Source organism: Pseudomonas sp. IAC-BECa141 (assembly GCF_020544405.1).
GTDB lineage: Bacteria > Pseudomonadota > Gammaproteobacteria > Pseudomonadales > Pseudomonadaceae > Aquipseudomonas.
On sequence record NZ_CP065410.1, the window covers coordinates 1,148,712 to 1,263,636 of the forward strand.

98 protein-coding genes and 5 pseudogenes (2 of these 103 only partly in view) are annotated in these 114,925 nt (G+C 61.0%); 57 read left to right on the forward strand and 46 right to left on the reverse strand.

The genetic code is table 11. From position 1 onward, the window contains the following. Positions 1 to 579, reverse strand: partial view of a membrane-bound lytic murein transglycosylase MltF gene (gene mltF, locus I5961_RS05080; protein WP_227234540.1) — the 5' end (the start) only. The gene continues 882 nt to the left of window position 1, outside the view; only the first 579 of its 1,461 coding nucleotides appear in the window; the start codon lies at positions 577 to 579; the stop codon falls past the left edge of the window. 285 nt (positions 580 to 864) lie between these two features. On the opposite strand from mltF, the gene purL reads away from it, so the two are divergent. Together purL and I5961_RS05090 are read left to right on the forward strand one after the other, a co-directional pair. Beyond that, positions 865 to 4,761, forward strand: a complete 3,897-nt coding sequence (gene purL / locus I5961_RS05085) for a phosphoribosylformylglycinamidine synthase (protein ID WP_227234542.1) — start codon at positions 865 to 867, stop codon at positions 4,759 to 4,761. A 5-nt stretch (positions 4,762 to 4,766) separates the two neighbouring features. Beyond that, on the forward strand, positions 4,767 to 5,078 hold the full coding sequence (locus I5961_RS05090; RefSeq protein ID WP_085697250.1) for a YqfO family protein: 312 nt from the start codon (positions 4,767 to 4,769) through the stop codon (positions 5,076 to 5,078). Between the two features lie 398 nt (positions 5,079 to 5,476). Here the strand turns inward: I5961_RS05090 and nagE are convergent, their stop codons facing one another. The 7 genes and pseudogenes from nagE to I5961_RS05125 form a co-directional block, all read right to left on the reverse strand. Then, positions 5,477 to 7,192, reverse strand: coding sequence for an N-acetylglucosamine-specific PTS transporter subunit IIBC (gene nagE / locus I5961_RS05095; protein WP_227234543.1), 1,716 nt, complete (start codon positions 7,190 to 7,192; stop codon positions 5,477 to 5,479). Positions 7,193 to 7,215: 23 nt separating this feature from the next. Beyond that, the gene (gene ptsP / locus I5961_RS05100) at positions 7,216 to 9,729 is read right to left on the reverse strand and encodes a phosphoenolpyruvate--protein phosphotransferase (RefSeq protein ID WP_227234545.1); all 2,514 of its coding nucleotides are present in this window, start codon (positions 9,727 to 9,729) and stop codon (positions 7,216 to 7,218) included. Between the two features lie 35 nt (positions 9,730 to 9,764). Then, positions 9,765 to 10,774, reverse strand: a pseudogene (locus tag I5961_RS05105) (SIS domain-containing protein). Continuing rightward, positions 10,767 to 11,873, reverse strand: coding sequence for an N-acetylglucosamine-6-phosphate deacetylase (gene nagA, locus I5961_RS05110; protein ID WP_227234546.1), 1,107 nt, complete (start codon positions 11,871 to 11,873; stop codon positions 10,767 to 10,769). Before nagA ends, I5961_RS05105 begins: the two are co-directional and overlap by 8 nt. Positions 11,874 to 11,903: 30 nt before the next feature. Next, entirely contained in the window at positions 11,904 to 12,635 is a 732-nt protein-coding gene (locus I5961_RS05115; RefSeq protein WP_007954613.1) for a GntR family transcriptional regulator, read from the reverse strand. Between the two features lie 330 nt (positions 12,636 to 12,965). After that, on the reverse strand, positions 12,966 to 13,481 hold the full coding sequence (locus I5961_RS05120; protein WP_007954614.1) for a L,D-transpeptidase family protein: 516 nt from the start codon (positions 13,479 to 13,481) through the stop codon (positions 12,966 to 12,968). A gap of 102 nt (positions 13,482 to 13,583) precedes the next feature. After that, positions 13,584 to 14,135 carry an NUDIX hydrolase gene (locus I5961_RS05125; RefSeq protein WP_085702542.1) on the reverse strand — a complete coding sequence of 184 codons (552 nt, stop codon included), beginning with the start codon at positions 14,133 to 14,135 and terminating at the stop codon, positions 13,584 to 13,586. Between the two features lie 147 nt (positions 14,136 to 14,282). On the opposite strand from I5961_RS05125, the gene I5961_RS05130 reads away from it, so the two are divergent. From I5961_RS05130 to purT, 5 genes are all read left to right on the forward strand, one after another. Further along, positions 14,283 to 14,882 carry a CoA pyrophosphatase gene (locus I5961_RS05130; RefSeq protein WP_085697257.1) on the forward strand — a complete coding sequence of 200 codons (600 nt, stop codon included), beginning with the start codon at positions 14,283 to 14,285 and terminating at the stop codon, positions 14,880 to 14,882. 47 nt (positions 14,883 to 14,929) lie between these two features. Beyond that, entirely contained in the window at positions 14,930 to 15,454 is a 525-nt protein-coding gene (locus I5961_RS05135) for a gamma carbonic anhydrase family protein (RefSeq protein WP_085702543.1), read from the forward strand. Continuing rightward, positions 15,451 to 15,666: a DUF1289 domain-containing protein gene (locus tag I5961_RS05140; RefSeq protein ID WP_085697259.1), complete on the forward strand. Its 216-nt coding sequence runs from the start codon at positions 15,451 to 15,453 to the stop codon at positions 15,664 to 15,666. The genes I5961_RS05135 and I5961_RS05140 overlap by 4 nt, the downstream gene beginning before the upstream one ends. A 64-nt stretch (positions 15,667 to 15,730) precedes the next feature. After that, positions 15,731 to 16,198, forward strand: a complete 468-nt coding sequence (locus tag I5961_RS05145; RefSeq protein ID WP_085697260.1) for a preQ0 transporter — start codon at positions 15,731 to 15,733, stop codon at positions 16,196 to 16,198. 100 nt (positions 16,199 to 16,298) lie between these two features. Beyond that, positions 16,299 to 17,480 carry a formate-dependent phosphoribosylglycinamide formyltransferase gene (gene purT, locus I5961_RS05150; protein WP_085697261.1) on the forward strand — a complete coding sequence of 394 codons (1,182 nt, stop codon included), beginning with the start codon at positions 16,299 to 16,301 and terminating at the stop codon, positions 17,478 to 17,480. Positions 17,481 to 17,598: 118 nt separating this feature from the next. Here the strand turns inward: purT and I5961_RS05155 are convergent, their stop codons facing one another. From I5961_RS05155 to I5961_RS05165, 3 genes are all read right to left on the reverse strand, one after another. Then, positions 17,599 to 18,915 (reverse strand): MFS transporter, encoded by a 1,317-nt coding sequence (locus I5961_RS05155; protein WP_085702544.1) that lies wholly within the window; start codon positions 18,913 to 18,915, stop codon positions 17,599 to 17,601. 235 nt (positions 18,916 to 19,150) lie between these two features. Then, positions 19,151 to 20,392, reverse strand: coding sequence for a transporter associated domain-containing protein (locus I5961_RS05160; protein ID WP_085702545.1), 1,242 nt, complete (start codon positions 20,390 to 20,392; stop codon positions 19,151 to 19,153). Positions 20,393 to 20,404: 12 nt separating this feature from the next. Continuing rightward, positions 20,405 to 21,217, reverse strand: a complete 813-nt coding sequence (locus tag I5961_RS05165) for an inner membrane protein YpjD (protein ID WP_085697265.1) — start codon at positions 21,215 to 21,217, stop codon at positions 20,405 to 20,407. 209 nt (positions 21,218 to 21,426) lie between these two features. Here I5961_RS05165 and ffh point away from each other — a divergent pair, with 209 nt between their 5' ends. The 6 genes and pseudogenes from ffh to I5961_RS05195 all read left to right on the forward strand — a co-directional run bounded on the left by ffh (position 21,427) and on the right by I5961_RS05195 (position 25,586). Beyond that, entirely contained in the window at positions 21,427 to 22,803 is a 1,377-nt protein-coding gene (gene ffh / locus I5961_RS05170; protein WP_085697266.1) for a signal recognition particle protein, read from the forward strand. Positions 22,804 to 23,137: 334 nt separating this feature from the next. Further along, on the forward strand, positions 23,138 to 23,389 hold the full coding sequence (gene rpsP, locus I5961_RS05175; RefSeq protein ID WP_003198088.1) for a 30S ribosomal protein S16: 252 nt from the start codon (positions 23,138 to 23,140) through the stop codon (positions 23,387 to 23,389). A gap of 5 nt (positions 23,390 to 23,394) precedes the next feature. After that, on the forward strand, positions 23,395 to 23,931 hold the full coding sequence (rimM, locus tag I5961_RS05180) for a ribosome maturation factor RimM (RefSeq protein WP_085697267.1): 537 nt from the start codon (positions 23,395 to 23,397) through the stop codon (positions 23,929 to 23,931). Positions 23,932 to 23,934: 3 nt separating this feature from the next. After that, positions 23,935 to 24,686, forward strand: a pseudogene (gene trmD / locus I5961_RS05185) (tRNA (guanosine(37)-N1)-methyltransferase TrmD). Between the two features lie 45 nt (positions 24,687 to 24,731). Then, complete coding sequence (rplS, locus tag I5961_RS05190; protein ID WP_085697268.1) at positions 24,732 to 25,082, forward strand: 50S ribosomal protein L19; 351 nt, start codon at positions 24,732 to 24,734, stop codon at positions 25,080 to 25,082. Positions 25,083 to 25,172: 90 nt separating this feature from the next. Next, the gene (locus I5961_RS05195) at positions 25,173 to 25,586 is read left to right on the forward strand and encodes an acyl-CoA thioesterase (RefSeq protein ID WP_011332614.1); all 414 of its coding nucleotides are present in this window, start codon (positions 25,173 to 25,175) and stop codon (positions 25,584 to 25,586) included. Between the two features lie 117 nt (positions 25,587 to 25,703). On the opposite strand, the gene I5961_RS05200 is transcribed toward I5961_RS05195, so the two are convergent. Continuing rightward, the gene (locus I5961_RS05200) at positions 25,704 to 27,512 is read right to left on the reverse strand and encodes a cation:proton antiporter (RefSeq protein WP_227234548.1); all 1,809 of its coding nucleotides are present in this window, start codon (positions 27,510 to 27,512) and stop codon (positions 25,704 to 25,706) included. A gap of 107 nt (positions 27,513 to 27,619) precedes the next feature. Between I5961_RS05200 and xerD the strand changes: the two genes are divergently transcribed. The 7 genes and pseudogenes from xerD to I5961_RS05235 all read left to right on the forward strand — a co-directional run bounded on the left by xerD (position 27,620) and on the right by I5961_RS05235 (position 34,760). Continuing rightward, a complete protein-coding gene (gene xerD / locus I5961_RS05205) occupies positions 27,620 to 28,516 on the forward strand; it encodes a site-specific tyrosine recombinase XerD (protein WP_085697270.1) in 897 nt (298 codons plus the stop codon). 142 nt (positions 28,517 to 28,658) lie between these two features. Further along, entirely contained in the window at positions 28,659 to 29,390 is a 732-nt protein-coding gene (gene dsbC / locus I5961_RS05210; RefSeq protein WP_227234550.1) for a bifunctional protein-disulfide isomerase/oxidoreductase DsbC, read from the forward strand. A gap of 132 nt (positions 29,391 to 29,522) precedes the next feature. Further along, positions 29,523 to 30,827 (forward strand): homoserine dehydrogenase, encoded by a 1,305-nt coding sequence (locus I5961_RS05215; RefSeq protein WP_018926703.1) that lies wholly within the window; start codon positions 29,523 to 29,525, stop codon positions 30,825 to 30,827. 66 nt (positions 30,828 to 30,893) lie between these two features. Beyond that, entirely contained in the window at positions 30,894 to 32,303 is a 1,410-nt protein-coding gene (gene thrC / locus I5961_RS05220; RefSeq protein WP_085697272.1) for a threonine synthase, read from the forward strand. A 135-nt stretch (positions 32,304 to 32,438) separates the two neighbouring features. Next, positions 32,439 to 33,789: pseudogene (locus I5961_RS05225) on the forward strand (transporter substrate-binding domain-containing protein). A gap of 118 nt (positions 33,790 to 33,907) precedes the next feature. Continuing rightward, positions 33,908 to 34,369, forward strand: coding sequence for a DNA-binding protein (locus I5961_RS05230; RefSeq protein ID WP_227234551.1), 462 nt, complete (start codon positions 33,908 to 33,910; stop codon positions 34,367 to 34,369). 109 nt (positions 34,370 to 34,478) lie between these two features. Then, entirely contained in the window at positions 34,479 to 34,760 is a 282-nt protein-coding gene (locus tag I5961_RS05235) for a DUF3509 domain-containing protein (RefSeq protein ID WP_085697275.1), read from the forward strand. 173 nt (positions 34,761 to 34,933) lie between these two features. Here the strand turns inward: I5961_RS05235 and I5961_RS05240 are convergent, their stop codons facing one another. Next, on the reverse strand, positions 34,934 to 35,827 hold the full coding sequence (locus tag I5961_RS05240) for a TIGR02285 family protein (RefSeq protein ID WP_227234553.1): 894 nt from the start codon (positions 35,825 to 35,827) through the stop codon (positions 34,934 to 34,936). 13 nt (positions 35,828 to 35,840) lie between these two features. Next, complete coding sequence (locus tag I5961_RS05245) at positions 35,841 to 37,040, reverse strand: CaiB/BaiF CoA transferase family protein (protein ID WP_227234555.1); 1,200 nt, start codon at positions 37,038 to 37,040, stop codon at positions 35,841 to 35,843. Between the two features lie 146 nt (positions 37,041 to 37,186). Between I5961_RS05245 and I5961_RS05250 the strand changes: the two genes are divergently transcribed. From I5961_RS05250 to I5961_RS05265, 4 genes are all read left to right on the forward strand, one after another. After that, positions 37,187 to 37,729 (forward strand): YaeQ family protein, encoded by a 543-nt coding sequence (locus I5961_RS05250; RefSeq protein ID WP_007954646.1) that lies wholly within the window; start codon positions 37,187 to 37,189, stop codon positions 37,727 to 37,729. 54 nt (positions 37,730 to 37,783) lie between these two features. Then, the gene (gene recJ / locus I5961_RS05255; RefSeq protein ID WP_085697277.1) at positions 37,784 to 39,493 is read left to right on the forward strand and encodes a single-stranded-DNA-specific exonuclease RecJ; all 1,710 of its coding nucleotides are present in this window, start codon (positions 37,784 to 37,786) and stop codon (positions 39,491 to 39,493) included. Positions 39,494 to 39,726: 233 nt separating this feature from the next. Then, positions 39,727 to 40,833 carry an NADH:flavin oxidoreductase/NADH oxidase gene (locus tag I5961_RS05260; RefSeq protein ID WP_227234556.1) on the forward strand — a complete coding sequence of 369 codons (1,107 nt, stop codon included), beginning with the start codon at positions 39,727 to 39,729 and terminating at the stop codon, positions 40,831 to 40,833. 91 nt (positions 40,834 to 40,924) lie between these two features. Then, complete coding sequence (locus tag I5961_RS05265) at positions 40,925 to 41,458, forward strand: GNAT family N-acetyltransferase (protein ID WP_227234558.1); 534 nt, start codon at positions 40,925 to 40,927, stop codon at positions 41,456 to 41,458. 117 nt (positions 41,459 to 41,575) lie between these two features. Here I5961_RS05265 and I5961_RS05270 read toward each other — a convergent pair whose 3' ends face one another. Further along, complete coding sequence (locus I5961_RS05270; RefSeq protein ID WP_227234560.1) at positions 41,576 to 43,204, reverse strand: glucan biosynthesis protein D; 1,629 nt, start codon at positions 43,202 to 43,204, stop codon at positions 41,576 to 41,578. A gap of 402 nt (positions 43,205 to 43,606) precedes the next feature. On the opposite strand from I5961_RS05270, the gene I5961_RS05275 reads away from it, so the two are divergent. Further along, positions 43,607 to 43,792, forward strand: a complete 186-nt coding sequence (locus tag I5961_RS05275) for a hypothetical protein (RefSeq protein ID WP_007954656.1) — start codon at positions 43,607 to 43,609, stop codon at positions 43,790 to 43,792. Between the two features lie 55 nt (positions 43,793 to 43,847). On the opposite strand, the gene I5961_RS05280 is transcribed toward I5961_RS05275, so the two are convergent. Then, entirely contained in the window at positions 43,848 to 44,333 is a 486-nt protein-coding gene (locus I5961_RS05280; protein WP_227234561.1) for a Bro-N domain-containing protein, read from the reverse strand. 486 nt (positions 44,334 to 44,819) lie between these two features. Between I5961_RS05280 and I5961_RS05285 the strand changes: the two genes are divergently transcribed. Together I5961_RS05285 and I5961_RS05290 are read left to right on the forward strand one after the other, a co-directional pair. Continuing rightward, a complete protein-coding gene (locus I5961_RS05285; protein ID WP_085697282.1) occupies positions 44,820 to 45,401 on the forward strand; it encodes a ComF family protein in 582 nt (193 codons plus the stop codon). A 5-nt stretch (positions 45,402 to 45,406) separates the two neighbouring features. Then, positions 45,407 to 45,964 (forward strand): hypothetical protein, encoded by a 558-nt coding sequence (locus I5961_RS05290; protein ID WP_085697283.1) that lies wholly within the window; start codon positions 45,407 to 45,409, stop codon positions 45,962 to 45,964. A gap of 58 nt (positions 45,965 to 46,022) precedes the next feature. Here I5961_RS05290 and I5961_RS05295 read toward each other — a convergent pair whose 3' ends face one another. From I5961_RS05295 to I5961_RS05330, 8 genes are all read right to left on the reverse strand, one after another. Further along, complete coding sequence (locus I5961_RS05295; RefSeq protein ID WP_227234563.1) at positions 46,023 to 47,507, reverse strand: APC family permease; 1,485 nt, start codon at positions 47,505 to 47,507, stop codon at positions 46,023 to 46,025. 145 nt (positions 47,508 to 47,652) lie between these two features. Continuing rightward, a complete protein-coding gene (locus I5961_RS05300) occupies positions 47,653 to 49,077 on the reverse strand; it encodes a gamma-aminobutyraldehyde dehydrogenase (RefSeq protein WP_085697285.1) in 1,425 nt (474 codons plus the stop codon). 167 nt (positions 49,078 to 49,244) lie between these two features. Further along, positions 49,245 to 50,054, reverse strand: a complete 810-nt coding sequence (locus tag I5961_RS05305) for an ABC transporter permease (RefSeq protein ID WP_085697286.1) — start codon at positions 50,052 to 50,054, stop codon at positions 49,245 to 49,247. After that, complete coding sequence (locus tag I5961_RS05310) at positions 50,044 to 50,979, reverse strand: ABC transporter permease (protein ID WP_227234564.1); 936 nt, start codon at positions 50,977 to 50,979, stop codon at positions 50,044 to 50,046. Before I5961_RS05310 ends, I5961_RS05305 begins: the two co-directional genes overlap by 11 nt. Position 50,980: 1 nt before the next feature. Beyond that, a complete protein-coding gene (locus tag I5961_RS05315; protein WP_085702556.1) occupies positions 50,981 to 52,018 on the reverse strand; it encodes an ABC transporter ATP-binding protein in 1,038 nt (345 codons plus the stop codon). Positions 52,019 to 52,232: 214 nt separating this feature from the next. Then, on the reverse strand, positions 52,233 to 53,384 hold the full coding sequence (gene ydcS, locus I5961_RS05320) for a putative ABC transporter substrate-binding protein YdcS (RefSeq protein WP_227234566.1): 1,152 nt from the start codon (positions 53,382 to 53,384) through the stop codon (positions 52,233 to 52,235). 82 nt (positions 53,385 to 53,466) lie between these two features. Continuing rightward, the gene (locus tag I5961_RS05325) at positions 53,467 to 54,954 is read right to left on the reverse strand and encodes a gamma-aminobutyraldehyde dehydrogenase (RefSeq protein ID WP_227234567.1); all 1,488 of its coding nucleotides are present in this window, start codon (positions 54,952 to 54,954) and stop codon (positions 53,467 to 53,469) included. Positions 54,955 to 55,053: 99 nt separating this feature from the next. Next, the gene (locus I5961_RS05330) at positions 55,054 to 55,968 is read right to left on the reverse strand and encodes a LysR family transcriptional regulator (RefSeq protein WP_085697290.1); all 915 of its coding nucleotides are present in this window, start codon (positions 55,966 to 55,968) and stop codon (positions 55,054 to 55,056) included. A 176-nt stretch (positions 55,969 to 56,144) separates the two neighbouring features. On the opposite strand from I5961_RS05330, the gene I5961_RS05335 reads away from it, so the two are divergent. The 15 genes and pseudogenes from I5961_RS05335 to I5961_RS05405 all read left to right on the forward strand — a co-directional run bounded on the left by I5961_RS05335 (position 56,145) and on the right by I5961_RS05405 (position 72,509). After that, positions 56,145 to 56,867 carry a tellurite resistance TerB family protein gene (locus tag I5961_RS05335; RefSeq protein ID WP_227234569.1) on the forward strand — a complete coding sequence of 241 codons (723 nt, stop codon included), beginning with the start codon at positions 56,145 to 56,147 and terminating at the stop codon, positions 56,865 to 56,867. Between the two features lie 260 nt (positions 56,868 to 57,127). Next, complete coding sequence (locus I5961_RS05340; RefSeq protein ID WP_085697292.1) at positions 57,128 to 58,750, forward strand: methyl-accepting chemotaxis protein; 1,623 nt, start codon at positions 57,128 to 57,130, stop codon at positions 58,748 to 58,750. Beyond that, positions 58,750 to 59,286 (forward strand): chemotaxis protein CheW, encoded by a 537-nt coding sequence (locus tag I5961_RS05345; protein ID WP_085697293.1) that lies wholly within the window; start codon positions 58,750 to 58,752, stop codon positions 59,284 to 59,286. Before I5961_RS05340 ends, I5961_RS05345 begins: the two co-directional genes overlap by 1 nt. Next, positions 59,283 to 60,559: pseudogene (locus tag I5961_RS05350) on the forward strand (CheR family methyltransferase). Before I5961_RS05345 ends, I5961_RS05350 begins: the two are co-directional and overlap by 4 nt. Next, on the forward strand, positions 60,556 to 61,239 hold the full coding sequence (locus I5961_RS05355; protein WP_085697295.1) for a chemotaxis protein CheW: 684 nt from the start codon (positions 60,556 to 60,558) through the stop codon (positions 61,237 to 61,239). Before I5961_RS05350 ends, I5961_RS05355 begins: the two are co-directional and overlap by 4 nt. Further along, positions 61,196 to 63,535 (forward strand): hybrid sensor histidine kinase/response regulator, encoded by a 2,340-nt coding sequence (locus tag I5961_RS05360; protein ID WP_227234570.1) that lies wholly within the window; start codon positions 61,196 to 61,198, stop codon positions 63,533 to 63,535. The genes I5961_RS05355 and I5961_RS05360 overlap by 44 nt, the downstream gene beginning before the upstream one ends. Continuing rightward, positions 63,532 to 64,542, forward strand: a complete 1,011-nt coding sequence (locus I5961_RS05365; protein WP_085697297.1) for a chemotaxis response regulator protein-glutamate methylesterase — start codon at positions 63,532 to 63,534, stop codon at positions 64,540 to 64,542. Before I5961_RS05360 ends, I5961_RS05365 begins: the two co-directional genes overlap by 4 nt. 48 nt (positions 64,543 to 64,590) lie before the next feature. Continuing rightward, positions 64,591 to 65,592, forward strand: coding sequence for a response regulator (locus I5961_RS05370; protein ID WP_011332645.1), 1,002 nt, complete (start codon positions 64,591 to 64,593; stop codon positions 65,590 to 65,592). 106 nt (positions 65,593 to 65,698) lie between these two features. After that, positions 65,699 to 66,794 (forward strand): peptide chain release factor 2 gene (prfB, locus tag I5961_RS05375; RefSeq protein ID WP_139832565.1). Its coding sequence is split into 2 segments (ribosomal slippage): positions 65,699 to 65,770 and positions 65,772 to 66,794, totalling 1,095 coding nucleotides; the frame shifts between segments, so codons are not numbered across the junction. 69 nt (positions 66,795 to 66,863) lie between these two features. Beyond that, complete coding sequence (gene lysS / locus I5961_RS05380; RefSeq protein ID WP_227234572.1) at positions 66,864 to 68,363, forward strand: lysine--tRNA ligase; 1,500 nt, start codon at positions 66,864 to 66,866, stop codon at positions 68,361 to 68,363. A gap of 118 nt (positions 68,364 to 68,481) precedes the next feature. Continuing rightward, positions 68,482 to 69,186 (forward strand): TetR/AcrR family transcriptional regulator, encoded by a 705-nt coding sequence (locus tag I5961_RS05385; RefSeq protein WP_011332647.1) that lies wholly within the window; start codon positions 68,482 to 68,484, stop codon positions 69,184 to 69,186. Between the two features lie 69 nt (positions 69,187 to 69,255). Then, positions 69,256 to 69,810: a hypothetical protein gene (locus I5961_RS05390; RefSeq protein ID WP_085702560.1), complete on the forward strand. Its 555-nt coding sequence runs from the start codon at positions 69,256 to 69,258 to the stop codon at positions 69,808 to 69,810. A gap of 33 nt (positions 69,811 to 69,843) precedes the next feature. Then, positions 69,844 to 71,121, forward strand: coding sequence for a flavohemoglobin expression-modulating QEGLA motif protein (locus I5961_RS05395; protein WP_085688808.1), 1,278 nt, complete (start codon positions 69,844 to 69,846; stop codon positions 71,119 to 71,121). A 147-nt stretch (positions 71,122 to 71,268) separates the two neighbouring features. After that, a complete protein-coding gene (locus I5961_RS05400) occupies positions 71,269 to 72,183 on the forward strand; it encodes an alpha/beta hydrolase (protein WP_085702561.1) in 915 nt (304 codons plus the stop codon). Further along, entirely contained in the window at positions 72,180 to 72,509 is a 330-nt protein-coding gene (locus I5961_RS05405; RefSeq protein ID WP_085697300.1) for a hypothetical protein, read from the forward strand. The genes I5961_RS05400 and I5961_RS05405 overlap by 4 nt, the downstream gene beginning before the upstream one ends. Before the next feature lie 102 nt (positions 72,510 to 72,611). On the opposite strand, the gene I5961_RS05410 is transcribed toward I5961_RS05405, so the two are convergent. The 4 genes from I5961_RS05410 to I5961_RS05425 all read right to left on the reverse strand — a co-directional run bounded on the left by I5961_RS05410 (position 72,612) and on the right by I5961_RS05425 (position 76,195). Next, a complete protein-coding gene (locus I5961_RS05410) occupies positions 72,612 to 74,063 on the reverse strand; it encodes a transposase (protein ID WP_227234574.1) in 1,452 nt (483 codons plus the stop codon). Between the two features lie 171 nt (positions 74,064 to 74,234). Next, positions 74,235 to 75,023, reverse strand: coding sequence for an OmpA family protein (locus I5961_RS05415; RefSeq protein WP_085702562.1), 789 nt, complete (start codon positions 75,021 to 75,023; stop codon positions 74,235 to 74,237). 55 nt (positions 75,024 to 75,078) lie between these two features. After that, complete coding sequence (locus I5961_RS05420; protein WP_064378962.1) at positions 75,079 to 75,483, reverse strand: DUF4398 domain-containing protein; 405 nt, start codon at positions 75,481 to 75,483, stop codon at positions 75,079 to 75,081. Between the two features lie 367 nt (positions 75,484 to 75,850). Then, the gene (locus I5961_RS05425) at positions 75,851 to 76,195 is read right to left on the reverse strand and encodes a pilin assembly protein (protein ID WP_085688799.1); all 345 of its coding nucleotides are present in this window, start codon (positions 76,193 to 76,195) and stop codon (positions 75,851 to 75,853) included. Between the two features lie 214 nt (positions 76,196 to 76,409). On the opposite strand from I5961_RS05425, the gene ppc reads away from it, so the two are divergent. The 7 genes from ppc (at position 76,410) to I5961_RS05460 (ending at position 83,737) form a co-directional block, all read left to right on the forward strand. After that, positions 76,410 to 79,040: a phosphoenolpyruvate carboxylase gene (gene ppc / locus I5961_RS05430; protein WP_085702672.1), complete on the forward strand. Its 2,631-nt coding sequence runs from the start codon at positions 76,410 to 76,412 to the stop codon at positions 79,038 to 79,040. Between the two features lie 289 nt (positions 79,041 to 79,329). Further along, on the forward strand, positions 79,330 to 79,980 hold the full coding sequence (adk, locus tag I5961_RS05435) for an adenylate kinase (protein WP_085697304.1): 651 nt from the start codon (positions 79,330 to 79,332) through the stop codon (positions 79,978 to 79,980). Positions 79,981 to 80,074: 94 nt separating this feature from the next. Next, a complete protein-coding gene (tsaB, locus tag I5961_RS05440; RefSeq protein ID WP_085702563.1) occupies positions 80,075 to 80,749 on the forward strand; it encodes a tRNA (adenosine(37)-N6)-threonylcarbamoyltransferase complex dimerization subunit type 1 TsaB in 675 nt (224 codons plus the stop codon). A 255-nt stretch (positions 80,750 to 81,004) separates the two neighbouring features. Then, a complete protein-coding gene (locus I5961_RS05445; RefSeq protein WP_007954720.1) occupies positions 81,005 to 81,313 on the forward strand; it encodes a hypothetical protein in 309 nt (102 codons plus the stop codon). Beyond that, complete coding sequence (locus I5961_RS05450) at positions 81,313 to 82,173, forward strand: DUF72 domain-containing protein (RefSeq protein ID WP_085702564.1); 861 nt, start codon at positions 81,313 to 81,315, stop codon at positions 82,171 to 82,173. Before I5961_RS05445 ends, I5961_RS05450 begins: the two co-directional genes overlap by 1 nt. A gap of 32 nt (positions 82,174 to 82,205) precedes the next feature. After that, on the forward strand, positions 82,206 to 83,042 hold the full coding sequence (locus I5961_RS05455; RefSeq protein ID WP_085702565.1) for an isocitrate lyase/PEP mutase family protein: 837 nt from the start codon (positions 82,206 to 82,208) through the stop codon (positions 83,040 to 83,042). Between the two features lie 2 nt (positions 83,043 to 83,044). Further along, the gene (locus tag I5961_RS05460) at positions 83,045 to 83,737 is read left to right on the forward strand and encodes an extensin family protein (protein ID WP_085702566.1); all 693 of its coding nucleotides are present in this window, start codon (positions 83,045 to 83,047) and stop codon (positions 83,735 to 83,737) included. 4 nt (positions 83,738 to 83,741) lie between these two features. Here I5961_RS05460 and I5961_RS05465 read toward each other — a convergent pair whose 3' ends face one another. Beyond that, positions 83,742 to 84,356, reverse strand: coding sequence for an energy transducer TonB (locus I5961_RS05465; protein WP_085697309.1), 615 nt, complete (start codon positions 84,354 to 84,356; stop codon positions 83,742 to 83,744). Between the two features lie 93 nt (positions 84,357 to 84,449). Here I5961_RS05465 and I5961_RS05470 point away from each other — a divergent pair, with 93 nt between their 5' ends. Continuing rightward, positions 84,450 to 85,232, forward strand: coding sequence for a class I SAM-dependent methyltransferase (locus tag I5961_RS05470; RefSeq protein WP_413541588.1), 783 nt, complete (start codon positions 84,450 to 84,452; stop codon positions 85,230 to 85,232). 61 nt (positions 85,233 to 85,293) lie between these two features. On the opposite strand, the gene I5961_RS05475 is transcribed toward I5961_RS05470, so the two are convergent. Further along, positions 85,294 to 85,929 (reverse strand): TetR/AcrR family transcriptional regulator, encoded by a 636-nt coding sequence (locus I5961_RS05475; protein ID WP_085697311.1) that lies wholly within the window; start codon positions 85,927 to 85,929, stop codon positions 85,294 to 85,296. Between the two features lie 94 nt (positions 85,930 to 86,023). On the opposite strand from I5961_RS05475, the gene I5961_RS05480 reads away from it, so the two are divergent. The 3 genes and pseudogenes from I5961_RS05480 (at position 86,024) to I5961_RS05490 (ending at position 91,816) form a co-directional block, all read left to right on the forward strand. Beyond that, a complete protein-coding gene (locus I5961_RS05480; RefSeq protein ID WP_227234576.1) occupies positions 86,024 to 87,124 on the forward strand; it encodes an efflux RND transporter periplasmic adaptor subunit in 1,101 nt (366 codons plus the stop codon). A gap of 6 nt (positions 87,125 to 87,130) precedes the next feature. After that, the gene (locus tag I5961_RS05485; RefSeq protein WP_227234577.1) at positions 87,131 to 90,199 is read left to right on the forward strand and encodes an efflux RND transporter permease subunit; all 3,069 of its coding nucleotides are present in this window, start codon (positions 87,131 to 87,133) and stop codon (positions 90,197 to 90,199) included. Positions 90,200 to 90,422: 223 nt separating this feature from the next. After that, a pseudogene (locus I5961_RS05490) lies at positions 90,423 to 91,816 on the forward strand (Fic family protein). Here the strand turns inward: I5961_RS05490 and I5961_RS05495 are convergent. The 4 genes from I5961_RS05495 to plsB form a co-directional block, all read right to left on the reverse strand. Then, positions 91,813 to 92,502, reverse strand: a complete 690-nt coding sequence (locus I5961_RS05495) for a DUF4197 domain-containing protein (protein WP_085697315.1) — start codon at positions 92,500 to 92,502, stop codon at positions 91,813 to 91,815. The pseudogene I5961_RS05490 and the gene I5961_RS05495 overlap by 4 nt on opposite strands. A 25-nt stretch (positions 92,503 to 92,527) precedes the next feature. Further along, a complete protein-coding gene (locus I5961_RS05500; RefSeq protein WP_085697316.1) occupies positions 92,528 to 92,926 on the reverse strand; it encodes a YbaY family lipoprotein in 399 nt (132 codons plus the stop codon). A gap of 45 nt (positions 92,927 to 92,971) precedes the next feature. Continuing rightward, on the reverse strand, positions 92,972 to 93,658 hold the full coding sequence (locus I5961_RS05505) for a hypothetical protein (protein WP_085702573.1): 687 nt from the start codon (positions 93,656 to 93,658) through the stop codon (positions 92,972 to 92,974). 92 nt (positions 93,659 to 93,750) lie between these two features. Then, positions 93,751 to 96,249: a glycerol-3-phosphate 1-O-acyltransferase PlsB gene (gene plsB, locus I5961_RS05510; protein WP_085697318.1), complete on the reverse strand. Its 2,499-nt coding sequence runs from the start codon at positions 96,247 to 96,249 to the stop codon at positions 93,751 to 93,753. A 237-nt stretch (positions 96,250 to 96,486) separates the two neighbouring features. Here plsB and I5961_RS05515 point away from each other — a divergent pair, with 237 nt between their 5' ends. Then, the gene (locus I5961_RS05515; protein WP_007954750.1) at positions 96,487 to 96,696 is read left to right on the forward strand and encodes a cold shock domain-containing protein; all 210 of its coding nucleotides are present in this window, start codon (positions 96,487 to 96,489) and stop codon (positions 96,694 to 96,696) included. Between the two features lie 135 nt (positions 96,697 to 96,831). Here the strand turns inward: I5961_RS05515 and I5961_RS05520 are convergent, their stop codons facing one another. From I5961_RS05520 to I5961_RS05535, 4 genes are all read right to left on the reverse strand, one after another. Continuing rightward, complete coding sequence (locus I5961_RS05520) at positions 96,832 to 97,209, reverse strand: hypothetical protein (protein WP_085697319.1); 378 nt, start codon at positions 97,207 to 97,209, stop codon at positions 96,832 to 96,834. Between the two features lie 76 nt (positions 97,210 to 97,285). Beyond that, positions 97,286 to 98,095: a putative RNA methyltransferase gene (locus I5961_RS05525; RefSeq protein WP_227234578.1), complete on the reverse strand. Its 810-nt coding sequence runs from the start codon at positions 98,093 to 98,095 to the stop codon at positions 97,286 to 97,288. Beyond that, positions 98,095 to 99,246, reverse strand: coding sequence for a succinyl-diaminopimelate desuccinylase (dapE, locus tag I5961_RS05530; protein ID WP_085697321.1), 1,152 nt, complete (start codon positions 99,244 to 99,246; stop codon positions 98,095 to 98,097). Before dapE ends, I5961_RS05525 begins: the two co-directional genes overlap by 1 nt. 212 nt (positions 99,247 to 99,458) lie before the next feature. Then, complete coding sequence (locus I5961_RS05535; RefSeq protein WP_085697322.1) at positions 99,459 to 102,050, reverse strand: glycosyltransferase; 2,592 nt, start codon at positions 102,048 to 102,050, stop codon at positions 99,459 to 99,461. 274 nt (positions 102,051 to 102,324) lie between these two features. On the opposite strand from I5961_RS05535, the gene tcdA reads away from it, so the two are divergent. Next, on the forward strand, positions 102,325 to 103,143 hold the full coding sequence (gene tcdA / locus I5961_RS05540; RefSeq protein WP_039769652.1) for a tRNA cyclic N6-threonylcarbamoyladenosine(37) synthase TcdA: 819 nt from the start codon (positions 102,325 to 102,327) through the stop codon (positions 103,141 to 103,143). A gap of 135 nt (positions 103,144 to 103,278) precedes the next feature. Here the strand turns inward: tcdA and I5961_RS05545 are convergent, their stop codons facing one another. From I5961_RS05545 to I5961_RS05560, 4 genes are all read right to left on the reverse strand, one after another. Then, complete coding sequence (locus I5961_RS05545) at positions 103,279 to 103,686, reverse strand: SufE family protein (protein ID WP_227234579.1); 408 nt, start codon at positions 103,684 to 103,686, stop codon at positions 103,279 to 103,281. Beyond that, on the reverse strand, positions 103,683 to 104,888 hold the full coding sequence (locus tag I5961_RS05550; protein ID WP_085697475.1) for an aminotransferase class V-fold PLP-dependent enzyme: 1,206 nt from the start codon (positions 104,886 to 104,888) through the stop codon (positions 103,683 to 103,685). Before I5961_RS05550 ends, I5961_RS05545 begins: the two co-directional genes overlap by 4 nt. A 108-nt stretch (positions 104,889 to 104,996) precedes the next feature. Then, positions 104,997 to 106,031: a 2,3,4,5-tetrahydropyridine-2,6-dicarboxylate N-succinyltransferase gene (gene dapD / locus I5961_RS05555; RefSeq protein ID WP_227234581.1), complete on the reverse strand. Its 1,035-nt coding sequence runs from the start codon at positions 106,029 to 106,031 to the stop codon at positions 104,997 to 104,999. Between the two features lie 31 nt (positions 106,032 to 106,062). Continuing rightward, the gene (locus tag I5961_RS05560) at positions 106,063 to 106,425 is read right to left on the reverse strand and encodes an ArsC family reductase (protein ID WP_227234583.1); all 363 of its coding nucleotides are present in this window, start codon (positions 106,423 to 106,425) and stop codon (positions 106,063 to 106,065) included. 182 nt (positions 106,426 to 106,607) lie between these two features. On the opposite strand from I5961_RS05560, the gene I5961_RS05565 reads away from it, so the two are divergent. Beyond that, positions 106,608 to 108,239, forward strand: a complete 1,632-nt coding sequence (locus tag I5961_RS05565) for a Na+/H+ antiporter (RefSeq protein ID WP_085697325.1) — start codon at positions 106,608 to 106,610, stop codon at positions 108,237 to 108,239. 115 nt (positions 108,240 to 108,354) lie between these two features. Here the strand turns inward: I5961_RS05565 and I5961_RS05570 are convergent, their stop codons facing one another. The 4 genes from I5961_RS05570 to map form a co-directional block, all read right to left on the reverse strand. Beyond that, complete coding sequence (locus I5961_RS05570; RefSeq protein WP_227234585.1) at positions 108,355 to 109,089, reverse strand: peptidase M12; 735 nt, start codon at positions 109,087 to 109,089, stop codon at positions 108,355 to 108,357. A 163-nt stretch (positions 109,090 to 109,252) separates the two neighbouring features. After that, positions 109,253 to 110,452, reverse strand: coding sequence for a succinyldiaminopimelate transaminase (dapC, locus tag I5961_RS05575; RefSeq protein WP_085688736.1), 1,200 nt, complete (start codon positions 110,450 to 110,452; stop codon positions 109,253 to 109,255). 43 nt (positions 110,453 to 110,495) lie between these two features. After that, positions 110,496 to 113,198 (reverse strand): [protein-PII] uridylyltransferase, encoded by a 2,703-nt coding sequence (locus tag I5961_RS05580; protein ID WP_085697327.1) that lies wholly within the window; start codon positions 113,196 to 113,198, stop codon positions 110,496 to 110,498. Between the two features lie 40 nt (positions 113,199 to 113,238). Then, positions 113,239 to 114,021, reverse strand: a complete 783-nt coding sequence (map, locus tag I5961_RS05585) for a type I methionyl aminopeptidase (protein WP_039769663.1) — start codon at positions 114,019 to 114,021, stop codon at positions 113,239 to 113,241. Positions 114,022 to 114,395: 374 nt separating this feature from the next. On the opposite strand from map, the gene rpsB reads away from it, so the two are divergent. Beyond that, positions 114,396 to 114,925: the 5' portion of a 30S ribosomal protein S2 gene (rpsB, locus tag I5961_RS05590; protein ID WP_008052780.1), read on the forward strand. Its footprint extends 208 nt past the window's final position; the window shows 530 of its 738 coding nt (coding positions 1-530); it begins with the start codon at positions 114,396 to 114,398; its stop codon lies off the right edge, out of view.

Below are 114,925 nucleotides of genomic sequence, written 5' to 3' on the forward strand. Positions count from 1 at the left end.
ACCTTCATCGACCATGCGCAGCAGGTCGACCACTTCAACGGCGTCGGATTCTTCGTATTGAATGGCAGGATATTTCTGTTTCAGCTCCGCCAGTTGTTCGGCGTGGGTGCTGCCCTTGAGCACCATGATCTTCTTGCCTACCAGATCGCTGGCGTCGGTGGGGCGCGACTGGCCGTTGCGGTAGATGATCTGCGGAGTGACTTCGAGGTAGGAGCGGGAGAAACGCACCTGTTTCTTGCGCTGTTCGCTGCTGACCAGACCGGCGGCCGCCAGCACCGGGCCGTTCGGCTTGCCGATCTGGTTGAACAGGTCGTCGAGGTTGTCGGCGGTTTCGATTTTAAGCTCTACCCCCAAATCGTCGGCGAAGCGCTTCACCAGCTCGTATTCGAAGCCGGTTTCACCGCTGCGATCCTGAAAGTAGGTGGCGGGGCTGTTTCGGGTGACCACCCGCAGCACGCCATCCTCCTTTACGCGCTCGAGTGTGTTGGGTTTATCAACACAGCCACTGAGCATCAGGAAGAGTCCGGTAGCGATCAGCCATCTGGCGTACCGCGGACGCAAAGCCGTTGGGGAAAACATGTGCGCAGTATACGCAAAGGACAACGGGCGCCATATCTCGACAGTTGCGGGGTTGTCTGCTAGGGATCACAAAACCGCTCGAAACCCCGCAGGAACGGGCCCGAAAGGCATTTTGTGACAGAAAAAATAACCGGCGTTCCTGCAGCCGTTAAATTTGACCCTCAAGGCAGGAACACCACTCGACATCCGGGTGCAACCGTGCGTAGCGTTTCGGGTGATGTTGAGGGCGGTTTAGGCTAGAATGCACGGCCTCAAAGCACACCCCTTCCCGAGGCTGTCCCGAAGATGTTGATCCTGCGCGGCGCTCCTGCCCTTTCTGCCTTTCGCCACAGCAAACTCCTTGAGCAACTGAGCCAGAAGGTTCCGGCTGTCAGTGGCTTGTATGCTGAATTCGCTCACTTCGCCGAAGTCACCGGCGTCCTGACCGGCGACGAACAGCAGGTGCTTGCGCGCCTTCTGAAGTACGGTCCAAGCGTTCCGGTTCAAGAGCCGACCGGTCGTCTGTTCCTGGTGTTGCCGCGTTTCGGCACCATCTCGCCATGGTCGAGCAAGGCCAGCGACATCGCCCGCAACTGCGGCCTGAACAAGATCCAGCGCCTGGAGCGCGGCATTGCGTTCTACGTGGCCGGTCAGTTCAGCGAAACCGACGCGCAGCAGATCGCCGACGTACTGCATGACCGCATGACCCAGATCGTTCTGGGCAACCTCGAACAGGCTGCCGGTCTGTTCAGCCACGCCGAACCGAAGCCGCTGACCGCCATCGATATCCTCGGCGGTGGTCGCGCCGCGCTGGAAAAAGCCAACGTCGAACTGGGTCTGGCCCTGGCCGAAGACGAGATCGACTACCTGGTCAACGCCTTCAACGGTCTCAAGCGCAACCCCCACGACATCGAACTGATGATGTTCGCCCAGGCCAACTCCGAGCACTGCCGCCACAAGATCTTCAACGCCAGTTGGGATATTGACGGCGAGAGCCAGGAAAAAAGCCTGTTCGGCATGATCAAGAACACCTATCAGATGCACAGCGAAGGCGTGCTGTCCGCTTACAAGGACAACGCTTCGGTGATCGTCGGCAACGTCGCCGGCCGCTTCTTCCCGGATCCGGAAACCCGCCAGTACGGCGCGGTGCAGGAGCCGGTGCACATCCTGATGAAGGTCGAAACCCACAACCACCCGACCGCTATCGCTCCGTTCCCGGGCGCGTCCACCGGTTCCGGCGGCGAGATCCGCGACGAAGGTGCAACCGGTCGTGGCGCCAAGCCGAAGGCCGGCCTGACCGGCTTCACCGTGTCGAACCTGCAGATCCCGGGCTTCGAACAGCCGTGGGAAGTGCCGTACGGCAAGCCTGAGCGCATCGTCAACGCGCTGGACATCATGATCGAAGGCCCGCTGGGCGGTGCTGCGTTCAACAACGAATTCGGTCGTCCGGCCCTGACCGGCTACTTCCGTACCTTCGAACAATCGATCACTACCCCGCACGGTGACGAAGTGCGCGGTTACCACAAGCCGATCATGCTCGCTGGCGGCATGGGCAACATCCGTGAAGAGCACGTCAAGAAAGGCGAGATCGTCGTCGGATCCAAGCTGATCGTGCTCGGCGGCCCGGCGATGCTGATCGGTCTGGGCGGCGGCGCTGCCTCCTCCATGGCCACCGGCACCAGCTCGGCGGATCTGGATTTCGCTTCGGTTCAGCGTGAAAACCCTGAAATGGAACGTCGCTGCCAGGAAGTCATCGACCGTTGCTGGCAGCTGGGCGACAAGAACCCGATCAGCTTCATCCACGACGTGGGTGCGGGCGGACTGTCCAACGCCTTCCCGGAGCTGGTCAACGACGGCGACCGCGGTGGCCGTTTCGAACTGCGCAACATTCCAAACGACGAGCCGGGCATGGCCCCGCACGAAATCTGGTCCAACGAATCCCAGGAACGTTACGTTCTGGCAGTCGGCCCGGCCGACTTCGAGCGCTTCAAGGCGATCTGCGAACGCGAGCGTTGCCCGTTTGCCGTCGTCGGTGAAGCCACCGCCGAGCCGCAACTGACCGTGACCGACAGCCACTTCGGCAACAACCCGGTGGACATGCCACTGGAAGTGTTGCTGGGCAAGGCGCCGCGCATGCACCGTTCGGTGGTTCGCGAAGCCGAGCTGGGCGATGACTTCGATCCGTCGAACCTCGACATCGCCGATTCCATCGAGCGCGTCCTGCATCACCCGGCCGTGGCGAGCAAAAGCTTCCTGATCACCATCGGCGACCGCACCATCACCGGCCTCGTGGCCCGTGACCAGATGGTCGGCCCATGGCAGGTTCCGGTGGCTGACGTTGCCGTTACCGCCACCAGTTTCGACTTCTACACCGGTGAAGCGATGGCGATGGGCGAGCGCACTCCGCTGGCGCTGCTGGACGCTCCGGCGTCGGGTCGCATGGCCATCGGCGAAACCCTGACCAACATTGCCGCCTCGCGCATCAACAAGCTCTCCGACATCAAACTGTCGGCGAACTGGATGTCCGCTGCCGGCCACCCGGGTGAAGACGCGCGTCTGTATGACACCGTGAAAGCGGTCGGCATGGAGCTGTGCCCTGAGCTGGGGCTGACCATTCCGGTGGGCAAGGACTCGATGTCCATGGCCACCCGCTGGAACGACAACGGCGAAGACAAGACCGTCACCTCGCCGATGTCCCTGATCGTGACCGGTTTTGCGCCAGTGGCTGACATCCGTCAGACCCTGACTCCGGAACTGCGCATGGACAAGGGCACCACCGACCTGATCCTGATCGACCTCGGTCGCGGCCAGAACCGCATGGGCGCCTCGATCCTCGCTCAGGTTCACGGCAAGCTCGGCAAGCAGGCCCCGGACGTCGACGACGCCGAAGACCTGAAAGCCTTCTTCGCGGTGATCCAGGGCCTCAATGCCGACGGTCACCTGCTGGCATACCACGACCGTTCCGACGGTGGTCTGCTGACCTCCGTGGTGGAAATGGCCTTCGCCGGCCACTGCGGTCTGAGCCTGAACCTCGACAGCGTTGCTGAATCCTCGGCAGAAATCGCCGCCATCCTGTTCAACGAAGAACTGGGTGCCGTGATCCAGGTTCGCCAGGACGCCACTCCGGGCATCCTTGCGCAATTCAGCGCTGCCGGTCTGGGCGAATGCGTTTCCGTGATCGGTCAACCGATCAACAACGGCCAGATCAACATCACCTTCAACGGTGACACCGTGTTCGAAGGCCAGCGTCGTCTGCTGCAACGTCAGTGGGCCGAGACCAGCTACCAGATCCAGCGTCTGCGCGACAACGCCGACTGCGCCGAGCAAGAGTTCGATGCGTTGCTGGAAGAAGACAACCCGGGCCTGAGCGTCAAGCTGAGCTACGACGTCAACCAAGACATCGCCGCGCCTTACATCAAGAAAGGCATCCGCCCACAGGTCGCCGTACTGCGTGAGCAGGGCGTCAACGGTCAGGTGGAAATGGCAGCCGCGTTCGACCGCGCCGGTTTCAACGCGATCGACGTGCACATGAGCGACATTCTGGCCGGCCGCGTCGACCTGAACGAGTTCAAAGGTCTGGTGGCCTGCGGTGGCTTCTCCTACGGCGATGTTCTCGGCGCCGGTGAAGGCTGGGCCAAATCCGCGCTGTTCAACAGCCGTGCCCGCGATGCGTTCCAGGGCTTCTTCGAACGTAACGACAGCTTCACCCTCGGCGTGTGCAACGGTTGCCAGATGATGTCCAACCTGCACGAGCTGATTCCGGGCAGCGAGTTCTGGCCGCACTTCGTGCGCAACCGCTCCGAGCAGTTCGAAGCGCGCGTGGCGATGGTTCAGGTTCAGGAATCGAACTCGATCTTCCTGCAGGGCATGGCCGGTTCGCGCATGCCGATCGCTATCGCTCACGGTGAAGGCCATGCCGAATTCGAAAGCGAAGAGGCACTGCTTGAAGCCGATCTGTCCGGTTGCGTGGCGATGCGTTTCGTCGACAACCACGGCAAGGTCACCGAAGCCTACCCGGCCAACCCGAACGGTTCGCCGCGCGGGATCACCGGCCTCACCAGCCGCGACGGTCGCGTGACGATCATGATGCCGCACCCGGAGCGTGTGTTCCGCGCCGTGCAGAACTCGTGGCGTTCGGAAGACTGGAACGAAGACGCTCCTTGGATGCGCATGTTCCGTAACGCTCGTGTGTGGGTGAACTAAGCGCTGTGTACAAGCTTGCGTTTTTTGTTCCCGACAGCCATGTCGAGGTGGTCAAGGACGCCGTATTCGCGGCCGGTGGCGGGCGGATCGGTGACTATGACCACTGTGCCTGGCAGGTGCTTGGATCTGGTCAGTTTCGGCCTCTGGACGGCAGTCAGCCGTTCATTGGCGAGGCGGGGCAGGTTGAGCGGGTCGAGGAGTGGAAGGTTGAGCTTGTTGTTGGCGATGAGTTGATTCACTCGGTAGTGGCGGCTCTTAAGTTGAGCCATCCCTACGAGACGCCGGCTTATGAAGTGTGGCGACTGGAGGATTTTTGATCCTCCTTGGCTGCTGAAACGGGAAACCCGCTGAGAGTGATTTCAGCGGGTTTTTTGGTTTTTTTGGGGGGATTGAGTGAATATCCGTTTCTTCGGGTGTTGCTGCTGGCGGTTTCGCCCTTACGGCGAGTCACTTTTTTCAAACGCCAAAAAAGTAACCAAAAACGCTGGGCCCCTGCGTTCGGCGCCTCGCTGTGGCTCGGCGTTCCTTCGTTCCGGGATTCATCCGGGGGCATCGCCTACGGTTTGCTTCGCTGCACCTCCTCTCGATGCATGCGGCTGCGCCGCACGGTCGCTGCGCTCCCACCCCCGGATAAATCCCTCCACTCAGCCTGCCGATGGGGCCAAAAGATCAAGAGCCTTACTCGAGCTAACGCTCATCGTGTTGAGTGGTGGACCTAAACCTTCGCACTCACCTCACTCCGATTAACCAACCCCTCCAGCGCCGCACTCAAACTCTGCGCCCGCTCGCCCACCAGCAAGTGCCATACGCCATCTTCCAGTGCGCTCACACCCAGACATCCAAGCTCTTTCAATCGGCTTTCCGACAGCGCCTTGCCATCGGCCAGTTGCAGGCGAATCCGGCTCATGGCGATGCAGTCCAGTTGCAGCACGTTGTCGCTGCCGCCCAGAGCAGTCAGCCATTGCTGGGCCTGGGGTGTGGAGACTGTGACGGGCTCGCTGGTTTCAACGACGTCGACAGGGGCAGCCATTACGGTTCGGCCCAATGCGGGCATTGCCAGGCGGATTTCGTCGGCAATGCTGTCGGCCATCGGCCCGACAACCACCTGCAAGCTCCCGCCCTTGCCCGGACGCACAACGGCCATCGCGCCCAGCGCTTTCAGATCGGCGTCCGAGGCTTTGTTGCGATCCACCATTTCCAGGCGCAGCCGCGTGGTGCATGCGCCGACAGTCACCAGATTCTCCGCGCCACCGAGTGCCTTGATGTAAGCGCCGGCGCGTTCGTTTTCGGTCAGGACCGCTTTGTCTGCGGTGGCGACGTCTTCGCGTCCCGGGGTTTTCAGGTTGAAGCGGCGAATGCAGACGTCGAACACCGCGTAGTACATGACCGCATAAACCAGGCCCACCGGCACCACCAGCCAGCCGTTGGTCGAGCGTCCCCAGCCCAGCACCATGTCGATGAAACCGCCGGAGAAGGTGAAGCCCAAGTGGATGTTCAGCGCATTGGTGATTGCCATCGACAGGCCGGTCAGCAGCGCATGCAGCAGAAACAGCAGTGGTGCGAGGAACATGAAGGCGAATTCGATGGGTTCGGTGACGCCGGTGAGGAACGCGGTCAGGGCCATCGACAGGAAGATCCCGCCCATGACTTTGCGCCGCTCCGGCAGGGCGTTGCGGTACATCGCCAGGCAGGCGGCGGGGAGGCCGAAGATCATGACCGGGAACATGCCGGTCATGAACTGGCCGCCTTTCGGGTCGCCGGCGAAATAGCGGGACAAGTCACCGGTGACCAGTGCGCCGGTGGTCGGGTCGGTAAAGTTGCCGAACACGAACCACGCCATGTTGTTGAGGATATGGTGCAGGCCGGTGACGATCAGCAGGCGGTTGAACACGCCAAAGACGAAGGCGCCGAAGCTGCCGCTTTCCATCAGCAGGGTGCCGAAGCTGTTGATGCCGTGCTGGATCGGCGGCCAGATGTAGCCGAACAGCACGCCCAGGCCGACCGCGCTGAAACCGGTGACGATGGGGACGAAGCGCCGGCCGCCGAAGAACGCCAGGTACTCCGGCAGCTTGATGTCCTTGAAACGGTTGTACAGCGCGCCGGCCATCAGGCCGCTGACGATCCCGGCGAGCATGCCCATGTTGATGCTCGCGTCGAGCACCTTGAGGGTGGAGATCATCACCAAGTAACCGATCACCCCGGCGAGGCCGGCGGTGCCGTTGTTGTCCTTGGCAAACCCGACCGCGATGCCGATGGCGAAGATCATCGCCAGGTTGGCGAAGATCACCTGACCGGCGTCGTGGATGATCGCGATGTTCAGGAGGTCGGTGTCGCCCAGGCGCAGCAGCAGGCCGGCAATCGGCAGGATCGCGATCGGCAGCATCAGCGCTCGGCCGAGGCGTTGCAGGCCTTCGATGAAGAGTTGGTACATGGCGTTTGTCCTTGTTGTTTTTGTTAGCGCAGAGGCCAGTGTTGATGACAGGCATGCCGCACCGCGGCGGCGCTGCTCAGCTTGAGCAAGTCCCGGGCGAGGCGTTGGCATTCGGCTTCGTGCAGCTGGCGCACGCGGTCCTTGATTTCGCCGATCTGGACCGGGCTCACCGACAGTTCGGTCACGCCCAGGCCGATCAACACCGGCGTCGCCAGCGGATCCGAGGCGAGGGCGCCGCACACGCCGACCCAGCGTTTATGCAGCGCCGCGCCGTCGCAGGTCATGGCGATCAGGCGCAGCAGCGCCGGGTGCAAGGCATCGACCCGTGCGGCGAGGCCGGCGTGGTCGCGGTCCATGGCCAGGGTGTATTGCGACAGGTCGTTGGTGCCGATGGACAGGAAGTCCGCGTGCTCGGCCAGTTGTTCAGCCTGCAGCGCAGCGGCCGGAACTTCGATCATCACGCCGATTTCCGGACGTTGATTGATGCCCAGCTCCAGACACAGCGCATCGACCCGCTGGCGGATGTGCAGCAGTTCGTCGACTTCGGTCACCATCGGCAACAGGATCCGGCAGCGCTGCAACGGGCTGACTTGCAGCAGGGCGCGCAGTTGCTGATCGAGGATTTCCGGGCGGGCCTGGGCCAGACGAATACCGCGCAGACCGAGCACCGGGTTGGCTTCGACCGGCAGTGGCAGGTAGTCGAGTTGTTTGTCGCCGCCGACGTCGATGGTGCGGATGATTACCGACTTGTCGCCCATGGCATCGATCACGGCTTGATAGGCGGCGCGTTGCTCTTCTACATCCGGTGCGGTGTGGCGGTCGACGAACAGGAACTCGGTACGCAGCAGGCCGACGCCATCGGCGCCGTTGGCAAATGCATCCGCCGCTTCATGGCTGGAGGCGACGTTGGCGACCACTTCGATAGCGACGCCGTTGCGGGTTTCGGCGGGCAGATGGGCTTTGGCTTGCTGGGCATTGCGCCGTTGCTGTCGGTCGATTTGCGCTTGTTGGACCTCGGCCAGACGCTCGGCATTCGGCGTCAGTTCGAGGCGACCGCCGTCGGCGTCGAGGACCACCGATTGGCCTTGTGCTTGGTCGAGCAGCGCCGAGCCCAGTGCAACCATGCACGGCAGGCCTTTGCCTCGGGCCAGAATCGCCACGTGGGAAGTCGCACCACCTTCAGCCATGCACAAGCCCGCTACACCTTGCGCGCTCAGTTGCAGCAAGTCCGACGGCGTCAGTTCGTGGGCGGCGACAATGGCGCCGGCCGGCACGTCGTAGTGCCAGGCTTCGCCAAGCAGCGCGCGCAGCACCCGTTGCCTGAGGTCGCGCAGATCGTTGGCGCGCTCGGCCAGCAGCGGGCTGCCGGTGTTTTGCAGTACCTCGCATTGCGCATCGATGGATTGGCTCCAGGCGTGGGTCGCCGCCGTGCCGGTTTCAATTGATTGCTGGGCAGCGTCGAGCAGGGCCGGGTCTTCCAGCAAGGCCAGGTGCGCGGCGAAAATCGCTTCTTCGTCGGCATTACGCTGTTTTTTCGCCTGGGCGAGGGTGCTGTTGATTTCGCTGCGAACCTGATTCAGCGCGGTGTCGAGAATCTGCAACTGTTGCTCGGGCTGATGATTGCCACTGTCGGCTGGCAGGCTGATTGCGTTCAAGCGAAACAGCGACCCGCCGACCAGGCCCGGTGCGGCGCAAACACCGTGCAACACGCCAGCCTCGGCCGGACGATTACGTGGGGCGGAGGCAACCGGCGCGGCGGCATGATGATCTTCGGGCAGGGCGGTGGCCAATGCGGTAAGCAAGGCTTGCAACGCCGCCTGTGCGTCGGGGCCCTGGCAACTGACCTGCACTTCGTCCTGCTCGCCAATCGCCAGGCCCATCAAACCGATGAGGCTGTTGCACGGCGCCGATTTGCCGGCGAAATGCAGCTGCGACTGGCTCTTGAAACCTTGCGCTGTCTGGCGGATCAACGCCGCCGGGCGTGCATGCAGACCACCGCGATGGGCGATCCGCACGTGACCGTGAACTACCGGACCGCCAGGTTCTTCGATGTTCGCCGCAACGCTGCGACGAGCGACGATGTGCAGCAGAGGTTCACCGACCTTCACCGTTTTCAGCGTAATGGGGCGCGCCTGGAAATCCTGGCTGTTGGTCAGGATCAACAGGCTGACCAGGCTTTTGCACTGGCGGCCGACCTTGTCCAGGTCATAGCGCAACAACGGCTGGCCACTGCTGACCCGCGCGCCTTCCTTGACCAGCATCGAGAACCCTTCGCCCTGCAACTCCACCGTGTCCAGGCCGAGGTGCAACAACAGCTCGGCGCCGTTGTCAGCGCGCACGGTCAGTGCGTGGCCGGTGCGGGCGACGTGGATCACCACGCCGGCGCAGGGCGAATACAAGGTATCGTTCAGCGGATCGATGGCAATGCCGTCGCCCATCGCGCCGCTGGCGAACACCGCGTCCGGGACTTTGGCGAGCGTGAGCACCGGGCCGCTGAGCGGGGCGCTTAAAGTCAGCTCTTTATTGTTGTTGTGCATGGCTCGGTCTCATCAGGAAAACGTTCGGTTCGGACTCAGTGCGTGCGGGTGACTTTGCTCAGGTGTCGCGGCTGATCCGGGTCCATGCCACGGGCCACGGCCAGACCGGCCGCCATCACGTAGAAACTCTGGATCGCCAGGATCGGATCGAGCGCCGGGTGCTCGGCACGGCTCAAGGTCAGGTCGCGTTCGCTGACATCATCCGGCGCGGCCAGCAGCACGCGGGCACCGCGCTGGCGCATTTCGGCCGCCAGGCTCAGCAGGCCGGCCTGTTCGGCACCGCGGGGGCGAACACCAGCAGCGGGTAATGTTCGTCGATCAGGGCCATCGGGCCGTGACGGACTTCGGCGCTGCTGAAGGCTTCGGCCTGGATCGCCGAGGTTTCCTTGAATTTCAGTGCGGCTTCCTGAGCGATGGCGAAACCGGCGCCACGGCCGATCACCATCAACCGCTCGCAATCGCGCAGGGCGTCGATGGCCAGGCTCCAGTCCTGTTGCGCGGCTTCGCGCAGGCCTTCGGGCAGGGCGTTGTGTGCTTCCAGCAATTCGCTGTCTTCTTTCCAGTGCGCGATCAGACGGGCGCTGGCGCTGAGGGTAGCGATGAAGCTCTTGGTCGCGGCGACGCTGCTTTCGGTGCCGGCCAGTAACGGCAGGCTGAATTCACAGGCAGCTTCCAGCGGCGAATCGGCGGCGTTGACCATCGACACGCTCAGGGCACCGCGCTTGCGCAGCAGGCGCAGGCTGTTGACCAGGTCCGGGCTCTGGCCCGACTGGGAAAACGCGAACGCGACCTGACCGCTGACCTTCAGCGGCGCCTGCTGCATGGTCACCACCGACATCGGCAGCGACGCCACCGGAATCCCCAGTTGCTGCATGGTCAGGTAGGCGAAGTAGCTCGCTGCATGGTCGGAGCTGCCACGGGCAACGGTCATCGCCACTTGCGGCGGCTGACGACGCAGGCGCCCGGCGATCTCGATCATGTGCGGATCGAGTTGTTGCAGTTGGGCTTGCACGGCCTCGAACGAGGACAGCGCCTCCTCAAGCATTTTTGAAGTCAATGTCTTCTCCTTCGACCATGACGGCGGTCAGTGTGAGTGAGCGATCCAGCCGCACGCAGTCGGCCCAGGCGCCGGGTTGCAGGCGTCCGCGTTCGGTAATGCCGAGGTAGTCGGCGGGGAATTGCGAAAGACGTTGCGAGGCCTCGGCGATCGGCAGACCGATCTTCACCAGATTGCGCAGGGCCTGATCCATGGTCAGGGTGCTGCCGGCCAAGGTGCCGTCGGGCAGGCGCACGCCGCCCAGGCATTTGGTGACGGTGTGGCTGCCGAGCTTGTACTCGCCGTCGGGCATGCCGGCGGCGGCGGTCGAATCGGTCACGCAGTACAGGCACGGAATCGAGCGCAGGGCGACGCGGATCGCGCCGGGGTGTACGTGCAGCAAGTCCGGAATCAGTTCGGCGAATTTGGCGTGGGCCAGTGCCGCGCCGACGATGCCCGGCTCGCGGTGGTGCAGCGGGCTCATGGCGTTGTACAAATGCGTGAAGCTGGTGGCGCCGGCTTCGAGCGCGGCGACGCCTTCCTCGTAACTGCCGAGGGTGTGGCCGATCTGCATGCGGATGCCACGGCTGCTCAACTCACGAATCAAACCGTCATGGCCGGCGATTTCCGGGGCGATAGTGATCACCCGAATCGGCGCGAGTGCCAGATACTCTTCAACTTCGGCCATCAACGCGGTGTGGGCGAAGTTCGGTTGGGCGCCGAGTTTGCCGGGATTGATGTACGGCCCTTCGAGGTGAACGCCGAGCACCCGTGCGGCACCTGTCGGACGCTGCTCGCAGAATTCGCCGACTTCCTTGAGCACGCTGGCAATCTCGACACTCGGCGCGGTCATGGTAGTGGCCAACAGCGAGGTGGTACCGAAGCGCACGTGGGTCCTGGTGATGGTTTCGAACGCGCCGGCACCTTCCATGATGTCCTTGCCGCCACCGCCGTGGACGTGCAGATCGATGAAACCCGGCAGCAGATACGGCAAGTCATTGGTCGCCGGATCGCAAGGTTCGCCTTCGATCGACACGACTCTGCCGTGTTCGTGGATCAGCCGGCCGCGAACCCAGCCGTCAGCGGTGAGGATGTTGTCTTCAGACATTTCGCTTCTCTCGTTTGGCTTGCCTGCTGATCAGCGGCGAAGCTCTGCAACAAAGTCGTAGTAGTCGTTGCGGCAATAGGTGTCGGTGACTTCGATCGGCGTGTTGTCTTCCAGGTAGCCGACCCGGGTCATCAGCAGCATCGCGGTGCCGGGGGCGATGCCGACGAGTGCGGCGAACTCGTCCGAGGCGTTGATCGCCTGGATGTGCTGCAACGCGCGCACGATCGGTTTGCCGATGCTGTCGAGGTGTTCGTAGAGGGAATCGCCCACCACCTGTGGCTTGGGCATGATCGAGGCGGGCAGGGTGCTCATCTCGATGGCCATCACCGTGTCGTCGGCTTTGCGCAGGCGTTTCATGCGCGCGACCTTGTCGTTCGGCGACAGACCGAGGCGGATCAGTTCTTCGTGGGTGGGCAGGGTGATTTCCCGCTCGAGCCATTGCGAGCTGGGTACGAAGCCCTTGAGACGCAGCATCTCGCTGAAGCCCGACAGGCGCGACAGCGGTTGTTCAAGGCGCGGGGTGATGAAGGTGCCGGAGCCTTGCAGGCGTCGGATCAAACCCTGATCGAGCAGGACTTCCAGCGCCTTGCGGGCGGTGACCCGGGAAATCCCCAGCATCTCGCTCAGATTGCGCTCCGAGGGCATTGCCTGTTCGGCTTTCCACTGGCCTGCATGGATCGCCGCTTCCAGGTTGCGCGCCAGTTGCAGGTACAGCGGCGTCGGCTGGGAGTCGTCTGGGCGTAGGGCGTGGAGGTCGTTCATGTAAGGCATTTCCGGCGCTGATATAGGATTGTTGTCGCTCGGTAGTGCGGCGAAAACTAATACCACTTGCATACCATGTCAACGCGTCGGAAACGCCTGTAGTCCCTTGGGTTCGGGTGTTTGAGAAAGGGTGGTTTCAAGTGGTATTAGAGGTGCCGGCGGAAAAGCAAAAGATCGCAGTCTGCGGCAGTTCTGGCGGGTGAAAGTGGTATCACCGTCCAGACGTTGCCGCAGGCTGCGATCTTTTTGATTTATTTTTTGCGAGCGACCAATGGTCGGGAGAAAGGGCCGCTTTGCGGCCCTGAGAGCGCAAGCGCTCCGGTCACAGACTCAAGGGCGGATTTCGATCATCGTGCCGTCCGGCACCAGGTTCCAGACTTCGCGCATGTCGACGTTGCGCATGGCGATGCAGCCGTCGGTCCAGTCCAGGGTGTGGAACAGTTGCTCGGGGTTGTCCTCGGAGTCCGGCGTACCGTGGATCATGATCATCCCGCCAGGCTCGACGCCTTCGCGGCGGGCGCGGGCGGAGTCGCTGATGTTCGGGTAGGAGATGTGCATCGACAGGTTGAATTTGTCGCTGGTCTTGCGCCAGTCGATCCAATAGAAACCTTCCGGCGTGCGTTTGTCGCCCTCAATCAGCTTCGGACCCTTTTTCGCGCCTTTGCCCAGGGAAATGCGATAGCTCTTGAGTGGCTTGCCGTCGGCGATCAACTGCAGTTGATGGGCCGATTTGAGCACCAGTACTTTTTCGATGAGCGGGGTGTTTGAAGGCGTCACGGTGGTCACGAATGACGCTTGAGAGACGGTGACGAACGACAGGCAGAACAGGGCAAGCAACCAGCGCATTGAAACGATTCCCCAGATATGAAGCAGATACTTTATTTATAGAGAGTGTGCAGTCGCTGTCGCGGGCTGCGTTAGCCGGTTATCGGCCGGCCGCCGTCGAAATCAAGTGGTGGCCGGTTGCGCGAGCGGCGGGATCGATTCGGAACGAACCGGATAGACCTCGACGCGCCGGTCGGCGAAGAAGCATTCCAGGGTACGGCCCACCGTGCGAAAAGCCAGCTCGTCCCAGGGAATGTCTTCCTCGTCGAACAGTTGCACTTCCAGGCTTTCAGGGCCGGCGGCGAAGTCCAGATCCGCCAGCTCGGCGCGGAAAAACACATGCACCTGACTGATGTGCGGCACGTCGATCAGGGTATAGATGCTCAGGTTGCGTACCCGGGCGCAGGCTTCCTCGGCGGTTTCGCGGATGGCGGCCTGCTCGATGGTTTCGCCGTTCTCCATGAACCCGGCGGGCAGCGTCCAGTAACCGAGGCGTGGCTCGATGGCGCGGCGACACAGCAGGACTTTGCTGCCCCAGGTCGGCACGCAACCGGCCACGATATTGGGGTTCTGGTAGTGAATCGTCTGACAGCTGCCGCAGACAAATCGCAGCCGCGAGTCGCCTTCGGGAATGCGCTGGGTCACCGGGTTGCCGCACTGGCTGCAAAATTTCATGCTGGGGTTCCTGAATGCTGCGCCTATCTTGGCGTGCAGCGGTGTCAGTCGGCAAGTTGTCGTTTCGCGACATGACGCCCGTCCGGGGCTTGGGCGGTCGCAATGATTGGTGCATGATGCAGGGCAAGGCACCGATCGAGAACACTTATGCTGGACGAGCTACTGCACCGGGTAAGCAATCACACGCCGCGCACGCTGGAGACCGACACGCGTTTCCCCGAGGCCGCTGTCCTGGTGCCGATTACTCGCAGTGACGAACCCGAACTTGTCCTCACCCTGCGCGCCAGCGGGCTCTCGACCCACGGCGGCGAAGTCGCCTTCCCCGGTGGGCGACGGGATCCGGAAGACCCGGACCTGACGTTCACCGCCCTGCGCGAAGCCGAAGAAGAAATCGGCCTGCCACCGGGGCTGGTCGAAGTGATCGGTCCGCTCAGCCCGCTGATTTCCCTGCATGGCATCAAGGTCACGCCGTATGTCGGGGTGATTCCCGACTTTGTCGAATACCAGGCCAATGATGCCGAGATCGCTGCGGTGTTCAGTGTGCCGCTGGAGTTCTTCCGCAAGGATCCGCGCGAACATACCCACCGCATCGACTATCAGGGTCGCAGTTGGTACGTGCCGAGCTATCGTTTCGGCGAATACAAGATCTGGGGGCTGACGGCGATCATGATCGTCGAGTTGATCAACCTGCTCTATGACGCCAGAATCAGCCTGCATGAGCCGCCAAAAAGCTTTATCAATACCTGAAGCCATCGTTCGAATGGCCAGCCATCGTGAGCCCTGAGGAAAACAAGATGAAATACCGCCTGGGCGACGCCCGTGTCGAAACCCATCCGCAGAGCTGGGTCGCCCCCAATGCCGTGCTGGTGGGCAAGGTCAGACTGGAAGAAGGCGCCAACGTCTGGTTCAACGCCGTGTTGCGCGGCGACAACGAACTGATCCTGATCGGCAAGAACAGCAACGTGCAGGACGGCACGGTGATGCACACCGACATGGGCTATCCGCTGACCATCGGCACCGGCGTGACCATCGGCCACAATGCCATGCTTCACGGTTGCACGGTCGGCGACTACAGCCTGATCGGCATCAACGCGGTCATCCTCAACGGCGCGAAAATCGGCAAGAACTGCATCATCGGCGCCAACGCGCTGATCGGCGAAGGCAAGGAAATCCCTGACGGTTCACTGGTGATGGGCTCGCCAGGCAAAGTGGTGCGCGAACTCACCGAGCCGCAGAAGAAGATGCTCGAGGCCAGCGCCGCGCACTATGTGCATAACTCACAGCGCTATGCGCGCGATCTGGTCGAGCAGGAAGAATGACAACTCCGGAAAGACCCGTCGCCTCGCCGTGCGTGAGCATTTGCGCGCTGGACGAAGACGACATTTGCACCGGTTGCCAGCGCACGGTCGAGGAGATCACCCGCTGGAGCCGGATGACCAACGACGAGCGGCGGGCGGTGCTGGGGTTGTGTCATGAGCGGGCGAAGGCGAGCGGGCTGGTCTGGATGATCGGCAAAACGCCAGGGCAATAATCGATTTGATTGGCGTCATCGAAGGGCTGAAGTAACCTGTGCGCCAATTTGACAGGTCACGCCCATGATTTTCCTCATCGCCTACATCAGCAGCGTCGTGCTGATCAACTTTGCCTTCTCCACCGCACCGCACCTGGACATCATCTGGTCGGCCTGGGGCGGGCTGGTTTTCGTCTTGCGCGACATGGTGCAGATCCGTTTTGGCCACGGTGCGATCCTGGCGATGCTGGCGGCGCTGGTGCTGTCCTATGTCACGTCCGATCCGTCGATCGCGTTGGCCAGTGCCACGGCATTCGCGGTCTCGGAGTGCATCGACTGGCTGGTATTCACCGTCACCAGGCGCCCGCTGCGTGACCGGTTGTGGATCAGCTCGGCGCTGAGCATTCCCCTCGACACCTTCATCTTCTTCGGCATGATCGACCTGCTGACACCGCCAGTGCTCATCACTGCATTGGCCTCGAAGTTCGCCGGTGTCACCGCCGTCTGGCTGATCATGGCCTGGCGTGAACGCAAACAGGCTGTCGCCGGCTGAAGCCAAACCCTCAGGTTCATGTAAAATGCCGCGCTTTCTCCCCATGGAAAGCGCGTCTGGCGTTGCTTTCCTCGATGATCCGCTTCTTTGAGGACCTGAGATGACCCGTATCGGAACTCCATTGTCGCCGACCGCGACCCGCGTATTGCTGTGTGGCTGTGGTGAGTTGGGCAAGGAAGTGGTGATCGAGCTGCAACGCCTGGGCGTTGAAGTGATTGCCGTCGACCGCTACGCCAATGCGCCGGCCATGCAGGTTGCCCATCGCAGCCACGTGATCAACATGCTCGACGGTGCCGCCCTGCGTGCAGTGATCGAAGCCGAGAAGCCGCACTTCATCGTGCCGGAAATCGAAGCCATCGCCACCGCTACCCTGGTCGAACTGGAAGCCGAAGGCTTCACCGTGATCCCGACCGCTCGCGCCGCGCAACTGACCATGAACCGCGAAGGCATTCGTCGCTTGGCCGCCGAAGAGCTGGACCTGCCGACTTCGCCATACCACTTCGCCGACACCTTCGAGGACTACAGCAAAGCCGTTCAGGACCTGGGTTTCCCGTGCGTCGTCAAACCGGTGATGAGTTCGTCGGGCAAGGGCCAGAGCCTGCTGCGCAGCGCCGATGACGTGCAGAAGGCCTGGGATTACGCACAAGAGGGCGGTCGCGCCGGTAAAGGTCGCGTGATCATCGAAGGCTTCATCGATTTCGACTACGAAATCACTCTGCTGACCGTGCGTCATGTCGGTGGCACTACGTTCTGTGCGCCGGTCGGCCACCGTCAGGAGAAGGGCGACTATCAGGAATCCTGGCAGCCACAGGCCATGAGCCCAATCGCACTGGCTGAATCCGAGCGCGTTGCCAAAGCCGTGACCGAAGCGTTGGGCGGTCGTGGCCTGTTCGGCGTCGAATTGTTCATCAAGGGCGATCAAGTGTGGTTCAGCGAAGTGTCGCCGCGTCCACACGACACCGGTCTGGTGACCCTGATTTCCCAGGACCTGTCGCAGTTCGCCCTGCACGCCCGGGCGATCCTCGGTCTGCCGGTACCGCTGATCCGTCAGTTCGGCCCATCGGCTTCGGCAGTGATTCTGGTGGAAGGTCAGTCGACCCAGACCGCATTCGCCAACCTCGGCGCGGCACTGAGTGAACCGGATACCGCGCTGCGTCTGTTCGGCAAGCCTGAAGTCAACGGCCAGCGCCGCATGGGTGTTGCACTGGCCCGTGACGAGTCGATTGAAGCCGCTCGTGCCAAGGCGACCCGTGCTTCCCAGGCTGTTGTTGTAGAGCTGTAAACCGAGTCACATCCATCGCGAGCAAGCTCGCTCCCACAAGTTCGGCGGTACTCACAAATTATGTGTATGGCACGGACAATGTGGGAGCGAGCTTGCTCGCGAAGCTTTTGATCTAAGATCAGGCAACCTGATTCAAATCGTTATTGCGCGTTTCCTTCAGGCACAGCACAGCGATCAGGCTGAGCACCGCCGCCCCCGATACATACCCGCCGACGTAACTCAAACCACCCATCGCCACCAGTTTCTGCGCGAAGAACGGCGCCGCCGAGGCTCCGACGATACCGCCGAGGTTGTAGGCCGCCGATGCGCCGGTATACCGCACGTGCGTCGGAAACAGCTCCGGCAGCAGCGCGCCCATCGGGGCGAATGTCACGCCCATCAGGAACAGCTCGATGCACAGGAACAGCGCCACGCCCCAGGTCGAGCCCTGAGTCAGCAACGGCTCCATCAGAAAACCGGAAAGAATCGCCAGCACACCACCGATGATCAGCACCGGCTTGCGCCCGTAGCGGTCACTGGCCCACGCCGACAACGGCGTCGCGGCCGCCATGAACAGCACCGCGAAGCACAGCAGTCCGAGGAAGGTCTCGCGGCTGTAACCCAAGGTGGAGACGCCGTAACTCAGGGAAAACACCGTCGAGATGTAGAACAGTGCGTAACACACCACCATGGCGGCGGCGCCCAGCAGGGTGGGTGCCCAGTACTGGCTGAACAGCTCGACCAGCGGCACTTTCACTCGCTCCTGACGGGCGATGGCGTTGGCGAACACCGGGGTTTCGTGGAGTTTGAGGCGCACGTACAGCCCGACCATTACCAGCACGGCGCTCAGCAGAAACGGAATCCGCCAGCCCCAGCTGCGAAACTGTTCGTCATTGAGCGTCATGGCCAGCGTCAGGAACAGGCCGTTGGCGGCCAGAAAGCCAATCGAAGGCCCGAGTTGCGGGAACATGCCGAACCACGCCCGCTTGCCTTTCGGGGCATTCTCGGTCGCCAGCAGCGCCGCGCCGCCCCATTCACCACCCAATCCCAGGCCTTGGCCGAAGCGCAGCACACAAAGCAGGATCGGCGCCCAGGCCCCGATGCTCTCGTAGCCCGGCAGAACGCCGATCAGCGTGGTGCAGACGCCCATCAGCAGCAGCGAAGCGACCAAGGTCGATTTGCGCCCGATCCGGTCACCGAAATGGCCGAACAGCGCCGAGCCCAAAGGTCGCGCGAGGAAGGCGATGCCGAAGGTCAGGAATGCCGAGAGCATCTGCGCCGTGCCGGAAGTCTGAGGGAAAAATACCGGCCCGATCACCAGCGCAGCGGCGGTGGCGTAGACGTAGAAATCGTAGAACTCGATGGCCGTGCCGATGAAGCTCGCGGTGGCCACGCGGGTGGCGGAGTTGGCCGGTTGGGTCGGCGCGGTGTCGCTGTAAGCAGTACTGGTCGTCATGCGGTGATCCCTGACAGTCATGAGCTCCGTTGGAGCGAATTATTATGGTCGAGCACCCAGGGATGTGGGATGAGGCGCGATCGCTGCTTCAGGTAGGAGCAGTCGTCGGTGTGATGCGGATATTGTCGGTGAACCGGCCGGAACGGGTCGGGTGCGGGGTAAGCACGCGGTTCGGCGGGGCTTGGGTAAGCCTCGCGATTATAGGAAGGTGGCTAACGATTGAACAAGGGGCTGGCTAGCGGGCCGTGGCCAGCGCCGGTGCCGAAGTGGTGTGCCAGATCAGGACCTTGCTCACCCGGTTCTCTTCGGTTTCGAGAATCTCCAGGCGATAGCGGCCGATCTTCAGGCAGACCGCGCTTTCCGGGATGGTTTCCAGCGCCTCGGTCACCAGACCGTTGAGGGTCCGGGGGCCGTCGCTGGGCAGGTGCCAGCCCAGGCATTTGTTCAGTTCGCGGATCGACGCCGCCCCATCGATCACCATGCGGCCATCGGCTTGCGGGTGGATGTGCGGGTTGTCGAGGCTGTGCTCGCTTTCAAATTCGCCGACGATCTCTTCGAGAATGTCTTCCAGGGTGACAATCCCCAGCACTTCGCCGTACTCGTCCACCACCATGCCCAGGCGCCGCTGCTGCTTGTGGAAGTTCAGCAGTTGCAGTTGCAGCGGGGTGCTTTCGGGAACGAAGTACGGCTCGTAACTGGCCGCCAGCAACGCTTCGCGGGTCAGGCTGCCGTTGTCGAGCAGGTGACGGATCTGCCGGGTATTGAGTACGGCTTCGACCTGATTGATATCGCTGTGAAACACCGGCAGGCGAGTGCGCCGGTTCTTGCGCAATTGCTCGATGATTTCTTCGAGCGGATCGTCGAGGTTGATGCCGTCGACATCGCTGCGCGGCACCAGAATGTCGTTGACCGTGATGTTGTCCAGCGCATGGATGCCTGAAATCGGATGCGGGCGTACCGGATGATCCGGATCGTCATGATGCTCGGTCGGCACATCGTCTTCGCTCTGTTGCACCATCTGGGCCTTGCGGATGAACGGGCGCATCAGCAAGCCACTGATGCGGCCGAGCAGCCAAGCAAGCGGGTAAACCCCCTTCAGCGGTACTGCCAGCAGCGTATTGCCAAACGACAACACCGCGTCGGGGTATCGTTGGGCGAGCGCGCGGGGGAAATAATCGGCAAAGACCAACAGCAGGGCGCCGGCGCCAAGGCAAGCCGCCCAGGGGCCGTTTTCTTCACAGAGAAAGATTGCCAGCAGTGTGGCAAGAATGACGGCGAGGGCGCGGCACAGGGTATTGCAGAGGATCAGGCTGTCGAGCGGGAAGTTGAGCTTCGCCAGCGGCTTGTCGCTGGCGCGGGATGCGATGCGTTGCGCAAGCAGGTGCTGCTGCGCCGCTTCGACGGCGGTAAACAGCCCCGACCAGAGAATCAGCAGGACAAATACCGCGAGCATCGGCCCTATGGGCAAACCGTCCATTTATACCGCCCGTCAGATGTGCAGGATGTATTCACGAACCAGTTTGCTGCCGAAATACGCGAGCATCAGCAGGCAGAAACCGGCGAGGGTCCAGCGGATTGCCTTGTGGCCGCGCCAGCCGAGGCGGTTACGGCCCCAGAGCAGGACGCTGAACACGATCCAGGCCAGGCAGGCCAGCAGGGTTTTATGCACCAGGTGTTGCGCAAACAGATTCTCGACGAACAGCCAGCCGGAGATCAGCGACAGCGACAGCAATGTCCAGCCTGCCCAGAGGAAGCCGAACAGCAGGCTTTCCATGGTTTGCAGTGGCGGGAAGTTCTTGATCAGCCCGGACGGATGTTTGTGCTTGAGCTGATGATCCTGCACCAGCAGCAACAAGGCTTGAAAAACCGCGATGGTGAACATGCCGTAGGCGAGGATCGACAACAGAATGTGCGCGAGGATGCCTGGCTCTTCATCAATGATCTGTACCGTGCCAGTCGGCGCGAACTGCGCCAGCAGCACCGTGATCGCACCCAGCGGGAACAGCAGCACCAGCAGGTTTTCCACTGGAATCCGCGAGCAGGCCAGCAGGGTCAGGGCGATGACAGCGGCGGCGATCAGGCTTGAGGCACTGAAGAAATCCAGGCCCAGACCGATCGGCGTCAATAAATGCGTGAGCAGGCTTGCGCTGTGGGCCAGCACGGCGAGGACGCCGAGCGAGACCAGCAGGCGCTTGTTGGCCTTGGCGCCAGTGGCCAGGCGGGTGCCCTGGTAGAGGGTCGCAGCGGCGTAGAGAAGTGCGGCGGCGAGGGTGGTCAGCAAACTCGGTGACAAGGGGAGCATAAATCCTGTTAGGCAAGCCCGAAAGGCGCTGAGTTTGGCATAGAACCGCCGTCGCACGAAAGACCGGCAAGCTGACAGCGAGGTGTCCGCCAGACGCAGTCTTCGCTATAATCCGCGACCTGCCCACGCCGCAGGCTCGCCGAGCACATGTTGATTCCGGTCTGGGCCGCCATTATCCCGGTCTACACAGGGCCTGAAAGGATCGCGCAATGTTTGAAAACTTAACCGACCGTCTCTCGCAGACGCTGCGCCATGTCACCGGCAAGGCGAAACTGACCGAGGACAACATCAAAGACACCCTGCGCGAAGTGCGCATGGCGTTGCTCGAGGCTGACGTCGCCCTGCCGGTGGTCAAGGACTTCGTCAATTCGGTCAAGGAACGCGCTGTCGGCACCGAGGTGTCGCGCAGCCTGACGCCGGGCCAGGCGTTCGTGAAGATCGTCCAGGCCGAGCTCGAAACCCTGATGGGTGCGGCCAACGAAGACTTGAACCTGAGCGCCGTGCCGCCTGCCGTCATTCTGATGGCCGGTCTGCAGGGCGCGGGTAAAACCACCACCGCCGGCAAACTGGCGCGCTTCCTTAAAGAGCGCAAGAAGAAGTCGGTCATGGTCGTGTCGGCGGACATCTACCGTCCTGCTGCTATTAAACAGCTGGAAACCCTGGCCAACGACATCGGCGTGACGTTCTTCCCGTCCGACCTGAGCCAGAAGCCGGTCGACATCGCCAACGCGGCTATTAAAGAAGCAAAGCTGAAATTCATCGACGTGGTCATCGTCGACACCGCCGGTCGTCTGCACATCGATGAAGAGATGATGGGCGAGATCAAGGCGCTGCATGCCGCGATCAATCCGGTTGAAACCCTGTTCGTGGTCGACGCCATGACCGGTCAGGACGCGGCCAACACGGCCAAGGCCTTCGGTGATGCGCTGCCGCTGACCGGCGTGATCCTGACCAAGGTCGACGGTGATGCCCGTGGCGGTGCCGCGCTGTCCGTTCGCGCGATCACCGGCAAGCCGATCAAGTTCATCGGTATGGGCGAGAAGAGCGAAGCGCTCGATCCGTTCCACCCTGAGCGTATTGCTTCGCGGATCCTCGGCATGGGCGACGTGCTCAGCCTGATCGAACAGGCCGAAGCGACCCTCGACAAGGACAAGGCCGACAAGCTTGCTAAAAAGCTGAAGAAGGGCAAGGGCTTCGATCTCGAAGACTTCCGCGATCAGTTGCAACAGATGAAGAACATGGGCGGCCTCGGCGGGCTCATGGACAAACTGCCGAGCATCGGCGGCGTCAATCTCTCGCAAATGGGCAACGCCCAGAGCGCCGCAGAGAAGCAGTTCAAACAGATGGAAGCCATCATCAACTCCATGACCCCGGCCGAGCGCCGCGACCCTGAGCTGATCAGCGGTTCGCGCAAGCGTCGGATCGCCATGGGTTCCGGCACCCAGGTGCAGGACATCGGTCGCTTGATCAAGCAGCACAAGCAGATGCAGAAGATGATGAAGAAATTCTCCGCCAAGGGCGGAATGGCGAAAATGATGCGCGGCATGGGCGGTATGTTGCCCGGCGGCGGCATGCCGAAAATGTAAGGTGTCCCGCCTCACCCATTCTGCTCACTTGTGGCGGCAACCGTCACTCGCCAAAAGTGAGCGAAATGGCTGAGACGGGACACTGGATTCTCGCCGGTCGTCGCGCCGGCGCAGACCCTGCAAGGACGCAGGATCAACAGCAAACCCGCACTCGGCGGGAGCTGACCGGCCGTTTTGAATGACGGCCCCATATGCAAATCTGCACGGCATGCCACAGGCGCCGGAAAAAGTCATTTGCAAAAGTCCGGATATTCCTTAGAATATGCGGCCTTTCGGGCACCCATGCCCGCTGTGCATTTAGATTTGCAGCACCGACTACAGGAACGATGTTCACATGCTAACAATCCGTCTTGCCCTTGGCGGCTCCAAAAAGCGCCCGTTTTACCACCTGACCGTAACCGACTCCCGCAACCCGCGTGACGGTTCCCACAAAGAACAGGTTGGTTTCTTCAACCCTGTTGCCCGTGGTCAGGAAGTTCGTCTGTCCGTGAACCAAGAGCGCGTTGCCTACTGGCTGAGCGTTGGTGCACAGCCTTCTGAGCGTGTTGCTCAGTTGCTGAAGGAATCTGCCAAGGCTGCAGCCTGAGCAGTATGAGCGCGACGCCAGAAAAAGCTGATGACCTGATCGTTGTCGGCAAGATTTTTTCGGTTCACGGCGTTCGCGGCGAGGTGAAGGTCTTTTCCTTTACCGATCCGATTGAAAACCTGTTGAACTACCGCAACTGGACGCTTCGGCGCGAAGGCGTGGTAAAGCAGGTCGAGCTGGTCAGCGGTCGATCCACTCAAAAGGATCTGGTTGCCAAGCTCAAAGGCCTCGACGATCGTGATGAAGCCCGTCTTCTGAGCGGTTACGAGATTTGCATCTCACGAAGCCTTTTGCCCGACCTGACTGGCGACGAGTACTACTGGTACCAGTTGCAGGGTCTGAGTGTCATCAACCAGGACGAACAACTGTTCGGCAAGGTTGATCACCTGTTGGAGACCGGCGCGAACGATGTATTGGTGGTCAAGCCCTGCGTCGGCAGCCTGGATGATCGCGAGCGGTTGTTGCCCTATACGGAGCAATGCGTGCTGGCAATCGACCTGGAAGCAGGCGTGATGAGGGTGGAATGGGACGCGGACTTCTAAGCAATGGCCAGCCTGCGCGTAGACGTCATTACGCTGTTCCCCGAGATGTTCTCGGCCATCAGTGAGTACGGCATTACCAGTCGTGCGGTCAAACAGGGGCTGTTGCAGCTGACCTGTTGGAATCCGCGGGATTACACGACGGATCGGCATCACACTGTGGACGATCGCCCGTTTGGCGGTGGTCCGGGCATGGTGATGAAGATCAAGCCCCTGGAAGATGCTCTGGTTCAGGCCAAGGCAGCAGCCGGGGAGGCGGCGAAGGTGATTTACCTGTCCCCCAAGGCCGTCAACTGACTCAGTCGGCGGTACGCGAACTGGCGAAATCGGATGCATTGATCCTGATTGCCGGTCGCTATGAAGGCATTGACGAGCGTTTTATTGATGCTCATGTCGATGAAGAGTGGTCGATTGGTGACTATGTGTTGTCTGGCGGCGAGCTGCCGGCCATGGTCATGATCGATGCGGTTACACGACTGCTGCCCGGAGCTTTAGGGCATGCGGATTCCGCTGAGGAAGATTCCTTTACGGATGGTCTGCTGGATTGCCCGCACTACACCCGACCTGAGGTGTATGCGGATCAGCGTGTTCCCGACGTGTTGCTGAGTGGCAATCACGCGCATATCCGGCGTTGGCGTTTACAGCAGTCCCTCGGCAGGACCTATGAACGACGCGCCGATCTTCTGGAAAGCCGCTCGCTTTCTGGAGAAGAGAAGAAGCTGCTCGAGGAATACATCCGCGAGCGGGACGATAGTTAACAACGTATCGATGGTAGATCAGACGATTTACCTTAGGAGCACAGCATGACCAACAAAATCATCCTTGCACTCGAAGCAGAGCAGATGACCAAAGAAGTCCCTACCTTTGCCCCAGGCGACACCATCGTCGTTCAGGTGAAAGTGAAGGAAGGCGATCGTTCCCGTCTGCAAGCGTTCGAAGGCGTTGTAATCGCCAAGCGTAACCGCGGCGTGAACAGTGCGTTCACCGTTCGTAAAATCTCCAACGGTGTTGGCGTAGAACGTACTTTCCAGACCTACTCCCCGCAGATCGACAGCATGGCTGTCAAGCGTCGCGGTGACGTACGTAAAGCCAAGCTGTACTACCTGCGCGACCTGTCGGGTAAAGCAGCTCGCATCAAGGAAAAACTGGCTTAAGTCCAGCTTCCGATGCAGAAGAAAGCAGCCTACGGGCTGCTTTTTTGTTGCCCGCAATTTATCCACAGCATTCCGTTTCAGGCCTGACCCATGACCCCTCGCGAGCAAGAAATCGAACGCCGCACCGAACTCTCGGTGACCCGCGTGACCAAGGCGGTTTTCCCGCCGACCACCAATCACCACAACACCCTGTTCGGTGGCACCGCGCTGGCCTGGATGGACGAAGTGTCGTTCATCACTGCCACGCGCTTCTGCCGTTTGCCGCTGGTGACCGTGTCGACCGATCGCATCGACTTCAATCACGCGATTCCGGCGGGTTCCATCGTCGAACTGGTTGGACGGGTGATCAAGGTCGGCAACACCAGTCTCAAGGTCGAGGTGGAAGTGTTCGTGGAAAGCATGAGCTGCGACGGGCGTGAGAAAGCGATTCACGGGCAGTTCAGCTTTGTCGCCATCGATGATGACAAGCGTCCGGTGCCCGTGCTGCCAGGTTTCGCGGCCTGATCCTGCACCGAGCCGAAGCATTCGCGGGCAAGCCCGCTCCTACAGTGTCGGTGCCGAGCACAACCTCAGCGGACCAAACAAAACCTGTGGGAACGGGCTTGCCCGCGATCCGGTCTGTCAGGCGCTGACACTCTCCGGCTGAATCAGCGCCAGCAACGTCCACCCTGGCCCCGGCTTCAGCACGGTTTCCGGCGACACGACATGCACCCAGCCACTGTCATCGCGCATGAACAGCACCGTCGCACGATTGCCATGCAACGCCTGGTAATCCTCCCAGCCAAACCCATCCGTCAACGTTGTGCTGTACAACTCGGCCCCTTGGCCCATCTGGCTGGCCAACTTCGCGTAGGTGAACGCCTCGCTACCCAGTTGATTGCCGCGATGCTCAAGACTTGCGCGATGTTTGTCGCTGCGCCGGCTCTCCTGCCCGCTGGCGAGTCCGAACAGACGTTGATGGCCGAAGTCATGGCGAAAGCGCATGGCCGCCAGCGTATTGAGTTCGCCCGACGGTGACAGCGCCAGCAAATGCCCCAGTCCGACCAGGTCCAGATGCGCATCGGCATGCTGCGAGGCCGGATTGCCGAAGTAGGTCGGCAAGCCATCCATGCGCGCCGCCCGGATGTTTTCCCAGCTCGAATCCGTCAGCAGCACCCGGCTGCCCAACTGCTGTAGCGATTTGCCAAGCAGGCGCGCAGGGCCGTTCGCCCCGACGATAAGAAAGCCGCTCGGCGCAGGCTCCGCAACCTTTAACAGGCGCGCCAAGGGTCGGGCAGTCGCACTTTGCAGCACAACGGTGCCGATAATCACGGCGAAGGTCAGCGGCACCAGCAACAGCGCGCCTTCATGGCCCGCTTCATCCAGGCGAATCGCAAAGATCGCCGAGACCGCCGCGGCGACGATACCGCGCGGGGCAATCCAGCACAGCAATGCACGTTCACGCCAGCTCAAGCTGGAGCCGGCGGTACTCAGCATTACATTCAAAGGCCGGGCGATCAGCTGGATGACCAGCAGCAGAATCAATACCAGCGGCCCGAGGCCGATCAGCGCATTCAGATCCAGGCGTGCCGCCAGCAGAATGAACAGCCCGGAAATCAGCAGCACGCTGAGATTTTCCTTGAAGTGCAGAATATGCCGCACATCCACACCCTTCATATTGGCCAGCCACATGCCCATCAGCGTTACCGCCAGCAGTCCCGATTCGTGCATCACCTCGTTGGCTGCAATGAAGATCCCCAGCACCGCCGCCAACGACGCGAGGTTGTGCAGGTATTCCGGTAGCCACTGACGACGGATGATGGTGCCCAGCAGCCAGCCGCCGGCCACACCGAACAGACTTCCGCACAGAATCACTCCGCCGAAGGTCAACAGGCTCTGCTTGAGACCTTGGCCCTCGGCACTGGCGATGATGAAGCTGTAGACCACCACCGCGAGCAGCGCCCCGATCGGGTCGATCACAATCCCTTCCCAGCGCAGGATGTTGGCGATCGATGCCTTGGGACGTACCACGCGCAGCATGGGCACGATCACGGTCGGGCCGGTGACCAGGGTCAGGCTGCCGAACAGGATGGCGAGCAGCCAGTCGAAGCCCAGCAGCCAGTGAGTCGCGACCGCAATCACTGTCCAGGTCGAGAGCGCTCCGATTGTGACCAGGCGATGCACGACGCTGCCGATCTCGCGCCACTCCGACAGGTGCAGGGTCAGGCTGCCTTCAAACAGAATCAGCGCCACCGCCAGCGACACCAGAGGCATCAGCAACGGACCGAACATTTCCTGCGGGTCGAGCCAGCCCAGCACGGGGCCTGCCAGGATGCCGGTCAGCAGCAGAAACAGAATCGCCGGCAGCTTCAGGCGCCAGGCGAGCCATTGACAGCCCAGCGCGGCGGCACCGATACCGCCGAAAGCCAACAGAATTTGCTGCTCGTTCATTGAAGCTCCCTGTTCCTTGAAATAGCGGGCTATGAAAGACTAGCGGCCATTTCAACCGTTCACTCTTTATTTGCGCGCAGTGCCAAGCCTGCGTGACTTGAGCGCCCATGCCTGCCATCGACCACCCACTGATCGACCAGTTTCTCGACGCCCTCTGGCTGGAAAAAGGTCTCTCCGACAACACTCGCAACGCCTATCGCAGTGATCTCGCGCTGTTCAACGGCTGGTTGCAGGACAAAGGTCTCGAGCTGATCAATGCCGGTCGCGAGCTGATCCTCGATCACCTGGCCTGGCGCCTGGAACAGAACTACAAACCTCGCTCCACCGCGCGATTCCTCTCGGGTGTGCGTGGCTTTTATCGCTATCTGTTGCGGGAAAAACTGATTTCGGTCGATCCGACCTTGCGCGTGGATATGCCGCAGCTCGGTCGGCCATTGCCAAAGTCCCTGTCGGAAGCCGACGTTGAAGCGCTGCTCAAGGCGCCGGATTTGAGTGAAGCCATCGGCCAGCGCGACCGCGCCATGCTCGAAGTGCTTTACGCCTGTGGGCTGCGGGTGACCGAGTTGATCAGCCTGACCCTGGAGCAGGTCAACCTGCGTCAGGGCGTGTTGCGGGTGATGGGCAAGGGCAGCAAGGAGCGGTTGGTGCCGATGGGCGAGGAAGCGATTGTCTGGGTCGAGCGCTACCTGCGCGACGGTCGCAGCGAACTGCTGGGCGGGCGCCCCAGTGATGTGCTGTTTCCCAGCCAGCGCGGCGAGCAGATGACTCGGCAGACCTTCTGGCACCGCATCAAGCATCAGGCCAAGGTCGCCGGGATCGGAAAATCACTGTCGCCGCACACCCTGCGTCACGCGTTTGCCACCCACTTGCTCAACCATGGCGCGGACTTGCGGGTGGTGCAGATGCTGTTGGGCCACAGCGACCTGTCGACCACGCAGATCTACACTCACGTCGCCCGGGCGCGTTTGCAGGATCTGCATGCCAAACATCACCCGCGCGGCTGAGCCCGTTTGTCTTGCGACAGGCGCATTCGGCCACGGGAGCCTTATGTGGTAGGCTTTGCCGGTTTGCACGATGGGCGGTTATGACCCGGTGTTCCGGCACGGGCGTTCTGATCGTTCCATTTGTCCGCCTTCAGGAGTTCTCATGCGTCTGACCCAGATTTTCGCCGCCGCAGCCATTGCGTTGGTCAGCACCTTTGCCGTCGCCGATGACGCGGCCGACAAAGCGATTCGCCAAAGCCTGGAAAACCTCCAGCTCGACGTGCCGGTGGACACCATCACCGCCAGCCCGCTGCCGGGCCTGTACGAAGTCAAGCTCAAGGGCAGCCGCGTGCTCTACGCCAGCGCCGACGGCCAGTACATCGTTCAGGGCTACATGTTCCAGCTCAAGGACGGCAAACCGGTCAACCTGACCGAGAAGACCGAGCGCCTGGGCATTTCCAAACTGATCAATGCGATCCCGGTGGCCGAGACCGTGGTTTACCCGGCCGTGGGCGAAACCAAGTCGCACATCACCGTGTTCACCGACACCACCTGCCCGTACTGCCACAAGCTGCACGCTGAAGTGCCCGAGCTGAACAAGCGTGGCATCGAAGTGCGTTACGTGGCGTTCCCGCGTCAGGGCCTTGGCTCGCCGGGCGACGAACAGCTGCAAGCCGTTTGGTGCTCGAAAGACAAGAAAGCGGCCATGGACAAAATGGTCGATGGCAAGGAAATCAAGGCCGCCAAGTGCGAGAACCCGGTGTCCAGGCAGTTCGCCCTCGGTCAGTCGATCGGCGTGAACGGCACACCGGCCATCGTTTTGGCCGACGGACAAGTCATTCCGGGCTACCAGCCTGCGCCACAAGTCGCCAAACTGGCGCTGGGCGCGAAGTAATTCGCATCGTCGCGCTCAGGCGTTGACGAGCGTGGTCCGGCGGCTGGATTGCCGGGCCATCAACAGAGAGCCGCGAACCTGCGGTTGTTTTCACGGCCGGCCTCGTGTCGGCCGTTTTATGGGGAGTTCACAGTGAAACCGGTCAAAGTAGGCATCTGTGGGTTAGGGACCGTCGGTGGCGGAACCTTCAACGTACTTCAGCGCAACGCCGAGGAAATTGCTCGTCGTGCCGGGCGTGGAATCGAAGTGGCACAAATTGCCATGCGCACGCCAAAGCCTCAGTTCCAGACGACCGGTATTGCGATTACCAACGATGTCTTCGAAGTGGCCACGAACCCTGAGATCGACATCGTCATAGAGCTGATGGGCGGCTACACCGTTGCCCGCGAGCTGGTACTCAAGGCCATCGAGAATGGCAAGCATGTGGTCACCGCGAACAAGGCTCTGATTGCCGTTCACGGTAATGAAATTTTCGCCAAGGCACGCGAGAAAGGCGTGATCGTGGCATTCGAAGCGGCGGTCGCCGGCGGCATTCCGGTGATCAAGGCGATCCGGGAAGGCCTGTCCGCCAACCGTATCAACTGGGTCGCCGGGATCATCAACGGCACCGGCAACTTCATCCTCACCGAAATGCGCGAGAAGGGTCGTACCTTCGAAGACGTGCTGGCCGAGGCGCAAGCGCTGGGTTACGCCGAAGCCGATCCGACCTTCGACGTCGAGGGCATTGACGCCGCGCACAAGCTGACGATCCTGGCATCGATCGCATTCGGTATTCCGCTGCAGTTCGACAAGGCTTACACCGAAGGCATCACCAAGCTGACCACCGCCGACGTGAACTACGCCGAAGCGCTGGGCTACCGCATCAAGCACCTGGGCGTTGCACGCAGCACCGCCGCGGGTATCGAGTTGCGCGTACACCCGACGCTGATCCCGGCCGATCGTCTGATCGCCAACGTCAACGGCGTGATGAACGCGGTGATGGTCAATGGCGACGCTGCCGGTTCGACCCTGTTCTACGGCGCCGGCGCCGGCATGGAGCCGACCGCTTCGTCGGTGATCGCGGATCTGGTGGACGTGGTTCGCGCCATGACCTCCGACCCGGAAAACCGCGTGCCGCACCTGGCCTTCCAGCCGGACTCGCTGTCGGCTCATCCGATCCTGCCGATCGAAGCCTGCGAAAGTGCCTACTACCTGCGCATCCAGGCCAAGGATCACCCGGGCGTACTCGCTCAGGTGGCGAGCATCCTCTCGGAGCGCGGCATCAACATCGAGTCGATCATGCAGAAGGAAGTCGAGGAACACGACGGCCTGGTGCCGATGATCCTGCTGACCCACCGCGTGCTGGAACAGCACATCAACGATGCGATCGCCGCCCTTGAAGCGCTGGCGGGCGTGGTCGGTCCGGTTGTGCGGATCCGTGTCGAGCACTTGAACTAAGCCGATCTCCTTCACCGGTCCCGCCAGCGGGGCCGGTGTCGTGAACACTGTCCATTGGAGTCAGTCATGCGTTACATCAGTACCCGCGGCCAGGCACCGGCCCTGAATTTCGAAGACGTCCTGCTGGCCGGTCTTGCCACCGACGGCGGTCTGTACGTCCCGGAAAACCTGCCACGTTTCACCCAGGAAGAAATCGCTTCCTGGGCCGGCCTGCCGTATCACGAGCTGGCTTTCCGGGTCATGCGCCCGTTCGTCACCGGCAGCATTCCGGACGCCGATTTCAAAAAGATTCTTGAAGAAACCTACGGTGTGTTCGCCCACAACGCCGTTGCGCCGCTGCGTCAGCTGAACGGCAACGAATGGGTGCTGGAGCTGTTCCACGGTCCGACCCTGGCGTTCAAGGACTTCGCCCTGCAACTGCTCGGTCGCTTGCTCGACTACGTGCTGGAAAAGCGCGGCGAGCGCGTGGTCATCGTCGGCGCCACCTCCGGTGACACCGGTTCGGCCGCCATCGAAGGCTGCAAGCACTGCGAAAACGTCGACATCTTCATCCTGCACCCGCACAACCGTGTGTCTGAAGTACAGCGTCGGCAGATGACCACCATCCTCGGTGAAAACATCCACAACATCGCCATCGAAGGCAACTTCGATGACTGCCAGGAAATGGTCAAGGCCAGCTTCGCCGACCAGAGCTTCCTCAAGGGCACGCGCCTGGTGGCGGTGAACTCGATCAACTGGGCGCGGATCATGGCCCAGATCGTTTACTACTTCCATGCAGCCCTGCAATTGGGCGGCCCGGCGCGTTCGGTGTCGTTCTCGGTGCCGACGGGCAACTTCGGCGACATCTTCGCCGGCTACCTGGCGCGCAACATGGGCCTGCCGATCAACCAGTTGGTGGTTGCCACCAACCGCAACGACATCCTGCACCGCTTCATGAGCGGCAACCAGTACGTCAAGGAGACCCTGCACGCCACGCTGTCGCCGTCGATGGACATCATGGTCTCGTCGAACTTCGAACGCCTGCTGTTCGACCTGCACGGTCGCAATGGCGCGGCGATCGCCGGCCTGATGGACTCGTTCAAGCAGGGCGGCGGTTTCAGCGTCGAACAGGAACGCTGGACCGAGGCACGCAAACTGTTCGACTCGCTGGCCGTGGACGATGCGCAAACCTGCGAGACCATCGCCGAAGTCTACGAGCAGACCGGTGAAGTGCTCGACCCGCACACCGCCATCGGCGTGAAAGCCGCTCGCGAATGCCGTCGCAGCCTGGACATCCCGATGGTGATTCTGGGCACGGCGCATCCGGTCAAGTTCCCGGACGCAGTGGAGAAAGCAGGCGTAGGAAAAGCACTCGAGCTACCTACACATCTTTCTGATTTGTTTGAGAGAGAAGAGCGCTGCACTGTCCTGCCGAACGAACTCAAAGCCGTGCAGGCCTTTGTCAGTCAGCATGGCAACCGCGGCAAGCCTCTTTAAGCCCGCAGAGCTGTCACATTTTGAAGCCCGTCTCCTGACGGGCTTTCTTGTTTTGCATGCCACACTGCGCGCGTTTCGCCCACCAAGGACGGGCGAGTCGATGACGAAGGATGTGGCAATGCGGTTTTTTCAGGATTGAAACCAGCCCTGTGCTGGTTGTTTTTATTGGGCTGCTTCGGGCTGTCACCGTGGGCTGAAGCAGGCCATCTGGCGAAGCATTCCGTTGCGCTGGAGGATGTTCAGCCGATCGAGCTCGATGAGCACGAGCGTCAGTGGATTCGAGATAACCCCGAGTGACCGTCGCCTCGGTGCAGTACCCGTTGTATCTGTTTCAGGATGAGCATGGCCAGTGGAGCGGCTTGAACAACGATGTCCTGTCGCACATCAGTGCCTTGACCGGCCTGCAGTTTGTGCATCAGGAGTCATTCTCCACCGATCACCTGCTTGAACGGCTCCAGAGTGGTGTGGCCGATATGAGCACAACGCTGGCGATGAACGACGAGCGCAAGGCGTTTCTGGATTTCAGTCACGCGTTCGGCGGTGCCGGCTGGGTGTTCGTCGGGCACGCTGACGAGCCCGAGATACAGTCGCTTGCGGCGCTGGCCAAGCGGGTGCTGGTGCTGCCGGCCCGGCATGCGCTGGAGGACAGCATTCGACGCGACTACCCGGCAATCGAGATCCGCTCGGTCAAGACGTATGCCGAGGCGCGGGCCCTGGTCGAGAGTGGCGAGGCCTACGCGACCATCGAAAACGAGATCGGCGCTCAGCTGTTTCCCTCTGGCCTGCTCAGGGTCGGCGGTCTCGTGGAGGGCAAGTGGGAGGCTGACCATCTGGCAGTACGCAAAGGGCTGCCCGAACTGGTGAGCATCCTCAACAAGGCCTTGGGCGCTTTCTCTGCGGCCGAACTGCGCGCCATGCGCATGAAATGGCTGGATGGCATTGCTCCCGCGCCGACACCCTCGATCACGTCGCAACTGATCAAGGGGGATGCTGGGCGATAGGCGGGCTCGGAGTGTTCGGACTCCTGTCGTTGTTGTGGAACCGTCGACTGGCGGCCGAGATAAAACAGAGACGTGCGGCCGAAAAGGATCTGCGAGATCAATTGGCCTTTCAACATGCGCTGATCGATGCGATGCCCGATCCCGTGTTCGTGCGCGATCTGCAGGGTCGGTTGATCATGTGCAACCGCAGTTATGAAGATGCGCTGTCGGTCCGTCAGGAGCAGGTCCAGGGGCGGATGCTGTTCGAGTTCGACGCACTTCCACAGGCGACGGCACTGATGCTGCACGACGAATTCATGGCGCAACTGGGCACGCGTAAAACGCGCTTCAGCAAACGGCAGCTGATGTTCAAGAACGGCCCCCGCCAGATCTATCAGTGGACGGTGCCGTTTTACTGTGCCGACGGAAAACTGCGCGGTCTGCTTGGCGGCTGGACGGACATCACCGAGCGTCGAAAGGAGAGCGGGTGTCGATGTCTGGATTAAAGATGGGAAAAGTCCTATAAACCGCGATTCCTTTTCTGATGGGAGGCTTAGGACGACTGCCCTAGAGTGACAGGCCACTGCGGCGTGAATCCGCGATTGTCGCTCCAGAGGTCGTCCCATGCGCTCGCTCAAGATCCTGATTCTAGAACCCAATCCGTTCCAGCTGATGGCGTTGCACCAGATGCTCAACGCCATCGGTATCTACGATGTCCTGACCGCGCCGTCGCTGGGTTCGGCCAAGCGCTCACTGGAGCGCCGCGGAGCCGTCGACATCACCCTGTGCAACCCGCGATTGCAGAACGGTGACGGGTTGGCGCTGATCCGGCATCTGGCCGACCGGAAGGGCGCGCGGGCGATGATCCTGCTGGGCACCGTGGCCCCCAGCCTGCTGGACGAACTGGAAACGTTGCTGGGCGAGCACGGGATTACCTTGCTGGGCCGCCTGCACACACCGGTCTCTGCGGTGTTGATGAGGAGTCTGCTGGACACCTACATGGCGACCCCCGGCATTCCGTCGACGCTTGAGCCCCATGGTTATTTTTCTGTCATCTTCGCCATGCATGCTCCGATAGGCCGGTGACGCTCCGGGAGAGGCCGGCGGCAGGCAGAACTTTCCTCTCGGGCCGGTGGTCATTTACTGTGAACACGCCCCAGACACTGTGTTTTCGGACTATTGAGTGGAGATCGAGATGGAAAGTATCAGTCTATTGCTCGGTGAGGCTCTGAGCCCGTATCAGGTGACGTTGACCCCTCGGGGTCGCCACGGCGAATGCCTGGTGACCTTGAAGAACGGCAACGGCGCGATCGTGGTGGAGCGCGAATTCAATCAGGCGCAATTGAGCGACAAGCGCCAGCTGACCGATGTGGTCGACGGCCTGCACCGTGACATCCTGATTGCCGAAGGCCGGCTGGAGCCCTGTGTCATCGCCGCGTTGCGAAACGCAGCCCTCGACAAGCACCCGACCCTCTGAAACTGATTTTTCTTTTGTGGGAACCTTCCTGCATCCAAGTCAGTCAGACCCCGTAACAGCAGGATCAAGCATTGTGCTCCGGTGCTTGTGGCTTGCTGCTACGGGTCTTTGATTCAGACCACGTTTAACCCCGAGTCGTCTCCCCACTTCTCGGGTTTCTTTTTGCCCGGATTTCACTGCGCGGCTTGTTGCTGGAAGAAAATCCGCGCCTGCTCCAGATAGTCCTGGCGACTCTCGGGGTCGAGCCAATCGGCATAGAGCTGGTCGAGATGTTCGTGGGGCAGGGTGCGCAACAGCTGATTGATCTCGGTGATCGCCTGTCGACCCGCCGTGGTGTCGGTGCAGCCGACATGGCCTGACAGATACTTGTCCGTGCCGCGAATCGGAAAGAACAGCAATTCATTCTCGGCGATCTCGGCCTGCCGTGCCTGATAGCGGATTTCAGGCCAGTAACCCAGCACCACCTGCAAACGCCCCAGACGCTGCATCGACAGCAGGCTGCTGAGCGCATCGTTGCCGTAATGCGGCGTCAACGCGCCGCCCGGTGCCTGATGCAGCAATGTATCGATGTACTCGCCATAACTCCGTTCCGCGACCACCCCGACTTTTCGCTCGCCGTTGGCCAAAAATGCCGACAGGTCGGCTTCGCCCTCGACCAGAAATGGCTCGAGCACTTCGCGATCTCTCTGACGCACCACCAAACCATTGCTGACCGCGCGAAACGCGGGGATGGAGAAGGCGATCCATTGCGCCCGCTCCTTGTTCCAGACCAGCGACGGATCGCAGGCGAAGGGGTGTTCATGGAGCATTTGATTGCCGCGGGCGCGATTGACCCGCATCAAGGTGTGTTCGTATTGCGGCATGCCGGCAATCAGCATCGGCATCAATTGATCGATAACGCCCTGGCCCTTTTTCGGGCCTTCTAAGATCGTCAGCGGCGGCAGGTCGCGCAGCAGCCAGATCAACGTCGGTTTGGCCTGCGCCCACGCCGGCAGTACCAGCAGCAATAGCAGGCCGAACAACCGCCAGGTCCACCAATGGTGGGCGCGATTCGAGGCCGAGGGCATCAGGCGCTTCAGCTCAGATGGCTCCGTCTTCGCGCAGCCGGGCGACCTGCTTCTCGTCGTAGCCAAGATCGTGGAGTACCTGCGCATTGTGTTCACCGAGCTGCGGTCCGACCCATTCGGACGTGCCGGGTGTCTCAGAGAGTTTCGGCACGATGCCCGGCATCTTGAAGGGTTTGCCGTCCGGCAGTTTGGCGTGCAGGAACATTTCCCGGGCCAGGTACTGCGGATCGTTGAACATGTCTTCGGCGCTGAAGATCCGGCTGGCCGGCACTTCGGCCTGGTTCAGCAGATCCAGTACCGTTTGCAGCGGCAGCGAGTTGACCCAGCGGTCGATCACCCCATACAACTCGTCACGACGGCTGTCGCGTCCGTCGTTGCTGACCAGCGCCGGGTCATTGGCCAGATCTTCGCGGCCGATGATCAGCATGAAGCGCTTGAAGATCGCATCGCCATTGGCACCGATCTGCACATGTTTGCCGTCGGCACTGGTGTGGATCGACGACGGCGTGATGCCCGGCATGATGTTGCCGGTGCGTTCACGGATAAAACCGAACACATCGAATTCCGGCACCATGCTTTCCATCATGGCGAAGATCGCTTCGTACAGCGCCACATCGACCACCTGACCGAGCCCGCCGTTGACCTCGCGATGACGCAAAGCCATCAACGCGCCGATCACGCCCCACAGGGCGGCAATCGAGTCGCCGATGGAAATGCCGGTGCGTACTGGCGGGCGGTCTTCGAAACCGGTGATGTAGCGCAGGCCGCCCATGGATTCACCAACGGCACCGAAACCTGGCTGGTCTTTCATTGGCCCGGTCTGGCCGAAACCCGACAGACGCACCATCACCAGTTTCGGGTTCAGCGCATGCAGGGTTTCCCAGCTCAGGCCGAGTTTTTCCAGCACGCCGGGGCGAAAGTTCTCGATCAGGATGTCGGCTTCGCCCAGCAGTTTTTTCAGGATCGCCAGGCCATCGGGGTGTTTCAGGTTCAGGGTCAGTGACTTTTTGTTGCGTGCCTGGACGAACCACCACAGCGACGTGCCTTCGTACAACTTGCGCCATTTGCGCAGCGGATCACCGCCGTCCGGCGACTCGATCTTGATCACTTCGGCGCCGAACTCGCCGCAGATGCGCGAGGCAAACGGCCCGGCAATCAAAGTACCCAATTCAATGACTTTCAGACCGCTGAGCGGTTTGTTGGCGAACGGCATGCGAGATCCTGTAGGACAAGGCTGAGCAGATAGAGCGTTTTAACATAGCCGGCTGTCAGTCGCGCAAGGTTGATCGCCATCAATTCGTGGATTGCCTACAGCATCGGTTAGACTTGCCGACTTTCCTCGTATCAAGAAGCCCGTTCATGGCCCAGCCGTCCACTACCTACAAATTCGAACTGAACCTCACCGATCTCGACCGCAGCGTCTACGAGAACGTGAAGCAGACCATCGCCCGTCACCCTTCGGAAACCGAAGAACGCATGACCGTGCGCCTGTTGGCCTACGCGCTCTGGTACAACGAGCAACTGTCGTTCGGTCGTGGTCTGTCGGACGTGGATGAACCTGCGCTGTGGGAAAAGAGCCTGGACGATCGTGTCCTGCACTGGATCGAAGTCGGCCAGCCTGATGCGGATCGTCTGACCTGGTGCTCCCGTCGCACCGAGCGCACCAGCCTGCTGGCCTACGGCAGCCTGCGCGTCTGGGAAGGCAAGGTAATCCCGGCAATCAAGAACCTGAAGAACGTCAACATCGCAGCCGTTCCGCAGGAAGTGCTGGAAACCCTGGCCCAGGACATGCCCCGCGTCATCAAGTGGGACGTGATGATCAGCGAAGGCACGATCTTCGTGACTGACGACCGTGGTCAACACGAAGTCCAGCTCACCTGGCTGCAAGGCGAGCGCGGTTAAGTCCGCGCTATTCCCGAAAAATCCCACGTATTCAAGAGAAGCTTCTGTTAGCCCATGCGTATCGATCCTCGCCCGTTGCCCGCCACTCTGCCGTTTCTCGGTGAACTGCCACCCCTGTTGACCCGCCTGTACGCGGCGCGGGGCGTGCAGTCCGAGGCGGAGCTGGACAAGAGCCTGGCGCGGCTGATCCCGTTCCAGCAGCTCAAAGGGATCGATGCGGCGGTGGACCTGTTGGTGACAGCGCTGGAGCAGCGTCAGCGGATCCTGATCGTCGGCGACTTCGACGCCGACGGCGCGACGGCCAGTACCGTCGGCGTGCTCGGCTTGCGCCTGCTGGGCGCGGCGCACGTCGATTATCTGGTGCCGAACCGCTTCGAATACGGCTACGGCCTGACGCCGGAAATCGTCGAAGTCGCGATGACCCGCGAGCCGCAACTGTTGATCACCGTTGATAACGGTATTTCCAGCGTTGAAGGTGTGGCGGCCGCGAAACGTCACGGTCTGAAGGTCTTGATCACCGACCACCACTTGCCCGGCGACGAACTGCCGCTGGCCGATGCACTGGTCAATCCGAACCAGCCCGGCTGCGAGTTCCCGAGCAAGGCGCTGGCCGGTGTCGGGGTGATTTTTTACGTGTTGATGGCCTTGCGTGCGCGCCTGCGCAGCCTTGGCTGGTACGAGAGCAAACCACAACCGAACATCGGCGAACTGCTGGATCTGGTGGCGTTGGGCAGCGTTGCCGACGTGGTGCCGCTGGATGCCAACAACCGGATTCTGGTGCATCAGGGCCTGGAGCGGATTCGCGCCGGGCGTGCGCGGCCGGGAATCAAGGCCATCCTGGAAGTGGCCAAGCGTGAAGCCTCGCGCATCACGTCGACCGACCTCGGTTTCATCGTCGGCCCGCGCCTGAACGCAGCAGGGCGTCTGGATGACATGAGCCTGGGCATCGAGTGCCTGCTGACCCACGACGCTGCGCTGGCCCGTGAGATGGCTGCGCAACTGGACGGCATGAACCAGGATCGCAAATCCATCGAGCAAGGCATGCAGCGCGAGGCGCTGGCCCAGCTCAAGGACTTGCCGGTCGAGTCGATGCCTTTCGGTCTTTGCCTGTTCGATCCGGAATGGCACCAAGGTGTCATCGGCATTCTGGCGTCGCGGATGAAAGAGCGGTATTTCCGCCCGACCATCGCCTTCGCCGATGCAGGCGATGGTTTGCTCAAGGGCTCGGGGCGCTCGGTGCAGGGTTTCCATATCCGTGATGCGCTGAGCGTGGTTGCGGCGCAACATCCGGACCTGATCGCGAAGTACGGTGGCCACGCGATGGCGGCCGGCTTGACCTTGCGGCAGGAGAATTTTCCGTTGTTTGCCGAGGCATTCGACGCCGAAGTGCGTAGGCAACTTCGCGAAGAAGACCTGACCGGGCGCCTGCTGTCAGATGGCACATTGGCGGTCGAGGAGTTTCATCTGGAACTGGCCCGCGCCCTGCGCCACGCCGGGCCGTGGGGCCAGCATTTTCCGGAGCCGCTGTTCCACGGCGTGTTTCAGTTGGTCGAGCAGCGGGTGGTCGGCGAGCGGCATCTCAAAGTGGTGCTGAAAACCGAATGCGGTTCGGTGAAGCTTGATGGCATCGCGTTCGGCATTGATCGCGATATCTGGCCGAACCCGACGGTCAAATGGGTCGAACTGGCCTACAAACTCGATCTCAACGAGTTTCGCGGCAATGAAACCGTGCAGTTGATGATTGCCCACATCGAGCCGCGCTAAAGCTCATTGCGCCCTTTACTGAAGGGGCGCAGGCAATCTTCAATTGTGCTGTTTCATTTCTGAACCCTCCCTCATCCCCGGATGTCGACTAGGCTCTAAGCACTGCTTGATTGGCCTTGTGACGTCTTGTCGAATTTTTTGCCCGCGGGGGCGGGTGCTGCACCTTTTTCCTGTCACTCGTCGACTTTTCAAACAGAACCCTGGAGCCTGCCCACTGAATTGAGAGGTGCCCCATGAGTCTGCTGCTTGAACCCTTTACCCTTCGCCAACTGACCCTGTCCAACCGCATCGCCGTGTCGCCCATGTGCCAGTATTCCAGCGTTGATGGCCTGGCCAACGACTGGCATCTGGTGCACCTCGGCAGCCGTGCCGTGGGGGGCGCTGGCCTGGTATTCACCGAAGCCACGGCGATCACGGCCGACGGGCGGATCACCGCCGAAGACCTGGGCCTGTGGAACGACGAACAGATCGCACCGCTGCAACGCATCACCCGTTTCATCAACGCCCAGGGCGCAGTGGCCGGCATTCAACTGGCCCACGCCGGGCGCAAGGCCAGCACCCATCGGCCATGGATCGGCAAGCATGGCAGCGTCAAACCGGAGGATGGTGGCTGGACGCCGGTCGGGCCGTCCCCGATTGCCTTTGATCCGCAACACACCCAGCCGAAACAACTGGATGAAGGGCAGATCGCCCAGGTCATTCAGGACTTTGTGGCAGCGGCCAAACGCGCGCTGACCGCCGGTTTCAGTGTGGTCGAGGTGCATGCGGCGCACGGTTATCTCCTGCACCAGTTCCTTTCACCATTGAGTAACCAGCGCCGCGATCAGTACGGAAGTTCGTTCGAAAACCGCATTCGTCTGGTGCTGCAAGTGACCGAAGCGGTGCGTGGGGTGTGGCCGGAGGAATTGCCGGTGTTTGTGCGTCTGTCGGCTACCGACTGGGTCGAGGACGGCTGGAACCCGGATGAAACCGTAGAGCTGGCGCGACGCCTGAAAGCCTTGGGCGCTGACCTGATCGACGTGTCATCGGGCGGCACGGCGGCCAACGCCGAAATCCCCGTGGGGCCGGGTTATCAGACGCGCTTCGCCGAGCGGGTACGCAAGGAGTCAGGTATCGCCACCGGCACCGTGGGAATGATTACCGAGCCTGCGCAAGCCGAGCACATTTTGCGAACCTGTCAGGCCGACATCATTTTCCTCGCCCGTGAGTTGCTGCGTGATCCGTACTGGCCACTGCATGCCGACGATGACCTGGGCGGACGCAAAGCAGTGTGGCCGGCGCAGTATCAACGTGCGACCCATCGGGATCAGCCGATTCACGAGTCTGATCTGCGGGATTGATTCCGGCCTGTCGCAAAGCCTATAAAACCCGCCATTGAACCGGCGGGTTTTTTCTTGTCTGTCGTTTGGAATTGCAAAGGAATGGATCGCAATGTTGATCGAACGAGCGCTGACTGAATCGGACTTGCCGCGGCTGGCGCTGATCGACCGCAGCGAGTTAGTCGAGGAATGCTATCGCGTGGAAAACGGTGAGTTGATTCTGTATCCGGCGCGTTTCGACATGCGCGGATGGCCCGAAGGCGAGGCGGAGGAGAATGCGCGGGTATTGGAAAAGTGCTGGCGCAGTGGCGGGTGGCTACACGGGATTTTCGATGGCGAAACACTGGTGGCTGCGGTGGTTGTGGATAACCGGGTTATTCACAATCAGGGCCTGAACATGCGGCAGTTGAAGTTTCTGCACATCAGCCGTGTCTGGCGGGGGCATGGATTGGGCGGGCGATTGTTTGCCCTGGCTTGCGCCCATGGCCGAGAGGTTGGCGCCGAGGCGTTGTACGTCTCGGCGACCGAGTCGCGCAATACCGTGGAGTTCTATCAGCGCCAGGGTTGCCGGTTGCTGGCGCAACCGGATCCCGAACTGTTTGCACTCGAACCTCACGATATCCACTTTTACTGTCGCCTGGGCTGACGCTCTCGAAAGCGAGCTCCCACAGGTTTTCGGTTGTACACAAACTCGGTGATCAATCGATATCCATGTGGGAGCTGGCTTGCCAGCGATGAGGCCCGATCTGACGCTAGAGAATCATCAAGGATACTTGCGCTTGTCCGGCGCCGGCGGGAAGTACTGGTACAACCAGGTCTCGCTCAACGTGCGGTCGTTGGTGCGGATGAACAGGCGAAGCTCCACCGGCTCCACGCTGTCGTTGGTCGGGTACCAGTCGAACAGGATCCGGTAACCCTTGATGTCATCCAGCACCAGCACGCTGAAGTCCTGCACCTTGCCGTTGGAGCAGGTCACCACCGGCTCGATCCCGGTGCCCTGCGGCAGGCGATCCAGACCGCCACCGGTGAAGTCCACGGCAAAACGACGGGCCCAGACCGGCGGGTAATGCTCGCCCGGTGCCCAGCCTTCGACAAATCCACCCATGCCCGAACGGGTCGCATGAACCCGCGCCAGCGGCGTGCCGACCGGCGGCAGGGCGCTCCAGTAGAGCTTGTAGCCGTAGTTCAGCGAATCGCCGGCCGCCACCGGTTTCTTCGGCGTCCAGAATGCAACGATGTTGTCGAGGGTTTCGCCGGTTGTAGGAATTTCCAGCAGATCGATAGAGCCTTCGCCCCACGCGGTTGTAGGTTCTACCCACAGGCTCGGACGTTTGCTGTACCAGTCGACGGTGTCCTGGTAGTTGGCGAATTCGTGGTCGGTCTGCACCAGACCGAAACCTTTCGGATCGGTGTCGGCGAAAGCGTTGAATTGCAGGGTCGCCGGGTTGTTCAGCGGACGGCAGATCCACTCGCCGTTACCGCGCCACATGGCCAGACGATCCGAGTCGTGGATTTGCGGGTGAATGGTGTCGCACATCCGGCGCTCGTGGGTGCCGCAGCTGAACATGCTGGTCATCGGCGCGATGCCCAATTGCTCGATGGCGGTGCGGGCATTGATGTGGGCGTCGATCTCCATCACCACGCGCTCGGCCTGGCAATCGATGTCGAAGCGATAGGCGCCGGTCGCGCTCGGCGAGTCGAGCAGGGCGTAGACCACGAAGCGGGTCGCGTTCTGATCCGGGGTCTCGAACCAGAACTTGGTGAAGTCAGGGAATTCTTCGCGTTTCTTGGCGTAGGTGTCGACGGCCAGGCCACGGGCGGAGAGGCCATATTGGCCAGTGGCATCCACCGCGCGGAAGTAGCTGGCGCCGAGGAACGACACCACGTCATGCCGATCCAGTTCCGGCGCCTTGAACAGCTTGAAGCCGGCAAAACCCAGGTCGCCCTTGAGCTGCTGGGTATCGACCGAAGTGTTTTCGTAGTTGAACAGCTGAGGGCGGAAATGCACCTCGCGCGCCATGCGCGTCTTGGGATCGACGCTGTACATGCGCACTGGTTGGCGGAAACCCATGCCGACGTGGAAAAACTGCACATCGAGCTGACCCTTGTTTTCCTTCCACAGCGAATGCTCGCCGTCGTAGCGGATCGCGTTGAAGTTCTGCGGGGTCATGGTCGCCAGGGTCGGCGGCAGCACCTGTTTGGTGTCCTGATACGCGCTGCCGGCCAGTTGTTTGGCCTGGCGCTTCAGCGTTTCAAAGTCGAAGGCCTGGGCTTCACCGTCGGCGGCACCGCCAGAGGCGGCCCAGGCGCGAGCAGCGAGCAGGCCCGAGGCGGATAGGCCGGTGTAAGCCGCAATGGCCATGGACGCTTTGAGCAAATTCCTGCGGTGCATAGATACAACCTGTCGTGGACAATCCCGCGCCCTTCCTGGCACGTACTGGATCAGAAATTACGGTTCGGACAAGCCTTCGGCCAAACGCTACGGACTAGTAACAGATGCGCGCTAGCTTAATCCGTTCGCTGATTTTGCAAAATTCCCTGATAGCACGGCGCTAGCCTCTCAATGAAACAAGACGTTACGGTTACTTATCCCACAGCCTTTTCTGATTTATAGGGCATATCTGCTTTTTTCGACTAATTACTCTAAAAACAGCTTTTCAGCGCCGATTTAATTTCTATTCTATGGGCATCGCCGGTCATGACCCATCCGACCGGCAGGGCTCAAATCGCTGCTTAAGGAGCGGGGCGATGCGGTTTTCGAAAATTTCTGACGTACTGGAAAAGGACATCGTCCATGACAAAAGGACAAGGCATCACCGAAATGTTGGGCATCTTTCCCTGCCTCACCAACGTCCGGCGAAGACGCCGGCTCAGTCCTGATGAACTGAAACTGGTGGAGCGTTACCGCGAGTTGTCGGAGAGCGATCGGATTGCGATGCGGTATCTGGTGGATGCGATGAGGAGTGTTTCGCGGTTTTGAAGTAAAAAACCAAAGGGGCGGACTGTGAAGTCCGCCCCTTTTTCATTCTTGAGGTTTACCGGGGACGCTGTGCCAGCATCAACTCAGGCATGTCCCGCCATTTCACCCAGGCCTGTTGTTGCCAGTGGAGCAGCGGCACGGTGACGCCAGCCCAATGCACGGAGCTCAGGCTCGGGCAGGTTTCCGCTGTTGCTGAGCTGGTTTCCCGCAGGATGGGAATGACTTCATTACTCAGCCATTGGCGCAGGTTGCGGTTTTCCGGGATGAAATGGTGAACCAGCAGCGCGTACATGCCGGATTCGCTGACCATTGGCGTCTCGACAACTTTGCCGTACTTGCGCAGGCGGACGGTGCGGCGTTGGTCGGGGTCGAGTTTGAGCGTGACGCGTGAGTTCAAGGGATGGCCCATCATGCGGCCGAGATCCTGAGCGCAGAACCAGGCTTGGTGATCGAGTAGGAGAGCGTGGAGGAAGCGGTTGTGGCGGGTGAATACGGTGGGAGTGAAATATTCAGTATTTGGAATGTGAGTAGGTGCTGGCATGAGATGACTTCCGTTTCGAGTAGGAAAGTCGCCACCAACTCTTCGAAAAGTTGGGTGGCGAACCGAGTGGCGTTCGAAGTCGGGTTACTTCCCTGTCGAAACGGAAAAGGCGGAAGGCCCGCGCCACACGGCCCGCCATAACGCAGAACTGAAGTTGCAAAGCAGCCGCAGTTCAATGGGGGCACGCAAGCACCGTTTTGACAGATTTCCGGCTTCGACCCCGGGCCGCTGATTGGGCAGCGACGGGACAAAGCCTATCGGTCAGGCGCTAGCGGCGCCAAGTCTACGCTGTGGACGCGTAGCGTAGGAAATGTGGCTTCTTCTTGAAGCCTGCATCTGTAGGAAATGCCTGTTTTTGTATGGCGGTCAGCCAGACTGCACCTGAAGCGTGATTTTTCCTTTATTTATTTGAATCTCAGTCATCCCCCGGGTGCTCGGCCCTTGGTCGCAGGGCTTAAAGGATTTTTGTGAATAATGGAGAATTCAATGAAGGTGTCCCTCAAACAGATCAACGGCCCATGGGATCAGGGATGGGTACTGGACAAGCACATGGTAAGTAGTACCTTTCTCGGCAACGATGATCGCGGACACCCATGTTTCGATAATCAGCGCACAGAGATTGGTGAGGCGACCTACCAGCTCAAATACCAGAAGGATTGGACTCAGGTCGGCCCACTGGCCCAAGCGGTAGCGACAAATGTGTTCCCTATGTTGGATCAAGTAGGATTTGTGCTGCCCATGCCTGCTTCAAATATCCGTCAGCGACAACCGGTAACTGAGGTCGCTCTGGAGTTGGGGCGAATTGTCAGGCGGCCGGTTTTCTCGGATTTGCTTCGAAAAGCGACTACGGGAAAGTCACTCAAGGATTTGCACTCCAAAGCAGACAAGGTTGCTGCGATTGGAAACAGTTTTAGCGTCAATGACGAAATTACGACAGAGGGATGCTGGAATGTTTTGGTCGTAGATGATTTGTTTGACAGCGGAGCGTCGATGGACGCGGCTTGTGCTGTCTTGCGTGAATATCCGAAGGTGGGGAAGATCTACGTAGCGGCGCTAACCTGGAAGTGAATTCAATGACGACTGTATTTATTGCTGGCTCTATCAATATCAAGAACCTTGATCCGAAGGTTAAGGAGCGTATCAGTAATATCGTTGCGTCTGAATTCGAGGTGGTCGTTGGTGATGCAGGTGGCGCCGATACCTCCATTCAGGAGTATCTGCTGAGTCTCGAACGATCCAGAACCACTGTGTTCTGTAGCGGTCCGGCGCCGCGTAACAACCTCGGACAGTGGCCCGCCAGAACAGTGGACTCCAAACATTCCAAAGGATCGAGGGCTTTCTTCACCGAGAAAGACGTGGTGATGGCCGAAGCTGCTGACTACGGATTGATGATATGGGATGCGAAGAGCACCGGTACGCTCAGCAACGTCATAGAACTGCTGTCTAGAAAGAAGAAGTCCCTTGTCTTCGTCAACAAGGAGAAGGAATTCAAAGTGGTGGGAGACGTCAATCAGCTCGAAGAGTTGATTGCATTCATGTCTGATCACGCCAAGCAAAAAGCCAACGAAAAAATCAAATTGTTCGATCGTATTTCCTCGCTGAAATACGATCAGTGCGAACTTTTGTTTTGATGTTTTGCGTCGGCTTTCTTGAACCCCGGCACTCTATCGGTGCCGGGGCCAAACGTTTTTAGCGACTCACCTTCCAGGCATCCCCAGCCGGCGCCTTCCCATGGTCATACGGCTTGCCAATCCACATGTAAACCAACCCCAGCCCAACCACGATCGCCGTGCTCAGCACCATCGCGTAGTTGATGTACCACGCGGCATCCGGCGTGCGGGGCCAGGCCATGTTGATGATTGCGCCGACGCCGTACACCAGCGCGCCGATGTTCACCGGCCAGCCCCAGGCGCCGAGGGTGAATTTGCCGCTGGGTTTCCAGCCTTTGCTGCGGGCGTACAGGGCGGCGAGGACGATCATCTGGAACGCGAGGTAAATGCCGATGGCGGCGAAGCTGACGATGGTGGCCACGGCGTCTTGCAGGAAGAAGCCGAGGGCGATGATCAGGCCGGGCAGTACGCCGGACACGAACAACGCAGCGACCGGAACCTGGGTCGTAGGAGAAATCTTTTTCAGCAGTCGGCTGCCGATGACCATTTCATCGCGGGCGTAGGAATACAGCAGACGACTCGCCGCCGCTTGCAGGCTGATGACGCAAGAGATGAAGGAAATCATCACCACGGCCATCACCACTTTCGAACCGACCGGGCCGAAGGCGTTGTTGAGGATGGTGGTGACCGGATCCTTGTCGGTGCCGTTGATCACCGCTTGCATGTCCGGCACGGCGAGAATCAGCGCCAGGCAAGCGAACATCGCCGCGATGCCGCCGATGTAGATGGTCATGCGCATGGCCACCGGGATTTTCTTGCTCGGGTTCGGGGTTTCTTCGGCTACATCACCGCAGGCCTCGAAGCCGTAGTAAAGGAACATCCCCGCCAACGAAGCGGTGAGGAAGGCCGGCAGGTAGGAGCCGTCGACGCTGATATCGAAGGTGTTGAACAGCACGCTGATCGGCTGGTGACGCTCGAAAATCAGCAGGTACACGCCGACGATCACCGCACCCACCAATTCGCAGAGGAAGCCGAACATGGCGATCCGCGCCAGCACTTGGGTGCCGCTGAGGTTGACCAGTGTGGCGAACAGCGTCAGCACCAGGGCGATGACGATGTTGGTGTTGTTGCTCGGCTCAAAACCCAGCATGGCGGCGAGGTACGGGCCGGCGCCGACCGCAACGGCGGCGATGGTTACGCACAGGGCGATGGAGTAGATCCAGCCGACCATCCACGCCCATTTCTTGCCCACCAGACGCCGCGCCCAAGGGTAGACACCGCCGGAAATCGGGAACTGCGACACCACTTCGCCGAAGATCAGGCACACCAGCAATTGCCCGCAACCGACCAGCAAATAGGCCCAGAACATCGGTGGCCCGCCAGCGGCCAGGCACAGGCCGAACAGGGTATAAACCCCTACGACCGGTGAAAGATAGGTGAAGCCCAGCGCGAAGTTTTCCCACAGGCTCATGCTGCGGTTGAAGTTGGAGGTGTAGCCCAGTTGGCGCAGTTGTTCGGCATCGCTGTCGGCAACGGCGGCTGAGAGATCGGGTGATGCACTCATGTGTGTTTGCTCCGTGAAATCGGCAGATTTCGGATGGCCGAAACCGTGGCGGGGCTTGGTGAGCGCCGCCCGGATCGGTAGTTATTGTTTTGAATGCCTTGTGGTGCGGATAACCGGCTTCTGCCATGAAACCGGGGGGACGCCTTTAGTGCTTGAACATCACATGCCGAACCGTGGTGTAGTCCTCCAGCCCGTACATGGACATGTCCTTGCCGTAGCCGGACAGTTTCTGACCGCCGTGAGGCATTTCGCTGACAAGCATGAAGTGCGTGTTCACCCAGGTGCAGCCGTACTGCAAGCGTGCGGACAGGCGATGGGCGCGTCCTACATCCGCCGTCCATACCGAGGACGCCAGGCCGTAGTCCGAATCGTTGGCCCATTCCAGCGCCTGGGCTTCATCGGTGAATTGAGTCACCGACACCACCGGCCCGAACACTTCGCGGCGGACGATTTCGTCGTCCTGCTGGGCGTCGGCCAGAACGGTCGGTTCGAAGAAGAAACCATTGCCTTCGACAGCCTTGCCGCCGGTGATCAAGCGAATGTGAGGTTGCGCCACGGCGCGCTCGACAAACCCGGCCACGCGGTCGCGATGCTGGGCGGTGATCAGCGGCCCCAGCTCGGTCGACGGATCATCCTGCAAGCCGTACTTGATGCTGCTGACCGCCGCGCCGAGCTTCTCGACGAACTTGTCGTAAATGCCTTGCTGCGCGTAGATCCGGCACGCAGCGGTGCAATCCTGGCCGGCGTTGTAGAAGCCGAAAGTACGAATGCCTTCGACGGCGGCATCGATATCGGCGTCGTCGAAGATGATCACCGGAGCCTTGCCGCCCAGTTCCATGTGCATGCGTTTGACGCTGTCGGCGGTGCTGGAAATGATGTTCGAGCCGGTCGCTATGGAGCCGGTCAGCGAGACCATGCGCACTTTCGGATGGGTCACCAACGGGCTGCCCACGCTCGGCCCACGACCAAACACCAGATTGAGTACACCGGCCGGGAAAATATCCGACGCCAGTTCGGCCAGACGCAACGCGGTCAGCGGGGTTTGTTCCGATGGCTTGAGCACCACGGTATTACCGGCGGCGAGGGCCGGGGCGATTTTCCAGGCGACCATCATCAGCGGGTAGTTCCACGGCGCGATGGAGGCGATCACGCCCACCGGGTCGCGGCGGATCATCGAGGTGTGGCCGGGCAGGTATTCGCCACCGGCCGAACCGCTCATGCAACGGCTGGCGCCGGCGAAGAAACGGAAAACGTCGGCAATCGCCGGAATCTCGTCGTTCAGCGCGGCGCTGTAGGGTTTGCCGCAGTTGTCGGATTCCAGTTTCGCCAGTTCTTCGCCGTGGGCTTCGATGGCGTCGGCGAGTTTGAGCAACAACAGCGAACGGTCTTTCGGCGTGGTCTGCGACCATTCGGCGAAGGCACTGTCGGCGGCGCGCACGGCGGCATCGACCTGGGCCTCGGTGGCCTCGTTGATTTCCACCAGCACTTCGCCACGCGCCGGGTTGAGCACCGGTTGCGCCGGGCCTTCGCCGTTGACCAGTTGGCCGTTGATCAAGAGTTTGGTTTGCATGTTGTTGTCCTCTTTGCAGCCATCGTTATTTTTCAGAAGAAACCGAAAATCCTGTGGGAGCGAGCTTGCTCGCGAAAGCGGTGTGCCAGTCGACATCAATGTTGGATGTCATGGCCTCTTCGCGAGCAAGCTCGCTCCCACAGGGGAAAGTGGTGTCTGTTATGAGTTCATTTGCCGCCGCTGCCGGCCACGCTCTCGCCACCCCGGGTCAGGTAGTAGGCGCCGAGGATCGGCAGCATGGTCACCAGCATCACGAGCATCGCCACGACGTTGGTCACCGGCACGTCCCGTGGGCGGCTCAACTGATTGAGCAACCACAGCGGCAAGGTGCGTTCATGCCCGGCGGTGAAAGTGGTGACGATGATTTCGTCGAACGACAGCGCAAACGCGAGCATGCCGCCGGCGAGCAGCGCCGAGCCGAGATTCGGCAGGATGATGTAGCGGAAGGTCTGCCAGCCGTCGGCGCCGAGGTCCATCGACGCTTCGATCAGGCTGTGCGAGGTGCGGCGCAAACGGGCGATGACGTTGTTGTAAACGATCACCACGCAGAACGTCGCGTGGCCGACGATGATGGTGAACATCCCCGGTTCGATCCCCAGCGTCTTGAAGGTCGCCAGCAGCGCGATCCCGGTGATGATCCCCGGCAGTGCAATCGGCAGGATCAGCATCAGCGAAATGCCCTGTTTGCCGAAGAAGTCCCGGCGATAAAGCGCAGCGGAAGCGAGGGTGCCGAGCACCATCGCAATCAGTGTGGCGATGGCTGCGATCTGCAACGACAGCTTGATCGCCTCCAGCACATCCGGCCGGGAAAACGCCACGCTGAACCAGTGCAGCGTGAAGCCTTTCGGAGGAAAGCTGAACGCCGCGTCTTCGGTGTTGAAGGCGTAGAGGAAGATGATCAGGATCGGGAAGTGCAGAAACACCAACCCGCCCCAGGCTGCGATGCGCAGACCGAGAGATGCTTTTTCAGAGTGCATCGAAGGCCCCCAGTCGTTTGACGATGGACAGGTAAATGGCGATCAACACGATCGGCACCAGCGTGAATGCGGCAGCCATTGGCATGTTGCCGATTGCGCCTTGCTGCGCGTAGACCATGCTGCCGACGAAGTAGCCCGGCGGGCCCACCAGTTGCGGCACGATGAAGTCGCCCAACGTCAGCGAGAACGTGAAGATCGAACCGGCCGCAATCCCCGGCACCGACAGCGGCAGAATCACCTGCATGAAAGTCTGGCGCGGTTTGGCCCCGAGGTCGGCGGAGGCTTGCAGCAACGACGGCGGCAGGCGCTCCAGCGAGGCCTGGATCGGCAGGATCATGAACGGCAGCCAGATGTAGACGAACACCATGAACCGCCCCAGATGCGAGGTCGACAAGGTGCTGCCGCCGACCCCGGGCATCCCCAGAATGAACTGCAGAACCGGTTCCAGCCCCAGGTGCTGAACGAACCATTGCGCCACGCCGCCCTTGGCCAGCAGCAGCGTCCAGGCGTAGGCCTTGACGATGTAGCTGGCCCACATCGGCATCATCACCGCGATGTAGAAAAACGCCTTGGTCTTGCCGGTGGTGTAACGCGCCATGTAGTAGGCAATCGGGAACGCGACGATGGCGCTGGCGATTGACACCACGACGGCCATGCTCAGCGTGCGCAGGATGATGTCGAAGTTCGATGGCTGGAACAGTGCGGCGAAGTTGGCCAGGGTCAGGTCGGGCGTGACCGCCATGGTGAAGTCGTCGAAGGTGTAGAAACCTTGCCACAACAGCACCAGCAGCGAGCCCAGATAGATTGCGCCGAACCACAGCAGCGGCGGCACCAGCAGCATCGACAGATACAAATTCGGTTTGCGATAGAGCAGGTTGGAAAACCTGCGCAACGGCGCCGATTGAGGGAGGGCGAGGGCGTTCATGTCACACCTCGCTCGCAACGGTGTCGTGCAGCGCGATCATCGCTTCCCGCGCCCAGCGTGCGCTGATGCGCTGACCGGTCTGGTGCTGCGCGCTGCTGTCGATCCACTGATTGTTGGCCTGACTGATGCTCAGGGTCTGGCCGTTTTCCAGTTTCAGCTCGTAGCGCGTGGCGCTGCCCTGATACTGGATGTCGTGGAGCAGGCCACTGACTTCGATTTCATGGCTGGCCAGCGGGCCTTCGGCGAAACGCACATGTTCCGGGCGGATCGAAAACGGCTGCGGATGGCCGCTGAGCTGGCGCGCCAGATCACCGCGAATCACGTTCGAAGTGCCGACGAATTCGGCGACGAACGTGGTGGTCGGTTTCATGTACAGAGTGCGCGGCGTGTCGACCTGTTCGATGCGACCCTTGTTGAACACGGCCACGCGGTCGGACATCGACAGCGCTTCAGTCTGATCGTGGGTGACGAAGATGAAAGTGATGCCGAGCTGGCGTTGCAGCTTTTTCAGTTCGCTCTGCATCTGTTCGCGCAGCTTCAAGTCGAGAGCGCCCAACGGCTCGTCGAGCAACAGCACTCGCGGGCGATTGACCAACGCGCGGGCGAGGGCGACGCGCTGGCGCTGACCGCCGGACAACTGCACCGGTTTGCGCGCGCCGTAGCCGCCGAGGGCGACCATGTCCAAGGCTTCTTCGGCGCGTTTATGGCGCTCGGTTTTGCTGACGCCTTTGACCTTCAGGCCGTAGGCCACGTTATCCAGCACGTTCATGTGCGGGAACAGTGCGTAATCCTGAAACACCGTGTTGACGTCGCGCTGATAGGGCGGCAGACCGGCGGCTTCGGCGCCGTGAATGCGGATCGAGCCCGCGCTCGGTTGCTCGAACCCGGCGATCAGGCGCAGGCACGTGGTCTTGCCCGAGCCGGAGGGGCCGAGCATGGAAAAGAACTCGCCGTCCTGGATATCGATGGAAACCCGGTCAACGGCCTTCACTTCGCCGAACTGCCGGGAAACGTTGGTGAACTGGACTGCAAGCGTCATGGTGCGGTGCTCCAAATAGGCGAGGGCCGTCGCAGCGGCCCTGCCTGGACTTCTGAAAAACGAACAACGGTTATCTGTTGCCAGGTGAGATCGCGGTATTGGCGGTGATCTCATGTGGGAGCGAGCTTGCTCGCGAAGACGGTGGGTCAGTCACCTGCAATGTTGGATGTGATACCCACTTCGCGAGCAAGCTCGCTCCCACAGGAAAGATCGATTACCTACCGCCCATGATCGCAATGTAGTCCTGCGTCCACCGGCTGTACGGCACAAACTTCCCACCCTCGGCCTGCGGAGTTTTCCAGAAAGCGATTTTGTCGAACTGGTCAAACCCGTTGGTCTTGCAGCCTTCAGCGCCGAGCAACTCACTGCCCTGACACGCCGCCGGAACCGCTGGCAACGAACCAAACCACGCCGCTACATCACCCTGGACTTTCGGTTGCAGCGACCAGTCCATCCACTTGTACGCGCAGTTCGGGTGCTTGGCCTCGGTGTGCAGCATGGTGGTGTCGGCCCAGCCGGTGGCGCCTTCTTTCGGCACGGTCGAAGCGATCGGCTGTTTGTCGTTGATCAGGCCGTTGACCTGATACGGCCAGGCGCTGGACGCCACCACGCCTTCGTTCTTGAAGTCGCTCATCTGCACCGTGGTGTCGTGCCAGTAGCGGTGGATCAGCTTCTGCTGCGCGCGCAACAGTTCCAGAACTGCCTTGTACTGATCTTCGGTGAGTTGATACGGATCCTTGATCCCCAGCTCAGGCTTGGTCGATTTCAGATAAAGCGCCGCGTCGGCGATGTAGATCGGGCCGTCGTAGGCTTGCACGCGACCCTTGTTCGGCTTGCCGTCGGGCAGGTTCTGTTCCTCGAACACCACGTTCCAGCTGGTCGGCGCGGTCTTGAACACGTTGGTGTTGTACATCAACACGTTCGGGCCCCACTGGTACGGGGTGCCGTAGGTCTGGTTGTTGACCACGTACCACGGCGCGTCTTTCAGGCGCGGGTCGAGGGATTTCCAGTTAGGGATCAACGCGGTGTTGATCGGCTGCACACGCTTGCCGACGATCAACCGCAGCGATGCATCGCCTGACGCGGTCACCAGGTCGTAACCGCCCTTGGCCATCAGGCTGACCATTTCGTCGGAGGTGGCGGCGGTTTTCACATTGACCTTGCAGCCGGTTTCCTTCTCGAAACCGGTCACCCAGTCGTAGGCCTTGTCGCTTTCACCGCGTTCGATGTAGCCGGGCCAGGCGACGATATCGAGCTGGCCTTCGCCGGCGCCGACGGCTTTCAGCGGCTCGGCGGCCTGCAGGCTGGCGCTGGCCAGCAGGGCCATGGTGATTGCACTGAGCAGTGCGGTCTTGTGCACGAACATGGTGAACCCTCTTCTTTAAATTATGGTCGGGGCAGTTGTGAACGCGGTGAAGCATGCCGTCAGCGGCTTGTTATTAGCGTAGTCAGAGATGCTGGCCGTGGCGGGCCATGATGTGCCGCACCACGCTGTAGTCCTGTAGCGAATCGCTGGATAAGTCTTTGCCGTAACCGGAGCGTTTCAGGCCGCCGTGGGGCATTTCGCTGACCAGCATGAAATGGCTGTTGATCCAGGTGCAGCCGTATTGCAGGCGCGCGGCGACCTGCATCGCCTTGTCCAGGTTCTGGGTCCACACCGACGAGGCGAGGCCGTATTCCGAGTCGTTGGCCCAGTCCACCGCTTGCGTCAGTTCGTCGAAGCGGGTCACGGTCACCACCGGGCCGAACACTTCGCGCTGGACGATTTCATCGCTCTGTTTGCAACCGGCCAGCAGGGTGGGTTGATAGAAGAACCCGGCACCCGAATGCACCGCTGCGCCTGTGACCCGCTCGATGTGCGGCTGACCGAGGGCGCGTTCGACGAAGCTGGCCACGCGGTCGCGCTGGCGCGTGCTGATCAGCGGGCCGATTTCGTTGTCGGCGTCACGCTTGCCGGCGAAACGCAGGCTGCTGACCGCCGCGCCAAGTTCGGCCACCAATTTGTCGTGAATCCCGGCCTGGGCGTAGATCCGGCAAGCCGCCGTGCAATCCTGCCCGGCGTTGTAATAACCATAAGTGCGCACGCCTTCGACCACGGCTTTAATGTCGGCATCGTTGCAGACGATTACCGGAGCCTTGCCGCCGAGTTCGAGGTGCGTGCGTTTGAGGGTTTTGGCGGCGGCCTGGAGGATTTTCTGGCCGGTGACGATATCGCCGGTGAGCGACACCATGCGCACTTTCGGATGCCCGACCAGATGACTGCCAACGCCTTCTCCACCGCCGCAGACGATGTTGATCACCCCGCGCGGCAGGATTTCGGCCAGTGCCGGAGCCAGCGCCAGGATCGACAGCGGCGTGTGCTCGGACGGCTTGAACACCAGCGTATTGCCGGCGGCGAGGGCCGGGGCGATTTTCCACGCGGCCATCATGATCGGGTAGTTCCACGGCGCAATCGACGCGACGACGCCAATCGGATCGCGACGCACCATGCTGGTGTAGCCCGGCACGTATTCGCCGCTGAGCTGGCCGGTCTGGCAGCGTACGGCGCCGGCGAAGAAGCGGAACACATCGACGGTCGCGGTCAAATCATCCTGCCGCGCCAGATGCAGCGGCTTGCCGCAGTTCAGTGCTTCGAGGCGGGCGAGGTGGTCGGCGTGTTTTTCGACGGCGTTGGCGATTTCCAGCAGGAGATTCGAGCGTTGTTGCGGGGTGGTGCGCGACCACTCGGCAAAGGCGCGGTGGGCGGCGAGGATGGCGGCTTCAACTTGCTCGGTGCTGGCTTCGGCGATCTGGGTCAGGACTTCGCCGGTGGCCGGGTTGAGGATCGGTTCGACAAAACCCTGGCCGGTGACCAGTTCGCCGTCGATCAGCAACGCGGTGTGCATGTGGGTCTGCGCGCCAGCCATTTTCCGTGATCTCTTTTCTTGTATGGCCATGTTGCTCCCTGTTCCGGGAGCCGACCGTCTTATCGATGCAGCAAGACTAGTGCGCGGCTCCGGGGTCGACAAATTCTAAATACTGAAGGTGGCATTCGATTAAATAGATGGCTTGCGTCCACCGTGAGGCTGCTCGCGGGCCACGGTCAGAAACGGATCGACCAGCGAGGGGCGCGCAGTGCCGCGACGCCAGGCCAGACCGACGTCGAGGGTCTGGCTGAGGTCGGCAATCGGCCGGGCCTCGATGATGTCGCCTTCCAGCGACCATGGGCGGTAGGTCATGTCCGGCTGGATCGAAACGCCGAGACCCGCCGCCACCAGACTTCGCACTGCCTCGGTGGACGCGGTTCTGAGGGTGATCTTCGGTTGCAGCCCGGCGCCGCGCCACAGGCGTTGGGCATTGCGATCCATCTCGTCGACGTTCAGCTGAATCAACGGCTCCCGGGCAACATCGGCGAGGTTGATGCTGTCGTGTTCCAGCAGCGGATGCTGGGCCGGCAGCCACAAACGGTGCGGCGAGTGGGTCAGTACTTCGGTCTGCAAGGCGTGGCGGTCTTCGAGGTTGGAGAGAATCAGCACACCGACATCGATCTCGCCGCTGACCAGCAGATGCTCGATGTACGGCCGTTCGTCCTCCATCACCCGTATCTCGACGTTGGGATAGGCGCGCTGGAAACGAGTGAGCAAATCCGCCAGGTAATAACCGGCCACCAGGCTGGTCACGCCGACAATCAACTGCCCTGCGACCTGATCGGTGCTTTGTTGCAGGCTGCGTTTGGCGTTGTCCACGGTGGCCAGAATCAAGTGCGCCTGGCGCAGGAACTGGTGGCCCTGATGGGTAAGGGTCATGCCCTTGGCGTGGCGGTTGAACAGACTGACCCCGATTTCTTCCTCCAGTTGCTGGATGGCCAGGGTCAGGGTCGATTGGGAAATGAATGCGGTTTGCGCGGCGGCGGAGATCGAGCCGGTCTCGGCCACGGCGATGAAATGGCGGATCTGACGCAAGGTCATCATGGACGTTTTACCCGGTGGGCGGTTTTTATAGATTGCCCCGAGTGTATATCTATTTTCGCGAATGGCTGCTCCGGGCCAGGCAACATCTGGAAGCACACTCGCACCCGAGTGACGGGCACTTTCGAACTAGGCTGAGGGCCTTATTGATCCGGATAAAACCAGTTTGGAGACGGAACATGAACACCCGTGGATTGCTCGATCAACTCCTCAAGTCCGGCCAGGATCTGCTGCAGAACAAGGCGGGCGGGGCGCAGAACAAACCGGCTGCCGGTGGCTTGGGCGGCTTGCTGGGCGGATCTTCCGGTAATGGCGCACTCGGCGGTTTGCTCTCAGGCGCAGGCGGCGGTGCCCTGGCGGCCGGCGCCATGGGCCTGCTGCTGGGCAGCAAAAAGGCCCGCAAGGTTGGCGGTAAAGTCGCCCTCTACGGCGGCCTCGCCGCACTGGGCGTAATCGCCTACAAAGCCTACGGCAACTGGAACGCCCAGAAAGGCACCGCTCCACAAAACGAACCGCAAACCGTCGATCGCCTGCCACCGGCGCAAGTCGAACAACACAGCCAGGCCATCCTCAAAGCCCTGGTCGCCGCCGCCAAGGCCGACGGCCACATCGACGACCGCGAACGCCAACTGATCGAAGGCGAATTCACCAGACTCGACAACGATCAGGATCTCAAGCACTGGCTCCACGCCGAACTCAACAAACCCCTCGACCCCACCGACGTCGCCCGTGCAGCGAGCACACCGGAGATGGCCGCCGAGATGTACGTGGCGAGCGTGATGCTGGTGGACGAGGGGAACTTCATGGAAAAGAGCTATCTGGATGAACTGGCGCGGCAGTTGAAGCTGGAGCCGGGGTTGAAGGTGGAGCTTGAGAAGCAGGTTCGCGTAGCTACCCAGTAAAACTGGTGTCAGCGATATCAGAACCCGCAATCCCGCACAGGATGGCGGGTTCTTTCGTTGCAGCAGCTGAAATGACCAATCCATCGCCCCTTTTTGCCATTGCGTCACTGGCACGCCACCCTCCGATTCCTTGAAAGTCCCTGTCCAGAGCCCACCCCGTTGACTACCGGAAGGCCTGAGCGCGGCAAACCGTCTTATAAATGAAACACCGCCCTCAGCTATACTCCCCCGCAATTTCGATCTGGCCCTGAGGACTGACTGTGAAGAACTGGACGTTGCGCCAACGCATTTTGGCGAGCTTTGCGGTGATTATCGCCATCATGCTGTTGATGGTGGTCGTCTCGTATTCACGGTTGTTGAAGATCGAAGCCAGTGAAAACAGCGTCCGTGACGACGCGATTCCCGGCGTCTATTACAGCTCGATGATTCGTGGCGCGTGGGTCGACAGTTATCTGCAGACCCAGGAACTGTTGGGGCTCAAGGAAGGGCAGGGCATCAGCAGTGAAGATGCGGCCGATTACAAGGCTTTCGAATCCCGACTTCAGGAGCAGATGGCCAATTACCGCAACACGGTCGTTACGGACGAGGACAAGCTCGAATTCGCAGCGTTCGAGAAGTATCACGACTCCTACATGAAGATTCAGGACGCCGTGCTTGATCTGCACAAACGCAATCTTGAAGCCGAAGCCGTCAAACTGTTCAACGAGCAACTGACACCGACCTGGTACTCGGGCCGGATGAAACTCAACGACATCATCGGCGAGAACAAGCGAGTCGCCGACCAGGCCATGGCCAACATCGACGAGGCTGTGGCAGCGGCCAAAGTCAGCATGTTCGTCTCGCTGCTGGTTGCTGTGCTGGCTGCCGGCCTCTGCGGTCTGTTGCTGATGCGCGCAATCATGGCGCCGATGAACCGCATCGTGCAGATCCTCGACATCATGCGCACCGGCGACCTGAGCAGCCGCTTGAATCTCGAGCGCAAGGACGAGTTCGGCGCAGTGGAAACCGGCTTCAACGACATGATGACCGAGCTCACTTCGCTGGTGTCCCAGGCCCAGCGCTCGTCGGTGCAGGTCACCACGTCGGTGACCGAAATTGCCGCCACCTCCAAACAACAGCAGGCCACTGCCACCGAAACCGCCGCGACCACCACTGAAATCGGCGCAACGTCGCGCGAGATCGCGGCGACCTCCCGCGACCTGGTGCGCACCATGACCGAAGTCTCCACCGCCGCCGATCAGGCCTCGGTGCTGGCCGGCTCCGGGCAGCAAGGCCTGGCACGCATGGAAGACACCATGCACTCGGTGATGGGCGCGGCAGATCTGGTGAACGCCAAACTGGCGATCCTCAACGAGAAGGCCGGCAACATCAATCAGGTGGTGGTGACCATCGTCAAGGTCGCCGACCAGACCAACCTGCTGTCCCTGAACGCTGCGATCGAAGCGGAGAAGGCCGGCGAATACGGTCGCGGTTTTGCCGTGGTCGCCACCGAAGTGCGGCGTCTGGCGGACCAGACCGCTGTCGCGACTTACGACATCGAACAGATGGTCCGCGAGATCCAGTCGGCGGTGTCCGCCGGGGTGATGGGCATGGACAAGTTCTCCGAGGAAGTGCGTCGCGGCATGGCCGAAGTGCAGCAGGTCGGCGAGCAGCTGTCGCAGATCATCCATCAGGTGCAGGCGCTGGCGCCGCGGGTGTTGATGGTCAACGAAGGCATGCAGGCCCAGGCCACCGGCGCCGAACAGATCAACCATGCGCTGGTGCAACTGGGGGATGCCAGCAGCCAGACGGTCGAGTCGTTGCGTCAGGCCAGTTTCGCCATCGACGAACTGAGCCAGGTGGCCGTGGGCCTGCGCAGCGGCGTTTCGCGATTCAAAGTCTGATGAGCGAAATCACCGCCAAACGCAGCGCTGCACCGGTGGCGAAGCAGGCGCTGTTCCTGCTGTTTCGCATCGGCAGCGAACGCTACGCCTTGCGCGCCACGGAAGTAGCCGAAGTGCTGCCGCGCCTGCCGTTGAAGCCGATTGCCCGGGCCCCGCACTGGGTGGCAGGGGTGTTCGCCTATCGCGGCACGGTGGTGCCGGTGATCGACCTCAGTGCCCTGACGTTCGGCCATCCTGCGCAAGCGCGCACCAGCACACGGCTGGTGCTGGTGCATTACCGCGCGGATGAATCGCAGCCGTCGCACTGGCTGGGCCTGATCCTCGAACAGGCCACCGACACCTTGCGTTGCAACCCGGATGATTTTCAGCCGTACGGCCTCGACAATCGTCAGGCGCCGTACCTGGGTCCGGTGCGTGAAGACGCGCAAGGGCTGGTGCAGTGGGTGCGGGTCAACGACTTGCTGGACGAGTCGGTGCGCACGCTGCTGTTCCCGTCGCCGCCGCTGGATCCGGCGCAGCTTGAGGAGCAGCCATGAGCAGCGACCAGCGCTTCTTCGATTTCCTCAAGGAACGCATCGGCCTTGACGTCGCCTCGGTCGGCCCGGCGATCATCGAGCGGGCTGTACGCCAGCGCATCACCCTGTCGCAAACGGTGAATGCCAATGAGTACTGGCAGACCTTGCTAGGCTCTCGGGATGAACAGCAGGCGTTGATCGAAGCGGTAATCGTCCCCGAAACCTGGTTTTTCCGTTACCCGGAATCCTTCGCCACACTGGGCAAACTGGCGCGCAAACGCCTGGGTGAGCTGAACAACATGCGCGCGCTGCGCATCCTCAGCCTGCCGTGTTCCACCGGTGAAGAACCCTATTCGATTGCCATGGCTTTGCTCGATGCCGGCCTCAAGCCCCATCAGTTCAAGGTCGATGGCATGGACGTCAGCCCCTTGTCGGTGGACAAGGCGCGGCGGGCGCTGTACGGCAAGAACTCGTTTCGCGGTCAGGAACTGGACTTTCGCGAGCGGCATTTTTTGCCGAGAACGAGGGCTATCGGGTGAATGAAATCGTCCGCGAGCAGGTACGCCTGCATGTCGGCAACGTGCTCGATCCGTCATTGCTGGTCAACGAGCCGCCGTTCGATTTCGTGTTCTGCCGCAACCTGCTGATCTATTTCGATCAGCCGACCCAGCAGCAGGTATTCGCGGTGCTCAAGCGCCTGACCCATGTTGATGGCGTGCTGTTTATCGGCCCGGCCGAGGGCAGTCTGCTCGGGCGGTTGGGCATGCGATCGATCGGGATCCCGCAGTCGTTTGCCTTCAGCCGTCACAGCGATCCACAACCCGAACCGTTGTCGATGCCGACCGCGATTCCCGTGCCGTTGCCTGTGCGCCAACCGGTACGCAGCACGCCACCGCCGCCGGTGCGTAACCGCCCGTTTGCGGGCGTGACGCCTTTGCCCGCGACGGCTAAAAGCAACAATCCCGACGCCGCAACGCTGCTGGCCAACATCGCCGCCCTGGCCAACGAAGGCAAAAGCGCCGACGCCCGTGCCGCATGCGAACAGTATTTGCGCAGCCACGAGCCGGTGGCCCAGGTGTTTTACTGGCTCGGCCTGCTGAGCGACGTCGCCGGCAGCGCCCTCGAAGCCCAGGGTTTTTACCGCAAGGCGCTGTACCTCGAACCGCAACACCCTGAAGCCCTGATGCACCTGGCCGCGCTGCTGCAGGCCCAGGGCGACACGGCCGGCGCCAGACGATTGCAGGAGCGTGCCGCCCGCAGCGACCGCACCGCCGACAGTGAGCGTAAACGATGATCCCGTCCGACACCTTGAATGTCACCCACGAAGACGCCCGGGCCATCGACGATTGCTGGAACCGCATCGGCATTCACGGCGACAAGTCCTGTCCGCTGCTGGACGAGCACATCCATTGCCGCAATTGCTCGGTGTATTCCGCCGCCGCCACGCGCCTGCTCGACCGCTATGCGTTGCAGCAGGACGAGCGCGATCCGGTGGCGACCCAGGTTGAAACCGAGCTGAAGACCCGTTCGCTGCTGATGTTCCGCCTTGGCGAAGAATGGCTCGGCCTGGCCACCCGCAGTCTGGTGGAGGTCGCGCCGTTGCAGGCGATTCACTCGCTGCCGCACCAGCGCTCCCGGGCCTTGCTCGGTGTGGCGAACGTGCGCGGTGCGCTGGTGGCGTGCCTGTCGCTGGTCGAACTGCTCGACCTCGACAGCAATGCGGCCCCGGCGACCGGCGCGCGGATCATGCCGCGCATGCTGATCATCGCGGCCCAGGGCGGGCCGGTGGTGGTGCCGGTGGACGAAGTCGACGGGATTCACGCCATCGACGAGCGCATCCTCGACGCCGCGTCGCGGTCCGGCGCACAGGCCAGCGCCAAATACACCCGAGGCGTGCTGCCTTTCAAAGGTCGCAGTCTGCGTTGGCTGGATGAAGAACAGCTGTTGTCCGCCGTCTCCCGGAGCCTCACATGACCCCGAGCAAATGCGCGACGCCTCCCTGCTCGAGCTGTTCAGCCTCGAAGCCGAAGCCCAGACCCAGGTGCTCAGCGCCGGGCTACTGGCGCTTGAGCGCAACCCTACTCAGGCCGATCAGCTCGAATCGTGCATGCGCGCGGCGCACTCGTTGAAAGGCGCGGCGCGGATCGTCGGCATCGACAGCGGCGTCAGCGTCGCCCACGTGATGGAAGATTGTCTGGTCAGCGCCCAGGAGGGACGGTTGTTCCTGCGCCCGGAACATATCGACGCGCTGTTGCAGGGCACCGATTTGTTGATGCGCATTGCTACACCGGCCAACGGCCCGCAACCGGCGGACATCGAGGCTTACGTGGCATTGATGGGCGGGTTGCTCGATCCGACGGCGCCGGCAGTGGTCCCTGCGGTTCCAAGTGCGCCACCGATGGCCGAGTTGCAGATTCAGCCACCGCCGGTGGCTGAGCCCGCGCCCGTTGTAATCCCCGCCGAGGTGGCCGAGCCGGAGCCTGCGCCCGCGCCGCGCAAGAGCAAACGCACCACTGAGGGCGGCGAGCGGGTGCTGCGGGTCACCGCCGAACGCTTGAACAGCCTGCTCGATCTGTCGAGCAAATCCCTCGTGGAAACCCAGCGCCTCAAACCGCACCTGGCCACCATGCAGCGCCTCAAGCGCATGCAGAACAACGGCCTGCGGGCGCTGGAAAGTCTCAACGTTCATCTCAAGGAACATGCCCTGAGCCTTGAAGCTCAAGAGGCACTGGAAGACGCGCGCCGTTTGCTCGCCGAATCCCAGCAGTTGCTGGCAGAGAAAAACGCCGAGCTCGACGAGTTTGCCTGGCAAGCCAGTCAGCGCGCACAAGTGCTGTACGACACCGCCCTGGCCTGCCGCATGCGGCCATTCGCCGATGTGTTGTCGGGGCAGGTGCGGATGGTCCGCGACCTCGGTCGCAGCCTCGGTAAACAGGTGCGGTTGGAAATCGAGGGTGAGAAGACTCAGGTCGATCGCGATGTACTGGAAAAACTCGAAGCACCGCTGACGCACCTGCTGCGCAATGCAGTCGATCACGGCATTGAAACTCCGCAGGAGCGCCTGCTCAAAGGCAAGTCCGAGGAAGGGCTGATTCGTCTGCGCGCCTCGCATCAGGCCGGTCTGCTGGTGCTGGAATTGAGCGACGACGGCAACGGCGTGGATCTGGAAAAAGTCCGCCGCAGCATCGTCGAACGCCAGTTGTCTCCAGCGGAAACCGCCGCTCAGTTGAGTGAAGAAGAACTGCTGACCTTCCTGTTTCTGCCGGGCTTCAGCCTGCGAGACAAGGTCACCGAAGTGTCCGGTCGCGGCGTCGGCCTCGATGCCGTTCAGCACATGGTCCGCCAGTTGCGCGGCGCGGTGGTGCTGGAGCAGACGGCGGGCGAGGGCAGTCGCTTCCATCTGGAAGTGCCGCTGACCCTGTCGGTGGTGCGCAGCCTGGTGGTGGAAGTCGGCGACGAGGCCTACGCCTTCCCGCTGGCGCACATCGAACGCATGTGCGATCTGGCGCCGGACGACATTGTGCAGGTCGAAGGCCGCCAGCATTTCTGGCACGAAGGTCGACATGTCGGGCTGGTTGCGGCCAGTCAGTTATTGCAGCGTCCGGCCAGCCAGAACAGCGGCGACACCTTGAAAGTCGTGGTGATCCGCGAGCGCGATGCGATCTACGGCGTGGCGGTCGAACGCTTCATCGGCGAGCGCACGCTGGTGGTGCTGCCGCTGGACGAGCGGCTGGGCAAGGTGCAGGACATTTCCGCCGGGGCCTTGCTCGACGATGGCTCGGTGGTGCTGATTGTCGACGTCGAAGACATGCTGCGTTCGGTGGACAAACTGCTCAACACCGGGCGTCTGGAGCGCATCGCACGCCACGGCAATCAGGCCGCAGAAGCCGCGCGCAAGCGGATTCTGGTGGTCGATGACTCGCTGACCGTGCGCGAACTGCAACGCAAGCTGCTGCTCAATCGCGGCTACGAGGTGGCCGTTGCGGTGGATGGCATGGACGGCTGGAACGCCCTGCGCTCAGAGGATTTCGATCTGCTGATCACCGACATCGACATGCCGCGCATGGACGGCATCGAACTGGTCTCGCTGCTGCGCCGGGACAACCGTCTGCAATCGCTGCCGGTGATGGTTGTTTCCTACAAGGATCGCGAGGAAGACCGCCGCCGTGGACTGGACGCCGGCGCCGACTATTATCTGGCCAAGGCCAGTTTTCATGACGACGCCTTGCTCGACGCGGTGGTTGAGCTCATCGGAGGAGCGCGGGCATGAAGATCGCAATTGTCAACGACATGCCTTTGGCGGTGGAGGCCCTGCGCCGCGCACTGGCCTTCGAACCGGCGCATCAGGTGGTGTGGGTCGCCGGCAACGGCGCCGAAGCGGTGCGCCTGTGCGCGCAAAACACTCCCGACCTGATCCTGATGGACCTGATCATGCCGGTGATGGATGGGGTCGAGGCCACCCGCCGGATCATGGCCGAGAGCCCTTGCGCGATCGTTATCGTCACCGTGGACCGCCAGCAGAACGTGCACCGGGTGTTTGAAGCCATGGGCCACGGCGCGCTGGACGTGGTCGACACCCCGGCCATCGGCGGCGGCAACCCTCAGGAAGCGGCGGCGCCGCTGCTGCGCAAGATCCTCAACATCGGCTGGCTGATCGGCGAGAAAACCGCCCGCGCGCGTCCCGCACCTGCGACCCCACGCAGTACCGCCTCGCGCCAGCGACTGGTGGCAATCGGCTCCTCGGCCGGTGGCCCGGCGGCGCTGGAAGTCCTGCTCAAAGGCCTGCCGCGCCACTTTTCGGCGGCCATCGTGCTGGTGCAGCATGTCGATCAGGTGTTCGCCGCCGGCATGGCCGAATGGCTGGCCAGCGCCAGCGGCCTGGACGTGCGTCTGGCCCGCGAAGGCGAACCGCCGCAGGCCGGCGCAGTGCTGCTGGCCGGCACCAACCACCATATTCGTTTGCTCAAGAACGGCACGCTGGCCTACACCGCCGAGCCGGTCAACGAGATCTATCGCCCCTCGATCGACGTGTTTTTCGAAAGCGTCGCCAACTACTGGAACGGTGACGCAGTAGGGGTTTTATTGACAGGGATGGGACGCGACGGGGCTCAAGGGCTTAAGCTCATGCGCCAACAGGGTTATCTGACCATCGCGCAGGATCAGCAAAGTAGTGCGGTGTACGGCATGCCCAAGGCTGCCGCAGCCATCGACGCGGCCGTAGAAATCCGTCCACTGGAAAAGATAGCGCCACGATTGCTGGAGATTTTCCCCAAATGAACATGTTCGTCCGCAATCCTGGCCCCCGCAGCACTCAGGTGACCGCCCATGAATGACTTACAGATCGATGACATCAAAACCGACGAGAACGCCGCCATGGTGTTGTTGGTGGACGATCAGGCGATGATCGGCGAAGCCGTGCGCCGTGGGCTGTCGAACGAAGAGAACATCGACTTCCACTTCTGCTCCGACCCGCATCTTGCTGTGGCCCACGCGGTGCGAATCAAGCCGACCGTGATCCTCCAGGATCTGGTGATGCCCGGCCTCGACGGCCTGAGTCTGGTGCGCGAATACCGCAATCACCCGGCGACCAAGGACATTCCGATCATCGTCCTGTCGACCAAGGAAGACCCGCTGATCAAAAGTGCGGCGTTCTCCGCCGGGGCCAACGATTACCTGGTGAAACTGCCGGACAACATCGAGCTGGTGGCGCGTATCCGCTATCACTCGCGCTCCTACATGACATTGCTGCAACGGGACGCGGCCTACCGCGCATTGCGGGTCAGTCAGCAGCAATTGCTCGACACCAACCTGGTGTTGCAGCGCCTGATGAACTCCGACGGCCTGACCGGGCTGTCCAACCGTCGGCACTTCGACGAATACCTGGAACTGGAATGGCGCCGCTCGCTGCGTGACCAGAGCCAGTTGTCGCTGCTGATGATCGACGTCGATTACTTCAAGTCTTACAACGACACCTTCGGCCATGTCGAGGGCGACGAAGCGCTGCGCAAGGTCGCCACGGCGATTCGCGAGGCCAGTGCCCGGCCGTCCGATCTGCCGGCGCGTTATGGCGGCGAAGAATTTGCGTTGGTGCTGCCCAACACCTCGCCGGGCGGGGCGCGACTGGTGGCGGAGAAGCTGCGCCAGACGGTTGCGGCGCTGAAAATTCCGCACAATGCCCCGGCCGAAGGCTCGAGCCTGACCATCAGCATCGGTCTGGCGACCATGGTGCCGGAGTCGGGCAGCGACTGCCGGTTGCTGATCTCGGCGGCGGATCGCGGCCTGTACCTGGCCAAGAACAACGGGCGCAATCAGGTGGGGATCGAATGAACCATTGAGTTCATTCGCCTCAAGAGCCGCCAGACGGGCTGCCGTGACAGCGTGATTACGTTATACTCGCCGGCTTTCAAAAGTTCGCCAACGAGTGCTGCCCGTCATGGAAATCAACCCGATCCTGAACACCATCAAGGACCTGTCCGAGCGCTCCGAATCTATTCGGGGGTATCTTTGACTACGATCAAAAGCATGAGCGTCTGATCGAAGTCAATCGCGAGCTTGAAGATCCTGCAGTCTGGAACAAACCTGAATACGCCCAGGAACTGGGCCGCGAGCGCTCGACGCTGGCGCAGATCGTCGACACCCTGGACGAGCTGGCCACCGGCCTGGCCGATTCCCGCGAGCTGCTCGACATGGCCGTTGAAGAGAACGACGAAGGCGCCGTGAATGACGTCGTCGAAGTGCTCCAGGGTCTCGAAGAGTCCCTGGCCAAACTGGAATTCCGTCGCATGTTCAGCGGCGAGATGGACCCGAACAACGCCTACCTGGACATCCAGGCCGGTTCCGGCGGCACCGAAGCCCAGGACTGGGCCAACATCCTGCTGCGCATGTACCTGCGCTGGGCCGATAAACGCGGTTTCGACGCGACCATCATGGAGCTGTCGGCCGGTGAAGTCGCCGGGATCAAAGGCGCCACCGTGCACATCAAGGGCGAATACGCCTTCGGCTGGCTGCGTACCGAAATCGGCGTGCACCGTCTGGTGCGCAAGAGCCCGTTCGACTCCGGCAACCGTCGCCACACCTCGTTTTCCGCGGTTTTCGTCTCGCCAGAGATCGACGACAAGGTGGAAATCGAAATCAACCCGGCAGACCTGCGGATCGACACCTATCGTTCCTCCGGTGCCGGTGGTCAGCACGTAAACACCACCGACTCGGCCGTACGTATCACCCACGTACCGACCAACACCGTGGTGAGCTGCCAGAACGAACGTTCCCAGCACGCCAACAAGGACACCGCCATGAAAATGCTGCGGGCCAAGTTGTACGAGCAGGAAATGCAGAAGCGCACCGCCGCGTCCCAGGCGCTGGAAGACACCAAGTCGGACATCGGCTGGGGTCACCAGATCCGTTCGTACGTGCTCGATGCCTCGCGGATCAAGGATCTGCGTACCAACATCGAACGCAGCGACTGCGACAAGGTGCTCGACGGCGACATCGACGAATACCTGGAAGCCAGCCTGAAATCGGGCCTGTAAGCTTTCACCCGACCTCAAGTCCCCCGTCACCGGCGGGGGCAACGAACCTGTGATGGAATATTTAAAGACATGAGCGACCAACAACTCGACCAGGCCCTGCAACAGGAAGAAAACTCCCTGATCGCCCTGCGCAAGGAAAAGCTTGCTGCCGAGCGCGCCAAGGGCAATGCCTTCCCGAACGACTTCCGCCGCGACAACTACTGCGATGCGTTGCAAAAGCAGTACGCGGACAAGACCAAGGAAGAGCTGGCAGAGGCTGCGATCCCGGTCAAGGTTGCAGGTCGCATCATGCTCAACCGTGGCTCGTTCATGGTGATCCAGGACATGACCGGTCGCATCCAGGTCTACGTCAACCGCAAAACCTTGTCTGAAGAAACCCTGGCCGCGGTGAAAACCTGGGACATGGGCGATATCATCGCCGCCGAAGGCACCCTGGCCCGTTCCGGCAAGGGCGACCTGTACGTCGAGATGACCAGCGTGCGCCTGCTGACCAAATCCCTGCGCCCGCTGCCGGACAAGCACCACGGCCTGACCGACACCGAACAGCGCTACCGTCAGCGCTACGTTGACCTGATCGTCAACGAAGACGTGCGTCAGACCTTCCGCGTCCGTTCGCAAGTGATCGCGCACATCCGCAGCTTCCTGATGAAGCGCGACTTCCTCGAAGTCGAAACGCCGATGCTGCAGACCATTCCTGGCGGCGCCGCGGCCAAGCCGTTCGAAACCCACCACAACGCGCTGGACATGGAAATGTTCCTGCGTATCGCGCCAGAGCTGTACCTCAAGCGTCTGGTGGTCGGTGGCTTCGAAAAAGTGTTCGAGATCAACCGCAACTTCCGTAACGAAGGCGTTTCGACTCGTCACAACCCTGAATTCACCATGTTGGAGTTCTACCAGGCTTACGCCGACTATGAAGACAACATGGACCTGACCGAAGAACTGTTCCGCGAGCTGGCGCAGCTGGTTCTGGGCAGCACCGATGTGCCATACGGCGACAAGGTGTTCCACTTCGGCGAGCCGTTCGTGCGCCTGTCGGTGTTCGACTCGATCCTCAAGTACAACCCCGAGCTGACCGCCGATGACCTGAACGACATCGACAAGGCGCGTGAAATCGCCAAGAAGGCCGGCGCCAAGGTGCTGGGCTTCGAAGGTCTGGGCAAGCTGCAGGTGATGATTTTCGAAGAGCTGGTCGAGCACAAGCTCGAGCAGCCGCACTTCATTACCCAGTACCCGTTCGAAGTCTCGCCGCTGGCCCGTCGCAACGACGACAACCCGAACGTCACCGACCGTTTCGAGCTGTTCATCGGTGGCCGTGAAATCGCCAACGCCTACTCCGAGCTCAACGACGCGGAAGACCAGGCCGAGCGTTTCATGGCGCAGGTGGCCGACAAGGACGCCGGCGACGACGAAGCCATGCACTACGACGCCGACTTCGTTCGCGCGCTAGAGTACGGCATGCCGCCAACGGCCGGTGAAGGTATCGGCATCGACCGTCTGGTGATGCTGCTGACCAACTCCCCGTCGATCCGCGACGTGATCCTGTTCCCGCACATGCGGCCGCAAGCGTAATTGTTTCAATAAAAAAGCCGCCTGAAATGGGCGGCTTTTTATTGCCTGTCTGGTACAAACGTATCAAATGGTTAATTTTGAAGAAAACAACAGAGGTATGCCTGTCGTGATCGGTGCAATGGCTCAAGAGGGTGCAGCGGGAATCGCCACTGCGGTCGCTGAAAGTGTTCAGTACCAGGGCCGCAAGGCCAGCCGGCAGGGCAGTGAACAGCGTCGACAGGACATTCTCGATGCGGCGATGCGCATTGTCGTACGCGACGGCGTACGCGCCGTGCGTCACCGTGCGGTGGCGGCCGAGGCCGGAGTGCCGCTGTCGGCCACCACGTATTACTTCAAGGACATCGATGACCTGCTCACCGATACCTTCGCCCAATACGTCGAACGCAGCGCGGCCTACATGGCCAAGCTGTGGATCAACAACGAAGGCCTGCTGCGCGAAATGGTGGTCAGCGGTGACGGCAGCCCGGAGTCGCGCTCGCAACTGGCTGACGATATCGCCCGGTTGATGGCCGACTACGTGCATCGGCAACTGGTCAACCGTCGCGAGCATTTGATGGCGGAACAGGCGTTCCGCCAAGAAGCATTGCTGAACCCGCGTCTGGCGGAGCTTGTGCGTTCCCATCAGCAGATTCTGCTGCAGGGCACCTGCCAGTTGTTCCAGGTATTGGGCTCGCGCGAGCCGCAGCAGGACGCCAAGGTGTTGACGGCGATTATCGGACGGATGGAATATCAGGGCCTGCTCAACGACGCCGAGCCTTTGGCCGAAGAGGACATGCTCGGCATTCTGACGCGCTATATGCACCTGGTACTCGCGTCGGTGTAACGCAATCCCCTGTGGGAGCAAGCTCGCTCTCACAGGTTCGCTGGTGAGTTCGGGTCTAGGGAGTGTCGAATGAAAGCCTGGCGTGGCGTGCTGATCGCCTTGTCGTTCCTGTTGCTCAGTGGATGTCTGGTGACCTTCAAGGATCCGCTGCCCGCCAGTGAACCAGCGCCCAAGGGCCTGCTCGGCCAATGGTCGAGCACCAATGCCTGGGGCGAGCCGATGAATCTGGAGCTGACGCGCCTGGGCAACGATCGCTATCAGGCGGTTGCGTACTTCAAGGCCAGACCCCGCGAGCGTGAAGCCTATCCGTTCACGGTGTCGCGCCATGGCAACCGCTGGTACCTGTCGGCGAAGGTGCCGGCGCAATACGGCGGGCACTTCACCATTGCCGGTTTCGAGATCACCGACAAGCGCGAGCTGGTGATCTACAACCTCGACCTTGAGCAGATCAATCAGGCCATCGCCCAGAAAACCCTCGACGGCCAGGGCTTTCAGACCGATGACGGCGAGGGCGTGCAGGTCGACAGTCCGCTTGAAAAGGTCTTTGCTTACCTCGACGACCCGGCCAATTCCGACGTTTTCGTCGAAGCGGCGCGCTATCAGCATCAGGCCAAAGCCAAATAATCCAGTACGTCACGTTTTCTACAGGAGTTTCGGGTGGACGATTACCAGCAGACGATACGCACGTTGTCCGATCGCATTGTGCTGGCGCAGACGCCGATCCGTGTGCTCGACGCGGTCAAGTGGGACGAGAACATTCGCAAGGGTTTCCTCAAGGCCAAGGGCAAGGAATTGCCGGCGGTGGATCGCGACTACTACCTCAACCGGCCGCTGTCCTTCGACTCAAGCAGGGTCAAGCTGGAATTCCAGAACATCGAGCGCGACATCACCCGTCAGCTCGGTCAGTTCAACCCGGTCGGCCAGATCATGCGCCGCATGTGCAAGGAATACCGGATGGTGGTGCGCATGCTCGAAGCGCGCGGCACCGAGGACTTCGGCCTGATTTCCCAGGAACTGTACGGCGCCGCGTCGGATGCGTTCCACGCCGGTGACCCCACGCTGGCCGACCTCGGCCTGATGATGTCCGACTACCTGAACAACATCGACGGTCGTGGCGACCTGAAGGACGAACCGAAGGTCCTCACCGCCAAGGACGCCGTGCACCTGCTGCAAACCCGGCTGAACAAGGTGTTCGGTGAGGCCGAGGAAACCATCCGCGTGTTCGAGTCCGACGGGATCGTCGCCGATGCGGCGGCGGGCGCCGACTACATCAAGATCCGCACCGACGCGATGTTCAACGACCGCGACGTGCGCGCGCTGGAAGTCCACGAAGGCCTGGTGCACGTCGGCACCACGCTCAACGGTTTGAACCAGCCGATCTGCACCTTCCTGTCCAAGGGCCCGCCCTCGTCGACAGTGACTCAGGAAGGCCTGGCGATCCTGATGGAAATCATCACCTTCGCCTCCTACCCGAGCCGCCTGCGCAAACTGACCAACCGCACCCGCGCCATCCACATGGTCGAGGAGGGCGCGGACTTCCTGCAGATTTTCGAGTTCTTCCGCGAGCAGGGCTTCGAAATGGCGGAAAGCTATGGCAACGCCAGTCGGGTTTTCCGTGGATCGACGCCGACCGGTCTGCCATTCACCAAAGACTTGTCCTACCTCAAGGGCTTCATCATGGTTTACAACTACATTCAGTTGGCCGTGCGCAAGGGCAAGCTCGAGCAGATCCCGCTGTTGTTCTGCGGCAAGACCACGCTGGAGGACATGCGAACCCTGCGTCAGCTGGTGGACGAAGGCCTGGTGGTGCCGCCCAAGTACCTGCCGGACCAGTTCCGCGACATGAACGCGTTGTCGGCGTGGATGTGCTTCTCCAACTTCCTCAATCACTTGAGCCTGGACCGGATCGAGGCGGACTACTCGAATATCCTCTGAACTCGATGATGTTCTTTGTGGGAGCGAGCTTGCTCGCGAAGGCGGTGTGTCAGGTAACGCGTGAGTTAAATGTTAGATAGCATTCGCGAGCAAGCTCGCTCCCACATTGGAATGCATTCCCACCCTGTTTTTGCGAGGTTTCACCGGATGAGAATCCTCGGCATCCTTTGCCTGCTTTTGACCCTCGGCGGTTGCAGCTCCTTGCTGTTCTATCCAGAGCCGGGCCAGATCTTCACGCCGGAAAAGGCCAAACTCGAATACCGCACCGTCACTCTGACCACCGCCGACGGCCTCAAGCTGAATGCCTGGTGGCTGCCGGCCAAAGCCGGTGTCGAGATCAAGGGCACGGTCCTGCACCTGCACGGCAACGGCGGCAACCTGCCGATGCACTTGGGCGGGAGTTGGTGGCTGCCGAAAAACGGCTATCAAGTGTTGCTGGTGGACTATCGCGGTTACGGCCTGTCCGAAGGCGAGCCGAGCCTGCCGGCGATCTATCAGGACATCGATGCCGCCTTCGCCTGGCTGGACAAGGCGCCGGAAGTCAAAGGCAAACCGCTGGTGCTGCTGGGCCAAAGCCTCGGCGGGGCGATGGCCGTGCATTGGCTGGTGCAACATCCGGAAAGACAAAAACAGCTCAAGGCCTTGGTGCTCGACGGTGTGCCCGCCAGTTACCGCAGCGTCGGCCAGTACGCCCTCAGCACGTCGTGGCTGACCTGGCCATTTCAGGTGCCGCTGTCGTGGCTGGTGCCGGATGGCGACAGCGCGATCAACGCCATGCCGCAGCTCAACGGCGTGCCGAAACTGATCTTCCACAGCCTCGACGACCCGCTGGTGCCCCTTTCCAACGGCATCCGTCTGTATCAAGCTGCGCCGCCACCGCGCGTGCTGCAGCTGACCCGGGGCGGGCATGTGCAGACCTTCGGCGACCCGGTGTGGCGCCAGGTGATGCTGCGCTACCTCGACGACCCCGAGCATTTCAACGGCTTGCGCCGCCTCGGCGAGATCCCGAATTATCCGACACCTCCGAATTCTGAAGACGAACCACCAGAGAGTCCGCAATGACTGAAGAACGCAACGCCATCCCGCTGATCATCACCGGTATCTGCAGCATCCTCGGCACCGTCGGTGCCCTGTGGTGGTATGGCTACCTGCACTTCGCCAAACCCGAGGATGCGTTGCTGCTCAACGAATTCACCATGCTCAAGACCATTCCCGGCGAAGACTACAAAGTTTCCCTGGAGCCAGCAGCGCAAGTGGCGCAGTGCATTGATGGGGTCTTGGTGTTGTTTGATACCGAGCAAAAGGGGCTGACTGGCGTGCTGGTCAACGACCGCAAGAAAGCCGTGCGGTGCATGGGGCAGGAGACGCCGCAGAAGCTGGCGCAGTAAAACAGGGTCTGTACGGGCGCCTTCCCTTTTTCAGATGAAAAATCAGGAGGCGCCCGTGTTTTTACAATGCTGCTTACGAAGAACGGTTGGCGAATTGGAAGCTCAAGGGGCTACGTCAAAAGATCCTATTCTTGGCGGTGCAGAGGTGCTGCTTACCTGATGATATATAACTGCAATATATTTCCCTGCTGATAAATGAGGGAAGTTAGTTTTCCAGTTACCCAGCGCATCAGCGATGACTGTTAGTTCATGAGAGATATTTTCTCCGCTTTTTTGGTAGGAAATCTTGGTTGTTGCGCCAGGAATACCCTTCCCTGAGAAATTAATCGGATTTGGAGCAGCTGGCCCCTCTAAGGCCGGGGATGTAATTTTGGGTAACGGAAGTGGTGATGTGCATTTGGGCGCCGTCTCATGATTTACAGCGACGGCAATTGTCGCACCCTGCGAATTTGCACTACATGTTGTAACGGTGATACCTACTCCTGGATCTCTTAGAGTCTTGCCGGGGAGTAATGTCGGATCATCCGTCGTGGCTGTTTCCGGTGTGCCATCGAGCTGGGTGTTTAATACTGTGCCCCCCATCGTGGTGTATCTCACCCAAACGCCGTTTACCCGGTTATCGGTTGCAGGAAAATTGTCGAACGGAGTGGGTTTTCGGTATTCCAACGCCAACTGTGCCGGAGTGGTTTCAGGTCGATTGATGAGATAAAGCTGAGGTCCGGCATCGCCCAGTTTTGCCAAGCGATAAAGGCCGCTGCGTTCGATGACTGCCACCTGTGAGCTGTCCAGCCATCCCGAGTACCACCGGTTGTTGGCGGGATAGAGGGTTCCACCTCCAGAGACAGAGTCACCACTGTCGCCATAGCCAATCACCGCACACTCAATGGGGGCCATTTCCAGTGGGGCTAATACGGTATCGCCGTGTTTTGGGCACTTGATGTAGGTGCTTCCATGGCTGTATCCAAGATTTTGCCCGAATTCATGCTTGTAAACGTGAGGGCCTCCCGATTGTCCATATACACCAATGAATTTCCCGGGTGTCCAGGCTGAAGCTGACCCGCCACAGTCAATTACGCTGATGCGGTAATCGTAGTTATTAGCGTCCAGTCCATGCGCCTGCGCGGCTTTTATCCCCTCTGAATCTGCCAGGTTAATCGGCATTGGTGCCGAGTCTCCGGGTTTGAATGTGCATAGTTCAGGGCGAGGGCCGGATGTATGCTCAATGATCTGTCCGGTGAGTGTGAGCTTTCCGTTCGAGGCTGCGTGAATGTAAGCCGGCAGTGCGTTGGGATCCGTAGAAACTGTATGTTGCCTGATCAATGGAAAATCCAGAGCGTCGCCATCCTGCCAATGGGTTACGGTGACCAGTAGTGTTTTGGTTCCCACTACCGGACGCTGATTGACTTCCGGTTCAGGCAATGGAACCTCATTTGGGATGGAATCTCGTTCGTCATACCCAAAATCATTTGCAGTTGAGGCGTTCGATGGTGGTGCTACGCAGCCTGCAACGAGCATGGCTGCACACAGTGTTGTCAGAAAGGCCCGAGTTCGCATGGTAACGCTCCTTGATTTCCAGCATTTGGTTTGGAGCTAAAGTGTTACGCGCACTCATTTGTTTCGCCTACTGTTATAAATGACAGGTCAAGACGAGTGGTAGTCAATCTCCGCTGCAAAAAAAAGCCCCGTCGGAGCAGATCCGGCGGGGCTTTCATGTTGCTTCGCGAATTATTTGGCGCTAACCGCCGAACGCGGCATCACTGGCTGGTTGTCGTTGGAAATGGTCACTTCCACCCGACGGTTCATTGCACGGCCCGAAACGCTGCCGTTATCCGCCACCGGGTATTCCTTGCCATAGCCCTGAGTCACGATGCGCGACGGATCGACGCCCATCTTGATCAGTGCGACCTGCACGGAAGTGGCACGACGCTCGGACAACGACTGGTTGTAGTTCGCCGAACCGGTGCTGTCGGTATAACCCTCGACGATCACTTTGCGATCAGGATTTTCCTGGAGGAACTGCGCCAGTTTATTGATGTTCACCAGACCGCTGGATTTCAGATCGGCCTTGTTGGTGGCGAACAGCACGTCACCGAAGGTCACCAGCGTACCGCGATCGGTCTGCTTGGCGTTGAGGCTGTCCTGCAGCTGTTTGATCTGCTGATCGCGAGCATCCAGACGGGCCTGGGCACGTTGGGCGGCGGCGTTCTTCAGATTGTTCTCAGCAGTACGCAGGGCGATGGTCTGCTTGGCCACTTCCACGCGCTGGTTGGTCAGGTAGGCCAGTTGGTCGACCTTGCGCTGATCTTCCTTGTCCAGATAAGCCTTGTCGGCCTTGTCCAGATAATCACTGGCGTCCTTGGTTTCCAGCGCCGCGACCTTGCTGGCCTGCGGGTTGGCCTGCAGGCCGGCGTAGTTGGTGCGCGCCTGTTCCAGATTCGGGTTCGGCGGTGTCGAGCAGGCAGCCAGGGCAACGCTTGCGGCCAGAAGAGCGGGGATCATCAGTTGTTTACGCATAATCGTTCGTCCTTTCTATCGATAAGAGTTTCAGCCTTGCGGTCGGGATGCGCGCTTACTGCACAGTGCGCTGACTTTCCTGACGCAGTTCCTGAACACCTTTCTGGGAATCCTTCACCGCTTGTTCGGCTTTCATCGCCTGAGCCTTGCGTTCAGCGACGCGGGCGTCCCACTCGGCCTGTTCGGCCAGGATGCGGGCTTCGTCATACTTTTTATCGTGCATGGCGATTTCTGCTTGTTTGAGCTTGTCCTGTGCCTGCTTCATTTCCACGGCGGCGAATTCGGTACCGCCGGCGCTGACCGCGCTGTTGACCGCCGATTGAGTCACGGCGTATTGCTCGGTCGGAGGATTGCCGGCGCAACCGGCCAGTACGAAGCTGGTGCCGATCGCCAGGGCGGCCAGTTTCAGACCGCGCAGGTGGGAAAACGAGGTTTGGGTCTTCATGGTCTTCAACTCCATTGGTTAACTCCTTGGAAGCTTCGAAATCCATCCTGGTAGCGGAGCCGCAACCGTCATGTGCAAGTGCGTTTTGAAACGCTCGTTCCAGGCGTGGTTATCTGTTCCGACCGAAGGCATTTTTCAAAAGTTCAGAAAAGATGGCTCATCGCCCAAAAAAATGCTGACCAGGTGGACAAGGCCCTGAACCGGGAACTTTGGCGGGGGAGAGTGGTACGCGCGGGAGTAATAAGGCGTGTGATTTATGAGTTTGAATACAGTCAATGTGGGAGCGAGCTTGCTCGCGATAGCGTCGGATCAGTCACCACTACAGTGCCTGACAAACCGCTTTCGCGCGCAAGCTCGCTCCCACGTTTCGATTTATGTTGTGTCAGTGTTTCTGCTTGCCGGCTGCGGTCGACAAGTCATGCAAATGCCGCCGCGACAGCGCAAGAAAACGCGGCGTCGGGCCGACATCTTCATACAGCGGATCGCCTTCCTCGTCGGTGGCAACCACGGTCGAACCTTTCACATATGGCAGGCTCGCTTCGAACTCTTCGAGGGCGGCGCCGATCAGCTCGCCGAGCAGTTCTTCGGCGTGGCGTTTGGGGTACATTTCGGCGATTGCCGCCAGCCGTGCGGCGGCTTCCACATCCAGATGAATCGTGTAGCCGGTATCGGTCAGGCGACCCTTGGCTGTTTCTTCCCAATGCTGGGCGAGTTCACGGATTTTCATATAGACCTCATGTCGCACCTGCTCATGGCAGGTCTTGGTGAGTGTCCGCCGTCAGCCGGCGGCAAGCCGTTGTGGGGCTTACTGTTGAGACTAGCTTCAAGCCTCAAGGTTTAAAGTCCCTTCGTCGTCTGCTTGTAAGAAGCGTTCCAGAGCGGCACTCTCTGTTCATCCACTCACTTGCGATCCGTCACCGATTACTGCTGGAGAGATGCTGATGACCGATATTGATGCACGCTTGCGCGAAGACGTTCACCTGCTCGGTGAGCTGTTGGGCAACACTATTCGTGACCAGTACGGCGAGGCGTTTCTCGACAAGATCGAGCAGATCCGCAAGGGCGCCAAGGCCGACCGGCGCGGCTCGATGGACGCCGAACTCAGCGCCAGCCTTAATCAATTGAGCGAAGACGAACTGCTGCCCGTGGCGCGGGCCTTCAACCAGTTTCTCAACCTGGCGAACATTGCCGAGCAGTACCAGCTCATCCATCGCCGCGAAGAAACCCAGGCCGCACCGTTCGAATCCCGCGTACTGCCGGAACTGCTCGCCCGCCTGCGCAACGAAGGGCACAGCGCCGAATCCCTGGCCCGGCAACTGGCGCGGCTGGAGATCGAACTGGTGCTCACCGCGCACCCGACCGAAGTGGCCCGCCGCACGCTGATCCAGAAGTACGACGCGATTGCCGCGCAACTGGCGGCTCAGGATCACCGCGACCTGACCACGGCCGAACGCGAGCACATCCACAACACCCTGCAACGCCTGATCGCTGAAGCCTGGCACACCGAGGAAATCCGCCGCACCCGGCCGACCCCGGTGGACGAAGCCAAGTGGGGTTTTGCGGTGATCGAGCACTCGCTGTGGCAGGCGATTCCCAACCATATGCGCAAGGCCGATCAGGCGCTGTTTGCGGCCACCGGTTTGCGTTTGCCACTGGAAGCCGCGCCGATCCGCTTCGCTTCGTGGATGGGCGGCGACCGTGACGGTAACCCGAACGTGACGGCTGCCGTCACCCGCGAAGTGCTGTTGCTGGCGCGCTGGATGGCGGCCGATCTGTACCTGCGGGATGTCGATCACCTGGCGGCCGAACTGTCGATGCAGCAGGCCAGCGATGCGCTCAAGGCCCGGGCCGGCGACAGTGCCGAGCCGTATCGTGCGGTGCTCAAGCAATTGCGTGAACGGCTGCGCGCCACGCGCAATTGGGCCCACGCATCCCTTACGGCGACCACCCCGGCGCCGGCCGATGTGCTGCACAACAATCGCGACCTGCTCGATCCGCTGGAACTGTGTTTCAACTCGCTGCACGAGTGCGGCATGGGCGTGATCGCCGATGGGCCGTTGCTCGATTGCCTGCGTCGGGCCGTGACCTTCGGCCTGTTCCTGGTGCGCCTCGATGTGCGTCAGGATTCGTCGCGCCACAGCGCAGCGATGACCGAAATCACCGATTACCTCGGCCTCGGCAAATACGAAGAGTGGGACGAGGAACAGCGCATCAGCTTCCTGACCCGCGAACTGCAAAACCGTCGGCCATTGCTGCCGGCGCATTTCAAACCCTCGGCCGACACCGCCGAAGTGCTCGCCACCTGCAAGGAAATTGCCGCTGCGCCGGCGGCTTCGCTGGGCTCCTACGTGATCTCCATGGCCGGCGCCGCCTCTGATGTGCTGGCGGTGCAATTGTTGCTGAAAGAGTCCGGCGTATTGCGGCCGATGCGTGTGGTGCCGTTGTTCGAAACCCTCGCCGACCTGGACAACGCCGGCCCGGTGATCGAGCGCCTGTTGCTGCTGCCGGGTTATCGCGCACGGCTGCAAGGTCCGCAGGAGGTGATGATCGGCTATTCCGACTCGGCCAAGGACGCCGGCACCACCGCGGCGGCGTGGGCGCAGTACCGGGCGCAGGAACGGCTGGTGGAAATCTGCCGCGAGCAGCAAGTCGAACTGCTGCTGTTCCACGGCCGCGGTGGCACCGTGGGGCGTGGCGGTGGTCCGGCACACGCGGCGATTCTGTCGCAGCCGCCGGGGTCGGTGGCCGGACGTTTCCGCACCACCGAGCAGGGGGAAATGATTCGATTCAAATTCGGCCTGCCGGACATCGCCGAACAAAACCTCAATCTGTATCTGGCGGCAGTGCTCGAAGCGACCCTGTTGCCACCGCCGCCACCGACCCCTGAATGGCGGCATCTGATGGACGAACTGGCCGCTGACGGCGTCGCCGCCTACCGTGCGGTGGTTCGGGAAAATCCGCAATTCGTCGAGTATTTCCGCCAGTCGACCCCGGAGCAGGAGCTTGGTCGCCTGCCATTGGGCAGCCGTCCGGCCAAGCGCCGCGCCGGTGGCATCGAAAGTCTGCGGGCGATTCCGTGGATCTTCGGCTGGACCCAGACCCGTCTGATGCTGCCGGCCTGGCTCGGCTGGGAAACCGCCTTGAGCAAGGCGCTGGAGCGCGGCGAAGGCGAGTTGCTGGGGCAGATGCGCGAACAGTGGCCGTTTTTCCGCACGCGTATCGACATGCTGGAGATGGTGCTGGCCAAGGCCGACGCCGACATTGCGCTGTCCTACGACCAGCGTCTGGTGCAGTCGGACCTGTTGCCTTTGGGTGCGCACTTACGCGACCTATTGTCGCAGGCGTGTTCCGTGGTCCTCGGCCTGACCGGTCAGTCGCAGCTGCTGGCACATAGCCCGGATACCCTGGAATTCATCCGTCTGCGCAACACCTACCTCGACCCGCTGCATCTATTGCAGGCCGAGTTGCTGGCGCGCTCGCGGCAACAGGATGTCGAGCAGGGCAGCCCGGTGGAACAGGCGCTGCTGGTGTCTGTGGCGGGGATTGCCGCCGGTTTGCGAAATACCGGCTAAGGTTTTCTGCGTGGGGCGGGGCACCCGGGGCGAACCCTCGGGTGCCGTTTGACGACCGTGGGAAAAATGCGGTCAGGCGACAGTTAATGATGGGGTTGCGACTTGGGGAACCGCGTCGCAAGGTCGCGGCGGGCGCCGGTTTCTCCGACTTTTGGCGTCTTGTGTGGGCGCAGCCTGCTGTGTATCTTGATCAGCCTTTGGCCGTTTGGGCGGCCACGACCCGTTTTATGAGATTGGCCCCACGAGGCGAATCCATTGTTTTTTATATAAAAAATTGAGGAGCACATCGATGCGCGTCATTCTGCTGGGAGCTCCCGGGGCCGGTAAAGGTACTCAGGCTAAGTTCATCACCGAGAAATTCGGCATTCCGCAAATCTCCACCGGCGACATGCTGCGTGCTGCGGTCAAGGCCGGCACCGAGCTGGGCATCAAGGCCAAGAGCATCATGGATGCCGGTGGCCTGGTGTCGGATGACCTGATCATCGCGCTGGTCAAGGACCGTATCGCTCAAGCCGATTGCGCCAAGGGTTTCCTGTTCGATGGCTTCCCGCGCACCATTCCTCAGGCTGAAGCGCTGGTGACTGCCGGTGTCGAGCTGGACGCCGTGGTCGAAATCGCCGTTGAAGACGAAGAAATCGTTCAGCGTATCGCCGGTCGTCGCGTTCACGAGGCCAGCGGCCGCGTTTACCACATCGTCTACAACCCGCCGAAAATTGCCGGTAAAGACGACATCACCGGCGAAGAGCTGGTACAGCGCAAGGACGACACCGAAGAAACCGTGCGTCATCGCCTGTCGGTCTACCACTCGCAGACCAAGCCGCTGGTGGACTTCTACCAGAAGCTGTCCGCCAGTAACGGTGGCAAGCCGAAGTACAGCCACATCCCTGGCGTCGGTTCGGTTGAAGCGATCACCGCCAAGGTGCTTGAAGCGCTGAGCTGAAAAACCTGATCCGCTGCATCATCCACGGCCCGCTTGCGGGCCGTAGTTGTTTATACTGGCGCACTTTTTCCCCACCTGATTTACGGACACATCGATGAGCACCTTGCTGGCCCTGGACACCGCGACTGAAGCTTGCTCCGTTGCCTTGCTGCATGACGGCAAGGTCACGAGCCATTACGAGGTGATCCCGCGCCTGCATGCGCAGAAACTGCTGCCGATGATCCAGCAACTGCTGGCCGACGCCGGCACCACCCTGCAAGCGGTGGACGCTATCGCTTTCGGTCGTGGCCCGGGCGCTTTCACCGGCGTGCGAATTGCCATCGGCGTGGTGCAAGGCCTGGCCTTTGCGCTGGATCGCCCGGTGTTGCCGGTGTCGAACCTGGCCGTGCTGGCGCAACGGGCGTATCGCGAACACGGCGTGAGCCAGGTTGCGGCGGCCATCGATGCGCGCATGGATGAGGTGTATTGGGGCTGCTACCGCGAGACGGCCGGAGAGATGCGCTTGGTCGGCGCCGAGGCGGTGCTGCCGCCGGAAGTCGCCGCGCTGCCGGAGGATGCCTCGGGTGACTGGTTCGGTGCCGGCACCGGCTGGGGTTATGGCGAACGCATCGCGGTAAACCTGAGCGGTTCCGATGCCGGCATGCTGCCCCACGCTGAAGACCTGCTGACTCTGGCACGATTTGCCTGGGAGCGCGGTGAAGCGATTCCGGCTGACGACGCCCAGCCGGTTTATCTGCGCGACAAGGTAGCCACCCCGAAAGCCCGCTGATTCATGCTAGATCCTGTGGGAGCGAGCTTGCTCGCGAATGCGGTGGGTCAGTCGCCATCAATGGTGACCATAACCATGTTTTCGCGAGCAAGCTCGCTCCCACAGGTTTAGTGATTACCTCAACAAAGCCAATCGTCCGTTTCTAACCCCGCGCTTTAAACCTTTTGTCTTTTATGTGTTCTAGTTATCACTCGGCGATTTGCTAAGTCGGTCAGGTGCCGCTAAATTGCCATCATCGATACCGAGCATGACTTTATGCGTATAGACGGCGTTTCCACTCATTCCTACCCTATCAAGCGCAAGCCTCGCAAAGGCAATCCGGCGCTGGATGAGTCCGTCGACGATATCGACGGCGAGCTGGAATTCCCGACCGAAGAGCAACTGGCCGCCCGTGCCGCCAAAGCCACCGCGCAACGCCTGAGCAATCTGCCCGCCCGCCAACAAGACATGATTTATCACCGCGCGATGAAGAAAAGCGTGGCCATGGCCCTGGCCAGCTACCTGAGCACCGCCGGTTTTGTCGATTGGGATGCAGACGTGCTGGGCCTCGATCTGTACATCTGATGGATCTGCCTTACTACCTCGGTTGCCCGTCCTGGAGCGAAAACGCCTGGCGCGAGTATCTGTATCCGGCAGACGCCAAGACCTCCGATTTCCTCGGACTCTATTCACAAGTCTTCAACGCGGTGGAAGGCAACACGACCTTCTACGCCAGCCCCTCGCCGGCCACCGTGCAGCGTTGGGCCGAGGTGATGCCGGAGCATTTTCGCTTCACCGCCAAGTTTCCCGGTGACATCAGCCACAGCGGCGACTTGCGCGATCAACTGACCGCCGCTGAAACCTTCCTCCAGTTACTCAAGCCGCTCGGTGAGCGCGTCTCGCCAATGTGGCTGCAACTGTCGAAAAGCTTCACTCCGCATCGCTTGCCGGAGCTTGCTGCGTTTATCGATGCACTGGATTGCCCGCTGGCAGTGGAAGTGCGCCACGAACAGTTTTTCGCCAAGGGCGAGAGTGAGCGACTGCTGAACCGGCTATTGCTGGATCGTGGCGTGGAGCGTATCTGTCTCGACCCGCGCGCGTTGTTCAGTTGCCTGTCGACCGAGTCGTCTGTGATCCACGCCCAATCGAAAAAGCCCCGCGTGCCCACACGGCCGGCAGCATTCACTCAATTCCCGCAGGTGCGCTTCATCGGCCACCCGGAGCTTGAGGCCAACGATCCGTTTCTGGTGCCGTGGGTGGCGAAAATCGCCGAGTGGATCGAAGAGGGCCGCACGCCCTACATCTTCCTGCACACCGCCGATAACCTCCTGGCGGCGAAGCTGGCGCAACGTTTTCACGCACAACTGATGCAACGTTTGCCTGGCCTGCGCCCCTTGCCTGAGCTATACAGAGAACCCGCCGCCGAGCAACTCGGCCTGCTCTGAGGCGGATTCCTTTTCTGCTCAGGAGCCTGCCGATGGACGTCCAAGCCCGTCAACAACAAGCCCGTAAAGCCGAATCCTTCAAAGCCCTGCACGAACGCCCGGGGATTTTCGTGATCCCTAATCCGTGGGATGCCGGTTCCGCGAAGATGCTCGCCAGTCTCGGCTATCAGGCGCTGGCGACCACGAGCGCCGGTTATGCGTTTTCTCAGGCCAAACCCGATGGCGGTCTTAGCCTCGACGATACGCTGACCAATGTTCGGGCGATTGTCGCGGCCACCGATCTGCCGGTGGCGGTGGATCTGGAAAACGGTTTCGCCGACGCTCCAGCGCAATCGGCGCAAAGTCTGATCCGAGCTGCCGAGGCGGGCGCCGTGGGCGGCTCGATCGAGGATGCCACCGGCCGGGAAGACTCGCCGATCTACTGCTTCGAACACGCGGTGGCGCGGATCGAAGCGGCCGTCGCGGCCGTGCGCACCTTGCCGTTTCCCTTCATGCTGACCGCCCGTGCGGAAAACTATCTGCATGGCAATCCCGATATCAACGACACCATCCGCCGCTTGCAGGCCTTCGCCGAAGCCGGCGCCGACGTGCTGTACGCGCCGGGCCTGCGTACCGCCGAAGAAGTTCTGGCGGTGGTGCGCGCGGTGGCGCCGAAACCGGTCAATGTGCTGATGTCCGGCGGCTTGAAACTGACGGTGCAGCAGCTCGAAGAAATGGGCGTGAAGCGGATCAGCACCGGATCGGCGCTGGCCCTGGCGGCGTTGGGTGAGTTTTACCGCGCGGCGGAAGAAATCCAGCAGTCCGGCACGTTCACCTTCACCTCCCGTTCGATGCCGTACGCCAAAGCCAATCAATTGTTCAAGGGGTGAGCATGGGGCGCTGGACGCTGTTGACCGTGCTGCTGATCATCGGTGGCAGCCTGATCGGCGTCTGGCGCGGTTGGCTTGATGTGCCGCCGCAGTGGAACCCGTGGGCGCCACTGGACGTGCAGGCGACGCCCAACTGGCTCACGGGCTACAAGTTGATGCGCCTGCGCAGCGATCCGGCCTTGTGCGAGCAGGCGCTGGTCAGCTCCGGCCTGCGGGTTTCACCACAGGCCGACAGTCCCGACGCCAAATGTCCGCTGATCGGTGCTTTGCGCGTGCAGGGCGGCGGGGTGGCGCTCAGCAGCAGCTTTCTCGCCAGTTGTCCCTTGGCGGTGGCGTTTGCGCTGTTCGAGCGCCATACGCTGCAACCGGCGGCGCAGCAGGCCTACGGTCAATCTGTGGCTCGAGTCGATCACCTCGGCAGCTTCGCTTGTCGCAATATCTACAACCGCGAGAGCGGTGCACTCAGCCGCCATGCCAGCGCCGATGCGCTGGACATCGCCGGCTTGCGCCTCGCGGATGGTCGCGTGATCAGCGTGCTCAAGGACTGGCCGAAGCAAAACCAGGACGCGCAGTTTCTACGTCAGGTGCGCGACGGTGCCTGCGAGGCGTTCAGTGTGGTGTTGAGTCCGGACTACAACGCAGCCCATCGCAATCACTTTCATGTCGATGTCGGGCGCTGGAGCGTGTGTCGCTGAGGGATCAGGCGGCGATGCGCAGGTTCTGCTGAACGATCGGGCGTACCCAGCCGTTATCGAAGTCCAGGGCTTTCTGCTGCTCGACGATTTCTTCCGGCGGGAACGGCGGGTAAGGCTGCAGCAGATCCAGGTCGAACTCGGCAATCGGCAGGTAGAGCGGCTTTTTCTGCGGGGCAGGGCCCGGTTCCGGAATCGGCTGGCCGTTGTTGATCACGATCGGACGAACCCAACTGCTGTCGAAATCCTGCTGCTTTTGCTGAGTCTTGATTGCTTCTGGCGGGAACGGAGGGTACGGCTCGGCAAGATCCAGTTCGAGCTCGGCGATCGGCAGGAACAGCGGCTCCGGAGGACGCACCTGGGTTTCGACCACATCGCATTCGCGCTGGCTGATGATGTGCGCGTGCAGTTCGCTGCCGACGGTTGGTTCTTCAGGACTTTCCAGATCAACCGGCGGGAAAGTGCCGCAGGCCGGCACCACATCACTCGATTGTTCGGCCAGTGCCTGGGCAAAGAAATCCTGCCACAGGTGGCTGACGCCGCCCAATGCTTGAGTGTTATGACGGCTGAAATCACCTGTGGGCGAAATGTAGCCAATCGATGTGGGAAGAATGCCTGACATTTTTTTCGGTTGACGCTCAGCTCTGGCAAAATGCGCGTTGATTGGGTTATCGGCGGTTTTTGCCGATCCTTAACTTTTTTGAGCGTGTTTTCCATGATTGAGCAACCCGCGGCCTGCCGCATCCATGTCGAGGCCCTCGGCCCGACGTTCGAAGCGCAGGCCGAGCAGTGGGCGCAACGCCTGGGCCTGCCGTCGCAGGTGGCAGACGGCGAGTTTGCCCTGCAGGTCGGTGAGCAGGGTTTGCAGCTGCAACAACTGGGACCGGATGCGCCGGGGCCGGTGCGGGTCGACTTCGTCGAGGGTGGCGCGGCCCATCGCCGGTTGTACGGCGGTGGCAGCGGACAGATGATCGCCAAGGCGGTCGGCATCGCTCAGGGCGTACGTCCACGGGTGCTGGACGCCACGGCGGGGCTGGGCAAGGATGCGTTCGTACTGGCCAGTCTTGGCTGCGAGATGAGCCTGATCGAGCGTCAGCCATTGATCGGCGCCTTGCTGGAGGATGGTCTGGCCCGCGCGGCAGAAGACTTCGACGTGGCGCCGATCGTAGCGCGGATGAAGCTGCTCAAGGGCAATTCCATCGAGGTGATGCGCAATTGGGAGGGCGAGCCGCCGCAGGTGATCTACCTCGACCCGATGTTCCCGCATCGTGAGAAAACTGCGCTGGTGAAGAAGGAAATGCGCCTGTTCCGTCCGCTGGTAGGTGATGATCCGGATGCTCCGGCCTTGCTGGAAGCGGCGTTGGCACTGGCCACGCATCGGGTAGTGGTCAAGCGCCCGCGCAAGGCACCGTGCATCGAAGGGCCGAAGCCGAGTCATGCGCTGGATGGCAAATCCAGCCGTTACGACATCTACCCGAAGAAAGCGCTCAAGCCCTGAGATCGAGTCGTCCCCAATCGCTGGCTTGCCAGCGAATGCGTCAGTGCAGACGCCGCGGAAATCAGGGTCGATAGGCCCGCATGAACAGCCCTACTACTTCCTGCACATGACTTTCCGCCGCCTCGCCGGTCAGCGGTTCTCCGCAGCCGTATAACAGCCGGAAATTCCCCGCGCCCTTGATCAGGCAAAAGAAGTGCTCGGCGGCGTTGTGCGGGTTGTCGATGCTCAGCACACCGGTTTCGTGAATCCGTCGCAGCAAACGTTCCATGCCTTGCACCATGCGCTGGGGACCGGCCTCGAAGAAGATCAGCGACAGCTTCGGATCCTGACTTCCCAGCGCCATGATCAGGCGATGCAGGTTCACCGATTCATCGCTGTTGATGAGGTGGTGAAAGCCTCTCGCAATGTTCAGCAACACATTTTCCACCGCGATGCCTTCCGGCAATTCGAAGAACAGTGGCGGCAATTGCTCCTCGCATTTGGCCACCACGGCGGCAGAGAACAGCGTCTCCTTGTCGTTGAAATGGCTGTAGACCGTCAGCTTCGATACGCCCGCCTCGGCGGCAACCGCGTCCATGCTGGTGTTGGCATAGCCATGACTCAGAAACAGGATTTTCGCCGCCTCCAGAATCGCCTGGCGCTTGGCCGGATCCTTCGGTCGGCCAGGGCCATTTGGAGTGGAAAGATTGTTCGACATTCTTCGCTTTTAATACTGGACTGGTGAGTTTGCTATTAATAACATACCGGCCAGTATAATTATTCCAAGCCTCCTTAGCGAAAGGTCCTTCACCATGTTCCGCCATGCGTTGTCCTTTGCGGTGCCAGTCAGTCTGGCGTTTTTTTTGTCGGCGTGTGGCAAGGAAGAGGTGACGCAAGTCAGCGTGCGACCGGCCATGGTGGTGCAGCCAGAGCCTTCGGCGCAGGCGATGGAAAGTTATCCGGGCGAGGTTCGCGCCCGCTACGAACCCGATCTTGCGTTCCGCATCGGCGGCAAAGTCAGCCGACGACTGGTCGACGAGGGTCAGCGCGTGAAGGCCGATCAACCGCTCGCCGAACTTGATCCGCAGGATGTACGCCTGCAACTGGAAGCCACCCGGGCCCAGGTCGCGGCTGCCGAAGCCAATCTGAACCTGGTGCGCGCCGAGCGCGATCGCTACAAGACCCTGATGGAACGGCAGATGGTCAGCCGCTCAGCCTACGACAATGCCGAGAACCTCTACCGTTCCGGTGAAGCCCGCCTCAAACAGATCAAGGCCGAATTCAACGTCTCGACCAATCAGGCCAGTTACGCCGTGCTGCGCGCGCCTCAGGATGGCGTGGTGGCCAAACGCTCGGTGGAAGTCGGGCAAGTGGTCGCCGCCGGACAGACCGTTTTCACCCTCGCCACTGACGGCGAGCGTGAAGTGCTGATCAGCCTGCCGGAGCAGAGCTTCGGTCGCTTCAAAGTCGGCCAGCCAGTCTCGGTGGAACTGTGGACACAACAGAACCAGCGCTTCGCCGGGCAGATCCGCGAACTGTCGCCGGCCGCCGATCCGAAATCCCGCACCTTCGCTGCACGCATTTCATTCACCTCCGGCAAAGTCCCGGCAGAACTGGGCCAGAGCGCCCGGGTTTTCGTGCAGACCGCCGATGTCATCCCGCTGTCGGTGCCGCTCTCGGCGCTGACCGCCGAAAACGGCGCGACCTACGTCTGGGTCGTCAGCGCCAACAACACTTTGAAAAAGACTCCGGTGCGCACCGGCCCGTTCGGTGAGAAAACCGTGCCCGTGCTCGAAGGCCTGAACGCCTGCGACTGGGTGGTCGCCGCTGGCGTCCACGTGCTGCTGGAAGGTCAGCAGGTGCGTCCGGTGGATCGCTCCAACCGCGTGGTCAATCTGGCGGACAAGGAGTAATCCCCGATGGGTTTCAATCTTTCCGCCTGGGCGTTGCGCAATCGTCAGATCGTACTGTTCCTGATGCTTTTGCTGGCGATCGTCGGCGCCTTGTCCTACACCAAGCTCGGCCAGAGTGAAGATCCGCCGTTCACCTTCAAGGCCATGGTGATCCAGACCCGTTGGCCGGGCGCCACGGCCCAGGAAGTCTCGCGTCAGGTCACCGAGCGCATCGAAAAGAAACTGATGGAAACCGGTGAGTACGAGCGAATTGTTTCGTTCTCGCGCCCCGGTGAATCCCAGGTCACGTTCATCGCCCGTGACTCGATGCATTCGGTGGAGATTCCCGATCTCTGGTATCAGGTGCGCAAGAAGGTCAGCGATATTCGCCAGACCTTGCCGCCGGGCATTCAGGGACCGTTTTTCAACGATGAGTTCGGCACCACCTTCGGCAATATCTATGCGCTGACCGGTGACGGTTTCGACTACGCGGTGTTAAAGGATTACGCCGATCGCATCCAGATCCAGCTGCAACGGGTCAAGGATGTGGGCAAGGTCGATCTGCTCGGTTTGCAGGACGAGAAGATCTGGGTCGAGCTGTCCAACGTCAAACTCGCCACCCTCGGCTTGCCGCTGGCAGCCGTGCAGCAGGCGCTGGAAGAACAGAATGCGGTGTCCACCGCCGGCTTCTTCGAAACCGGCAGCGAGCGATTGCAGCTGCGGGTTTCAGGAAATTTTCAGACAGTCGAGGAGATCAGGAACTTCCCGATCCGGGTCGGTGATCGTACGTTCCGCATTTCCGATGTCGCCGATGTTCGGCGCGGTTTCAACGATCCTCCGGCGCCGCGCATGCGCTTCATGGGTGAAGACGCCATCGGTCTTGCGGTGGCGATGAAGGACGGCGGCGACATTCTGGTGCTGGGCAAGGCCCTGGAAAGCGAGTTCGCCCGAATCCAGAAAAACCTTCCGGCCGGCATGCAGTTGCGCAAGGTCTCCGATCAACCCGCAGCCGTGAAAACCGGTGTCGGCGAGTTCGTCCAGGTGCTGGTCGAGGCGTTGGCCATCGTATTGCTGGTGAGCTTCTTCTCCCTCGGCGTGCGCACCGGCATGGTGGTGGCGCTGACGATTCCGCTGGTACTGGCGATGACGTTCGCCTGCATGTATTACCTCGGCATCGGCCTGCACAAGATTTCCCTCGGTGCGCTGGTGCTGGCGCTGGGTTTGCTGGTGGACGACGCGATCATCGCCGTGGAAATGATGGCGATCAAAATGGAGCAGGGTTTCGACCGGATCAAGGCTGCCAGTTATGCCTGGACCAGCACCGCGTTCCCGATGCTCACCGGTACGCTGATCACCGCCGCAGGATTTCTGCCGATTGCCACGGCGCAGTCCGGCACCGGCGAATACACTCGCTCGATCTTCCAGGTGGTGACCATCGCTTTGCTCGCATCGTGGGTGGCGGCTGTGGTGTTCGTGCCATATCTGGGAGAAAAGCTCCTGCCGGATCTGGCGAAAATTCATGCGGCCAAACACGGGGCCGCTGACGGCCATGCTGACCCCTACGGCACTCCGTTCTACCAACGGGTGCGGCGTCTGGTGGAGTGGTGCGTGCGTCGGCGCAAAACCGTGATCGTGCTCACTGTGCTGCTGTTCGTGGCATCGGTGGCGTTGTTCCGGTTCGTGCCGCAGCAGTTCTTCCCGGCTTCCGGGCGACTGGAGTTGATGGTCGATTTGAAACTTGCCGAGGGCGCCTCGCTGGCCAATACCACGGGCGAGGTCAAACGCCTGGAAGCGATGCTCAAGGATCACGCCGGCATCGACAACTATGTCGCTTACGTCGGCACCGGTTCGCCGCGTTTCTACCTGCCGCTGGATCAACAACTGCCGGCGGCGAGTTTTGCTCAGTTCGTCGTCCTGGCAAAAACCATCGAGGAGCGCGAAGCGCTGCGCACGTGGCTGATCGACACCTTGAACGAGCAGTTCCCGGCCCTGCGCTCGCGGGTCACGCGCCTGGAAAACGGTCCTCCGGTTGGCTATCCGGTGCAGTTCCGCGTCACTGGCGAGCACATCGAAGAAGTTCGTGCGCTGGCCCGGAAAGTCGCGGCCAAGGTGCGTGAGAATCCGCATGTGGTGAACGTGCATCTGGACTGGGAAGAACCGAGCAAGGTCGTGTATCTGAACATCGATCAGGATCGCGCGCGGGCGCTGGGCGTGAGCACGGCAAATCTCGCGAAATTCCTCCAGAGTTCGCTGACCGGTTCCAGCGTCAGCCAGTATCGCGAGGACAACGAACTGATCGAAATCCTCCTGCGCGGCACCGTGCACGAGCGCACCGAGCTGTCGTTGCTGCCCAGTCTGGCGGTGCCGACCGACAACGGTCGCAGCGTCGCGCTGTCGCAGATCGCCACGCTGGAATATGGCTTCGAGGAAGGCATCATCTGGCACCGCAATCGCTTGCCGAACGTGACCGTGCGCGCGGACATCTATGGCAAGGAGCAGCCGGCGACGCTGGTGAAGCAGATCATGCCGACGCTTGATCCGATCCGTGCCCAATTGCCGGACGGCTATCTGCTGGATGTCGGCGGTACGGTGGAAGATTCGGAACGGGGGCAGAAGTCGGTGAACGCCGGTGTGCCGATGTTCATTGTCGTGGTGTTGACGTTGCTGATGGTGCAACTGCGCAGTTTCTCACGCACGGCGATGGTGTTTCTGACCGCGCCTTTGGGGTTGATCGGGGTGACGCTGTTTCTGCTGGTATTCCGTCAGCCGTTCGGGTTTGTGGCGATGCTCGGGACGATCGCGTTGTCGGGGATGATCATGCGTAACTCGGTGATTCTGGTGGATCAGATCGAGCAGGATATTGCGGCGGGTCTCAAGCCCTGGCAGGCGATCATCGAGGCGACCGTGCGGCGGTTCCGGCCGATTGTGTTGACGGCGCTGGCGGCGGTGCTGGCGATGATTCCGCTTTCACGCAGTGTGTTCTTCGGGCCGATGGCGGTGGCGATCATGGGCGGGTTGATTGTTGCTACTGCTCTGACGCTTTTGTTTTTGCCGGCGTTGTATGCGGCTTGGTTCAGGGTGCGTAAGGAGTCCTGAAACCTTTTGAGCGTGGCGGCCTGTCTGCCGACCATGATCTATCGGTTGGACTCAATCCTGTCGTAGCTGGCCTGCTGGCGATGTCAGCCTGACAGCTGAGCAAAACAATGGTGTAGGACTCTGCGACGCCTCCTACAAGTTTTCCAGAAGCCTCCGATATTGAGTCGCTGTGTGGGCGGTGCTGTACTCGATGCTGTTTTTCAGCCTTGGTTGAGCAGCGTTGATGAAGAAACCGCCAGTATTGAAGGGTCGGGCCGATCCGGTCTTTGAGTTATTGATGCGACCGCCTCACAAGCAGCGTCTGGCGGATTATCTTGCGCTGCTCAAGCCGCTGGATGATCAGGGACGGTATCTGCCTTTTGAGGATTTGCGGTATCGCTGGGCCAGCGGGCTGGATTCGCGTTTGTGTTGGGCGCTGGTCAAGAAGGCGCGGGCCGCTCAGTACATTCATCTTCTGCCTCTGGGGGAGCCGGCGCAGTGGGGGAAGTTTGTGCCGACGCCAACCGCGCAGAAGGCCCTTTCAGTGGTTGATCGGCAAACCACGACGGCATCGCTGGAATACATGACCAGCCAGATAGGCGAGCGGGCGCATTTCAGTTATCTGCTCAACGATTTGATCGAGGATGAGGCGATCAGTAGCAGTCAGCTGGAGGGCGCCGCGACCACCACTCGTGTCGCCAAGGACATGCTCAAGCAACGGCGTCAGCCGCGTACGCCGGATGAGCGGATGGTCATGGGTAATTACCGGATGATGAATTTCGCCTGGGAAAAACGTTACGAACCTTTGAGCGTGGAGTTGATTGCGTCGATGCATCGGGTCGGTGTCGAGGGTATTGATGACGAGCAGTACGACCCCGGGCTTTTCAGGACGAACGATGAAGTGGTGGTGCAGGACGGCGAAGGGAATACCGTGCACTCGCCACCGCCTGCGGTCGGATTGGTGAGGCGACTGGATTTGCTCTCGCAGTGGATCAATCAACCACAGGGCTCACCTCGACAAAAAAACTACCTGCATCCGCTGATCAAGGCGATCACGCTGCACTTTGCCCTGGGCTATGAACATCCCTTTCGCGATGGCAACGGGCGGGTCGCCAGGGCGCTGTTTTACTGGTTCATGTTCAAGCACGAGTTTTCGGCGTTTCGCTATATCGCGATCAGTCTTTTACTGCGCAACGCGCCGGTAAAGTACGGGCGGTCGTATTTGCACAGCGAGGCTGATGAGCTCGACCTGACGTACTTCATCGAGTTTCAGTGTTCGGTGATTTTGCGGGCGGTGGAGGGTTTTACCGATGTGTACCGCAAGAGTGTGGCGTACAGCGAAGGCTTCGAACGCTGGCTGACCTGTTCGGGCTTTTTTGATCGGCTGACAGAGCGACAGCGGTCGATTTATCAGGTGGCCAGGAGCGGGGTGGCGAAGGAATTTACGGCGGGGAACGTCAAGGAGCATCTTGGTTGTGCCTACAACACAGCGGTGTTGACGTTGAGCGGGTTGGTTGAACTGCAGGTTTTCGAGAAGAAAAAATGGGACGCGAGTGGGTGTACTTTTTACGTGTGTCTGCTGGCGACGGATTGAACAACGGGAGTGAAAAAGCTCACTCCCGTGTGGTGCCGGTTTAGAGGGTACCGAACACTTTTTTCGCCAGACTCGTCGCCGCAGCAGCCGGGTTCTTGCGGATGGTTTCTTCCTGTTTTCCGATCATCTCGAACAGGCCGTTCAGCGCTTGTTCGGTCACGTAGCTTTCGATGTTGGCGCTCTTCGCATCGACCACCCCGAAGGTCGCGGCCTGGCCGGCGAAGGCGTTGTATTTCTGGGCTACGCCGACTTTGTCGGTCGCCTGTTTGACGATGGGCAGGAACTTGGTGCGGATCTGTTCGCGGCTGGATTTGTCCAGGTATCGGGTGGCGGAGTCGTTGCCGCCGCTGAGGATGCCTTTGGCGTCTTCCACGCTCATTTTCTTCACGGCGTCGACGAGGATCGGCTGGGCCTGGGTGACGGCGGTTTCCGCAGCCTTGTTCATGGCGGTTTCCAGTTCCTCGACCTGGGCGCCCATGCCGAAGGCTTTCATCTTGCCGGCGACTTTGCCGAGTTTGCCCGGCAGTTCGATCTTCACGTCCGGATTGTTGCTGAAGCCGCCCGGAGTGCCGAGTTGTTTGACGGCCAGTTGCGCGCCTTGGGTCAGGGCATCCTTGAGACCGCCGGTGGCGTCGCCTTGCGACAGGTCGCTGAGGGACAGGGCCATGGCGCTGGCGGAGATCATCAGGCCCGCGCACAGGCCGGCGAAGCGAAGGGTAGGGCGGAGCATGAAGGCTTCCTTATTCATGGGTGCGTTAGCGGGCAGCGTCGACGCGGATCTTCAGCGGCTGGGGATCCTTGCCATCGAGCTGCACGGCATGGTTTTCGGTGGTGATGAACATCAGCTCGCCGTTGACTTCGATGCGTGCGCTGACCGAGTAGCGGTGGCCGGGTTTGACCTGGGCCGGATCGTAGCTCAAATGGAACGGCAGCGGCACTTGTCCCTTGATCGGGCCTTTCTGTTCATCGAGCACGACGGCCGGCGCATCGGCCAGCGAAACGTCCTGCAGGCTCACGCTCAAGGTCGCACTTGGCGGCAGGGCGATGCGCTGCAGGTAGAACACTTCGCCGTCGAGGCTCGCTTTGCCGCTCGGTGTGGTGGATTGGCAAGCGCTCAACAAGGTGGCGGCGGCGAGAAGAGAAAGTTTTTTCATGGGGACCTCAAAAGACTTGAGCGCCAGAGGGGCGCCCAGAGAAATCTAGCGGATTTTGGATAATGAGTCAGTGAGCAAACGTAACGGTTCATTCAGCCACTGATTGATCATCCCCGACAGGCGCGATCGGGGCGCACGTGTCGCAGGTACAAGTTCAACATCTTCAGGAAATACGGACAGCCGTTGGTGATACCTGTTTTCTATTCCCGTCAGTGCATACCGTTTGCCGGGCACCACATGCTCCGGATCATATTTAAGATAAAACGAAGTGGCAGTTTCCTCATCGTGAGAAACGCGCGCCAGTTCGACATCGGGACTTTCGTTTTCATGCAGGCTGATGGTGATTGCCTGTTCGGGGGGAATCATTTTGGGTTCCTGCACTTCAACGTACAGGTAACCGATCGGACTCAGATGCAGCGTCTGGCGATGGGGCGCCTGATGAACAATGACGAAATGTGCCTGCTCCAGCAGCAAGGGTTGTCGATTGTGAAACAACTGGATGGTGATGCGGTATTTGACGCTGACTTCACTGTGTCGGTGCGGGAACCGGAAGTTCCACTGGCCGCCGACAATGGAGGGATGTCGCCAGTGTTTGATGTTTGTTGTTTGCCGGGTGTTGACCCGTTGAACATCGACAACGGTTTCATTGTTTCCGTCGAGAGGGGCATTGAAGTCAGGTGGAAGGCTGAACGTTATATTGATGGTCTGGGCGGATTCATCAATCAGGCTCATATCGATTTCCTTATCGATTAAAAAGAGCCCATTAATTCATAAAACAACTAACTGGAAAACGATCCGGTCTTCCGGTTAGTTGTCCTCAAGTTTCAGGAAGTCGGCGAGGTTGCAGTTTCCGCCGCATCCTCACTGCGATGTAGCGCCACCTGGCGGATCGACAATCGAATCTCCGCCGGCAACACCCGTTTGGCCGCGCCCTCGGCCAGTTCGCCTAGCAGTTCGTGATAACTCAACTTGCCTGCTTCGTCGCGACGCAGCACATCAAGATCGAGCATCGTCTGGATAAAGTGACGGAACAGGCTCTTGTCGAAAAACTCCGGCGCGTTCAGGCCATGCAGGATCGACAGGCGTTGGGCCATGACCGTGCACAGGTCTTCCAGTTCTTCGGCGCTGATGCTGTTCTGGCCGCTGTTGAGCAGCAGTGAAACCGTCATGTAAAAGCGTTGCAGGGTCTGGGCAATGCTCTTCGACAGCAACGTCAGCAGCACGAAATGCCGCGAGCTCGGCGCCGGGCGCAGGTACACGTCTTTCTCGAAGCGCAGCAGGCCTTGTTCGACGAAAGCCTCCAGCCACTGATCGATCACCGCATCCAGTTCGTCCAGGCTCCAGCGGATGAACAGCTCCGCTTGCAGATACGGATACAGCGCGCGGGTGTAACGCAGGATCTGCTCGCGGCTCATGCGCGAAGTGCTCTGGAAGAAGCTCGCCAGCAGCGCCGGCAGGGCGAAGATATGCAGCACGTTGTTGCGGTAGTAGGTCATCAGGACGGCGTTCTGCTCGTCCAGATAGAGAATCTTGCCCAGCGCATCGTTTTGCTCGGACAGCAGATCCATGTCTTTGACGTGTTCGATCAATGCCCGGCCATCACCCTCCGGCAGGGTGGTGTGCGGCGAGTACGGGACCTTGCGCAACAGCGCCAGATACAGATCCAGCACCCGCGCCATGGCCCGATCATCCAGCGCCAGACGAGTGGTCGACAGCAGCGCCAGCGCCACCAGGTTGACCGGGTTGATCGCTGCTGCTTCGTTCAAGTGCTGCGCGACTTTTTCGCCAAGACGATTGGTGGTTTCGTTGAGCCATGCCGGTTTGAACTGCGGGCCGAGTTCCTGCTGGCGCCAGCCCGGCTGTTCACTGTCGAGGAATTCCGCGAGTTTGATCGGCTCGCCGAAGTTCACCGCCACCTGGCCGAAACGCTGCTTGAGCGCGCCAATGACTTTGAAGATGTCGAAGATCGATTCTTTCTTCTTGCTCGCGCCGCGCAGTTCGCCGAGGTAGGTCCGGCCTTCGAGCACCCGCTCATAACCGATGTACACCGGCACGAACACGATCGGCATCCGCGACGAGCGCAGGAAGCTGCGCATCGTGATCGCGAGCATCCCGGTTTTCGGTTGCAGCATGCGTCCGGTGCGCGAGCGACCGCCCTCGACGAAATACTCGACCGGGAAACCTTTGGTGAACAGGGTGTGCAGGTATTCGTTGAACACCGAGGTATACAGCGGATTGCCCTTGAACGTGCGGCGCATGAAGAATGCCCCGCCACGGCGCAGCAGGCTGCCGATCACCGGCATGTTGAGGTTGATCCCGGCGGCGATGTGCGGCGGAGTCAGGCCGTTGCGAAACAGCAAGTACGACAGCAGCAGGTAGTCGATGTGGCTGCGGTGGCACGGCACGTAGATCACCTCGTGCCCCTGGGCGACCGCCTGCACGCCTTCGATGTGGTTGACCTTGATCCCGTCGTAGATCTTGTTCCAGAACCAGCTCAGCACCACTTCCAGAAAACGGATCGCAGTGTAGGTGTAGTCCGAGGCAATCTCGTTGCCGTAGCGCAGGGCCTGGGCCTTGGCTTTTTCCGGCGAGATGTTTTCGCGCTCGGCTTCGTCGAGGATCGCCTGCCTGACCAACGGCTGGTTGAGCAGGCCTTTGACCAGGTTACGGCGGTGGGAAATGTCCGGGCCGATCACCGCAGCTTTCAGGTTGCGGAAGTGTACCCGCAGGATCCGCTGGGCCATGCGCACGGTGCGTTCGTGGCCCTTGTTGTGTTCGATCAGTTCGCGCAGGTGGATCGGCGCCGAGAACTGCACGCGGGTCTTGCGCCCCAGAATCATGATGCTCAGCAGCCGACGCAGGCGCCCGGTGACAGCCCAGCTGTCGGCAAACAGCAGTTTCCACGGGCTGTTTTCGCTGTCCGGCGACTGGCCCCAGAACACGCTGACCGGAATGATCTGCGCGTCTTCGGCAGCGTTCTGGCTCAGGGCGCTGACCAGTCGGGTCAGGGTCGGCGGTGCGCCGCGTTTGTCCTGGCGGCCGAGCCAGTCCGGGTCCGGCGTCAGGTAGAAGAACGCCGCCGGCTCGATCAGCGAACCCACGGACACCGGCAGCACCGGGCGCGGCAGGCCGGCCTTGGTGCACTCGGTGTCGACCACCGCCAGATCAGTCAGCGATGGATTTTGCAGGACGTAGAACACCGGACGACTGCGGTCGAGGTTGAGGGTGAACGACGACTGGTTGATCGTCTCGGAGCGAACCCAGAGATACAACAGTCGGCGCAAGGTGCCAAACACAAGACGGCGGAACGGGGAACGGGTCATACGGCTTCTGCGTGAGTGAATAAACCGAGCGTTTGCTCGGGCGGTCGATAGTGTGCCGGATTCATGGAAAATCGGCAAAAAAGCGGCGAAGTAATCTTCTGTTGAGAGTTTTGCCGCCTGTCATATACTCGGCGATCTGTCGCCGGGGCCCTCTTATGGACGTCGGACGCAGGCTGACGTTCCGCAAAGGCTTTCCTGCGAAAAGCCTGTTCAATAATAAAAAAGGAGTATGAACAGATGGCAACACGTGAAACCGGCAACGTGAAGTGGTTCAACGACGCCAAGGGCTACGGCTTCATTCAGCGCGAAGACGGGGTGGACGTGTTTGTGCACTACCGCGCGATTCGCGGCGAAGGCCACCGTTCGCTGACCGAGGGGCAGCAGGTTGAATACGCGGTGGTGGAAGGGCAGAAGGGGTTGCAGGCTGAAGACGTTGTAGGTCTGTAACGCAAATCTTCAGAACACCAAAAACACTGTGGGAGCGAGCTTGCTCGCGATAGCAGGCTGACATTCAGCATCATTGTTGACTGAAAGGGCCCCATCGCGAGCAAGCTCGCTCCCACAGGTTTTGTGCATTGTCTGTTACGCAGTCTTCCAGGTGATCTCTTCTTCACCATCGGCGCTGATCCGGATCCAGCGATCCGCCGTCTCTTCACCTTCTTCTTCAACCCACGTCCCCGGCGCGCAGCGTACTTCGACGTTCAGCGCGGCGAACGCGGCGCGGGCGCAGGCAATGTCGTCGTCCCATGGGGTCGCATCGCTTTCCAGGTACAGGCTGTTCCACTTGCCCACGGCTTTCGGCAGCCAGGTCACGGGGATGTTGCCGGCCTTGCACTTGTACGTCTGGCCTTTCTGTACCCATTCGCTGCACGGGCCAAGGGCGGCGCCCAGCCAGGCGGAAATGGCCTTGTGGTCGACGTCGGCGTCTTTCAGGTAAATCTCGATGTCCGGTTGGCGCATGGATGTCCTCACTGCGGGTCTGAAAAATCCATTCGCGGATTTAGCCGGCCCCGGGCTACTTGCCCGAGTCCAAAAGTTATTGAAGAACGAAATAATCGTAGCGCATCGATACGGTGGTCTCGAACGGCTCGGCCTGCTCGATCACCGCCGCACGGCGCTCGGCACTGGCACGCCAGCCGTGGGGCGTCATCGCCAGCAGGTTGGCGCGATCCTCGGGCTTGTCCAGCGTCAGTTTGAATTCCAGGGTTTCACTGTGCGCCAGCGCCATGCCTTCCGGCACCAGGGCCAGGTGCTTGTCGTCGGTGTACTCGCGTACTTCGTCGTACAGGCGTTCGCGCAGTTCCATCAGATGGCCGCTGGTCGGGCCGACTTTCATCAGGCCGCCGCCAACGCTGAGCAGGCGCTTGGCTTCTTCCCAGTCCAGCGGACTGAAAACGCTGGCCAGAAACTGGCAGCTGCCGGAAGCCAAGGGCACGCGGGCCATGCTCGCAATCAACCAGGTCAGCGCCGGATTGCGTTTGCAGGCGCGTTTGACCGCTTCCTTCGAGATATCCAGTGCGTAGCCATCGGCGTCCGGCAAAGCCTCGGCGATCTGCGCGGTGTAGTAACCCTCGCCACAACCGATGTCGACCCAGCGGGCCGGCGTATAACTCGCCACCAGTTCCGCCAGACGTTTGGCCACCGGCGCGTAATGGCCTGCGTTCAGGAAATCGCGGCGGGCCTCGACCATCGCCTGATTGTCGCCGGGATCGCGGCTGTTCTTGTGCTGCACCGGCAGCAGATTCAGGTAACCCTGACGCGCACGGTCGAAGCGGTGGCCGGCGGGGCAGGCCACGCCGTTGTCCACCGCGTTCAGCGGTTCACTGCAGATCGGGCACGCGAGCATCAGGCGAGCAACTTGATCAGGGTCTGGTAGTAGATTTCGGTCAGCACATCGAGATCGGCCGCCAGCACGCGCTCGTTGACCTGGTGGATGGTCGCGTTGACCGGGCCCAGTTCGACAACCTGCGTGCCCATGGTCGCGATGAAACGACCGTCGGAGGTTCCGCCACTGGTGGACGGCTTGGTCTCGCGGCCGGTGATCTGTTTGATGCTCGACGACACCGCGTCGAGCAGTGCGCCCGGCTCGGTGAGGAACGGCAGACCGGACAGCGCCCAGTCGATATGCCAGTCCAGACCGTGCTTGTCGAGGATGTCGGCAACGCGTTTCTGCAGGCCTTCGACGGTCGATTCGGTGGAGAAACGGAAGTTGAACAACGCCACCAGATCACCCGGGATCACGTTGGTCGCGCCGGTGCCGGAATTGACGTTGGAAATCTGGAAACTGGTCGGCGGGAAGAAATCGTTGCCGTGATCCCAATGCTCGGCGGCCAGTTCGGCCAGGGCCGGGGCAGCGAGGTGGATCGGGTTCTTCGCCAGGTGCGGATAGGCCACGTGGCCCTGCACGCCGCGCACGGTCAGTTTGGCCCCGAGGGAGCCGCGACGACCGTTCTTCACCACGTCGCCCACCAGCGTGGTGCTCGATGGCTCGCCGACGATGCACCAGTCCAGTCGCTCGTTACGGGCTGCCAGACGTTCCACCACCGCCTTGGTGCCGTGATGCGCCGGGCCTTCTTCGTCGCTGGTGATCAGGAACGCGACCTTGCCCTTGTGATCCGGGTAGTCGGCGACAAAACGCTCGGCTGCCACAGTCATCGAGGCCAGGCTGCCTTTCATGTCCGCCGCGCCACGGCCGCAGAGCATGCCGTGCTCGTCGATCACCGCGTTGAACGGGTCGATCTGCCAGGCGGTCACCGGGCCGGTCGGCACCACGTCGGTGTGACCGGCGAAGCACAGCACCGGGCCGTCGCCTGTGCCGTGAGTCGCCCAGAAGTTATCCACATCTTCGATGCGCATCGGTTCCAATTGGAAACCGGCATCGCCCAGGCGCTGCATCATCTGCTTCTGGCAATCGGCGTCGACCGGCGTCACGGACGGACGGCGGATCAGGTCGATGGCGAGTTGGAGGGTCGGCGAAAGGTCGGCGTGGGCCGTCATGGAAAACTCCGGATGCTGTAAATGTGGGAGCGAGCTTGCTCGCGATGACGATGTCCTGTTCAACATAAGTGTTGAATGTGACGGACTCATCGCGGGCAAGCTCGCTCCCACAGGTCTAGTGGCAGGCCATCGGGGCCTTGGCCCTGCAAAATGGCGGTTATCTTAAAGCAAAACGGCGACCATTGGCCGCCGTTTAGTGCATCCGCAAGGATTTAGACCACCGGTGCCGGTTCAGGCGCAGCCGCAGGTTTTGGCAGCGACGACAGGAACGCCATGATCAGCGCCGCCACGTACGGCAGCGACTGCACCAGCAGCATGGCCACCCAGAAGCGCATGTCGTTGCTCGGAATGCCCTGCACCAGGAAGATCCCCAGCGCCGCGCCCCACAACAGCAGCATGATGAACAGCTCTTCCCGGGCCTCGGAAATCGCCACCCAGAAGCCATGGTTGTCGGCGTTTTTCGGGGTGCGGAAGAACGGAATGCTGCTGGTGAAGAAGCCGTACAGCACCGCTTTGGCGATGGTGTGTGACAACGCCAGACCAGCCAGTGCCGCGCAGAACGCATCCTTCAGGTTCACGCCCACGGCGCGACGGTAGAGGAAGATGATCTTGCCGACCTTGAACACGAACAGCGCCAGCGGCGGAATCGCGAAGATCAGCAGCGGCGGGTCGACCCGTTGCGGCACGATGATCATCGCCGCCGACCACAACAGTGCGCCGACGGTGAAGAAGATGTTCATGCCGTCCGCGACCCATGGCAGCCAGCCCGCGAGGAAGTGGTAGCGCTGGCCGCGAGTCAGTTCGGTGTCCTTGCCGCGCAGCAGGCTGCGGGTGTGACGCTTGATGATCTGGATCGCACCATAGGCCCAGCGGAAACGCTGCTTCTTGAAGTCAATGAAGGTGTCCGGCATCAGACCCTTGCCGTAACTGTCGTGGTAGTACGCCGCCGACAGGCCTTTTTCGAATACCCGCAGACCGAGTTCGGCGTCTTCACAGATGCACCAGTCGGCCCAGCCCAGTTCTTCCAGAACCGAACGACGGGTCATGGTCATGGTGCCGTGCTGGATGATCGCGTCGCGATCGTTGCGAGTGACCATGCCGATGTGGAAGAAGCCTTTGTATTCGGCATAGCAGAGCTTCTTGAAGGTGCTTTCGTTCTGGTCGCGGTAATCTTGCGGCGACTGCACCACGGCGATTTTCGGGTCGGCGAAGTGCGGCACCATGTGCTTGAGCCAGTTCGGGTGCACGCAGTAGTCGGAGTCGATCACCGCGATCACTTCGGCGTCCTTGGCAGTGTGCGGAATCAGGTAGTTCAGCGCGCCGCCCTTGAAACCGGCCAGGGGCGAGACGTGGAAGAACTTGAAGCGCGGGCCGAGGGTTTCGCAGTAGTCGCGCACCGGTTCCCAGACCGCCGGATCCTTGGTGTTGTTGTCGATGATCAGGACTTCAAAGTCCGGATAGTCGAGGTTGGCCAGGGCGTCGAGGGTCTGTTTGACCATCTCCGGCGGCTCGTTGTAGCACGGCACGTGGATCGAGACTTTCGGGCGGTAGTCCGAATCGCCGACCACCGGCAGGAATTCACGGCGACGCTTGTGAATCCACACCGCCTCGGCCAGTTCGTGGGCCTCGGTCAACAGCACGATGAACACCCCGAGCGCACCGAGCGCCAGCAGGAAGCCCACCGTCAGGCTGAACCACGTGCTGTATTGCTGGCTGTAGTCGTAACCGATCCACACCAGCACCGAACCGCAGAGGAACGCGATAAAGGTCAGGAAGGTACGGCCGCGCTGGCGCAGGGCCGAGCCGTCGATCATCAGCAGGGTCAGCGACAACAGCGCCAGCACCACCGAACCGATGGCCAGCACGCGCCATTGCGGGATCGCCACCACCGGGCCTTCGAAGTTGAATTTCTGCTGACGCGCGGCGTTGAACACGCCCCAGTAAGCGCCGACCGAACCTTCGTCGCTGGCCTTCCAGGGTTGGTCAAACGCTTCGATCACGAAGTAGTTGAAGCCCTGGCGGTTGAGCTTGTTGACCAGCGTGCGCAGGTAGATCGCCTGATCCGCCGGCGACGCATCGGCGCCACCGCGCATGCGGCCGTTGCTCGGCCAGCCCACCTCGGACAGCAGCAGCGGTTTTTTCGGGAACATCTTTTTCAGGTCGCGGGCGCGGTCGAAAACGAACTGCCCGGCCTTGTCCACCGGGATGAACTCCCAGTAGGGCAGAACGTGCGCGGCGATCAGGTCGACGTGCTTGGCCAGCTCCGGGTGTTCTTCCCAGACGTGCCACTGTTCGGAGGTGGTCACCGGCACTTTCACGGCCGCGCGCACCCGGTCGAGCAGTACGCTGAGTTCTTTGGCAGTGATTTCCTTGCGGAAGATCGCCTCGTTGCCGACCACAACGCGAACCACGCTGCGTGAGGTATTGGCCAGTTCGATGGCGCGGGTGATTTCCCGCTCGTTGCGTTCCTGGTCGGGGCTGATCCAGATCCCCAGGGTCACGCGCAGACCGAATTCTTCCGCCAGTTTCGGGATGTCCTGCAGAGAACCGTCGACCGAGTAGATACGGATGTTGTCCGTCAGCTTGCTCATGATCTCCAGGTCGCGGCGCATTTCATCGTCGGACGGATACTGATCTTTCTGTGGGAACTGTCCCTGCTGGAACGGTGAATAGGAGAAACCGGAGATCTGCTCCGGCCAGTTCGGCGCGGAGACGGGGCGATTGATCAGCGCCCAGAAACCGGTGAACAGGGCGGCGATTGCCAGAACCACCACCAGGTTGAGTCCAAATTTACGCGATGACATAGCTGTGTCGGGTTCCAAAGGCTGTGGAACGAAGGGTCGGCTGGTTGACGCCAAGAGGGCGCGCATCCTACACCGGCAGTTCGCCGAGTCCTACAAGAGACAGGGAAATGCCGGATGTTGGGCAATCCAACCCGACTTAAGTTCTTTCGTTTCAGCGTGTAAGACAAATCTTTGTTACGTGCAGCCTTAATTAAAGCAGGCGTGTTCGCCGTTCATAGCGCAAAGATGCTCTTGGCCGCCGACGGCCCTATAATGCGCGCCGGTTTTCAGGGTAATGGTCATGAGTACAGAAGATCCGCGGTTTGCAGGCATCGCCCGTTTGTATGGCATCGAGGGTCTTGAGCGCCTGCGTGCAGCCCATGTGGCGATTGTCGGCGTTGGCGGCGTCGGTTCCTGGGCGGCGGAAGCGATGGCCCGTTGTGGGGTGGGCGAGATTTCGCTGTTCGACCTCGACGACGTCTGCGTCAGCAACGCCAACCGTCAGTTGCACGCGCTGGACAGCACCGTCGGCAAGCCCAAGGTCGAAGTGATGGCCGAGCGTCTGCGCGGAATCAACCCGGACTGCAAGGTGCACGCGGTGGCGGACTTCGTCACCCGCGACACCATGGCCGAATACATCACGCCGAACATCGACTGCGTGATCGACTGCATAGACGCCGTCAACGCCAAGGCTGCGCTGATCGCCTGGTGCAAGCGCCGCAAGATCCAGATCATCACCACCGGCGGCGCTGGCGGGCAGATCGATCCGACGCTGATTCAGGTCTGCGACCTCAACCGGACCTTCAACGATCCGCTGGCCTCGAAAGTGCGCTCGACGTTGCGCCGCGACTACGGCTTCTCGCGTACCGTGACCCGTCACTACAGCGTGCCGTGTGTGTTCTCCACCGAACAACTGCGCTATCCGAAACCGGACGGCAGCATTTGCCTGCAGAAGAGTTTTGTCGGTGACGGCGTGAAGCTGGACTGCGCCGGCGGGTTTGGTGCGGTGATGATGGTGACGGCGACATTCGGCATGGTCGCGGCAACCAAGGCGGTGGACAAGATTGTGGCGGGTGTCCGGCGCCCGGCGGATCGAGTCAAGCCTCAGGCCTGACCAGTGACCGATCGTTCCCACGCTCCGCGTGGGAATGCAGCCCGGGACGCTCCGCGTCCCAAATCAAGAGCCGAGCGCGGAGCGTCCGTTGAGGCATTCCCACGCAGACGGTTCGACGCCTCGACGTGTTAACGATCAGTCAAGAGCGAGTTCACGCATCCGCTGCAACACGGCATTCAAGCCATTGCTGCGCGACGGCGACAACTGCCGCGACAGTCCCAATTGATTGAACCAGTCCGGCAGATCCACCTGCTGCAATTCGCCAGCGGTCAAGCCGTTGACCCGCAACAGCAACAACGCGACCAACCCGCGAATCATCCGCGCATCGCTGCTGGCCGCAAACTGCCAGCGGCCGTCGCGCAACTCGCCAACCAGCCACACCTGACTTTCACAGCCGTGCACCCGATTGGCCTCGCATTTGTCTGCGTCGCTCAGCAGCGGCAGGCGATCACCAAACTGCATCAACAGCCGCGCACGCTGTTCCCATCCAGCGGCGTTCTGAAACGTTTGCAGCGCTTCGGCGGCTTCGACCGGCAGGCTCATCGCAACAACTCCAGCGCCTGATCCAGCGCTTCAAAAAACCGCTCCAGATCTTCGGAATCGTTGTACAGCGCCAGCGACACACGAATCGCCCCGGCCAGCTCGAAACGTTTGAGCAGCGGCATCGCGCAGTGATGCCCGGCACGCACGGCGATGCCTTGTTCGGTCAGCAAGTGCGCGAGATCGGCGTTGTGCACGCCTTCGACGACAAAACTGGCCAGCGCCAGCTGCGGTTTGCCCAGCAGACGAATGCCATTGCGAGCGGCGAGGCCACGCAACAGGTAATCGTGCAGTGCGGCTTCGTGGGCGGACACCGCGTCCTGATCAAGGCCGGCCAGATAGTCGAGGGTCGCACCGAGGCCGATCACGCTGGCAATCGGCGGCGTTCCGGCCTCGAAGCCCAGTGGCGCCGGGCGGAAACGTGCGTCGTGGTAATTGGCTTCCAGCACCATTTCGCCACCGAACTGCCACGGGCGAAGTTGCTCCAGCGCCGGGTTGCGTCCGAACAGCACGCCGAGGCCATCGGGGCCGTACAGCTTGTGGCTGGAAAACACATAAAAGTCGCAACCCAGCGCCTGCACGTCATGCCGGCCATGGACCACGCCTTGAGCGCCATCGACCACGGTCAGCGCGTTATGCGCCTTGGCCATCGCCAGCAGCGCCGGCAGCGGTTGCCACGCGCCAAGCACGTTGGACAACTGGCTGACCGCCAGCAAACGAGTGCGCGGGCCGATCAGGTGAACGGCGGCAGCGAGGTCGATCACGCCGTCATCGTCCAGCGGCAGGATTACCAGCTTCAGGTCGCGACGTTGGGCCAGTTGCTGCCACGGGAGCAGGTTGGCGTGATGCTCCAGGGCGCTGATGACAATTTCATCGCCCGGATGGAAAAGATGTTCCAGGCCATACGCCAGGAGGTTCAGCGCACTGGTGGCGCCGTGGGTGAAGATGATCTGCCCGCTGTCACCGGCATTCAGCCACTGGGCAACCTTCAGGCGACTGTCCTCGAACGCCTGCGTGGCGTGGGCGCCGGGCAGGTGCTGGGCACGGTGCACGTTGGCTGCGCCATTGGCGTAGTAATGCGCCAGCGCATCGAGCAGGGCCTGGGGTTTTTGCGTGGTGGCGGCGTTGTCCAGGTAAGTCTGGTCTTGCCGTTGCAGGGCGGCGATGGCCGGGAAATCGGCGCGCCAAGGGGAGGGAATCATCATCTGGTATACGCCTGACCCTGTGGGAGCGAGCTTGCTCGCGAAGGCGTCCTTGAGGACGCCAAAAAGCTTCGCGAGCAAGCGCGCTCCCACAGGTTATCAATGTGCTGCTTAGTTGTGAGCGTGCAGCGCTTCGTTCAGTTCGATCGCCGATTTGTGGGTCTTGCACTCCACGGCGCCGGTTTCCGAATTGCGACGGAACAGCAGGTCGGTCTGACCGGCCAGTTCACGGGCCTTGACCACTTTGACCAGGTTGTTGTGCTCGTCCAGCAGTGCAACCTTGGTGCCGGCGGTCACGTACAGGCCCGACTCCACGGTGTTGCGGTCGCCCAACGGGATACCGATACCGGCGTTGGCGCCGATCAGGCAGCCTTCGCCGACCTTGATCACGATGTTGCCGCCGCCCGACAGGGTGCCCATGGTCGAGCAGCCGCCGCCCAGGTCCGAACCCTTGCCGACGAACACGCCAGCGGAGACGCGGCCTTCGATCATGCCCGGGCCTTCGGTGCCGGCGTTGAAGTTGATGAAACCTTCGTGCATCACGGTAGTGCCTTCGCCCACATAAGCGCCCAGGCGCAGACGTGCGGCGTCAGCGATACGCACGCCGGCCGGTACCACGTAGTCGGTCATTTTCGGGAACTTGTCCACCGAGAACACTTCCAGCAGTTCGCCCCGCAGACGGGCTTCGAGTTGCAGCTCGGCCAGTTCGCTCAGGTCGATGGCGCCCTGGCTGGTCCAGGCCACGTTTGGCAGCAGCGGGAAGATCCCGGCCAGGCTCACGCCGTGCGGCTTGACCAGACGATGGGACAGCAGGTGCAGCTTCAGGTAAGCCTCAGGGGTGGAAGTCAGCTGAGTGTCTTCGGCCAGCAGGGTCGCGACCAGCGGCTTGTGGCTTTCAGCCAGACGGGTCAGCAGCTTGCCTTGTACCGCGTCGATGCCTTTCACGGCTTCAGCCAGTTGCGCAGCCTGGGCGGTGCTGAAGGTGATGGCCTGGTTGCCTTCGGTGTAGCCGAGGATCGGTGCAACAGCGGCAACCAGTTCGGCCGAAGGGTTCAACAGTGGCTGAGCGTAGAACACTTCCAGCCACGCGCCTTGACGGTTCTGGGTGCCGACACCGAAGGCGATACTGAACAGGGAGTTGGACATGTGAATACCTCTACAAAAAGTGACGGGCTGCTTACTTGAGTGCGGCCGCGTAGATATTTGGCTTGAAGCCAATCAGGGTTCGGTCACCGAGATCGAGCACCGGACGCTTGATCATCGAGGGTTGAGCGAGCATCAGCTCGATGGCTTTCGACTGGTCGAGATCGGCTTTGCGTTCGTCGTCGAGTTTGCGAAAGGTCGTGCCTGCGCGGTTCAACACCGTTTGCCAGCCATGCTCGTCGCACCATTGGGTCAGGTGCTCACGGTCAATGCCGGCGGTCTTGTAATCGTGGAAGTCATAGCTGACAGCGTGTTCATCTAGCCAGGTGCGCGCCTTTTTCATGGTGTCGCAGGCTTTGATGCCGAAAAGGTGCAACGTTTTGCTTGAAACGGTCAAGGAATCGCCCCCTTTACAGGTGCTGGAAAAAAATGGTGTCGGATTATGCCATGACCAGACGGTTTCGCGGCGCCCAGGTTGCTTCTGCTGAGGGTGCCTGCGACATAGGTGCAACGGTCATTCACAGCCTGAGCGGCTAATATGGCAGTTCAACGCTGTCGATTGTCCGGGATTTCCGCTTTATGCAAACCGCTTATACCGTCCTGATCCTGCTGATGCTGGTCAGTGTCTCGCGCCTGGTTGGACGGGTGATTCCGCTGCCGCTGCCACTGGTACAGATCGCCGCCGGTGCCTTGCTGGCCTGGCCGACCCTCGGTCTGCACGTGGCCCTTGATCCCGAACTGTTCCTGTTTCTGTTCTTGCCGCCGCTGCTGTTTTCCGATGGCTGGCGCATGCCCAAGCGTGAACTGTGGCGCTTGCGCGGCCCGGTACTCACGCTGGCGGTCGGGTTGGTGCTGTTTACCGTGGTCGGGGCCGGTTACTTCATTCACTGGTTGCTGCCGACGATTCCGCTGCCGGTGGCCTTCGCGCTGGCGGCGGTGCTGTCCCCGACCGACGCCGTGGCGGTCTCGGCGATTTCCCAGAACCGCTTGCCCACGCCGCTGATGCACATGCTGCAGGGCGAGGCGTTGATGAACGATGCGTCGGGTCTGGTGACGTTCAAATTCGCGCTGGTAGCGGCGGTCACCGGTGCGTTTTCCCTGGCCAATGCCAGCCTGACCTTCGTGCTGGTCGCGGTCGGCGGGCTGGCGGTCGGCGTGGCGCTGAGCTGGCTGGTCGGCCGGTTGCGCGCCTGGATGATCGCCCGGGGCTGGGACGATCCGGCGACCCACGTGGTGTTCATGTTGCTGCTGCCGTTTGCCGCTTACGTGCTGGCCGAACGGCTTGGCGCGTCAGGCATTCTTTCGGCGGTGGCGGCGGGGATGATGCAGAGCTGGCTCGATCTGCTGCCGCGCCAGACCAGCACCCGGTTGCTCAACCGCAGCGTCTGGTCGTTGCTGGAGTTCGCCTTCAACGGTTTGATCTTTCTGCTGCTCGGCCTGCAACTGCCGGACATCATTAAAGCGGTGGTCAGCCACGAGACGTCATTGTGGCCGACCCTGTTCTATCGCTGTCTCGATGTGGTGGCGATTTTCCTGGCGCTGGTGTTGTTGCGCTTCATCTGGGTGCAGAGCATCTGGCGGCTGTCGGTGTTGCTGCGCCGCCTGCGCGGCAAGGGTGATCTGACGCAAGTACCGACCGCCCGGTCCTGCTGGCTGCTGACCGTCGGTGGCGTGCGCGGGGCGGTGACCCTGGCAGGTGTGATGTCGGTACCGATGCTGATGGGTGGCGAGGCGTTCCCCGAGCGCGATCTGCTGATCTTCATCGCCGCCGGGGTGATCCTGTTGTCGCTGGTGGCGGCCTGTATTGCGCTGCCTTTGCTGTTGCGCGGCATCGAAAAGAGCCCGGACGACAAGCGCCGCCAGGAAGTGCGCGACGCCTGGCGCAAGACGGCGGAAGCGGCGATCCATGCGCTGGAGACCGAGGAGGTCAACCCGCAGGACGCCGCGCAAGCCGCGCTGGCAGCGGAGCTCAAGGCGCGGATCATGTCCGAATACCGCCATCAACTGGAAGTCTTCAATGACTCGGCCGAAGCCCAGGCTCTGGCGTTCCAGATGGATCTGCTGGAGCGTCGTCTGCGACTCAAGGCACTGCGTGCGCAACGCCTCGAGTTGTACAGCCTCAGCCGTCAGCACCAGATTGGTGACGACGTGTTGCGTGAGGTGCTGGGCGAGCTGGACTTGAGTGAGGCGAATCTGGGGCAGGTCAAATAAGCCACTGACGCCCCTTGGATATCAGTCGACCGATGTTCGATGTCAGTGGGTGCGGTTCAGTTCAAGTTCGCCAGGCGTTGCGCCTGGCGAACTTTTTGCGTTTCAAGGAGCCGGTTTATTTTGGATAAAGCAGCTTCATCAACTGTTTGTCCTTTTTGCTGATCTTGCGGTTTATCGGAACTTCCCAGTCGCCGATCGTCAGGTCGTTCGATATGGGGTGATGCATGATCGAACGCTTGTCGTAGGCAAGATAAAGTGCATCGCGCGTATCAAATGACGCGAACAGGTTGTAGTCGACCTGTTCGCGGGTCAGCGGATTCATTTCCCGATTCTGATAAAACGCGTACACCTTGGGTTTATCCCATGGAATATTGGCTTGTGGGTGCTGATGCTCATGCATGGCGCCCAGCGCATGGCCGAACTCGTGCATTACGATGACCTCGAAGTCGGCATGGTCCGGCGTGACGCCCAGGTTCATTGTCGGATGGTCGGGATGAATCAGAAGTGCATCGGTGCCCAGTATCGAACTGTTGTCATTGTTTCGGGTGGCGATGCGGATATCACCCTTCAGATCGTCGACAAATTCAAACTTGAGATTGATATAAGGCAGCCATTTGCTGGCTGCATTGATAATCCCTGTTTTACGAGCGGCATCGGGTGCATCCATGAACGCGATTTTCAACGTGCGACCATTGGCCCAGAGTTTCGAGTAATCGACCACGGAGCGTTTGCGGCGAGTGCCGGGTGTGGTTGGGGTGCCGGCATTCGCCGGGTTCTCGTTGATGGCGGCTGTGTAAGCAGCCTGATCGTCAGGCCACTGAATCAGTTGGCAATCCAGAAGTTCTTTCATTGTTCACTTCTTCCTTGAAGTTGAAGATCGATTTCAGGTAATGCGCAAAGGGCGCGGCTCAAGACTAACGTCTGGCTGCGCAAAAGCGAGGTATGAAAAACGGAGGAAGTGTTGCGTGATATTTGACCGCCCGTGCCGGATTGCCCGGCACGGGCGAAACACATTACTTGTGGCGCAGGACGAAGTCGCGGATGCGCTCGGCTGCCTCGACGCATTCCGCCAGCGGCGCAACCAGCGCCATGCGTACGCGCCCGGCACCCGGATTGACGCCATCGACGTCACGGGACAGGTACGAACCCGGCACCACAGTCACGTGCTCTTCGGCAAACAGGTCGCGGCAGAATGCGGCATCGTCGCCCTGCACATTCGGCCACAGGTAAAAGCTGCCATCGGGGCGTTGCACGTCCATCACCGGGCTGAGGATCGCCAGCACCGCATCGAACTTCTCGCGATACAACGCACGGTTGGCGCGGACATGCACTTCATCGTTCCACGCGGCGACGCTGGCCAGCTGGGTCTGAACCGGCATCGCGCAACCGTGGTAGGTGCGATACAGCAGGAAACCCTTGAGGATGTCGGCATCACCGGCAACAAAGCCCGAGCGCAGGCCTGGCAGGTTCGAGCGCTTGGACAGGCTGTGGAACACCACGCAACGCTTGAAGTCCTTGCGACCCAGTTCGGCGCAGGCACTGAGCAGGCCCGGCGGTGGCGTCTGCTCGTCGAAGTACAGTTCGCTGTAGCACTCGTCGGCGGCGATCACGAAGTCGTATTCGTCGGCCAGGGCGATCAGTTTTTTCAGCACGTCGACCGGGATCAGCGCACCGGTCGGGTTGCCCGGCGAGCACAGGAACAGGATCTGGCAGCGCTTCCAGATGTCCGGCGAAACCGCGTCGAAGTCCGGGTTGAAGCCGTTCTCGTCCAGGCACGGCAGGTAGTGCGGCTTGGCGCCGGCGAGGAACGCTGCGCCTTCATAGATCTGATAGAACGGATTCGGGCTGACCACCAGCGCGTCGTCGCCACGGTTGACCACGGTCTGGGTAAAGGCGAACAGTGCTTCACGGGTGCCGTTGACCGGCAGCACGTTGCGCGCCGGGTCGATCCAGCCGCCCGGCACGTTGAAACGACGCTCGCACCAGGCGGCGATGGCTTCGCGCAGGGCCGGGATACCGAGAGTGGTCGGGTACACCGCCATCTGATCCAGATTGTTCGCCAGCGCCTCGGCGACAAAGCTTGGCGAGCGGTGCTTCGGTTCGCCGATGGACAGTGCGATCGGGCGCTTGTCCGGGTTTGGCGTGACGCTGCCGAGCAGGGCGCGGAGCTTTTCGAACGGGTAGGGCTGAAGCTGGGACAGAGCGTTGTTCATCGGTGCGGGATCTCGTGCAAAGCGATTGAAGCCGGGCGCGCAATCAAATGCTGATGCGCGACAGTTTGATATCGGGTTCCTGATTGACGCTCAGCTGTTCGACGATGGCATCCTGCAGGCGGCTGCACAGCAGCGGGTCGGACAGCGGTTGATTGTGGGCGTCGGTGATGAAGAACACGTCTTCCACCCGCTCGCCCAGGGTGGCGATCTTGGCGTTCTGCAGCGACAGGTCGAACTCGAGGAAAATCCCGCCAACCCGTGCCAGCAGGCCCGGGCGATCCGGTGCAGTGAGTTCCAGTACCGTTACCGGGCGCTGGGCGTCGTTGTGGATCGTCACCTGCGGGGCGAACGCGAAATGCTTGAGCTGGCGCGGCACCCGACGCTGGATGATCGTCGGGTAGTCGGCCGGGTTGCGCAGGGCTTCGGTCAGGCCTTCGCGAATCTGTTTGACCCGGACCGGATTGTCGCCGATCGAGTCGCCATCGGTATCGAGCACGATGTAGGTGTCGAGGGTGAACTGACTGCTGGACGTGATGACCCGGGCGTCGTGAATGTTCAGGTTGAGCTGGTCCATCGCGGCTACGGTCACGGCGAAGAAGTCGTGCTGATCCGGCGCATAGATGAAGATCTGTGTGCCGCCCTCGAATTCACGCTGGGTCGTTTCCTTGATCAGCACCAGCGGACCGCCGTCGGCCGGTTGCTGGAGGATGGCGTCGGTGTGCCAGGCCACATCGCCGGCGGTGTGACGCAGGAAGTAGTCGTCGCCCAGTTGCGCCCACAATTGCTCGACGTCGTCGGGATCGGTGCCGCCGCGTACCAGGATGTCCAGCGCTGCGCTCTGGGTCTGGCGGATCTGCTCTTCGCGATCCACCGGATTCTCCAGCCCGCGGCGCAGGGCACGCTTGGTTTCGGTGTAGAGCTGGCGCAACAGGCTGGCACGCCAGGAATTCCACAGGGTCGGGTTGGTCGCGTTGATGTCGGCCACGGTCAGCACGTACAGGTAGTCCAGGCGAGTTTCGTCACCGACCGCCAGCGCGAAGTCATGGATCACCTGCGGGTCGGACAAGTCTTTGCGCTGGGCGGTGGTCGACATCACCAGGTGGTTCTGCACCAGCCAGACGATCAGGCGGCTGTCCCACACCGGCAGTTGGTGGCGCTGGCAGAACGCCTCGGCATCCACTGCGCCGATATCCGAGTGGTCGCCGTGCCGGCCCTTGCCGATGTCGTGATACAGACCCGCCATGTAGATCAGTTCGGGTTTCGGCAATTTGGCCATGAGCTTGGCGGCCAGCGGGAATTTTTCCGAAACCTGTGAGTACTGCAATTTGCGCAGGTGTTTGATCAGGTTCAGCGTGTGCGCATCGACCGTATAGATGTGGAACAGGTCGTGCTGCATCTGCCCGACGATAAAGCCGAACTCCGGCAGATAACGCCCGAGAATGCCGTAACGGTTCATCCGCCGCAGGTTGCGGTGGATGCCGATCTTGCATTTGAACAGCTCGATGAACAGGCTGGTGTTGCGGATGTCGTTGCGGAAGTTGTCGTCGATCAGGTGACGGTTTTCCCGCAACAGGCGAATGGTGTCGGCGCGTACGCCTTTGATCTCCGGCTGCTGGGCCATCAGCACGAAGATCTCGAGCATGGCGAATGGCGTGCGGCGGAATACGTTGTCGTTGCGTGCCTCGATGTAGCCGTCGTGCAGCTGGAAGCGCGAGTTGATCGGCTGCGGCGGCGCTTCGTCTTCCGGCGCGAGGATGACTTCCTCGAAGTGCTGGATGATCAGGTCGCTGAGCTGGGCGATGCTCATCACGACGCGGAAGTACTGCTGCATGAAGTTTTCGACGGCCTGTTTGGCGTCGTCGCCTTCAAAACCCAGCAGTCCGGCAATGGTGCGCTGGTGATCGAACAGCAGACGATCTTCGGCGCGACCGGCGAGCATGTGCAGGGCGTAGCGCACCTTCCAGAGGAATTCCTGGGAGGAGGCGAGCAGGGCGTTTTCACTTTCGACCAGAAACCCTTCACCGGCCAGGGCGCGCAGGTTCAGGGTGCCGTACTGACGACGGGCCACCCACAGAATCGTCTGAATATCCCGTAGTCCGCCGGGCGAGCCTTTGACGTTGGGTTCCAGGTTGTATTCGGTGTCGTTGTACTTGTGGTGGCGAGCCTTCTGCTCGGCGCGCTTGGCCAGGAAGAAATCCTTGCTCGGCCACATGTGCGCAGTGCTGGTGACATCGAGCATGCGCTGGCGCAGGCGCTCGGGGCCGCAGATGGTGCGGCTTTCCATCAGGTTGGTGACCACCGTCAGGTCGGCGCGGGCCTCTTCGGCGCACTCGTCGACCGAGCGAACGCTTTGACCGACTTCCAGGCCGATGTCCCACAGCAGCGTCAGAAAGCGCTCGATGGAATCGCGGAAGATTTCGTGGTCGGCGCTGTCCAGCAGGATCAGCAGATCGATGTCGGAGTACGGGTGCAACTCACCGCGACCATAGCCGCCGACCGCGACCAGCGCGATGTCGGCGTCTTCGCTCCAGTCGAACTGGTCCCAGGCCTTTTGCAGAATGTTGTCGACGAACCACGCCCGATCTTCGATCAGTCGCCGGATATCGCGGCCGGCGCGAAAACGTGCATCGAGCACTTCGCGGGCCTGGCGGATCGCCTTCTTGAATGCCGCGATGGGACTCGCTTTCAGGGCCAGTTCAGCCTGGAACTGACCGCGGTCGAAGAGTTCGGGATCCACCTGCGGCATCGATTGGCTTTCCTTCTATAGGCTGGGAACGGTGTCTGGATCAGGCCGAGATGCGCGGGATGGTGTCGTCGCTGCGCAGGGTGAAGATCTCATAGCCGGTGTCGGTAACAAGCAAAGTGTGTTCCCACTGCGCCGACAGCTTGCGATCCTTGGTGATCGCGGTCCAGCCGTCGCCCAGTACTTTGGTGTCGGCCTTGCCCTGGTTGATCATCGGCTCGATGGTGAAAGTCATGCCGGCCTTCAGTTCCATGCCGGTGCCGGCACGGCCGTAGTGCAGGATCTGCGGTTCTTCATGGAACACCTTGCCGATGCCGTGACCACAGAATTCACGCACCACCGAGAAGCCGTTCTTTTCCGCGTGCTTCTGGATGATTTCGCCGATGTCGCCGAGGCGGCAGCCGGGTTTGACGATTTCGATCGCCTTGTACATGCATTCCTGGGTGACCTGGGACAGACGCTCGGCCCAGACCGGCACGGTGCCGACGTGGAACATGCGGCTGGTGTCGCCGTGGTAACCGTCTTTAATCACGGTGACGTCGATGTTCAGGGTGTCGCCGTTTTTCAGCGGTTTGTCGTTCGGGATGCCGTGGCAGACCACGTGGTTGATCGAGGTGCAGATCGACTTCGGGTAGCCCTTGTAGTTGAGCGGGGCAGGGATGGCCTGCTGCACGTTGACGATATAGTCGTGGCAGATCTGGTTCAGCTCATCGGTGGTCACGCCCGGCTTGACGTGCTCGGCAATCATTTCCAGCACATCGGCGGCCAGTTTGCCGGCGACACGCATGCCAGCGATGTCCTCGGGGGTTTTGAGGGTGACGGTCATACAGGCTCTCTCTGCGCTCGGCGGCGCTTGCTGATACGAACAGGGGCGCGGCTGCTGATATTGCGGCCCCGAAAAACGCGATTCTAACAGACCGAAGGCGCAAATCTGCGCCTGCGTGCATCGCTTCTCTCTATACAATGCGGCGCATTGTCCCGATTCCAAGGGGCTGGCGTGCATGTCGCTGACGGGATTGCAGATTCCGGGTTCCGTTTGCGCCGTCCCTGTGGTATAAAATGCGCCGCTTTCCGGGGATAGCCCCGAGAGCATTAACCCACACACGTGTCGACACGATGGCCTGGGTGCCTTTGATCCTCGGATCAATGGTTGGTCATTGGGATACGTGGAGGCCCAACCCGACTTATCAAGGAACTATCATGTCCCAAGTCAACATGCGCGATATGCTGAAGGCCGGTGTGCACTTCGGTCACCAAACCCGTTACTGGAATCCGAAAATGGGCAAGTACATTTTCGGCGCGCGTAACAAGATTCACATCATCAACCTTGAAAAAACCCTGCCAATGTTCAACGAAGCTCTGACTTTCGTAGAGCGTCTGGCCCAGGGCAAAAACAAGATTCTGTTCGTCGGCACCAAGCGTTCCGCTGGCAAGATCGTTGCTGAAGAAGCAGCACGTTGCGGCTCGCCGTACGTCGATCACCGCTGGTTGGGCGGCATGCTGACCAACTTCAAGACCATCCGTGCTTCCATCAAGCGTCTGCGTGACCTTGAAGTACAAGCCGAAGACGGTACTTTCGCCAAGCTGACCAAGAAAGAAGCGCTGATGCGCACTCGCGATCTTGAGAAGCTGGACCGCTCCCTGGGCGGCATCAAGGACATGGGCGGTCTGCCAGACGCACTGTTCGTGATCGACGTTGACCACGAGCGCATCGCGATCACCGAAGCCAA

Excerpts from the sequence above, each read along its gene's own strand:
- dsbC (WP_227234550.1), top strand. The coding sequence starts at position 28,659 with ATGCGTCTGACCCAGATTTTCGCCGCCGCAGCCATTGCGTTGGTCAGC.
- I5961_RS05480 (WP_227234576.1), top strand. The coding sequence starts at position 86,024 with ATGTTCCGCCATGCGTTGTCCTTTGCGGTGCCAGTCAGTCTGGCGTTT.
- I5961_RS05360 (WP_227234570.1), top strand. The coding sequence starts at position 61,196 with ATGAAGAACAGCTGTTGTCCGCCGTCTCCCGGAGCCTCACATGACCCC.
- dapD (WP_227234581.1), bottom strand. The coding sequence starts at position 106,031 with ATGTCCAACTCCCTGTTCAGTATCGCCTTCGGTGTCGGCACCCAGAAC.
- I5961_RS05475 (WP_085697311.1), bottom strand. The coding sequence starts at position 85,929 with ATGTCGAACAATCTTTCCACTCCAAATGGCCCTGGCCGACCGAAGGAT.
- I5961_RS05280 (WP_227234561.1), bottom strand. The coding sequence starts at position 44,333 with ATGCCAGCACCTACTCACATTCCAAATACTGAATATTTCACTCCCACC.
- I5961_RS05460 (WP_085702566.1), top strand. The coding sequence starts at position 83,045 with ATGGGGCGCTGGACGCTGTTGACCGTGCTGCTGATCATCGGTGGCAGC.
- I5961_RS05520 (WP_085697319.1), bottom strand. The coding sequence starts at position 97,209 with ATGCGCCAACCGGACATCGAGATTTACCTGAAAGACGCCGACGTCGAC.
- purL (WP_227234542.1), top strand. The coding sequence starts at position 865 with ATGTTGATCCTGCGCGGCGCTCCTGCCCTTTCTGCCTTTCGCCACAGC.
- I5961_RS05285 (WP_085697282.1), top strand. The coding sequence starts at position 44,820 with ATGAAGGTGTCCCTCAAACAGATCAACGGCCCATGGGATCAGGGATGG.
- I5961_RS05385 (WP_011332647.1), top strand. The coding sequence starts at position 68,482 with ATGGCTCAAGAGGGTGCAGCGGGAATCGCCACTGCGGTCGCTGAAAGT.
- purT (WP_085697261.1), top strand. The coding sequence starts at position 16,299 with ATGACCCGTATCGGAACTCCATTGTCGCCGACCGCGACCCGCGTATTG.
- tcdA (WP_039769652.1), top strand. The coding sequence starts at position 102,325 with ATGGTCATGAGTACAGAAGATCCGCGGTTTGCAGGCATCGCCCGTTTG.
- I5961_RS05235 (WP_085697275.1), top strand. The coding sequence starts at position 34,479 with ATGGAAAGTATCAGTCTATTGCTCGGTGAGGCTCTGAGCCCGTATCAG.
- I5961_RS05140 (WP_085697259.1), top strand. The coding sequence starts at position 15,451 with ATGACAACTCCGGAAAGACCCGTCGCCTCGCCGTGCGTGAGCATTTGC.
- I5961_RS05275 (WP_007954656.1), top strand. The coding sequence starts at position 43,607 with ATGACAAAAGGACAAGGCATCACCGAAATGTTGGGCATCTTTCCCTGC.
- I5961_RS05565 (WP_085697325.1), top strand. The coding sequence starts at position 106,608 with ATGCAAACCGCTTATACCGTCCTGATCCTGCTGATGCTGGTCAGTGTC.
- nagE (WP_227234543.1), bottom strand. The coding sequence starts at position 7,192 with ATGTACCAACTCTTCATCGAAGGCCTGCAACGCCTCGGCCGAGCGCTG.
- I5961_RS05195 (WP_011332614.1), top strand. The coding sequence starts at position 25,173 with ATGACCCCTCGCGAGCAAGAAATCGAACGCCGCACCGAACTCTCGGTG.
- nagA (WP_227234546.1), bottom strand. The coding sequence starts at position 11,873 with ATGTCTGAAGACAACATCCTCACCGCTGACGGCTGGGTTCGCGGCCGG.
- map (WP_039769663.1), bottom strand. The coding sequence starts at position 114,021 with ATGACCGTCACCCTCAAAACCCCCGAGGACATCGCTGGCATGCGTGTC.
- I5961_RS05410 (WP_227234574.1), bottom strand. The coding sequence starts at position 74,063 with ATGCGAACTCGGGCCTTTCTGACAACACTGTGTGCAGCCATGCTCGTT.
- I5961_RS05455 (WP_085702565.1), top strand. The coding sequence starts at position 82,206 with ATGGACGTCCAAGCCCGTCAACAACAAGCCCGTAAAGCCGAATCCTTC.
- I5961_RS05515 (WP_007954750.1), top strand. The coding sequence starts at position 96,487 with ATGGCAACACGTGAAACCGGCAACGTGAAGTGGTTCAACGACGCCAAG.
- dapC (WP_085688736.1), bottom strand. The coding sequence starts at position 110,452 with ATGAACAACGCTCTGTCCCAGCTTCAGCCCTACCCGTTCGAAAAGCTC.
- I5961_RS05115 (WP_007954613.1), bottom strand. The coding sequence starts at position 12,635 with ATGAACGACCTCCACGCCCTACGCCCAGACGACTCCCAGCCGACGCCG.
- I5961_RS05145 (WP_085697260.1), top strand. The coding sequence starts at position 15,731 with ATGATTTTCCTCATCGCCTACATCAGCAGCGTCGTGCTGATCAACTTT.
- I5961_RS05295 (WP_227234563.1), bottom strand. The coding sequence starts at position 47,507 with ATGAGTGCATCACCCGATCTCTCAGCCGCCGTTGCCGACAGCGATGCC.
- I5961_RS05425 (WP_085688799.1), bottom strand. The coding sequence starts at position 76,195 with ATGAAAATCCGTGAACTCGCCCAGCATTGGGAAGAAACAGCCAAGGGT.
- I5961_RS05270 (WP_227234560.1), bottom strand. The coding sequence starts at position 43,204 with ATGCACCGCAGGAATTTGCTCAAAGCGTCCATGGCCATTGCGGCTTAC.
- I5961_RS05465 (WP_085697309.1), bottom strand. The coding sequence starts at position 84,356 with ATGTCAGGCATTCTTCCCACATCGATTGGCTACATTTCGCCCACAGGT.
- plsB (WP_085697318.1), bottom strand. The coding sequence starts at position 96,249 with ATGACCCGTTCCCCGTTCCGCCGTCTTGTGTTTGGCACCTTGCGCCGA.
- I5961_RS05240 (WP_227234553.1), bottom strand. The coding sequence starts at position 35,827 with ATGCCCTCGGCCTCGAATCGCGCCCACCATTGGTGGACCTGGCGGTTG.
- I5961_RS05310 (WP_227234564.1), bottom strand. The coding sequence starts at position 50,979 with ATGAACGCCCTCGCCCTCCCTCAATCGGCGCCGTTGCGCAGGTTTTCC.
- I5961_RS05125 (WP_085702542.1), bottom strand. The coding sequence starts at position 14,135 with ATGAAATTTTGCAGCCAGTGCGGCAACCCGGTGACCCAGCGCATTCCC.
- ppc (WP_085702672.1), top strand. The coding sequence starts at position 76,410 with ATGACCGATATTGATGCACGCTTGCGCGAAGACGTTCACCTGCTCGGT.
- lysS (WP_227234572.1), top strand. The coding sequence starts at position 66,864 with ATGAGCGACCAACAACTCGACCAGGCCCTGCAACAGGAAGAAAACTCC.
- I5961_RS05355 (WP_085697295.1), top strand. The coding sequence starts at position 60,556 with ATGATCCCGTCCGACACCTTGAATGTCACCCACGAAGACGCCCGGGCC.
- I5961_RS05365 (WP_085697297.1), top strand. The coding sequence starts at position 63,532 with ATGAAGATCGCAATTGTCAACGACATGCCTTTGGCGGTGGAGGCCCTG.
- I5961_RS05405 (WP_085697300.1), top strand. The coding sequence starts at position 72,180 with ATGACTGAAGAACGCAACGCCATCCCGCTGATCATCACCGGTATCTGC.
- I5961_RS05330 (WP_085697290.1), bottom strand. The coding sequence starts at position 55,968 with ATGATGACCTTGCGTCAGATCCGCCATTTCATCGCCGTGGCCGAGACC.
- I5961_RS05135 (WP_085702543.1), top strand. The coding sequence starts at position 14,930 with ATGAAATACCGCCTGGGCGACGCCCGTGTCGAAACCCATCCGCAGAGC.
- I5961_RS05570 (WP_227234585.1), bottom strand. The coding sequence starts at position 109,089 with ATGAAAGAACTTCTGGATTGCCAACTGATTCAGTGGCCTGACGATCAG.
- I5961_RS05485 (WP_227234577.1), top strand. The coding sequence starts at position 87,131 with ATGGGTTTCAATCTTTCCGCCTGGGCGTTGCGCAATCGTCAGATCGTA.
- I5961_RS05230 (WP_227234551.1), top strand. The coding sequence starts at position 33,908 with ATGCGCTCGCTCAAGATCCTGATTCTAGAACCCAATCCGTTCCAGCTG.
- I5961_RS05370 (WP_011332645.1), top strand. The coding sequence starts at position 64,591 with ATGAATGACTTACAGATCGATGACATCAAAACCGACGAGAACGCCGCC.
- tsaB (WP_085702563.1), top strand. The coding sequence starts at position 80,075 with ATGAGCACCTTGCTGGCCCTGGACACCGCGACTGAAGCTTGCTCCGTT.
- I5961_RS05470 (WP_413541588.1), top strand. The coding sequence starts at position 84,450 with ATGATTGAGCAACCCGCGGCCTGCCGCATCCATGTCGAGGCCCTCGGC.
- I5961_RS05545 (WP_227234579.1), bottom strand. The coding sequence starts at position 103,686 with ATGAGCCTGCCGGTCGAAGCCGCCGAAGCGCTGCAAACGTTTCAGAAC.
- ffh (WP_085697266.1), top strand. The coding sequence starts at position 21,427 with ATGTTTGAAAACTTAACCGACCGTCTCTCGCAGACGCTGCGCCATGTC.
- I5961_RS05445 (WP_007954720.1), top strand. The coding sequence starts at position 81,005 with ATGCGTATAGACGGCGTTTCCACTCATTCCTACCCTATCAAGCGCAAG.
- ydcS (WP_227234566.1), bottom strand. The coding sequence starts at position 53,384 with ATGTTCGTGCACAAGACCGCACTGCTCAGTGCAATCACCATGGCCCTG.
- I5961_RS05315 (WP_085702556.1), bottom strand. The coding sequence starts at position 52,018 with ATGACGCTTGCAGTCCAGTTCACCAACGTTTCCCGGCAGTTCGGCGAA.
- I5961_RS05130 (WP_085697257.1), top strand. The coding sequence starts at position 14,283 with ATGCTGGACGAGCTACTGCACCGGGTAAGCAATCACACGCCGCGCACG.
- I5961_RS05580 (WP_085697327.1), bottom strand. The coding sequence starts at position 113,198 with ATGCCGCAGGTGGATCCCGAACTCTTCGACCGCGGTCAGTTCCAGGCT.
- I5961_RS05325 (WP_227234567.1), bottom strand. The coding sequence starts at position 54,954 with ATGGCCATACAAGAAAAGAGATCACGGAAAATGGCTGGCGCGCAGACC.
- I5961_RS05300 (WP_085697285.1), bottom strand. The coding sequence starts at position 49,077 with ATGCAAACCAAACTCTTGATCAACGGCCAACTGGTCAACGGCGAAGGC.
- I5961_RS05305 (WP_085697286.1), bottom strand. The coding sequence starts at position 50,054 with ATGCACTCTGAAAAAGCATCTCTCGGTCTGCGCATCGCAGCCTGGGGC.
- ptsP (WP_227234545.1), bottom strand. The coding sequence starts at position 9,729 with ATGCACAACAACAATAAAGAGCTGACTTTAAGCGCCCCGCTCAGCGGC.
- I5961_RS05165 (WP_085697265.1), bottom strand. The coding sequence starts at position 21,217 with ATGCTCCCCTTGTCACCGAGTTTGCTGACCACCCTCGCCGCCGCACTT.
- thrC (WP_085697272.1), top strand. The coding sequence starts at position 30,894 with ATGCGTTACATCAGTACCCGCGGCCAGGCACCGGCCCTGAATTTCGAA.
- adk (WP_085697304.1), top strand. The coding sequence starts at position 79,330 with ATGCGCGTCATTCTGCTGGGAGCTCCCGGGGCCGGTAAAGGTACTCAG.
- I5961_RS05495 (WP_085697315.1), bottom strand. The coding sequence starts at position 92,502 with ATGCTCCGCCCTACCCTTCGCTTCGCCGGCCTGTGCGCGGGCCTGATG.
- I5961_RS05550 (WP_085697475.1), bottom strand. The coding sequence starts at position 104,888 with ATGATGATTCCCTCCCCTTGGCGCGCCGATTTCCCGGCCATCGCCGCC.
- I5961_RS05400 (WP_085702561.1), top strand. The coding sequence starts at position 71,269 with ATGAGAATCCTCGGCATCCTTTGCCTGCTTTTGACCCTCGGCGGTTGC.
- I5961_RS05420 (WP_064378962.1), bottom strand. The coding sequence starts at position 75,483 with ATGGAGTTGAAGACCATGAAGACCCAAACCTCGTTTTCCCACCTGCGC.
- rpsP (WP_003198088.1), top strand. The coding sequence starts at position 23,138 with ATGCTAACAATCCGTCTTGCCCTTGGCGGCTCCAAAAAGCGCCCGTTT.
- xerD (WP_085697270.1), top strand. The coding sequence starts at position 27,620 with ATGCCTGCCATCGACCACCCACTGATCGACCAGTTTCTCGACGCCCTC.
- I5961_RS05290 (WP_085697283.1), top strand. The coding sequence starts at position 45,407 with ATGACGACTGTATTTATTGCTGGCTCTATCAATATCAAGAACCTTGAT.
- I5961_RS05450 (WP_085702564.1), top strand. The coding sequence starts at position 81,313 with ATGGATCTGCCTTACTACCTCGGTTGCCCGTCCTGGAGCGAAAACGCC.
- I5961_RS05500 (WP_085697316.1), bottom strand. The coding sequence starts at position 92,926 with ATGAAAAAACTTTCTCTTCTCGCCGCCGCCACCTTGTTGAGCGCTTGC.
- recJ (WP_085697277.1), top strand. The coding sequence starts at position 37,784 with ATGCGTATCGATCCTCGCCCGTTGCCCGCCACTCTGCCGTTTCTCGGT.
- I5961_RS05155 (WP_085702544.1), bottom strand. The coding sequence starts at position 18,915 with ATGACGACCAGTACTGCTTACAGCGACACCGCGCCGACCCAACCGGCC.
- I5961_RS05260 (WP_227234556.1), top strand. The coding sequence starts at position 39,727 with ATGAGTCTGCTGCTTGAACCCTTTACCCTTCGCCAACTGACCCTGTCC.
- I5961_RS05245 (WP_227234555.1), bottom strand. The coding sequence starts at position 37,040 with ATGCCGTTCGCCAACAAACCGCTCAGCGGTCTGAAAGTCATTGAATTG.
- I5961_RS05265 (WP_227234558.1), top strand. The coding sequence starts at position 40,925 with ATGTTGATCGAACGAGCGCTGACTGAATCGGACTTGCCGCGGCTGGCG.
- I5961_RS05120 (WP_007954614.1), bottom strand. The coding sequence starts at position 13,481 with ATGCGCTGGTTGCTTGCCCTGTTCTGCCTGTCGTTCGTCACCGTCTCT.
- I5961_RS05160 (WP_085702545.1), bottom strand. The coding sequence starts at position 20,392 with ATGGACGGTTTGCCCATAGGGCCGATGCTCGCGGTATTTGTCCTGCTG.
- I5961_RS05200 (WP_227234548.1), bottom strand. The coding sequence starts at position 27,512 with ATGAACGAGCAGCAAATTCTGTTGGCTTTCGGCGGTATCGGTGCCGCC.
- I5961_RS05250 (WP_007954646.1), top strand. The coding sequence starts at position 37,187 with ATGGCCCAGCCGTCCACTACCTACAAATTCGAACTGAACCTCACCGAT.
- I5961_RS05335 (WP_227234569.1), top strand. The coding sequence starts at position 56,145 with ATGAACACCCGTGGATTGCTCGATCAACTCCTCAAGTCCGGCCAGGAT.
- I5961_RS05535 (WP_085697322.1), bottom strand. The coding sequence starts at position 102,050 with ATGTCATCGCGTAAATTTGGACTCAACCTGGTGGTGGTTCTGGCAATC.
- I5961_RS05525 (WP_227234578.1), bottom strand. The coding sequence starts at position 98,095 with ATGCTCGCGTGCCCGATCTGCAGTGAACCGCTGAACGCGGTGGACAAC.
- rplS (WP_085697268.1), top strand. The coding sequence starts at position 24,732 with ATGACCAACAAAATCATCCTTGCACTCGAAGCAGAGCAGATGACCAAA.
- I5961_RS05345 (WP_085697293.1), top strand. The coding sequence starts at position 58,750 with ATGAGCGAAATCACCGCCAAACGCAGCGCTGCACCGGTGGCGAAGCAG.
- I5961_RS05415 (WP_085702562.1), bottom strand. The coding sequence starts at position 75,023 with ATGCGTAAACAACTGATGATCCCCGCTCTTCTGGCCGCAAGCGTTGCC.
- rimM (WP_085697267.1), top strand. The coding sequence starts at position 23,395 with ATGAGCGCGACGCCAGAAAAAGCTGATGACCTGATCGTTGTCGGCAAG.
- I5961_RS05390 (WP_085702560.1), top strand. The coding sequence starts at position 69,256 with ATGAAAGCCTGGCGTGGCGTGCTGATCGCCTTGTCGTTCCTGTTGCTC.
- dapE (WP_085697321.1), bottom strand. The coding sequence starts at position 99,246 with ATGACGGCCCACGCCGACCTTTCGCCGACCCTCCAACTCGCCATCGAC.
- I5961_RS05505 (WP_085702573.1), bottom strand. The coding sequence starts at position 93,658 with ATGAGCCTGATTGATGAATCCGCCCAGACCATCAATATAACGTTCAGC.